This is a genomic window from Enterobacter sp. CFEC122 (assembly GCF_052983755.1).
In genome coordinates this window covers 223,947-330,612 of record NZ_JBRIQR010000002.1, presented here as the reverse complement: position 1 = coordinate 330,612, position 106,666 = coordinate 223,947, and the positions used below count along the sequence as shown (strand labels likewise).

The 106,666-nt window shown below is 58.1% G+C and carries 93 protein-coding genes, 1 tRNA gene and 7 pseudogenes (1 of these 101 running past the window's edge); 43 read left to right on the top strand and 58 right to left on the bottom strand.

The genetic code is table 11. From position 1 onward, the window contains the following. Nucleotides 1-49: 49 nt before the first annotated feature. The 4 genes from ACVCAM_RS03425 to ACVCAM_RS03410 all read right to left on the bottom strand — a co-directional run bounded on the left by ACVCAM_RS03425 (nt 50) and on the right by ACVCAM_RS03410 (nt 4,953). Nucleotides 50-1,291: an LVIVD repeat-containing protein gene (locus ACVCAM_RS03425; protein ID WP_023293050.1), complete on the bottom strand. Its 1,242-nt coding sequence runs from the start codon at nt 1,289-1,291 to the stop codon at nt 50-52. Nucleotides 1,292-1,374: 83 nt separating this feature from the next. Beyond that, the gene (locus ACVCAM_RS03420) at nt 1,375-2,439 is read right to left on the bottom strand and encodes a sugar ABC transporter substrate-binding protein (RefSeq protein WP_023343571.1); all 1,065 of its coding nucleotides are present in this window, start codon (nt 2,437-2,439) and stop codon (nt 1,375-1,377) included. A gap of 19 nt (nt 2,440-2,458) precedes the next feature. Continuing rightward, nucleotides 2,459-3,454, bottom strand: coding sequence for an ABC transporter permease (locus ACVCAM_RS03415; protein ID WP_032674348.1), 996 nt, complete (start codon nt 3,452-3,454; stop codon nt 2,459-2,461). Next, nucleotides 3,451-4,953 (bottom strand): sugar ABC transporter ATP-binding protein, encoded by a 1,503-nt coding sequence (locus ACVCAM_RS03410; protein WP_407223163.1) that lies wholly within the window; start codon nt 4,951-4,953, stop codon nt 3,451-3,453. Before ACVCAM_RS03410 ends, ACVCAM_RS03415 begins: the two co-directional genes overlap by 4 nt. A 159-nt stretch (nt 4,954-5,112) precedes the next feature. Between ACVCAM_RS03410 and ACVCAM_RS03405 the strand changes: the two genes are divergently transcribed. The 4 genes from ACVCAM_RS03405 (at nt 5,113) to ACVCAM_RS03390 (ending at nt 7,867) form a co-directional block, all read left to right on the top strand. After that, a complete protein-coding gene (locus ACVCAM_RS03405) occupies nt 5,113-6,201 on the top strand; it encodes an oxidoreductase (RefSeq protein ID WP_128301586.1) in 1,089 nt (362 codons plus the stop codon). 57 nt (nt 6,202-6,258) lie between these two features. Beyond that, the gene (locus ACVCAM_RS03400) at nt 6,259-7,002 is read left to right on the top strand and encodes an SDR family NAD(P)-dependent oxidoreductase (protein ID WP_008500999.1); all 744 of its coding nucleotides are present in this window, start codon (nt 6,259-6,261) and stop codon (nt 7,000-7,002) included. A 183-nt stretch (nt 7,003-7,185) separates the two neighbouring features. Next, nucleotides 7,186-7,482, top strand: a complete 297-nt coding sequence (locus ACVCAM_RS03395; protein WP_023326881.1) for a type II toxin-antitoxin system RelE family toxin — start codon at nt 7,186-7,188, stop codon at nt 7,480-7,482. Further along, a complete protein-coding gene (locus ACVCAM_RS03390; RefSeq protein ID WP_008500997.1) occupies nt 7,463-7,867 on the top strand; it encodes a helix-turn-helix domain-containing protein in 405 nt (134 codons plus the stop codon). Before ACVCAM_RS03395 ends, ACVCAM_RS03390 begins: the two co-directional genes overlap by 20 nt. Here ACVCAM_RS03390 and ACVCAM_RS03385 read toward each other — a convergent pair. The 7 genes from ACVCAM_RS03385 to entC form a co-directional block, all read right to left on the bottom strand. Then, the gene (locus tag ACVCAM_RS03385; protein WP_006809671.1) at nt 7,864-8,061 is read right to left on the bottom strand and encodes a YbdD/YjiX family protein; all 198 of its coding nucleotides are present in this window, start codon (nt 8,059-8,061) and stop codon (nt 7,864-7,866) included. The two genes, ACVCAM_RS03390 and ACVCAM_RS03385, sit on opposite strands and share 4 nt — an antisense overlap. Before the next feature lie 59 nt (nt 8,062-8,120). Next, complete coding sequence (cstA, locus tag ACVCAM_RS03380) at nt 8,121-10,226, bottom strand: pyruvate/proton symporter CstA (RefSeq protein ID WP_055322159.1); 2,106 nt, start codon at nt 10,224-10,226, stop codon at nt 8,121-8,123. Between the two features lie 145 nt (nt 10,227-10,371). After that, a complete protein-coding gene (gene entH / locus ACVCAM_RS03375; RefSeq protein WP_008500995.1) occupies nt 10,372-10,785 on the bottom strand; it encodes a proofreading thioesterase EntH in 414 nt (137 codons plus the stop codon). Continuing rightward, nucleotides 10,786-11,538 carry a 2,3-dihydro-2,3-dihydroxybenzoate dehydrogenase EntA gene (entA, locus tag ACVCAM_RS03370; protein ID WP_021242609.1) on the bottom strand — a complete coding sequence of 251 codons (753 nt, stop codon included), beginning with the start codon at nt 11,536-11,538 and terminating at the stop codon, nt 10,786-10,788. After that, nucleotides 11,538-12,392, bottom strand: a complete 855-nt coding sequence (locus ACVCAM_RS03365) for an isochorismatase family protein (protein ID WP_407223162.1) — start codon at nt 12,390-12,392, stop codon at nt 11,538-11,540. Before ACVCAM_RS03365 ends, entA begins: the two co-directional genes overlap by 1 nt. A 10-nt stretch (nt 12,393-12,402) precedes the next feature. Further along, nucleotides 12,403-14,013 (bottom strand): (2,3-dihydroxybenzoyl)adenylate synthase EntE, encoded by a 1,611-nt coding sequence (gene entE / locus ACVCAM_RS03360; protein WP_069597972.1) that lies wholly within the window; start codon nt 14,011-14,013, stop codon nt 12,403-12,405. Between the two features lie 9 nt (nt 14,014-14,022). Then, a complete protein-coding gene (entC, locus tag ACVCAM_RS03355) occupies nt 14,023-15,198 on the bottom strand; it encodes an isochorismate synthase EntC (RefSeq protein WP_025912698.1) in 1,176 nt (391 codons plus the stop codon). Between the two features lie 187 nt (nt 15,199-15,385). Here entC and fepB point away from each other — a divergent pair, with 187 nt between their 5' ends. Continuing rightward, nucleotides 15,386-16,345, top strand: coding sequence for a Fe2+-enterobactin ABC transporter substrate-binding protein (fepB, locus tag ACVCAM_RS03350; RefSeq protein WP_045371822.1), 960 nt, complete (start codon nt 15,386-15,388; stop codon nt 16,343-16,345). A gap of 77 nt (nt 16,346-16,422) precedes the next feature. Here fepB and entS read toward each other — a convergent pair whose 3' ends face one another. Beyond that, nucleotides 16,423-17,661 (bottom strand): enterobactin transporter EntS, encoded by a 1,239-nt coding sequence (entS, locus tag ACVCAM_RS03345; protein ID WP_025912696.1) that lies wholly within the window; start codon nt 17,659-17,661, stop codon nt 16,423-16,425. A gap of 108 nt (nt 17,662-17,769) precedes the next feature. On the opposite strand from entS, the gene fepD reads away from it, so the two are divergent. Genes fepD through fepC form a run of 3 tightly spaced genes read left to right on the top strand, consistent with a single transcriptional unit; the run spans nt 17,770 to nt 20,554 of the window. Then, a complete protein-coding gene (gene fepD, locus ACVCAM_RS03340) occupies nt 17,770-18,774 on the top strand; it encodes a Fe(3+)-siderophore ABC transporter permease (protein ID WP_407223161.1) in 1,005 nt (334 codons plus the stop codon). After that, on the top strand, nt 18,771-19,763 hold the full coding sequence (fepG, locus tag ACVCAM_RS03335; protein WP_025912694.1) for an iron-enterobactin ABC transporter permease: 993 nt from the start codon (nt 18,771-18,773) through the stop codon (nt 19,761-19,763). Before fepD ends, fepG begins: the two co-directional genes overlap by 4 nt. Then, nucleotides 19,760-20,554: an iron-enterobactin ABC transporter ATP-binding protein gene (gene fepC / locus ACVCAM_RS03330; RefSeq protein ID WP_025912693.1), complete on the top strand. Its 795-nt coding sequence runs from the start codon at nt 19,760-19,762 to the stop codon at nt 20,552-20,554. The genes fepG and fepC overlap by 4 nt, the downstream gene beginning before the upstream one ends. A gap of 86 nt (nt 20,555-20,640) precedes the next feature. On the opposite strand, the pseudogene entF reads toward fepC, so the two are convergent. The 3 genes and pseudogenes from entF to fes all read right to left on the bottom strand — a co-directional run bounded on the left by entF (nt 20,641) and on the right by fes (nt 25,916). Further along, nucleotides 20,641-24,497: pseudogene (gene entF / locus ACVCAM_RS03325) on the bottom strand (enterobactin non-ribosomal peptide synthetase EntF). Then, on the bottom strand, nt 24,494-24,706 hold the full coding sequence (locus tag ACVCAM_RS03320; protein WP_227879412.1) for an MbtH family protein: 213 nt from the start codon (nt 24,704-24,706) through the stop codon (nt 24,494-24,496). The pseudogene entF and the gene ACVCAM_RS03320 overlap by 4 nt, the downstream one beginning before the upstream one ends. A 10-nt stretch (nt 24,707-24,716) precedes the next feature. Further along, entirely contained in the window at nt 24,717-25,916 is a 1,200-nt protein-coding gene (fes, locus tag ACVCAM_RS03315; protein ID WP_407223159.1) for an enterochelin esterase, read from the bottom strand. 144 nt (nt 25,917-26,060) lie between these two features. Here fes and ACVCAM_RS03310 point away from each other — a divergent pair, with 144 nt between their 5' ends. Continuing rightward, on the top strand, nt 26,061-28,310 hold the full coding sequence (locus ACVCAM_RS03310) for a TonB-dependent siderophore receptor (RefSeq protein ID WP_407223158.1): 2,250 nt from the start codon (nt 26,061-26,063) through the stop codon (nt 28,308-28,310). Between the two features lie 85 nt (nt 28,311-28,395). Then, the gene (entD, locus tag ACVCAM_RS03305) at nt 28,396-29,037 is read left to right on the top strand and encodes an enterobactin synthase subunit EntD (RefSeq protein ID WP_032667564.1); all 642 of its coding nucleotides are present in this window, start codon (nt 28,396-28,398) and stop codon (nt 29,035-29,037) included. A 12-nt stretch (nt 29,038-29,049) separates the two neighbouring features. Here the strand turns inward: entD and ACVCAM_RS03300 are convergent. The 8 genes and pseudogenes from ACVCAM_RS03300 to betT all read right to left on the bottom strand — a co-directional run. Further along, nucleotides 29,050-29,174: pseudogene (locus ACVCAM_RS03300) on the bottom strand (metal ABC transporter permease); the annotation flags it as partial. Between the two features lie 24 nt (nt 29,175-29,198). Continuing rightward, a complete protein-coding gene (locus tag ACVCAM_RS03295; protein WP_025912689.1) occupies nt 29,199-30,179 on the bottom strand; it encodes a fimbrial protein in 981 nt (326 codons plus the stop codon). A 77-nt stretch (nt 30,180-30,256) separates the two neighbouring features. After that, a complete protein-coding gene (locus ACVCAM_RS03290) occupies nt 30,257-32,620 on the bottom strand; it encodes a fimbria/pilus outer membrane usher protein (protein WP_025912688.1) in 2,364 nt (787 codons plus the stop codon). A 172-nt stretch (nt 32,621-32,792) separates the two neighbouring features. Next, nucleotides 32,793-33,473, bottom strand: a complete 681-nt coding sequence (locus tag ACVCAM_RS03285; RefSeq protein WP_025912687.1) for a fimbrial biogenesis chaperone — start codon at nt 33,471-33,473, stop codon at nt 32,793-32,795. A gap of 57 nt (nt 33,474-33,530) precedes the next feature. Beyond that, entirely contained in the window at nt 33,531-34,085 is a 555-nt protein-coding gene (locus tag ACVCAM_RS03280) for a fimbrial protein (protein WP_025912686.1), read from the bottom strand. A 103-nt stretch (nt 34,086-34,188) separates the two neighbouring features. Then, nucleotides 34,189-34,785 (bottom strand): hypothetical protein, encoded by a 597-nt coding sequence (locus ACVCAM_RS03275; RefSeq protein ID WP_447093528.1) that lies wholly within the window; start codon nt 34,783-34,785, stop codon nt 34,189-34,191. 34 nt (nt 34,786-34,819) lie between these two features. Next, nucleotides 34,820-35,200, bottom strand: a complete 381-nt coding sequence (locus ACVCAM_RS03270) for a hypothetical protein (RefSeq protein WP_025912684.1) — start codon at nt 35,198-35,200, stop codon at nt 34,820-34,822. Nucleotides 35,201-35,876: 676 nt separating this feature from the next. Then, on the bottom strand, nt 35,877-37,910 hold the full coding sequence (betT, locus tag ACVCAM_RS03265) for a choline BCCT transporter BetT (RefSeq protein WP_407223157.1): 2,034 nt from the start codon (nt 37,908-37,910) through the stop codon (nt 35,877-35,879). 128 nt (nt 37,911-38,038) lie between these two features. Here betT and betI point away from each other — a divergent pair, with 128 nt between their 5' ends. From betI to ACVCAM_RS03225, 8 genes are all read left to right on the top strand, one after another. Further along, nucleotides 38,039-38,626 carry a transcriptional regulator BetI gene (gene betI / locus ACVCAM_RS03260; RefSeq protein WP_008500977.1) on the top strand — a complete coding sequence of 196 codons (588 nt, stop codon included), beginning with the start codon at nt 38,039-38,041 and terminating at the stop codon, nt 38,624-38,626. 13 nt (nt 38,627-38,639) lie between these two features. Further along, entirely contained in the window at nt 38,640-40,112 is a 1,473-nt protein-coding gene (gene betB, locus ACVCAM_RS03255) for a betaine-aldehyde dehydrogenase (protein ID WP_407223156.1), read from the top strand. A 13-nt stretch (nt 40,113-40,125) separates the two neighbouring features. Then, entirely contained in the window at nt 40,126-41,790 is a 1,665-nt protein-coding gene (gene betA / locus ACVCAM_RS03250) for a choline dehydrogenase (protein WP_407223155.1), read from the top strand. Nucleotides 41,791-41,933: 143 nt separating this feature from the next. Continuing rightward, nucleotides 41,934-42,497, top strand: a complete 564-nt coding sequence (locus ACVCAM_RS03245) for a fasciclin domain-containing protein (RefSeq protein WP_023326865.1) — start codon at nt 41,934-41,936, stop codon at nt 42,495-42,497. Between the two features lie 43 nt (nt 42,498-42,540). Then, on the top strand, nt 42,541-43,095 hold the full coding sequence (locus tag ACVCAM_RS03240) for an RNA polymerase sigma factor (protein ID WP_025912681.1): 555 nt from the start codon (nt 42,541-42,543) through the stop codon (nt 43,093-43,095). Then, nucleotides 43,092-43,739, top strand: coding sequence for an anti-sigma factor (locus ACVCAM_RS03235; protein WP_025912680.1), 648 nt, complete (start codon nt 43,092-43,094; stop codon nt 43,737-43,739). The genes ACVCAM_RS03240 and ACVCAM_RS03235 overlap by 4 nt, the downstream gene beginning before the upstream one ends. 273 nt (nt 43,740-44,012) lie before the next feature. Next, nucleotides 44,013-44,753 (top strand): SDR family oxidoreductase, encoded by a 741-nt coding sequence (locus ACVCAM_RS03230; RefSeq protein ID WP_025912679.1) that lies wholly within the window; start codon nt 44,013-44,015, stop codon nt 44,751-44,753. A gap of 33 nt (nt 44,754-44,786) precedes the next feature. Next, on the top strand, nt 44,787-46,481 hold the full coding sequence (locus ACVCAM_RS03225; protein WP_025912678.1) for a thiamine pyrophosphate-binding protein: 1,695 nt from the start codon (nt 44,787-44,789) through the stop codon (nt 46,479-46,481). 33 nt (nt 46,482-46,514) lie between these two features. Here the strand turns inward: ACVCAM_RS03225 and ACVCAM_RS03220 are convergent, their stop codons facing one another. Continuing rightward, nucleotides 46,515-47,213 (bottom strand): GNAT family N-acetyltransferase, encoded by a 699-nt coding sequence (locus ACVCAM_RS03220; protein WP_046092627.1) that lies wholly within the window; start codon nt 47,211-47,213, stop codon nt 46,515-46,517. A 201-nt stretch (nt 47,214-47,414) separates the two neighbouring features. Here ACVCAM_RS03220 and ACVCAM_RS03215 point away from each other — a divergent pair. The 5 genes and pseudogenes from ACVCAM_RS03215 to ACVCAM_RS03195 all read left to right on the top strand — a co-directional run bounded on the left by ACVCAM_RS03215 (nt 47,415) and on the right by ACVCAM_RS03195 (nt 52,431). Continuing rightward, nucleotides 47,415-48,966 (top strand): annotated as a pseudogene (locus tag ACVCAM_RS03215) (ABC transporter substrate-binding protein). A gap of 98 nt (nt 48,967-49,064) precedes the next feature. Further along, nucleotides 49,065-50,078, top strand: coding sequence for an ABC transporter permease (locus ACVCAM_RS03210; RefSeq protein WP_407223154.1), 1,014 nt, complete (start codon nt 49,065-49,067; stop codon nt 50,076-50,078). Continuing rightward, nucleotides 50,078-50,911 carry an ABC transporter permease gene (locus ACVCAM_RS03205; protein WP_021242637.1) on the top strand — a complete coding sequence of 278 codons (834 nt, stop codon included), beginning with the start codon at nt 50,078-50,080 and terminating at the stop codon, nt 50,909-50,911. Before ACVCAM_RS03210 ends, ACVCAM_RS03205 begins: the two co-directional genes overlap by 1 nt. Beyond that, nucleotides 50,904-51,740, top strand: coding sequence for an ABC transporter ATP-binding protein (locus ACVCAM_RS03200; protein WP_407223153.1), 837 nt, complete (start codon nt 50,904-50,906; stop codon nt 51,738-51,740). The genes ACVCAM_RS03205 and ACVCAM_RS03200 overlap by 8 nt, the downstream gene beginning before the upstream one ends. Further along, nucleotides 51,727-52,431, top strand: a complete 705-nt coding sequence (locus ACVCAM_RS03195; protein ID WP_163342297.1) for an ABC transporter ATP-binding protein — start codon at nt 51,727-51,729, stop codon at nt 52,429-52,431. The genes ACVCAM_RS03200 and ACVCAM_RS03195 overlap by 14 nt, the downstream gene beginning before the upstream one ends. Nucleotides 52,432-52,539: 108 nt before the next feature. Here the strand turns inward: ACVCAM_RS03195 and ACVCAM_RS03190 are convergent, their stop codons facing one another. The 4 genes and pseudogenes from ACVCAM_RS03190 to budA all read right to left on the bottom strand — a co-directional run bounded on the left by ACVCAM_RS03190 (nt 52,540) and on the right by budA (nt 56,408). Further along, nucleotides 52,540-53,013 (bottom strand): cold-shock protein, encoded by a 474-nt coding sequence (locus ACVCAM_RS03190; protein WP_407223152.1) that lies wholly within the window; start codon nt 53,011-53,013, stop codon nt 52,540-52,542. 131 nt (nt 53,014-53,144) lie between these two features. After that, nucleotides 53,145-53,915, bottom strand: a pseudogene (locus ACVCAM_RS03185) ((S)-acetoin forming diacetyl reductase). Between the two features lie 20 nt (nt 53,916-53,935). Next, nucleotides 53,936-55,657: an acetolactate synthase AlsS gene (alsS, locus tag ACVCAM_RS03180; RefSeq protein WP_205735844.1), complete on the bottom strand. Its 1,722-nt coding sequence runs from the start codon at nt 55,655-55,657 to the stop codon at nt 53,936-53,938. Further along, on the bottom strand, nt 55,629-56,408 hold the full coding sequence (gene budA, locus ACVCAM_RS03175) for an acetolactate decarboxylase (protein WP_407223783.1): 780 nt from the start codon (nt 56,406-56,408) through the stop codon (nt 55,629-55,631). Before budA ends, alsS begins: the two co-directional genes overlap by 29 nt. A gap of 105 nt (nt 56,409-56,513) precedes the next feature. On the opposite strand from budA, the gene ACVCAM_RS03170 reads away from it, so the two are divergent. The 5 genes from ACVCAM_RS03170 to ACVCAM_RS03150 all read left to right on the top strand — a co-directional run bounded on the left by ACVCAM_RS03170 (nt 56,514) and on the right by ACVCAM_RS03150 (nt 60,126). Then, nucleotides 56,514-57,395, top strand: coding sequence for a LysR family transcriptional regulator (locus ACVCAM_RS03170; protein ID WP_021242639.1), 882 nt, complete (start codon nt 56,514-56,516; stop codon nt 57,393-57,395). Between the two features lie 229 nt (nt 57,396-57,624). Further along, complete coding sequence (locus tag ACVCAM_RS03165) at nt 57,625-58,080, top strand: hypothetical protein (protein ID WP_032667558.1); 456 nt, start codon at nt 57,625-57,627, stop codon at nt 58,078-58,080. 139 nt (nt 58,081-58,219) lie between these two features. Then, a complete protein-coding gene (locus ACVCAM_RS03160; protein WP_023293086.1) occupies nt 58,220-58,810 on the top strand; it encodes a hypothetical protein in 591 nt (196 codons plus the stop codon). A gap of 282 nt (nt 58,811-59,092) precedes the next feature. Continuing rightward, nucleotides 59,093-59,596, top strand: a complete 504-nt coding sequence (locus tag ACVCAM_RS03155) for a DUF2569 family protein (RefSeq protein ID WP_025912670.1) — start codon at nt 59,093-59,095, stop codon at nt 59,594-59,596. 230 nt (nt 59,597-59,826) lie between these two features. Further along, the gene (locus ACVCAM_RS03150) at nt 59,827-60,126 is read left to right on the top strand and encodes a hypothetical protein (RefSeq protein WP_127913798.1); all 300 of its coding nucleotides are present in this window, start codon (nt 59,827-59,829) and stop codon (nt 60,124-60,126) included. A gap of 115 nt (nt 60,127-60,241) precedes the next feature. Here ACVCAM_RS03150 and ACVCAM_RS03145 read toward each other — a convergent pair whose 3' ends face one another. Continuing rightward, on the bottom strand, nt 60,242-60,556 hold the full coding sequence (locus tag ACVCAM_RS03145; RefSeq protein ID WP_008499398.1) for a DUF6678 family protein: 315 nt from the start codon (nt 60,554-60,556) through the stop codon (nt 60,242-60,244). Between the two features lie 119 nt (nt 60,557-60,675). Here ACVCAM_RS03145 and ACVCAM_RS03140 point away from each other — a divergent pair. Beyond that, a pseudogene (locus ACVCAM_RS03140) lies at nt 60,676-60,783 on the top strand (AraC family transcriptional regulator); the annotation flags it as partial. On the opposite strand, the gene ACVCAM_RS03135 reads toward ACVCAM_RS03140, so the two are convergent. Next, entirely contained in the window at nt 60,780-61,670 is an 891-nt protein-coding gene (locus ACVCAM_RS03135) for an oxidoreductase (RefSeq protein ID WP_025912668.1), read from the bottom strand. The pseudogene ACVCAM_RS03140 and the gene ACVCAM_RS03135 overlap by 4 nt on opposite strands. Before the next feature lie 104 nt (nt 61,671-61,774). Here ACVCAM_RS03135 and ACVCAM_RS03130 point away from each other — a divergent pair, with 104 nt between their 5' ends. Continuing rightward, entirely contained in the window at nt 61,775-62,896 is a 1,122-nt protein-coding gene (locus tag ACVCAM_RS03130; RefSeq protein ID WP_407223151.1) for a YbdK family carboxylate-amine ligase, read from the top strand. Here ACVCAM_RS03130 and ACVCAM_RS03125 read toward each other — a convergent pair. From ACVCAM_RS03125 to ACVCAM_RS03115, 3 genes are all read right to left on the bottom strand, one after another. After that, the gene (locus ACVCAM_RS03125) at nt 62,826-65,981 is read right to left on the bottom strand and encodes an efflux RND transporter permease subunit (RefSeq protein WP_407223150.1); all 3,156 of its coding nucleotides are present in this window, start codon (nt 65,979-65,981) and stop codon (nt 62,826-62,828) included. The two genes, ACVCAM_RS03130 and ACVCAM_RS03125, sit on opposite strands and share 71 nt — an antisense overlap. A 9-nt stretch (nt 65,982-65,990) precedes the next feature. Beyond that, nucleotides 65,991-67,052 (bottom strand): efflux RND transporter periplasmic adaptor subunit, encoded by a 1,062-nt coding sequence (locus ACVCAM_RS03120; protein WP_179366804.1) that lies wholly within the window; start codon nt 67,050-67,052, stop codon nt 65,991-65,993. Nucleotides 67,053-67,162: 110 nt separating this feature from the next. Further along, a complete protein-coding gene (locus ACVCAM_RS03115; RefSeq protein ID WP_025912665.1) occupies nt 67,163-69,871 on the bottom strand; it encodes a cation-transporting P-type ATPase in 2,709 nt (902 codons plus the stop codon). Between the two features lie 488 nt (nt 69,872-70,359). On the opposite strand from ACVCAM_RS03115, the gene ACVCAM_RS03110 reads away from it, so the two are divergent. Further along, entirely contained in the window at nt 70,360-70,608 is a 249-nt protein-coding gene (locus ACVCAM_RS03110; protein WP_013097677.1) for a DUF1158 domain-containing protein, read from the top strand. Between the two features lie 54 nt (nt 70,609-70,662). Here the strand turns inward: ACVCAM_RS03110 and ACVCAM_RS03105 are convergent, their stop codons facing one another. Then, nucleotides 70,663-71,004, bottom strand: a complete 342-nt coding sequence (locus ACVCAM_RS03105) for a RamA family antibiotic efflux transcriptional regulator (RefSeq protein WP_010428317.1) — start codon at nt 71,002-71,004, stop codon at nt 70,663-70,665. A gap of 32 nt (nt 71,005-71,036) precedes the next feature. Then, nucleotides 71,037-72,140 carry an MBL fold metallo-hydrolase gene (locus ACVCAM_RS03100; RefSeq protein ID WP_021241583.1) on the bottom strand — a complete coding sequence of 368 codons (1,104 nt, stop codon included), beginning with the start codon at nt 72,138-72,140 and terminating at the stop codon, nt 71,037-71,039. A 190-nt stretch (nt 72,141-72,330) separates the two neighbouring features. On the opposite strand from ACVCAM_RS03100, the gene ACVCAM_RS03095 reads away from it, so the two are divergent. The 3 genes from ACVCAM_RS03095 to nfsB all read left to right on the top strand — a co-directional run bounded on the left by ACVCAM_RS03095 (nt 72,331) and on the right by nfsB (nt 74,053). Next, nucleotides 72,331-72,921, top strand: coding sequence for a TetR/AcrR family transcriptional regulator (locus tag ACVCAM_RS03095; RefSeq protein WP_008499387.1), 591 nt, complete (start codon nt 72,331-72,333; stop codon nt 72,919-72,921). Continuing rightward, complete coding sequence (locus ACVCAM_RS03090; RefSeq protein WP_023293103.1) at nt 72,911-73,279, top strand: MmcQ/YjbR family DNA-binding protein; 369 nt, start codon at nt 72,911-72,913, stop codon at nt 73,277-73,279. The genes ACVCAM_RS03095 and ACVCAM_RS03090 overlap by 11 nt, the downstream gene beginning before the upstream one ends. Before the next feature lie 120 nt (nt 73,280-73,399). Continuing rightward, complete coding sequence (gene nfsB, locus ACVCAM_RS03085; RefSeq protein ID WP_021241586.1) at nt 73,400-74,053, top strand: oxygen-insensitive NAD(P)H nitroreductase; 654 nt, start codon at nt 73,400-73,402, stop codon at nt 74,051-74,053. A gap of 27 nt (nt 74,054-74,080) precedes the next feature. Here the strand turns inward: nfsB and ACVCAM_RS03080 are convergent, their stop codons facing one another. Together ACVCAM_RS03080 and ACVCAM_RS03075 are read right to left on the bottom strand one after the other, a co-directional pair. Then, on the bottom strand, nt 74,081-74,242 hold the full coding sequence (locus ACVCAM_RS03080; protein ID WP_223861895.1) for a hypothetical protein: 162 nt from the start codon (nt 74,240-74,242) through the stop codon (nt 74,081-74,083). 129 nt (nt 74,243-74,371) lie between these two features. Then, nucleotides 74,372-75,241 carry a helix-turn-helix transcriptional regulator gene (locus tag ACVCAM_RS03075; protein WP_008499383.1) on the bottom strand — a complete coding sequence of 290 codons (870 nt, stop codon included), beginning with the start codon at nt 75,239-75,241 and terminating at the stop codon, nt 74,372-74,374. A gap of 107 nt (nt 75,242-75,348) precedes the next feature. Here ACVCAM_RS03075 and ACVCAM_RS03070 point away from each other — a divergent pair, with 107 nt between their 5' ends. Then, nucleotides 75,349-76,785: an MFS transporter gene (locus tag ACVCAM_RS03070; protein ID WP_025912664.1), complete on the top strand. Its 1,437-nt coding sequence runs from the start codon at nt 75,349-75,351 to the stop codon at nt 76,783-76,785. A 65-nt stretch (nt 76,786-76,850) separates the two neighbouring features. After that, nucleotides 76,851-78,095 carry a mechanosensitive ion channel family protein gene (locus ACVCAM_RS03065; protein ID WP_049120988.1) on the top strand — a complete coding sequence of 415 codons (1,245 nt, stop codon included), beginning with the start codon at nt 76,851-76,853 and terminating at the stop codon, nt 78,093-78,095. Here the strand turns inward: ACVCAM_RS03065 and ACVCAM_RS03060 are convergent, their stop codons facing one another. The 13 genes from ACVCAM_RS03060 to ACVCAM_RS03000 form a co-directional block, all read right to left on the bottom strand. Further along, nucleotides 78,096-79,067: a LacI family DNA-binding transcriptional regulator gene (locus ACVCAM_RS03060; RefSeq protein WP_045350586.1), complete on the bottom strand. Its 972-nt coding sequence runs from the start codon at nt 79,065-79,067 to the stop codon at nt 78,096-78,098. A gap of 75 nt (nt 79,068-79,142) precedes the next feature. Further along, nucleotides 79,143-80,285, bottom strand: a complete 1,143-nt coding sequence (locus ACVCAM_RS03055; RefSeq protein ID WP_447093527.1) for a Gfo/Idh/MocA family protein — start codon at nt 80,283-80,285, stop codon at nt 79,143-79,145. After that, nucleotides 80,278-81,303, bottom strand: a complete 1,026-nt coding sequence (locus ACVCAM_RS03050) for a sugar phosphate isomerase/epimerase family protein (RefSeq protein WP_025912662.1) — start codon at nt 81,301-81,303, stop codon at nt 80,278-80,280. The genes ACVCAM_RS03055 and ACVCAM_RS03050 overlap by 8 nt, the downstream gene beginning before the upstream one ends. Nucleotides 81,304-81,318: 15 nt before the next feature. Beyond that, complete coding sequence (locus ACVCAM_RS03045) at nt 81,319-82,554, bottom strand: MFS transporter (protein WP_032663994.1); 1,236 nt, start codon at nt 82,552-82,554, stop codon at nt 81,319-81,321. Between the two features lie 244 nt (nt 82,555-82,798). Next, nucleotides 82,799-84,187: a phenylalanine transporter gene (gene pheP / locus ACVCAM_RS03040; RefSeq protein WP_023343530.1), complete on the bottom strand. Its 1,389-nt coding sequence runs from the start codon at nt 84,185-84,187 to the stop codon at nt 82,799-82,801. Between the two features lie 103 nt (nt 84,188-84,290). After that, entirely contained in the window at nt 84,291-86,264 is a 1,974-nt protein-coding gene (locus ACVCAM_RS03035) for a PhoX family protein (RefSeq protein WP_025912660.1), read from the bottom strand. 126 nt (nt 86,265-86,390) lie between these two features. Continuing rightward, nucleotides 86,391-88,574, bottom strand: coding sequence for a TonB-dependent receptor (locus ACVCAM_RS03030; RefSeq protein WP_025912659.1), 2,184 nt, complete (start codon nt 88,572-88,574; stop codon nt 86,391-86,393). Between the two features lie 185 nt (nt 88,575-88,759). Beyond that, nucleotides 88,760-89,035 (bottom strand): DUF1471 family periplasmic protein YahO, encoded by a 276-nt coding sequence (gene yahO, locus ACVCAM_RS03025; RefSeq protein ID WP_021241596.1) that lies wholly within the window; start codon nt 89,033-89,035, stop codon nt 88,760-88,762. A 149-nt stretch (nt 89,036-89,184) separates the two neighbouring features. After that, nucleotides 89,185-90,216 carry an ABC transporter ATP-binding protein gene (locus tag ACVCAM_RS03020; protein ID WP_447093526.1) on the bottom strand — a complete coding sequence of 344 codons (1,032 nt, stop codon included), beginning with the start codon at nt 90,214-90,216 and terminating at the stop codon, nt 89,185-89,187. Between the two features lies 1 nt (nt 90,217). Then, complete coding sequence (locus ACVCAM_RS03015; protein ID WP_227879437.1) at nt 90,218-91,792, bottom strand: ABC transporter permease; 1,575 nt, start codon at nt 91,790-91,792, stop codon at nt 90,218-90,220. A gap of 24 nt (nt 91,793-91,816) precedes the next feature. Continuing rightward, on the bottom strand, nt 91,817-92,833 hold the full coding sequence (locus ACVCAM_RS03010) for an iron ABC transporter substrate-binding protein (RefSeq protein WP_447093525.1): 1,017 nt from the start codon (nt 92,831-92,833) through the stop codon (nt 91,817-91,819). Between the two features lie 666 nt (nt 92,834-93,499). Continuing rightward, nucleotides 93,500-93,802, bottom strand: coding sequence for a hypothetical protein (locus tag ACVCAM_RS03005; protein WP_239658872.1), 303 nt, complete (start codon nt 93,800-93,802; stop codon nt 93,500-93,502). 9 nt (nt 93,803-93,811) lie between these two features. After that, entirely contained in the window at nt 93,812-94,141 is a 330-nt protein-coding gene (locus ACVCAM_RS03000; RefSeq protein ID WP_025912653.1) for a hypothetical protein, read from the bottom strand. Nucleotides 94,142-94,797: 656 nt separating this feature from the next. On the opposite strand from ACVCAM_RS03000, the gene ACVCAM_RS02995 reads away from it, so the two are divergent. From ACVCAM_RS02995 to ACVCAM_RS02985, 3 genes and pseudogenes are all read left to right on the top strand, one after another. Beyond that, complete coding sequence (locus ACVCAM_RS02995; protein WP_025912651.1) at nt 94,798-94,992, top strand: hypothetical protein; 195 nt, start codon at nt 94,798-94,800, stop codon at nt 94,990-94,992. Between the two features lie 18 nt (nt 94,993-95,010). Beyond that, nucleotides 95,011-96,114, top strand: a complete 1,104-nt coding sequence (locus tag ACVCAM_RS02990) for an acyltransferase family protein (protein WP_084832426.1) — start codon at nt 95,011-95,013, stop codon at nt 96,112-96,114. Between the two features lie 206 nt (nt 96,115-96,320). After that, nucleotides 96,321-96,484: pseudogene (locus ACVCAM_RS02985) on the top strand (IS3 family transposase); the annotation flags it as partial. Here the strand turns inward: ACVCAM_RS02985 and ACVCAM_RS02980 are convergent. Beyond that, nucleotides 96,472-96,597, bottom strand: a pseudogene (locus tag ACVCAM_RS02980) (Arm DNA-binding domain-containing protein); the annotation flags it as partial. The pseudogenes ACVCAM_RS02985 and ACVCAM_RS02980 sit on opposite strands and share 13 nt — an antisense overlap. 208 nt (nt 96,598-96,805) lie before the next feature. Continuing rightward, nucleotides 96,806-96,882, bottom strand: a tRNA-Arg gene (locus tag ACVCAM_RS02975). A 278-nt stretch (nt 96,883-97,160) separates the two neighbouring features. On the opposite strand from ACVCAM_RS02975, the gene ACVCAM_RS02970 reads away from it, so the two are divergent. The 3 genes from ACVCAM_RS02970 to fimZ all read left to right on the top strand — a co-directional run bounded on the left by ACVCAM_RS02970 (nt 97,161) and on the right by fimZ (nt 100,045). Continuing rightward, nucleotides 97,161-97,859, top strand: coding sequence for an EAL domain-containing protein (locus tag ACVCAM_RS02970; RefSeq protein ID WP_163341742.1), 699 nt, complete (start codon nt 97,161-97,163; stop codon nt 97,857-97,859). A gap of 24 nt (nt 97,860-97,883) precedes the next feature. Next, nucleotides 97,884-98,612, top strand: coding sequence for a helix-turn-helix transcriptional regulator (locus tag ACVCAM_RS02965; RefSeq protein ID WP_248244692.1), 729 nt, complete (start codon nt 97,884-97,886; stop codon nt 98,610-98,612). Nucleotides 98,613-99,412: 800 nt separating this feature from the next. After that, nucleotides 99,413-100,045 carry a fimbria biosynthesis transcriptional regulator FimZ gene (fimZ, locus tag ACVCAM_RS02960; RefSeq protein ID WP_008499339.1) on the top strand — a complete coding sequence of 211 codons (633 nt, stop codon included), beginning with the start codon at nt 99,413-99,415 and terminating at the stop codon, nt 100,043-100,045. 51 nt (nt 100,046-100,096) lie between these two features. Here fimZ and sfmF read toward each other — a convergent pair whose 3' ends face one another. From sfmF to fimA, 6 genes are all read right to left on the bottom strand, one after another. After that, entirely contained in the window at nt 100,097-100,618 is a 522-nt protein-coding gene (sfmF, locus tag ACVCAM_RS02955; RefSeq protein ID WP_008499338.1) for a fimbria assembly protein, read from the bottom strand. Between the two features lie 9 nt (nt 100,619-100,627). Then, nucleotides 100,628-101,635: a type 1 fimbria D-mannose specific adhesin FimH gene (gene fimH / locus ACVCAM_RS02950; RefSeq protein WP_021241603.1), complete on the bottom strand. Its 1,008-nt coding sequence runs from the start codon at nt 101,633-101,635 to the stop codon at nt 100,628-100,630. Beyond that, nucleotides 101,628-104,189, bottom strand: a complete 2,562-nt coding sequence (locus ACVCAM_RS02945; protein WP_045352681.1) for a fimbrial biogenesis usher protein — start codon at nt 104,187-104,189, stop codon at nt 101,628-101,630. Before ACVCAM_RS02945 ends, fimH begins: the two co-directional genes overlap by 8 nt. Nucleotides 104,190-104,203: 14 nt before the next feature. After that, nucleotides 104,204-104,896 carry a type 1 fimbria chaperone FimC gene (fimC, locus tag ACVCAM_RS02940; RefSeq protein ID WP_023326827.1) on the bottom strand — a complete coding sequence of 231 codons (693 nt, stop codon included), beginning with the start codon at nt 104,894-104,896 and terminating at the stop codon, nt 104,204-104,206. A 34-nt stretch (nt 104,897-104,930) separates the two neighbouring features. Further along, entirely contained in the window at nt 104,931-105,476 is a 546-nt protein-coding gene (gene fimI, locus ACVCAM_RS02935; protein WP_008499334.1) for a type 1 fimbrial protein subunit FimI, read from the bottom strand. A 68-nt stretch (nt 105,477-105,544) separates the two neighbouring features. Beyond that, on the bottom strand, nt 105,545-106,108 hold the full coding sequence (gene fimA / locus ACVCAM_RS02930) for a type 1 fimbrial major subunit FimA (protein ID WP_008499333.1): 564 nt from the start codon (nt 106,106-106,108) through the stop codon (nt 105,545-105,547). A gap of 309 nt (nt 106,109-106,417) precedes the next feature. On the opposite strand from fimA, the gene folD reads away from it, so the two are divergent. Then, nucleotides 106,418-106,666, top strand: partial view of a bifunctional methylenetetrahydrofolate dehydrogenase/methenyltetrahydrofolate cyclohydrolase FolD gene (folD, locus tag ACVCAM_RS02925; protein ID WP_008499332.1) — the start only. 618 nt of this gene lie beyond the right edge of the window; 249 of the gene's 867 nt are visible here — the first part of the coding sequence; its start codon is at nt 106,418-106,420; its stop codon lies beyond the right edge, outside the window.

Sequence of the window (106,666 nt, the reverse complement as noted above, 5' to 3'; positions counted from 1 at the left end):
GGGTGCAAAATGTAGGCCGGGTAAGGCGAAGCCGCCACCCGGCAAAAACTCACCCCAGATACTCAATCACCGACAGCCCGCCGTTATAGTCCGTGCTGTAGATAATTCCCTGCGCATCCACAAACACGTCACACGACTGGATCACCTGCGGGCGATTCGGGCGGGTATCCATCATTTTCGCCGGCGCGGCGGGCACCAGCGCCCCCGTTTCAACCGGCCGATACGGATTGGAGATGTCATACGCGCGCACGCCCGCATTCTGATAGGTGGCAAAAATCAGCGTCGAGCTGACAAAGCTCCCCGGCCGGTTCTCGTGCAGGTTGTGCGGGCCGAAATGCGCCCCTTTCGCCACGTAGTCGATTTCATCCGGCTGCGGGAAGGTAGAGATGCTGACCGGGTTCGACGGCTCGCGGATATCAAACAGCCAGATCAGCTTCTCGCCGTCTTCCTGGTTATCGAGCACCGCTTCGTCCAGCACCACCAGCAGATCGCGGTCCGGCAGCGGCAGCGCGGTGTGCGTGCCGCCGCCAAACGGCGGACTCCAGTTGCGGTGGCTAATGAGCTTAGGCTGGGTGCGATCCTTCACGTCCAGCAGCGTCAGGCCGCCGTCGCGCCAGCTGCCGTACGCGGTATCGCCGGCAATAATCGCATGGTGGAGCGCGTAGCGTTTCCCTTCCGGCCAGTTAGGCTTCTCCCCTTCTGCCTGGTTCATCCCCGGCAGCCACCAGCGCCCTGCCACCTCAGGCTTACGCGGGTCGGCCAGGTCAATCGTCAGAAAGATGTAGTCGGTAAAGCCGTCAATAAGCGCCGACACGTACGCCCAGCGGCCACCGACGTACCAGATGCGGTGAATGCCAATGCCGCTCAGCGGCAGAAAGCCGATTTCGCGCGGCGCGTCCGGCGTGGAGATATCAAAAACGCGAAGGCCAGCGCTCCAGCCTTTGTCCTGCACGTCGCTGACGGTCTCGCCCACCTGCCGGGTGTAGTAGACCTTCTCGTCGGCAAAACGCGCATCGGCAAACAGATCCCGGGCGTTGATGACCAGCAGGAGATCGTCATGCGCCTGGAGGTGCACGTTCCAGGTGCCGGGCGGCGCGGGAACATAGCCCGCGGGTTTCGGGTTTTTCGGGTCGCGCACGTCCACTATCGAAAAGCCCTGCGACACCATATGGCCGATCCAGGCGAAACCGCGGTGCACCATCAGCTGCACGCCGTCCGGGCGACCGCCCTGATCGCTATGGCCAATCAGCCGCATATTGCGGCTGTATTCGGGAGGGGGTAAATGAGTCACCTTGAGCTCCTTTCGCCGGGTGGCGGCTGCGCCTTACCCGGCCTACCAAACCGTAGGCCCGGTAAGCGCAGCGCCACCGGGCATTATTTTGACCTGGCTTCCAGCGTCGCAAACCACGGCGCAATGAAATCTTCCGTCTGGCCCCAGCCCGGAATGATTTTCCCCAGCGACGCCACGTTCACCGCGCCCGGCTGGGCGGTCAGCAGCGTCTGCGGAATCGCGGCCGCCTTAAAATCGTAGGTCGCAGGCGTGGCTTCCCCGGCAATCTTATTGGCGATCAGGCGCACGTTGGTCGCCCCAATCAGCTTCGGATCCACCGCCACGCTCACCTTCCACGGGCTGCCCGGCTCGCGCATCAGCTGCAGATCCTGGTTGGAGATGTCGATGCTGTAGAGTTTGATCTCGGTACGGCCGTTCTCCTTCAGCGCCTTATACGCCCCCTGGCTGAAGGCGTCCCAGGTTCCCCAGATGGCGTCGATTTTGCCTTTCGGGTATTTCGCGAGGATCGCGCCCACCTTGTTGGCGGTGTCGCCCTGCACGTCAGAGGAGACCGCGCCGATAGACTCCAGCTCTTTGATGTCCGGGTACTGTTTTTGCAACTCTTTATACGCCGCCTGACGACGTTCCATCGGCGGGAAGCCCGCTACCCACAGCTTGACGATATTGGCCTTGCCGTTGAAATCTTTCGCCAGCTGGCCGAAGGAGAGATTCGTCAGAGAGGCATCGTCCTGTTGGGTAACGGTCACGCCCGGGATCTCGCCGTTGACGGCGGTATCAAACACGGCAACCTTAATTCCGGCGTCCACCGCCTTCTTCACCAGCGCGGTGGAGTACGGATCGCGGCCCTGAGACAGGATAATCCCGTCGTACTTCTGGCTGATGGCCTGGTTCACGAAGTCCTGGAATTTGGCGTCGTCCCCGTTGCTTAAAAAGGTGCTGACCTTAAAGCCAAGCTTCTTCCCTTCCTGAATGGCCCCGGCAATAAACTGCGTGGTGTTGTCGTCTGAGCCGAGGTTACGGATCACCGCGATGCGGATCGGGCCGTCATGGTTGGCAATGGCCGCCGGGAGCGGTGCGGGCGTGGCCGCGAAGCCAGGCAGAGCGGTGAATAACCCTAATGCCACCAAAGAGAGTGCAATCTTTTTCATTTTTTATCCCGTTGTGTTGTCAGCGTTTTTGTATGTAGGTAATCGCCAGCGCTACCGCGAGCACCAGCCCTTTTATAATGTCCATGGCGTAATACGGCACGGAGAGCATCACCAGCCCGTTCGACAGCACGCCGAGAATCACCGCCCCCACCAGCGTGCCCAGGGCATTCGGCTTGCCGGACCCGGCCAGCGAGAAGCCGATCCACGCCGCCGCCACAGCATCCATCAGATAACCGCCGCCCGCGTTCACCTGCGACGAGCCAATGCGCGAGGCCAGCAAAATCCCGCCCAGGCCCGCCAGTAGGGAGGCAATCACGTAGGCCGCCACCTTGTAGCGGGTGGTGCGAATCCCCGAGAGGCGCGCCGCTTCCGGGTTACCGCCAATGGCGTACATCCGACGACCGTGAGTGGTGAGCGACAGCCCCAGCTGCGCCAGAACCGTCACCACCAGCATGACGATCACGATAGTCGGTACCTGTCCCAGCAGGCTGAACGTCGCAGGGATGGTGCCTTCCGCCATGTCGCCGCTCGGCAGCACCATGTTCTCGGTAATCGACCCGCCGTAGCTGTAGGTCATCGCCACGCCCTGGATCACAAACAGGCTGGCCAGCGTCGCGAGCATGTCCGGAATGCGCAGGATGACGATCAGAAAGGCGTTAAACAGCCCCACCAGCGTGCAGAGCGCAAGGGTGATAAGAATCGACTCGGTGGTGCCGAAGCCGTGCCAGACGAAAAGCGAAATCACCAGCGCGTTCGCCAGCGACGCGGTCGATCCTACGGACAGATCGAACCCGCCAATGGTCAGCGAGATCGACACGCCGATGGCAATCACCGTCACGATGGCAATCGAACGCAGAATATTGATGATATTGTTCGGATCGAGGAAGCTGTCCGACGCCAGGCCAAAGACGGCCACCAGCGCGACGACGGTCAGCAACATGCCCCACTTGTAGAGAAAATCGAAAATCTGCCGACGGCCAGACGCCGTCGCGTTTACTGAAAGGGCCTTGCTCACGACGCCGTTCCTCCGGTTGAATAATAAAGTAGTGTCTCTTCACGGGCCTCGGCCCCGGCGATTTCCGCCACGATGCGCCCGTCCCACAGGACGCAGATGCGGTCGCACAGCCCGACCAGTTCGGCAAATTCGCCCGAGGCGTAAATCACCCCTTTGCCCTCGCGCGCCAGGCCGTCAATCAGCTGGAACAGATCGGTTTTGGCCTTCACGTCCACGCCTTTGGTCGGCTCGTCGAAGATCAGCACGCTCGCGTCATTGCGCAGCCATTTGCCGATGGCGATCTTCTGCTGATTGCCGCCGGAGAGACGTCGCAAAACCTGCCCGGGACCGCGGGCGCGAACGCCGACGCGGGCGATCACCTCCTCCGCCCAGCGCCACGCCTGACGATGGCCGAACAGGCTCCAGCGCGAGAAGCTGTTATCGGCGCACACGGCAAGATTCATGGTCACCGTCTCGTCGATAAAAATGCCCTCTTTGCGCCGCTCTTCCGGCACCAGCGCCAGGCCGCGCAGCACCGAGTCCGCCGGGTCGCGCGGTTTCCAGTCCTGATGGTTCAGCTCGCCGTTCGCGACGCGGCTTTTACTGGCGCCAAACAGCGCCTTACAGAGTTCGGTTTTGCCCGCGCCCGCCAGCCCCGCAATGCCGAGAATTTCGCCCTTGCGCAGGTGCAGCGAGATATCTTTCAGCAGCGCATCGTCGTGCAGCCCTTCAACCCGCAGCAGCGTTTCGTCGCCGTGCGCCGGCCGCGCGGGCGGGTAGATATCGCTGAGCACGTGGCCGAGCATCTTCTCGACGATCGCTTCACCGCTGAGATCGGCCATCGGGCCGGACTCGATCAGCTTGCCGTCGCGCAGTACCGTCAGGGTGTCGCAGATGGCCTTCAGCTCGTGAATGCGGTGGGAGATAAACACCACGCCGATGCCCTGCTGCTTTAGACGTCTCACCACCGCAAACAGGCGCTCGCTCTCGTGCGCGTCCAGCGGCGCGGTGGGCTCATCAAGGATCAAAAACCGGCAGTGATGGGACAGGGCGCGCGCGAGCAAAATCTGCTGCTTTTCGGCAAGCGTGCAGCTGTCGATGGAGCGGAGAACGTCCAGAGAAACATCCAGCTGCGCCAGCGCCTGTCTCGCCTGCTGGCGGACGGCGCGCCAGCTGAAGCGATGCCCCGGCTGCGCCAGCTGGTCGAGCATGATGTTTTCGGCGATGCTTAATCCCGGGATCAGCGCCACATCCACCTCCTGCTGCACGAGGTGGATCCCCAGCCGTTTGGCGTCCAGCGGCTCGCGGATGCTTACCGGCTGGTTATTAATGCAGATTTCGCCTTCATAGTGGTCGTGCGTCCCGCACAGCACCGCCATCAGCGTCGATTTCCCCGCGCCGTTGGCGCCGGTCAGCGCATGTACCGATCCGCCGGTTAAGGTGAAATTCACGCGCGACAGCGCCTGAAAGCCGGAAAAGGCCAGGCTGATACCGCGCATCTCAAGGCGACTGGAAACCATCCGCGTAAATCCTTCATAACTCTTCTGATTTATCGAATTTTTCACAGCTCCGGTTGACTGACAACGACGGAAAAGGCATAAGTTAAAGCGAAATATTATTAGCCATCCGGATGTCCAGACATAACATCGGGTTAGCGCTTGCTAAAAAAGGACAACACCATGAGCAACACCGATATCCGCGTCGTGCCTGGCCCGGCGAACTACTTCTCCCATTCCGGAAGCCTTGCGCGTCTGAATGACTTCTTTACCCCGGAGCAGCTTTCCCGCGCGGTGTGGATTTACGGCGAGCGCGCTATCGACGGCGCGCGCCCGTTCCTGCCGGAGAGCTTTCACGCGCCGGGAGCGAAACACCTGCTTTTTAAAGGCCACTGCAGCGAGCGCGACGTCACCCATCTGGTGGACGAATCCGGCAGTGACGCCAGCGTGGTGATTGGCGTCGGCGGCGGTGCGGTACAGGATGCCGTCAAGGCCGTAGCGCGTCGTCTGGGGGTGCCGTTCGTGGGCATTCCCACCATTGCCGCCACCTGCGCGGCGTGGACGCCACTCTCCGTCTGGTACAACGATGCTGGTCAGGCGCTGCAGTTTGAGATCTTCGATGACGCCAACTTCCTGGTGCTGGTGGAGCCGCAGATCATTCTCAACGCCCCGGCCGAATACCTGCTGGCGGGTATCGGCGATACGCTGGCGAAGTGGTACGAAGCGGTGGTGTTGGCACCTGAGCCGGAGAACCTGCCGCTGACCGTGCGGCTTGGCCTTAACGGCGCGCTGGCGATCCGCGACGTGCTGCTGGAGCACAGTGAGGAAGCGCTGGCCGACCAGCAGCGCGGCGAACAGACGCAGGCGTTCCGGGACGTGGTGGACGCGATTATCGCCGGCGGCGGGATGGTCGGCGGTCTGGGCGAGCGCTATACCCGCGTGGCGGCGGCGCATGCGGTGCACAACGGCCTAACCGTGCTGCCGCAGACGGAAAAATACCTGCACGGCACCAAGGTGGCCTACGGCATTCTGGTCCAGAGCGCCCTGCTCGGCCAGGACGACGTGCTGGCGCAGCTGGTGGCGGCGTACCGGCGCTTTAACCTGCCGACCACGCTTCGCGCGCTGGACGTCGATATTCACAACCGCGACGAGCTGGATAAGGTGATAGCTCACACCCTGCGTCCGGTGGAGTCAATTCACTCTCTGCCGGTGACGTTAACGCCTGACGTTCTGCGCGCCGCGTTTGAGAAGGTGGAATCCTTCAGCCGTTAATCGCGCCGACAGGCTATACCTAATGATGATTCTCACCACTCTCGTCACGAGGTCATCATGCAGATCGATTTAACAGGTAAAAAGGCGCTGGTTACCGGCGCCAGCCGTGGATTGGGTCGGGCTATCGCGCTGTCGCTGGCACGCGCCGGTGCCGATGTGGTTATTACGTATGAAAAATCCGCCGATAAAGCCCAGGCGGTCGCCGATGAAATTAAGGCGCTTGGGCGGCACGGCGAAGCGATTCAGGCCGACAGCGCCAGCGCGCAGGCGATTCAGGATGCCGTCACCCATGCGGCGCGTTCCCTCGGCGGGCTGGACATTCTGGTCAACAACGCAGGGATTGCGCGCGGCGGCCCGCTGGAGTCCATGACGCTGGCGGACATTGACGCCCTGATCAACGTCAACATTCGTGGCGTGGTGATCGCCATTCAGGAAGCGCTGGTGCACATGTCCGACGGCGGGCGCATCATCAACATCGGCAGCTGTCTGGCGAACCGCGTGGCGATGCCGGGCATTGCCGTTTACTCGATGACCAAGTCTGCCCTTAACTCCCTCACTCGCGGCCTGGCGCGCGATCTGGGCCCGCGCGGCATAACCGTTAACCTGGTACATCCCGGACCGACCAACAGCGATATGAACCCGGAAGACGGCGAACAGGCGGAAGCCCAGCGCCAGATGATTGCGGTCGGCCACTACGGCCAGCCGGAAGATATCGCGGCGGCGGTCACCTTCCTCGCCAGCCCGGCGGCCGGGCAGATCTCCGGCACAGGGCTGGATGTCGACGGCGGGTTGAACGCCTGATCGCAAATTTCCTGAAAGCCTCTGCCGCCCGGCAGAGGCCTTGTCGAGCCGCCTCGATGTTTCGCTTTTTACCGCTTACTTCCGTTTTATGTCCGCTCTACAGTACCCCATAAGAAATTCGGAATTTATCTAATAGTCTTATTATTTCCTTATAATTTGTGTGGGCGTACAGTGGAGGTACGGATGAAGATTGTCTGGTCTAATGGTGCAAAAAAGGCTTTTTCCAGAATTGACGAGCGGTATCAACGCCGCATTGAGGTAAAGCTTGCCGAACTGGATGACCGCTCGGCACCCCGGCCCGATATCAAAAAAATATCGGCGACAGAAAATCATTTCCGGCTACGCGTTGGCGATTACCGCATCATCTATACGCTTCGGGACGATCCCGATAACCATTGTTATGTTTTAGCCGTCAAGCGCAGAACTTCAACGACTTACCTGCATGAGGAGAAAGCCACCTATGGCTGTTCAGCTAATTAAGGACGATAACGGTAAAACGCAGTATGTGGTTATTCCTTATCACGAATACTTCCGCATGTGCTCACAGATGGCAGAGATCGACGACGAAACCGATGACGATCTGGAGGATATTGAGGTCGAACACGATAGTCTGGATGACGTGGAGTTGCCCGGAGACGTGTGCAGCATCATGACCTGGCAGAACGTCAGCCTGCAGGCCGCGTGGCGTATCCTGCGCGGGCTATCCCAGCAGGAGGTGGCGGAGAAACTGGGCATCAGCCAGTCCGCCGTGTCACAGCTGGAAGCGCTGGACTCCCGTCCGCAAAAGCGCACCCGCGAAAAGCTGGCGGCGATCTACGGCTGTAAGCAGGAGCAGATCAGCCTCTATCTCCCGAAAGAGGGTTAACAGCACTTCGCCCCGCCCTTGCCGCCGTAGCGGGCGTCCTGGCGGTCGCGGAAAAATTCTTCGTAGGTCATGGGCGTCTGGTCCGGATGGTTGACGCGCATATGCTCGACGTAGTTGTCGTAGTCCGGCACGCCAATCATCATTTTGGCGGCCTGGCCCAGGTACTTACCGGCTTTGGAAAGGGTGTCGAACATAGTTCTGATCTCACAGCGAATGTAGGCCGGGTAAGCGCTAGCGCCACCCGGCACACGGGTTAATGCGCCCCTTTGGCCTGGGTCACAATCTCTTCCAGGTTTTCAGGCATTGGCTCATACGGCGTCTCTTTCGCCGTTGGCGCGTCGACTTTCAACGCCGCCAGCGCGGTCCTGAGAGAATACAACGCCAGCACCACGACCACCACCATAAAGAAGATGGTCAGCCCGGCGTCCAGACGGTTGTTAAACACCAGCTGCGACAGCTGCGATTCGGTGTACTGTGCCGGGATCTTGCCGCTGTCGATCATCGCCTGGAACTTGTTGGCAATCGCCAGGAAGCCCACCTTGTTGTCCGGACTGAAGGCCTTCTGCCAGCCCGCCGTCAGGGTACAGATCAGCAGCCACGCGGTCGGCACCAGCGCCACCCACGCATAGCGCTGGCGCTTCATCTTGAACAGCACCACCGCGCAGAGCATCAGCGCCATGCCCGCCAGCATCTGGTTGGCGATGCCGAACAGCGGCCACAGGGTGTTGATCCCGCCCAGCGGATCGACCACGCCCTGATGCAGGAAGTAGCCCCACGCCAGCACGCACAGCGCCGTCGCCAGCAGGTTAGCCGGGAGCGAATCGGTCCGCTTCAGGTTCGGGGAGATGACGCCCAACAGATCCTGCAGCATAAAGCGCGCCGCACGGGTTCCCGCATCCACCGCCGTCAGGATAAACAGCGCCTCGAACAGAATGGCGAAGTGATACCAGAACGAGACATCCATCAGCCCGCCCAGCGCGCCGTGGAGAATATACGCCATGCCGACCGCCAGCGTCGGCGCCCCGCCCGCGCGGGAGATAATGGACTGCTCGCCCACCTCATTAGCGATATGCGTCAGCGTTTCCGGGGTAATGGCAAAGCCCCAGCCGCTCACCACCTGCGCGGCGGAAGCCACCACGTCAACAGTGCCGGCCGGGGCCAGCACCGCCATCGGGCTGTTCATCGCGAAATACACGCCCGGGTCGATAATACAGGCGGATACCAGCGCCATAATCGCCACGAAGGACTCCATCAGCATGCCGCCGTAGCCAATCAGGCAGGCCTGATTTTCATTCGCGAGCATCTTCGGCGTCGTCCCGGAGGCGATCAGCGCGTGGAAGCCCGACACCGCACCGCAGGCGATGGTAATAAACAGGAACGGGAACAGATTGCCGGTCCAGACCGGGCCGGTACCGTCGATAAATTTGGTTAACGCCGGCATGGTCAGCGTTGGGCGCATAATCAGAATACCGATTGCCAGCCCGACAATGGTGCCGATCTTCAGGAAGGTAGAGAGGTAGTCACGCGGGGCCAGCAGCAGCCATACCGGCAGCACCGCCGCCACAAAGCCGTAGCCCACCAGCATCCAGGTCAGCTGTACGCCGGTAAAGTCGAAGAACGGGGCCCAGGTCGGGCTTTCCGCCACCCAGCCGCCGGAGATAATGGCGAACACCAGGAATACCAGGCCAATCACCGACACTTCACCAATGCGGCCCGGACGCAGGTAGCGGATGTAGATCCCCATGAACAGCGCCAGCGGAATGGTAAAGGCAACGGTATAGGTTCCCCACGGGCTGTGGGTCAGCGCTTTCACCACAATCATCGCCAGCACCGCGAGGATAATCACCATGATCATAAAGGTCGCCACCAGCGCAATCACCCCGGCAGTGGCCCCCATCTCCTCTTTCACAAGCTCACCCAGCGAACGTCCGTCGCGGCGGGTGGAGACGAACAGCACCATAAAGTCCTGCACCGCCCCCGCCAGCACCACCCCGGCGAGGATCCAGATCATCCCCGGCAGGTAGCCCATTTGCGCCGCCAGCACCGGCCCCACCAGCGGGCCTGCCCCGGCAATCGCCGCAAAATGGTGACCGAATAGCACTTTCTTGTCGGTTGGCACATAGTCCAGACCGTCGTTATGGCGGACGGCAGGCGTCATGCGCGTTGCATCAACGCCCAGGACGTTCTTGGCGATATAGCGGCCATAAAAACGATAGGCGATCAGGTAAACGCAGACCGAGGCAACGACGATCCAGAGCGCGTTGATCTGCTCCCCCCGGTTGAGGGCGATATAGCCCAGGGCAAAAGCTCCCACAACGGAGAGCCCTGCCCATGTAAGGTATTTCCCTGAGTTGTTCATAGTTGTTGTCCGTTGTCGTGAAACAGTGAGATGTTACATTTTGTTTCTAGAACAACCGGAAAAATTTAACAACTTTGAAACGCAATAATGCGTGGTCAAACCAGAGATTTACACCACAGTGTTAAGCCGATCACTTTGATCTGAGTTAGCCCAGCACCATCGTGCTTAACCGGCAGGTACAGCACCGCCGCCCCTGCTCGTCGAAGACCCCAATCTCCCAGCTCTGGCTCGAACGCCCAAGATGCAGCGGCTGACACACGCCGCGAACCTTGCCGTGGGATACCGCCCGATGATGCGTGGCGTTCAGCTCCGTGCCCACCACGCTCTGCCCGTCGCGGGTCATCAGAAATCCGGCCATTGAGCCGAGCGTTTCCGCCAGCGCCGCCGACGCCCCGCCGTGCAGCAGGCCAAACGGCTGATGGGTACGCGCATCCACCGGCATCTCCGCTTCCAGGGCGTCATCCCCGAGGCGGGTATAGACGATACCCAGGTTCGCCACCAGGGTATTCACGCTGGTGGCGTTCAGCTCCTCAAGCGATAAATGACGTTTCCAGATCATTTACGCCCCCAGCGTGGAGCCGCCGTCCACCACGATATCCTGCAGGGTGATGTGGCTGGCGGCATCGGAGGCAAGGAACAGCACGGTCGCAGCTATCTCCTGCGGGCGGGCGATTTTGCCCAGCGGAATGCCGAGCTTAAACTGCTCGCCGAAGCCGCGAATGCGCTGCTGCTCCGCATCGTCGCTTTTCCACAGGGTGCGCTGCATATCGGTGTCCGTTGAGCCCGGCGACACCAGGTTACAGCGTACGCCGCTGCCCGCCAGCTCCAGCCCGACGGTCAGGGCCAGGCTTTTCAGCGCCGCTTTCGATGCGCCGTAGGCGCTCATGCCGATGCGCGGCGCGTGCGCAGCGTCGGACGCCACGGTAACAATCGCCCCGCCCTGCTGACGGCGGAACTGGCCCATGGTCTGCTGGAACAGATTGAACGCGCCGCCGACGTTGACCGCGAAGGTCTGCTGCCAGTCCTCCTGCGAGAGCTGGTCCGTCGCCCCCATGCGCAGAATGCCCGCCGCGTTGACCAGCACGTCAAGGCGGTCGAGCGATGCCAGCACGCGCCCGCACACCTCCTGCACCTGCCCGGCATCCGCCACGTCCAGCGTTTCGGTGGCAAACGGATAGTCATTCTGCGGGAAGGCCAGATCGAACCCGGTCACCTGCGCGCCGGCTTCGGCAAACGCCAGTGCGGTCGCGTAGCCAATCCCCTTCCCCGCGCCCGTGACCCAGACGGTTTTGCCGGTGAAATCAAACACCATCACTTCACCCCGCGGGAGAGCAGCGCCCACCAGGCGTCGAGGGTCGGATTTTTGGCCAGCATCACGAAATCGATATCGCCGTGTACTTTGCGCCAGCGGGCGGCCAGCGCCATCATGCGCACTGAATCCAGGCCGTAGTCGATCAGGTTTTCGTCATCCATCGGCTCGTCGGACTCGTCCAGCAGCGGCAGGATCAGCTCGCGCAGCGCGGCCTTCGAGGCCGGAACGGACGGCAGCAGCTCGTCGGTCATCACCACGCGGCCCGAGCGTCCTGCCACGTAGTTCAGCGACATCAGGTGCTCGTCGCGGGTGAAGTCCGCCAGCGCATCGGCAATAAAGAACGGCTTGATGTCGCGCATAAAGGCATCTGTAGCGGTGGTCATGCAGCCGATGTGGGCGTAAACGCCGGTAATCAGCAGCTGGTTGCGGCCGGTCTCTTTCAGCATCTGCTCCAGCGGCGAGCGGTGAAACGCGCTGTAGCGCCACTTCACCAGCACCGTGTCCGCTTCGTCCGGCGCCAGCTCGGCAACGATGCGCTGCTGCTCCGGCGAGCGGGTGAGGCCCGGCCCCCACATGTCGTTCAGGAGGGCGCGGTCTTCATCGCTCTGCTCTTTCGGCTGCGCGGTGTAGTACACCGGGATATTGTGTTCTTTGCAGTACGCGCGCAGTTTAGCGATGTTCGCGACTACCTGCTGCATCATCGCGCTGTTTTCGCCCCAGAAGTTCAGGAAATACTCCTGCATATCGTGGATCAGCAGCGCGGCGCGCTCCGGTTCAAACGCCCAGTTCACCTTGCTGGTCGGCAACTCTGCGGCGGTCGGCAGCGCGTAAGCGGTTAATTTTGGAATGGCCATACTCTTTTCCTCAGCCCCGGGCGCGTTCAGCAAGCCACAGGCGCAACTGTTTCTTATCGACTTTGCCGACCGGCGTCAGCGGAAGCGCATCCACGCTCTCTACGCGATCCGGCAGCTTGAATTCGGCGACGCCCTGCTCGCGCAGGAAGCGGCGCACCTCCACCGCGCGCAGGGGCTGTTTCACCACCAGATACGCGCAGCTCTTCTCGCCCAGCAGGCTGTCCTCCATGCTCACCAGCGCGGCGTGGATCACCGCTTCGTGGCGCAGCAGCAGGTTTTCGATCTCTTCGGCGGCAATCTTTTCGCCGCCGCGGTTGATCTGATCTTTCTCGCGCCCCTGCACGGTGATGTAGCCCTGCTCGTCAATGGCGATCAGATCCCCGGAGCAGTAAAAGCCGTCGGCGTCGAAGGCGCTGGCGTTGTGTTCCGGGCTGTTGAAATAGCCGCGGAAGGTGTACGGGCCGCGCGTCATCAGGCGTCCGACCTCCCCACGCGGCAGCGGGTTGCCGTGCTCGTCCGCCACCCACACTTCGTCGTCCGGGCACATCGGGCGGCCCTGGGTGTTGATGATGCGTTCCGGGGCATCGTCGAGCGCGGTGTAGTTCACCAGCCCTTCCGCCATGCCGAAGACCTGCTGAAGCTGGCAGCCAATTTCAGCCGGAATGCGCGCCGCGAGCGTGGCGGAGAGGCGTGCGCCCCCCACCTGGAGCAGCTTGAGGGATTTCAGCTGCGCGCTGTCCGCGCCGTCGGCAATCGCCTGCAGCCACAGGCTGACGGCAGGCGGCACCAGCGAGGTGACGTTAATCTGATGCTGTTCAATCAGCGGGAAGCAGAGCGTGGCGCTCGGATCGTTCGCCAGCACCACGCAGCCGCCCGCGGTAAAAACGCCTAACGACCCCGGCGAGCTCATGGCGTAGTTATGCGCCGCGGGCAGCGCGTTCAGGTAACGCGTTTCGGCGGTAATGCCGCAGATCTCGTTGCTGCGACGAATGCTGTAGTCATAGTCGTTGTGCGTTCGCGGGATCAGCTTCGGCGTGCCGGTGCTGCCGCCGGAGAGCTGGAAAAACGCCACCTCGTCGGCGGGCGTCGGGTTGGCAATAAAATTGTCCGCCGGGCGGGTAATCGCCGCCTCCAGCGCATGCTCGCCCCCGTCACCGCGAAGCAGGACGACGCGTACCGAACGGTGTTCACCCACGAAAGCGTTGAGGAAGTCATCGCCCGCAAACAGCGCGTGGTCGCGATCGGCGATCAGCACGGCGGGTTTGATCTGCGCCGCGTAGGCGTTCAGCTCGCTGCGCTGATGGCTAAAGAGCGCGTTCACCGGCGCGACGCCGATTTGCAGCAGCGCGAAGAAGGTCATGTAGAACTCGGCCACGTTGCCAAGCTGCACCAGCGCCGTCTCGCCGCGCTGCAATCCTCGCGCCTGAAGGGCTGAGGCCAGGTTGTTTACGGCCTGATTCAGCGCGCGGTAGGTAATACGGCGATCGCCATCGATAATCGCCACCGCATCGCTGTCCGCCCGATCCGTCAGGATGTGGGTCAACGGCAGATCCTGCCAGTAGCCTTTTTCACGGTAGCGGCGGGCAAAATCCTCAGGCCAGCGGGTAAAGGGAATGGTCATGAGTCTTCCTTAGTGCAAACCAAAAACGTTGAGCATGGTGGAGAGCTTCACGTCCGTCTCGCGCCACTCGCCCACCGGGGAGGAGGCAGGCACAATGCCCGCGCCGGCAAACAGGCGAACGGTATTTTCGCGAAGACGCGCGCAGCGGATGGTCACCACCCACTCGCCGTTGCCTTCGCTGTCGCACCAGCCAACGATGCCACCGAACAGCTCGCGGTCGAACGGCTCCAGTTCGGCAATCAGCTCTTTCGCCGCCTGATGCGGGAAGCCGCTCAGCGCCGGAGTCGGGTGCAGCAGGCAGGCCAGGGTCAGGGCGTTCTCGTTTTCACGCGCCTCGCCTTCAACCGGCGTCGCCAGATGCCACAGCGTCGGCGTGGTAATCAACTGAGGAGAATCAGGCATGCTGAGATGGTGGCTGCGCGGTGCCAGAATGGCCTTCATCGCCTGGGTGACCAGGTCGTGCTCGTGACGGTCCTTTTCGGAGGCCAGCAGCTTGTTGCCCGCCTCGCGATCCAGCACATCGTCAGGCTGACGGCGCGCGGAGCCCGCCAGCGGCAGCGAGCTAAAGTGCGCCCCCTCTTTGCGCAGCAGCAGCTCCGGGCTGGCGCCCAGCAGCACCCCGCCGTCTTCCAGCGGCACGTGGAAGTTGAAGCTCGCCGGGTTCTGGGCGATCAGGCGCTCCATCAGGGCGCCGCTGTCCGGGCGTTTGTCGGTCGCGATATCAATCAGGCGCGACAGGACCACCTTGTTCACCTGCGGCGTGGCGGTCAGCGACGCGGCGCGAGCGACCATCTCTTCGAAGACGGGCTGCGGCGGGATCTCGGCGCGTTGTGTCACCTTCAGGGCCTGCGCGCCGGAAAAATAGCGTGCGGACTGCTGACGTGCGGGACGGGAAAAGGTCTCCCAGCGTTGCGGAATAAACAGCGACGAGGGCTTGCGGGTGTCGAACGGGATCGCCCCCACCATCACCGGGTGAGCAATACCGCTGGCTTTTGCCGTGCGGAAGGCCTGGGCTAATTTTTGCTGGAAGCGACCCGCCGGATCGTCACCGCCGACGGCGGGTTCACTGAAGCGGGCAAAGCAGCCTGACGTGGTAAAGCTGCGGTAAGGTGACATAAAGAAAAAACGGTCTGATTCCAGCGTGGTTGCGGCGTGCTGAACTTCCTCAGCCAGGGACGTATCCATATCATCCTCCTCAAAATGATAAAAGAATCAATAATGATTATCATTTATATTTTCGTCGGCTAACCTAATCCCACATCGCTTCGCTGTCAACCGTCGGGCAAATAACTTGTGCGACAAAAGCTTGCATCCCGTTGCGGCAACCATGAAAATGAGAAGCATTATCTCCAACAAAACAGGATCCCGCGCTGTGAAATTCCCTGCCGTTTTCCGTAATCCCCTGCTTTTATTATCACTTTTTGTTTTAGGACTTACCTCAGCCGCTGCCGCCGACTGGCCGCGTCAGGTGACCGACAGCCGCGGGGTACATACCCTTGAGCACAAACCGACGCGCATTGTCTCCACCAGCGTGACCTTAACCGGCTCCCTGCTGGCCATTGACGCACCGGTCGTCGCCAGCGGCGCGACCACGCCGAACAACCGCGTGGCGGATGGACAGGGTTTCCTGCGCCAGTGGGGCGATATCGCGAAGCAGCGCAAGGTTGCCCGGCTGTATATCGGCGAGCCCAGCGCTGAAGCGGTGGCCGCGCAAATGCCTGACCTGATTTTGATCAGCGCTACCGGCGGGGATTCCGCGCTGGCGCTGTACGATCAGCTTTCCGCCATTGCGCCGACACTTATCATCAACTACGACGACAAGAGCTGGCAGGCGCTGCTGACCCAGCTGGGCGCGATCACCGGACACGAAAAGCAGGCCGCAGAGCGCATTGCCGCGTTTGATAAACAGCTCGCGCAGGTGAAACAGCAGATGACGCTGCCGCCGCAGCCGGTGAACGCCATCGTCTACACCGCCGCCGCGCATTCCGCCAACCTGTGGACCACGGAATCGGCGCAGGGCAAGCTGCTGCACCAGCTGGGCTTTACGCTGGCGGACCTGCCTGCCGGGTTGCAGACCTCAACAAGCCAGGGCAAGCGCCACGACATTATCCAGCTGGGCGGTGAAAACCTGGCGACGGGGCTGAACGGCGAAGGGCTGTTTGTGTTTGCCGGTGACGAGAAAGACGTGGCGGCGATTTACGCTAACCCGCTGCTGGCGCACCTGCCGTCGGTAAAAAACAAGCGCGTATGGGCGTTGGGAACCGAGACGTTCCGCCTGGATTATTACAGCGCGATGCTGGTGTTGCAGCGTTTGAATGCGATGTTTAAATAACAGGCACGATCCCCGTAGGCCCGGTAAGCGCAGCGCCACCGGGCGTTTTGTCGGGTGGCGGCTCCGCCTTACCCGACCTACAAGGTCACCACACTCTCCTGCCTGAACCGGCGCAATTCCACCAGCGCCACCAATAAGATCACACCAACCATTGCTAACACAAACCCGCTGCTGCTCGCGGACGCCGCCGGGGTCATTATCGCCCCCAGACCGCCGAGGATCGCCGCGCCAATGGCATCGCCCGTGACGTTTTGCGCGGTCCACAGGCCGTTAATGCGCCCGAGCATTCCTTCCGGCGTCTGGGTCTGGATCAGGGTGTACTGCAGCAGCGAGCTGATGGCGCTCAGCCAGCCGAAGATCACCAGACACATCACCCCCAGCGCCCAGACCGGCATCAGGCTGAAGAAGCCAATGGCGATAAACGAGGCCAGCGTGGCAAGCAGCATAATCAACCCCGGCCGCGCGCTCTGTGCCAGGTTGCCGCTGGCCAGCGCCCCGCAGGCCGCACCGAGCGGAATGGCGGCGTAGAGAATGCCTATTTCCGAGGCGCTCATCTGCCACTCGCCCGCCAGCGCCGGGTAGAGCACGCGCACCGCGCTCGCCATCGTCAGCAGGCCGCCGAGCAGCGCAATCCCGCCAATCAGCGGGTTGCTGAACAGGAAACGAATCGCGGCCATCAGGGACTTCAGCGGATGCTCGCGCGGCTGCGGCGGAGGTGGCAGCAGCGGCAGGCGCAGCAGCGTCAGCGTGGTGATAAACGTCCCCGCCGCGGCCAGGCCGTAGTTCCACGCCACGTTGCCGGTTGCCAGCAGCAGGCCGCCCACCATCGGCGAAATCACCGAGCCGAGGCGCACGGTGAGCATGGTGATCGCCCCCGCCTGCATCAGGTTCTCGCGCCCGACCAGCGCGGGCGTCGCCGCCAGCAGCGCCGTCACGCCTAACGAGGCGAAGAAGCCGTCCCACAGCCCGAGGGCATAAATGACCATCAGCGACGGCTCAGGGAGCATGGCGTTCAGACACAGCCCGATAAAGCCCACGCCGCAGGTGCCGCGCGCCAGCAGGATCAGCTTTTTACGCTCGTAGCGGTCCGCCAGCACGCCGCCGACCATCAGGCCGATAAACATCGCCCCGCCGGTTAAGGTGACGGATAGCCCTACCAGCCAGCTGGAGTGGGTCATCGTCTGGATCTGTACCGGCACGGCCACGCCGAGCAGGCCGAGGGATAAAATGGAGATAAAGCGGGCAATAAACACGGCGCGATACGCCGGGTGCGTTTTAAGCAGGCTGAGGTTGAGCAGCCAGGATTTTTGATTCATGACAAAGCCTTGAGTGTAATTCTACCCATTCCATGGGCGCACATGCTAACATAGCCAAATAAGATAGATAACGATAATCACTATCATTATCAAATCATGGATGTTGCTATGTCGTTTTCCTCATCTTCGGTGCGCGCCGTTGCCGTGCCCGTTTTATTGCTGCTGTTAATCCTGGCGATTGCACTCAGCCTGCTGGTCGGCGCGAAGCCGCTTCCCGCGTCCGTCATCGTTGATGCGCTTACTGGCACCTGCCAAAGCGCTGACTGCACTATCGTGCTCGACGCCCGCCTGCCCCGCACCCTTGCCGGGCTGCTGGCCGGCGGCGCGCTCGGCCTTGCCGGTGCCCTGATGCAAACCCTCACCCGCAACCCGCTGGCGGACCCCGGCATTCTCGGCGTGAACGCCGGCGCCAGCTTTGCCATCGTACTCGGCGCGGCGCTGTTCGGCTTCACCTCTCCGTCTGAGCAGCTGGTAATGGCCTTCTGCGGCGCGCTGGCCGCCTCGCTGGTGGTCGCGTTTACCGGCAGCCAGGGCGGCGGACAGCTGAGCCCGGTACGCCTGACGCTGGCGGGCGTGGCGCTTGCCGCGGTGCTGGAAGGCTTGTCCAACGGCATCGCCCTGCTCAACCCGGACGTTTACGACCAGCTGCGCTTCTGGCAGGCCGGTTCGCTGGATATCCGCACTCTTGAAACGCTGAAAGTGGTGGCGATCCCGGTGATGATTGCCGCCGCCGTAGCGCTGTCGTTAAGCCGGGCGCTGAACAGCCTGAGCCTCGGCAGCGACACCGCCACCGCGCTCGGCAACCGCGTCGCGCGCACGCAGCTGATTGGCCTGTTGGCCATCACCGTGCTGTGCGGCAGCGCGACCGCCGTGGTCGGGCCGATCGCCTTTATCGGCCTGATGATGCCGCACATGGCGCGCTGGCTGGTGGGGGCGGATCACCGCTGGTCCCTGCCGGTGACGCTGCTGGCGACGCCTGCCCTGCTGCTGTTTGCCGACGTGCTGGGCCGCCTGCTGGTGCCGGGTGAACTGCGCGTCTCGGTGGTCAGCGCCTTTATCGGCGCGCCGGTGCTGATTTTCCTGGTGCGCCGTAAACGCGGAGGTGGCGCATGAGGGCCCCGTCCCGGCGTTTAGTCACCAGCGTCTCCCTGCTGGTCGTCGCCAGTCTGCTGCTGGCGGTCTGGAGCCTGCAAAGCGGTGCCGTAACGCTTGATTTCGCGCAGGTCTTTCACGCTCTCACCGGCAACGCGCCGCGTAACATCACCATGGTGGTCACCGAGTGGCGACTGCCGCGCGTGGCGATGGCAATCCTGGTCGGCGCGGCGCTTGGCGTCAGCGGCGCGATATTCCAGTCGCTGATGCGCAACCCGCTCGGCAGCCCGGACGTGATGGGCCTCAATACCGGGGCCTGGAGCGGCGTGCTGGTGGCGATGGTGCTGTTCGGCCAGCACCTGACGGCCATTACCTTCACGGCGATGGCGGGCGGCATTCTGACGTCGCTGGTTATCTGGCTGTTGGCCTGGCGCAACGGCATCGACACCTTCCGGCTGATCATTATCGGTATCGGCATCCGTGCGATGCTGATGGCCTTCAATACCTGGCTGCTGCTGCAGGCCTCGCTGGAAACGGCGCTTTCCGCCGGGCTGTGGTACGCAGGTTCTCTCAACGGCCTGACGTGGGGCAAAACCTGGCCCGCCGCGCCGCTGATTGTGCTGATGTTTATCGGCGCGCTGCTGCTGGTGCGACGCATGCGGCTGATGGAGATGGGCGACGACAGCGCCTGCGCGCTGGGCGTGAGCGTCGAGCGCTCGCGCCTGATGCTGATGCTGGTGGCGGTCTTGCTGACCGCAGCGTCTACCGCCATCGCCGGGCCGATCTCGTTTATCGCCCTTGTTGCGCCGCATATCGCTCGACGTCTAAGCGGGACGGCGCGCTGGGGATTAACTCAGGCGGCGCTGTGCGGCGCGCTGTTACTGCTGGCCGCCGATCTCTGCGCCCAGCGGCTGTTTATGCCATACCAGCTTCCGGTGGGCGTGGTGACCGTCAGCCTCGGCGGCATTTACCTTATCGTCTTGCTCGTTCAGGAGTCACGCAAGAAATGACAGATTCAATCACCCGCTTGCGCGGCGAACATCTCACCCTCGGCTACGGCAAAAAAATCGTTGCCCGCGATTTATCCGTCGCCATTCCGGACGGCCACTTCACGGCGATTATCGGCCCGAACGGCTGCGGAAAATCGACCCTGCTGCGCACGCTGAGCCGCCTGATGACGCCGGTGGAGGGCAGTGTCTTACTGGACGGGGAGCAGATCCAGCGCTTCGCCAGCAAAGAAGTGGCCAGGCGCATCGGGCTGCTGGCGCAAAACGCCACCACGCCGGGGGACATCACGGTGCAGGAGCTGGTCTCGCGCGGGCGCTACCCGCACCAGCCGCTGTTTACCCGCTGGCGTAAAGAGGACGACGAGGCGGTGAACCGCGCGATGGAGGCGACGGGCATCACCGATCTCGCCCAGCAGAGCGTGGACACCCTCTCCGGCGGCCAGCGTCAGCGGGCGTGGATTGCGATGGTGCTGGCGCAGGAAACGTCGATCATGCTGCTGGACGAGCCGACAACCTGGCTGGACATCAGCCATCAGATTGATCTGCTGGAGCTGCTGAGCGAGCTGAACCGCACGCAGGGCTATACTCTGGCGGCGGTGCTGCACGATTTAAACCAGGCGTGCCGTTACGCCACGCACCTGATTGCCTTGCGCGACGGGGAGATTGTGGCCCAGGGTGCGCCGAAGGAGATTGTCACGCCGGAGCTGATCGCGCGGATCTACGGTATGCGCTGCATGATTATTGACGATCCGGTGGCGGGAACGCCGCTGGTGGTGCCGTTAGGTCGGCGGTAATTGCCGGGTGACGGCACGCCTTACCCGGCCTACACTCGGCTCCCGTAGGCCGGGTAAGGCGTAGCCGCCACCCGGCGCTTTTGACGTTACCCCAAAATCTCCATCAACACTGGCCCAATTTTCTCAAACGCCTGCGGTGAAATGATATCCACGTGGGCGCAGTCCTGGCTGTACACCTCCAGTTCCCCCACCCACGGTGCCCAGGCGGCCTGCGGCTCCATCATGCGCGTGCGTTCGGCAACGAACAGCGTCGCTTTACCATCAAAGCGTGAACTGTGCGCCGTGGTGAGCAGCCGCACCGCATCGGCGTAGTTGCCTTCGATAGCGTTAAACAGCTCGCTGGAGCCCTGTCCCTGCTGGGCGGCGATAAACGCCTGCCGCTCGCGCTCGATTTCCGCCAGCACCGCCGGGTCGAGGCCGTTGGCCTCTTTTTCCGCCCAGTTCTGGGTTTCCGGCGGCCAGGTGTCCAGCATGCCGAGGAAGGCCACCTCTTCACCCTGCTCGCGCAGACGCGCAGCAATGCCCTGCGCCAGCGTGCCGCCGAGAGAATAGCCGAACAGATAATACGGCCCCTGCGGCTGCTGCTTACGCAACGTATTCAGGTGATGCTCAATCACCCCATCCAGATCCGCACGCTGCTGCATCGGCCCCTCTGGTCGAGGAGACTGAATGCCGGTAATTGACCAGCGCGGGCTGAGGTAGCGCGCCAGGACGCTAAACTGCCAGGCAAAGCCGGACGCCGGATGGAAGCAGAACAGCGTCGGGCCGTCGCCCTCACGCAGCGGCAGAAGGGTTTCAAACCCCAGACGCTGCGCCTGCTCGTCGCTCATTTGCGAGTCCAGCAGCGCGCTAAGCTTACTCACCGTCGAGGCGACCATAATTTGCCCCGGCGTGACCTTGCGGTTGAACGCGCGGCTGAGTTGCGCCGCCAGACGCATCGCCAGCAGCGAGTGGCCGCCGAGGGCAAAGAAATCCGCCTCAATGTCGCTGATCTCACAGCCCAGCAGCGCGGCAAACGCCTGCGCCACGGCGATTTCAGTTTCGCTTTCCGGCGCGCGACCGGAGGTTTTACCGGTCAGTTCCGGCAGCGGCAGCGCCTTGCGGTCGAGCTTGCCGTTGGCGCTCAGCGGCAGCGCGCTGATTTGCAGCAGCACCACCGGCACCATATGCGGCGGCAACTGTGCCCTGAGCGAGTCCAGCAGCGCGTCGCGGTCCAGCGGTAAGCCGGATTCAGAAACCACGTACCCCACCAGCTGGCGGGCATCGCCGCCCGTTGCCGCCGCCTGGTTGAAGACGCAGGCGTGCGCCACGGCCTGCGCCACGTCCGGCAGCGACAGCATCGCCCGGTCGATTTCACCCAGCTCGATGCGCTGGCCGCGAATTTTGAGCTGGTCGTCGCTGCGGCCCAGATATTCCACCGCGCCGTTATCCAGCCAGCGGGCAACGTCTCCGGTGCGGTACATCCGCTCGCCCGGCGCGAACGGGTCGGCGATAAAGCGGCTGGCGGTGAGATCGGGGCGTCCCAGATATCCCTGCGCCAGCTGGATGCCGGTGAGGTAGAGATCCCCCGCCACGCCGAACGGTACCGGGCGCATCATCGCATCCAGAATGCGCAGCCCCGTGTTCCACACCGGGAAGCCGATCGGCACGCTGTTGCCTTCCACCGCCGCCAGCTCGGGCCCAAACGCCGGATACCAGCTGACGTCCACCGCCGCTTCCGTCGGGCCGTAAAGATTATGCAGCGGCACGTGCGTCAGCTGTTCCCACTCGCGGCACAGCGCCGTCGGCAGCGCTTCGCCGCTGCAGAACACCTGCTTAAGCGTTCTGCAGCAGTCGACGTTTTCCGCCGTCAGCGAGGCGACAAACGCCGCCAGCATCGACGGCACGAAGTGGGTAGTGGTCACGCCGTAGTGCGCGAAGAAGCTCTGCATCGCCTGCGGATCGCGGTGCGCGTCCGGCTCCGCCATCACCAGCTTCGCCCCGGCGATAAACGGCCACCAGAACTCCCACACCGACACGTCAAAGCTGCACGGCGTTTTCTGCGCCACCACGTCAAACGCCGTCAGCGGATAATGGTCCTGCATCCACTTGAGGCGGTTAACGATGGCGGTATGGCCGACCATGACCCCTTTTGGACGCCCGGTCGAGCCGGAGGTAAAGATGATGTACGCCGTCTGCTCCGGCTTTGCCAGACGCAGCGGTTCAGCATCGGTGGCCGGTAAAAGTGTGTTGTAACTAAACGTCTCGACGGACAGATCGCTAAAGCGCGGAAGCTGTTCGTCGGTGGTAATGAGCAGGGACGGCTTCGCGTCCTCGAGCATCATCCGCAGGCGATCGTCCGGGTAGCCGGTGTCGAGCGGCAGCCACGCGGCGCCCGCCTCCACAATGCCGTGCAGCGCTAACGTCAGGAATACCGAGCGCGGCAGGGCCACCGCCACGCTGTCGCCCGGCTTCACGCCGCGCGCGCGCAGCAGGTTTGCCAGCGCGACGACCTGCTCGCGCATCTGACGATAGCTGAGTTCAACGTGCGCATCCACCAGCGCCGGGGCATCCGGCGTTTTGCTCGCCTGTTCCGCCACCAGATCCGCGAGCGTGGTGGACGGCAGCACCAGCCCGGTATCGTTGATGCGCGCGAGCTTTGCATATTCCTGCTCTGAAACGGTTTCCACCTCGCCGCAGCGCAGGGCAGGGTTGGCCGCAAACTGCACCAGCATCGCGTTCAGGCGCGCCACGTGACGCGTCAGCGTCGCCTCGTCGTAGCGCTGCTTATTGGCGAGGATCTCCATGCTCAGCCCGCCCTGCTCGTCCGGGAACAGCGCCAGCTCCAGATCGTTCACCGGGCCGGTCGCCAGCGTGTGGGTGATGGCCTCCACGCCGTCGATATCCAGCTGATAGTCGAACACTTTAACGTTCAGCACCGGGCCAAACAGCGCTTCATCCCCCGATGCTTTCCCGCTGTCGCGCACGATCTGCTCGGCGTCGTAGCGCTGGTGGCGGCGCATTTTTTCAGCTGGTTCGCCAGGCGCAGCGCCAGCGAGGGCAGGCTCTCCTGGGGATCGATATTGACTGCCAGCGGCAGGACGTTAAGCACCGGCCCGGTCGCGGTGAGCGCCGCGGATCCCATCCGGCGCATAAAGATAAACCCGGCGGCGTAGTCCAGCCGTCCGGTGAGGCGCCCCAGCCACAGCGCCACCAGCGCAAGCGCCAGGTCGGTGCGCTGTACCTGCCCTGCCGCCTGTGCAAGCTGGCTGAAGGCGCGGCCGTCGGCGGTAATTTTCAGACGCAGAATGTCGGTCGTGGCGGCGCGGCCCGGCAGCGGCGCGGAGGAGAGCGAGACCGGAGAAGGCAGCTCTTTGCCCTGCCCGGCCCAGAAGGCGCCGTCGCGCCGGTACGCCTCGCTGTCGCGATAGCGCTGATACTCGTCCACCACCTCTGCGAATGGCGTAAACGGGGATTCCGGCGTGGGTTCGCCCTTTTTCCACGCGGCATAAATCGCGGCGATCTGGCGGGTTATGGCCGGGAAGCTGAAGCCATCCACCACCAGATGGTGATAGCGCTGATACCAGTACCAGTGGTTTTCACCGACCTGAATCAGCTGATGAAAGGCCAGCGGCTGCCCGCTGTCGACGCGCAGGTTCTGGTTAAGATCGGATTCCATCAGCGCCACGGCGGCGGCGTGGGAATCAACGCGAACGATGGACGGTTCCGGCAGAATGAAGGTGTCATCCACCCACTGCCACGCCTCACCGTTGTCTTCCGCAAAGCGCATGCGCAGGGTATCGGCCTGCATCATGCCCGCGGCAATGGCTTTTGCCAGCAGCGGCGCGTCAATGTCGCCTTTCAGCTCGGTGTAGTGCGCCACGCTCCAGGCGTTTGGCAGCGTGGACAGCTGTTCCGCCATCCAGATCCCCGGCTGGGCGGCGACGAGAGGAAGACGGTTCATGCGTTCTCCCCCGCGAAATAAGACGGCTCAAGCGTCTGCCAGCGTTCCGCCAGCCACTGCTGGCACGCCTCCTGAGACTGTGCTTCGCACACCACGCCCCACCCTGCCGGCAGTTCGCACTGCTGTGGCCACAGGCTGTACTGCCCCTGGTCGTTTTGCAAAATGACGAACTGTCCCTGCGGATTATCGAAAGGATTGCTGAATTCCATACAGACTCCGTTAGTGAATAAGCGGCTGCCAGAGGGTGATAAGCCCCTGCGTCAGCCCACCGCGCCAGCAAAGCGCATCGTGTCCGCCGTCAACCTGACGCCAGATAACCGGTTGGTGTGTGTGCAGTTCGGCATAAATCGCCTGATTCGCGCGGAAGATGAGCGGCTCGTTGCGCCCGGCCTCAAGAAAGATGCGTAACCCGCGAGGGGATATTTCGCCGGTTTTAAGTTGCTCGATTAACAGCCCGTCCTGCTGGCCGCCGCGGTGTGGCCACCAGTAGGAGCCGGACTGGCTAAGCACGCAGCCAAAACGCTGCGGCCAGTTGAGGCCAGCATAAAGCGACGCGAGACCGCCAAAGCTCTGGCCAGCCACCACCGTACGGTCAGCACGGTCGCTAAACGGCACGCGTTTTTTAACAAGGGGGAGAAGTTCTTCCTGCACCGCCAGCCAGAAGTCGGGATTGCACGGCAGCTCGCGGTTGCGATGCGTCATATCGATAACATCGATTAAGACGTAGACCGCTGGCGGCAGGTTGCGCCCGGCGGTGAGCGACGCCAGCGCAGGCCAGACCGGCATGCTTTCGGCCCAGAACTGCCCGTCGAGCAGCACCGCCAGCGGGCGTTCCGGGCTATGATCCCCGGTGGTGAAAATCCAGATGCGGCGGCGATTTTTCAGGCGCGCGCTTTCCCACTCAATGCAGACTGGCGGCTGATACGGCGTATCGGGATGATTCCACCCCGGCTGAACGGGTGCTTGCGGCATTTCCAGCGCCGAGACGGCATGGCCACGCCCGCCGCGCCAGCTTTGCGGGTTCAGCGGGTCTGAAACCGCGTGCGGCAGCAGCTTGCGCCAGCCTTCACGCAGCGCCATGCGTTCCGGCTGCTCGCCTTCAAACACAACGCTGGCAAAATCGTTTTCATTCACGGAAGGGATAAAACAGTAGCTTCCGCGCCACTCGGGGCTGAACTCGCCCTGCCACTGCCAGACGTCGGTATCGGGAATGCGTTCGAGGGACTGCGGGCGGGCATTTTGGTGGTGATCGGTCACGCCGGTGACGTAGAGCCAGACGCGTTTAATCGGTGACGTTCTTTGCGTTCCTGCCGGGTCACGCCACCAGAACGTGACGCGATAGTTTCCCTTTTCCGGCGTCCATTCAGGCCCGTTTTTCGACTGCCACCACGCTTCACTTCCCGTTGTTAACGCCGTCACCCTTATAACCCCATGTTTAACAGTCTTTTTTGTTTCAGAGCAAATTTTATTGATAATATTATTGATAACTATTTGCATTTGCAATAGCGTAGTGCCCGCGCTGTGGGAAGCGCTCATAAAACAACCACAAAAGCAGGACGTACAATGAATAAGAAGATTCACTCTCTGGCCTTGCTGGTCAATTTAGGGATTTATGGCGTCGCGCTGCCTGCTCTGGCAGACGACAACACCGCCTCTGCGCAGCACGAAGATACGATGGTGATCACCGCCGCCGAGCAGAATCTGCAGGCGCCGGGGGTATCGACCATCACCGCCGATGAGATCCGCAAAAACCCGCCCGCGCGCGACGTGGCGGAAATCATCCGCACCATGCCGGGCGTTAACCTGACCGGTAACTCCACCAGCGGCCAGCGCGGGAATAACCGTCAGATTGATATCCGCGGCATGGGGCCAGAAAACACCCTGATCCTGATCGACGGCAAGCCGGTGACCAGCCGTAACTCCATCCGTCTGGGCTGGCGCGGCGAGCGTGACACCCGCGGCGATACCGGCTGGGTGCCGCCGGAGATGATCGAGCGCATCGAAGTGATCCGCGGTCCGGCCGCCGCGCGCTATGGCAACGGCGCGGCAGGCGGCGTGGTGAACATCATCACCAAAAAATTCGACGACCAGTGGCACGGCTCCTGGAACACCTACCTGAATGCGCCTGAGCACAAGGATGAAGGTTCCACCAAACGCACCAACTTCAGCCTGAGCGGCCCGCTGGGCGGCGACTTCAGCTTCCGCATGTTCGGTAACCTGGACAAAACCCAGGCCGACGCGTGGGACATCAACCAGGGTCACCAGTCTGACCGTACCGGTGCCTACGCCGACACGCTGCCTGCTGGCCGCGAGGGTGTAGAAAATAAAGACATCAACGGCGTGGTGCGCTGGGACTTTGCGCCGATGCAGTCTCTGGAATTTGAGGCGGGCTACAGCCGCCAGAACAACCTCTACGCCGGTGATACCCAGAACACTAACAACGACAACAGCTCCAGCGGCCTGGTGAAAAAGAACTACGGCAAAGAAACCAACCGTATCTATCGCCAGAACTTCGCGGTGACCTGGAACGGCGGCTGGGATAACGGCATTACCACCAGCAACTGGGCGCAGTACGAGCACACCCGCAACTCCCGTCTGGGTGAAGGGCTGGCGGGCGGTACGGAAGGCTTGTTCAACAGCAATAAATTCACCGACACCGATCTGGCCGACGTGATGCTGCACAGCGAAATCAACCTGCCGATTGATTTCCTCGTTAACCAGAACCTGACGCTTGGCACCGAGTGGAACCAGCAGCGCATGAAGGACTCAACCTCCTTCACCCAAACTCAGCAGGGCGGCACCATTCCGGGCATGAGCAATGACCGCAGCCCGTACACTTCGGCAGAGATTTTCTCTCTGTTCGCCGAAAACAACATGGAGCTGACCGACAGCACCATGCTGACCCCTGCCCTGCGCTTCGACCACCACACCATCGTCGGCAACAACTGGAGCCCGTCCCTGAACCTGTCGCAGGGTCTGGGGGATGACTTCACGCTGAAGATGGGCATCGCCCGCGCCTATAAGGCGCCGAGCCTGTATCAGACCAACCCGAACTACCTGCTCTACAGCAAAGGTCAGGGCTGCTACGCCAGCTCCGACGGCGTAGGCTGCTACATGATGGGTAACGACGATCTTAAGGCCGAAACCAGCATCAACAAAGAGATTGGTCTGGAGTGGAAGCGCGACGGCTGGCTGGCGGGCGTGACCTGGTTCCGCAACGACTACCGCAACAAGATCGAAGCGGGCTACGCGCCGATCGGCCACACCTCGTCCGGTAAAGTGCAGACGGATATCTACCAGTGGGAAAACGTACCGAAAGCGGTGGTTGAAGGGCTGGAAGGCTCCCTGAACGTGCCGGTCAGCGACACCATTAACTGGACCAACAACATCACCTACATGCTGCAGAGCAAGAACAAGGAGACCGGCGACCGTCTGTCGATCATTCCGGAGTACACGCTGAACTCGACCCTGAGCTGGCAGGTTCATCAGGACGTGTCGCTCCAGTCGACCTTTACCTGGTACGGCAAGCAGCAGCCGAAGAAGTACACCTACAAAGGTCAGCCAGTGACCGGGTCTGAGAAAGATGAAGTCAGCCCGTACAGCATCGTTGGTCTGAGCGCGACCTGGGACATGACCAAAAACGTCAGCCTGACCGGCGGCGTGGATAACGTCTTCGACAAGCGTCAGTGGCGTGCGGGTAATGCCCAGACGACCGGGAACGCCACCACCGGCGCGTATATGTACGGCGCGGGGGCTTATACCTATAATGAGCCAGGCCGCACGTGGTATATGAGCGTGAATACGCGATTCTGATAAAGGCAACAACGCCGCCCTCTCCCTGTGGGAGAGGGCTGGGTGAGGGCATCAGGCCGCACTATTTATTGATAGAGGGGAAACCATGCACACCACCCACCGCACGTTCATTCTCGCCGGCCATACCGTACACCACGTCACCTTCGACCCAACCACCTTCACCGACGCCGATCTCCTCTGGCTCCCCCACCACGCTGAGCTTGCAAACGCCGGGCGCAAACGCAAAGCCGAGCATCTGGCAGGCCGCATCGCCGCCGCGCATGCCTTACCTGACCACACTGTGCCCGGCATCGGCCCCAGCGGTGAACCGCTCTGGCCGGAAGGCGTTTCAGGGAGCATCACCCACAGCGGCACGCAGGCGATGGCGGTTGTGGCATGCGACCATCCGGCGATTATCGGCATCGATTGCGAAACGATCCTCTCCGAGAATGAAGCTCAGGAAATAAAAGACGGCGTAATTGATGCCCAGGAAGAGCTCGTCCTTTCCTGCTCAGGTTTTCCGTTCCCCCTCGCCCTGACGCTGGCGTTTAGCGCCAAAGAGAGCCTGTTCAAAGCCCTCTTTCCGAAGGTACAGTCCTGGATGGGGTTTGACAGCACTCGCGTCACACAGCTCGACGATAAAACGCTTATCCTGGCATTAACCCTTCAACGCGCAGGATACGCCAAAGCCACCGCCTTCACCCTTCACTGGCGACAGCACGGCGAACAGGCGATCACTCTGCTGTAAGGCTCTCCTGCCGACGGGAATGCAGAGGCTCAACCCGACACCAAACATGCCTGAAAAAATGATCCCCATAACCCATTCTGCTTGATTCGGCTGTTATCTTTCAGGCATTCGGTGGAAACCGCGCAGAACAGGCCGGATGCGAGGGTATTTCAAATAATGCGTTAACGATAGGTCATAGTAAACGACGCCGTGGCGCTCACCGAGCCTGATCGAGCATTCGCAGAGGTCATATAATACGCGGCCTTAAAGGGAATATTGACGATTTCTCCTGCCGAGGTCGTCGTGCCGTATTTAATAAGCTTGCCGAACTGCACGGGCGAATCGTTATATTTTAGCTGAATGCCCAAACCTGTAGCCGTCGAACTGCTGTTTAACCCCAAAACTCCGTTAACAGGATCGGCAAGCGGGCTGACATTATCCAACGTCACATTCACTGCGGTCTGTGCACTACAGATAAGCGGTATGGAAAATGTCACCTGATTCTGGGTGCTGCCGACGCCGTTAAACTTCGGTAATAGCGCAATTCCCATATTAATATTCAAATTTTTATCTTCAATCTGACAGGATGCAGTGCTTATATTCATCGGCGAAAATATATATTTAAAAAGCGGCAGGCGCATAATGTTATTACTTCTCGGAGTACTGTATTCCATATTTATCGCCAGAGCGGGTATTGAGCCCGTCTCCGGGGTAGTGCTGGTTTTGATCAGCTCAAAAGTATCCGTGAACGTTGATACACCATCCTGGAGGATCCCTCGCCTCCAGTTCGGGTTATTGAGGTCCATTCTGGTGACAAATTCGCTACTTTGCGTGGTGCTGGAAAAGTTCTTCCACCGGATGCCAATGCCAGGAACCTCTGTCGCCCGCACGTTTGCCAGCGGCGAGGCGCCGTAATCCGTATTCGCCCCGGAGAGCTGAATAAACCACGAGCCATCGTATCCGATTTGCTGACCCTCAGGGTCACATTTTATGGGGTTACTGGTAATTATCGTTGCTAATACCGTTCCAACCGGCGCATCCCGCTGAACGACAATATTGTGATCGAAGTTGACCGCTACGTCGTTTGCAGAACACAGCGCAAAGGCATTCAGAGAGACAGCGCATCCCACGGCTGCCGTCGCGATTTTAAATACGGTGGACATGATATGTTCCTTCATTTCAGGCAAGGCGTAGGCCTTCTCTCGTAAAAGTAATAATACGTATTAACGCAATGAGAAATTTAACGACACGTCGCAGCGGTACGCTGAATTTTACCCGGTAAGGCGTTCAAGTTTATTTTGGCGCGACAGGTTTTCGCTCCCCACTGTACCGTTATGCTGTCACCGTCGTTCAGGCCGCTCATATAGACCTCTCCGTCGCTCCCAACAATGCTCATCGCATCGCTTCCGTTAAGCTTTACCATGGCCCCAAAGGGCACCGGCGAGTTCTGATACAGCAACGTTATCAGAGCCCGGAACCCCGTTCTCGCTTTGAACGTCGCTCGCACTACGGCACCGCGCGTAGGTACGACGTTGACTACGGATTCGTCCACATCCACGTCCGGCCCCAGCGAACCGATGTCTATCGCAATCCGGTTTTCCTGATAAGCGCTGGCATAGGGCACTACCGCATATCCGCGCCAGTCCGTTTTAACGCCAGGGTTATTGCGCACGCTCACGCCTGATGCGCCCTGCGCTTCTAGCAGCACAATGGTATCCCCCAGCGGCTGAGAGAACGTCACGCCATGCTCGTGGCCGACAATCCCCCCCTGCAGACCGAAGTTCAGCTGACTGTTCTGTCGGCTGTAGTTGTAGCCTGCGCTTACGGTACCGTAGCCGCCTTTATAGGTTCCGCTTAGGGAACTTCTCGATTCTCCGCCAGACGACGTATAGCCCTGCTGAACAAGGTAGCTCAGGTTATTATCAGAGAGTGCGGTGCCGCTCAGACCCACCAGGTGCGTCTCAGGACCGTTCTTTTGCATATTCACGCTATAGCTGGCCCAGCTTTGCGGCAGCCATTTGCTCAGCGGCACCTGTAAGTTAAAGGCTACAATCTGGTCCCTACGGTCTTTGCCCGGCGTTTCGCTGTAGGTGTAGCCGAGCGAGTAATTGATATCGCGAATACTGGTGTTAAAGCCGGTGCTGACGTTGCGCTCATAGCCCTGTCTGCCCCAGTAGTCCTGCTGGTATGCCGAAATATAAAAATTTCCCCAGCTTTGCAGCGACTGGCTGAGGTTGAGTTGCAGTCGGCTTCGCTTGTTGTAGCGCTGGCTGCTGAATTCATTCACCTCCTGGAAGGTATAAAAGCCTTCCGTGGAGTAGCGATAGCTTGCGAGCGTCACGGTGGTATCGGTCGTGGCCACCGTTTTTGAATACTGCACCCGATAGGACTGTCCCCGGCTGCGGCGATTTTTCTCCTCAACGAGCTGGCTTTCGGCAAGGGTAACGTCCGCCGATAGTGAGCCTATATCGCCAAAGCTGAGGCCGGAACCAAGCACGCCGGACGCATAGTTACTTGCCCCCAGGATGCCACCGTACAGCGTGAGATTATTGGAGAGGCCATAAGCCAACGTGCCCAGGCCAAATGTGGGCGTATGTGCCCCATGCTTCGTCGTTCGAAACTCGCCTGTGCTCAGCGCATACTTCACGCGGCCTTCCCGCAGCATGACGGGAACCGCGGAGAAAGGCTGCACGAAATGCTGGACGCTGCCGTCGGCTTCGGTGACGACAATATCCAGATCGCCGCTCGCTGACGTAGGATAAAGATCGCGAATGATAAAGCTGCCAGGCGCCACGTAGGTTTGATAAACCGTGTAGCCGTTTTGCTTCACGGTAACCGTGGCGTTGGTGCGGGCGATCCCCCGAATGATGGGGGCGAAGCCGCGCATGCTTTCCGGCAACATGGTGTCATCGGAAAAAATTTGGGCGCCGCGAAACATCACGCTGTCAAACACGTCGCCGGGGGTGCTGGTTTCCCCGACCTGAAACTGCCCTCTCAAAAACTGGACGTCGCGGCTCAGGGTCGTATTCAACGACGAAAACGACTGCTTTCCGTTGTTCTTCGTCACGGTGCTGTAGTTACGCAGGCGCCACGGTCCCGCATTAATACCGCTTTGCAGATTGGTGTAAAGCTGATCCTGCGCCTCACCGTCCCGGCTCCAGCTGCGCGAGCCGTTGATGCTGTAATTTACCAGCAGTGCAGAAATGCCCTGGTTCCAGCGCGACGGATCAACGGTGCCGCGTGCCCGCGCGTTAAGCGCCGATTGAGGGATAGAGATATCCAGTCTCTGCCTGTCAAAATCCAGCCGGGTGGAGGCATCCGGTATAAATGCGCCGGGATCGGTAATTATTGCCTCGGCAGGCAGCATGGATAATTCAGGAAATGCCTTGACCCTGACACCAAGTGATTCCAGCACGCTCCGGTTAAGCTCCGGCGCCAGCCCGACGCCGTTAACAGATACAAAAGAGATATTTTCCGTTCGGATATAATTTTCATTAAGCCATATTTCCACCCTGTAGGTGCCGGGTAACTGTTCTCCCCGCTCGAAGCGGCCCAGATCGATGCCCTGAGAAGTCGAGTGTGTTTTTTCAAGCGCATCGGCCATAAAATAGAGTTCGCCCGCAGCTGCGGGAAAAACGCCCGAAATAAAAAGCGCTATCGTCGAGAGTCGACTTACGCGGTTAGGCCACGAGCCAGAGAAAAAACCATATCGAGAAAAAGGAACAGTATTCACTTTGCTTACCTGCGCGAGTGACATAGCGTATTGTTAATATTTTTTATTTCAGCATCTGGCGCTTTTCTGTCGTTACGCCACCAAAATCATTTATGGCTTTCCAGGCCACCTGCGTTCCACTGCCGGCCACCGTTGCGGAACTAAAGGGTGAAATCATCGGCGGCTGCGCAATCGTTTTATTGCCAATCGTTAATGAATAAAGAGAAACGTAGAACGGCGTTGGGTTATTAATCACCAGGTGTTCACCGCGCGTCTCAAACTTTAATTTCGTCCATGCTTCACCGGATTTTTCAGACGCCAGCGCCGCAGGGCGATAGAAAATTTTCATACGCGTCTTAACGGCAATAAGCAGCCGATTTTCATCTGACCGGGTCATTGAGGGAATAGACTTAACGTTTAGCCAAAAGATAGATTCGCGATTATCAGGCAGTGTTTTTTCACCGGTATAAATGATCCGCAGCGTATTTTCATGGCCTCCGTCTAGGCGGAACAGGGGCGGCGTAACGATAAAAGGAACCTTCTCCTTCGAGTTTTCACCTAACTCAACCCATGACTGAATTAAATAGGGAACGGCATCCCGACTGTTACTCACCGGGAGTGAGGCTTCGCTTTCATTTCCATTATAAATTAAGCGTGTCCCCCCGACGGTTATGCTGGCCTGAACCGGTAGAGAGAGCAGGCAAACGCCTGATAACGCAATCGTTCGAATAAGTTGACTCATCATACGTTCCCAATATTTCAGCAAGAGACAACGGGGCGCACCTTAGGTACGCCCGGGATATTACTGATAGGTAATGGTAAAATCTGACGTCGCGTTTGCCGTACCCGCCACCACGGCAGCCTGCGTTGCCTTATATTTGGCCACGAAGGTCATCTTATTGCTGTTTGCGGCATCTTCGCCTGCGCTGGTGTCAAGGGTGATGCTCTTCGACTGGGTTGCCAGAGGGATCGCGGTAATGCCATCCTCTTCATAAAACGCAACGCCTACACCTTTCGCCGTTTGATCGCTGTTCAGCGCAAGAATACTGGTGTCAGAGCTGTCCGCAGTACCATCAAACTTAATAGATGCAGAGGTAACGGCCGCGGGGCAATTGTTCAACATAATGCTGAAGCGGGTTGCAGCAGCAACAGATCCGGCCGCGCTGAACGAGCTTTTAGGGATTTTCCCAAGGTTAACGGTCTGATTCGCCGTACTGGATTCAATCGTACAGGCCGAATCAAGGATTGTGCCGGTGAAATTAATTTTTCCATCGGCCGCCTGAGCGGCAAAGGTGATTCCACTCACGGCAGCGGCCGTCAGTACATTACGAATTACACGGGTAACTTTAGTTTGCATAGCTTTATCCTTAGGATTGAACATTATCTGCATTGACGTCATGTCAATGCAGGAACAGCGGAATAAGTCCGCTAAACCAGTTAATGTATTATTTATTGCCCAGTCAGGCTGATTTTAGACAAGGATGGTGATAAGCCTGAGTGGATAAAATAACGATGAGCTGTTTCATCTCTGAACTGCTTCCTAATGCAAGTCGCTTTCTTAAATAGTAGTTTTTATTAATGTCATCGCGGTCATTGCAACGATATTTCCCGGTCGACGCATCGTATAGCGTCATCAGAAAGTCCAGATGTTCTGGCGATAACTTTACCGATAACCTGTCGTAAATAACATCGGCTACTTCCCAGGGTTTTTCCGTTGCGGGGAGTTTCGCTGCGCGATCGCAAAGCGCCTTCAACTCTTTGATCGTCGTAACCAGCCAGAAGAGTTTTAAATAGCTATTGCCTGTGTTTTCTTCTGGTGAAATAAAATAGGTTCGTCGCGATAATCCTCTGGCCGCGAGCCGAGAATACAACAACCTTATGTTATCTGTTGTTTCATCAATTGCATCAATCAAAATGCAAGGCTTATCCAGGATCGTTGCACAGACGATAAACTCAAGGCGGTTATCAAAAAAGAATACCGCTTTGTCCGCTGAGGATAAGCCCTGAATGGCCTGCCTCATTGCAAAATTCCGAGTGAACACCAGTAGCGTCGTCAACGTTCATTCCTTTTTTTTAATTCACATAACATGATTAAGATGAAGTTTTGACAACATATATGCGCTCTAAGCAAGACCTATCGATTACATAAGCTTTTCCATCAACCCTTGCAAAGGGATACCGCTCAAAGCCGACGGTATTAAACGCATTTTGAATTTTTTTAATCATGGACAGTAGATAAGATCTGGAGCACCGCAACCCATGATCTTCAAAAACATGTACGATGATGTCATTATCGTAGACAATTCCTTCATCCATTCCTGACAATAAATACTCAAACAATCTGGCTTTCGTTGTACCAAATCTTTTGATTCGGCCATTTTTGATATTAATTAGCGTGCGCGTTGTTGGCCTGTATTCCAGATGCTGGAAAATGGTGTATCCATACAGAAGTTCGTCAGAGACAAAAGGCACAACCACTCCTTAGGGGCTTATCGTTCTCATTTCTTTGACATCTCCTCCTCCGCACTGGGTAATCAGTGTTCGCCTGATTTGTAGAAGATGGTATTTGAATGAAGAAAATGTGACAATGAGACAGATTTATCAAGATAAAAAATCACAACTTCGCCTCTATTAGAAATATTCAACCACTAACTTAACATTATTAAGTATAAAAACCCTTTTGATAAAAAAATGTATAAATCCAACACTAATTTTTAACGAAATTATTACACAAGCATATTCATCCATTATAATTAACAAAACAGAACAAAAAACCAAACAATAAACAATCAATAAGTCAAATCAATAAGTTAGTAGAGTAAAGAAAAGGAATTAAACCTTTTCTTAATAGGGTTAATTTAAGATTATTCATGACAAAACTTTGAGTTTTAGTAAAACGCCCAATACAAAACCTGAATTTTCTTTACAAAACTCTAACACCCTCTCGTGTGAATAATAAAAAACCTATTAAAAATCAATTACATCATGAGAAATCACACTCAGATCAATTTTTTTTGATGAAAATTAACATTATTCCGGCACATTCCTTCTTCCCTTCCCGTGATGAGTTCTGCCAGCAAACTCAAGAGATAAAAAAGGCAAGTGCCGATAGACACTTGCCTTATATTGCGCGTTTGTAAAAAGTAACTTACGTATCCGGGAACATCACGCTATTCCCCGGCGCTTCCCTGTGCAGATGGATAAAGTTCAGGTGCCGTTCATACTGGTCCAGAATATCCGTAATCACCTGCTCCTTGCTGTAGTCCATCAAATCATTCCCCTGGCTTCCTTCAAGCAAGAAGGTTTCCAGCCGGTAGTAGGTCGATTTCCCGCTGCGCGCCCGGTAGGTAAAGCCGGGGACCGAGTACTGCTGCGGCCAGATCTGGTAGACAAAGTTCTGCTCGTCGCCCATGTGCACCAGCAGATCCAGGTGACCCAGGGTTTCACCCTCCTCCGGCGGCAGGTTTTTCAGCTCCACGTACGCACCGCGCAGCTTCAGTTCCTGCGCAACCTCTTCCATTGCCGGGAAGCAGACCGTCTCCATCATCTGTTTGGTGTAGCGCGTGCCCGGGTAGTTCATCAGGCGCGACAGGCGTTTCTTCCAGCTCAGCCTGTCCTGCGCGCCCATCGGACGCGGTGCGGTATCGCGGCTGGCGCTGACGCGGCGGTAATCTTCCACCTTGAGCGATTTATACAGCCCGGCCATCACAAAGAAGATGACGAAGCTGAACGGCAGCCCCATGATCACCGTGGTGTTCTGTAGCGCCGAGATGCCGTTGGTCATCAGCATGCCGAGCGTCAGCAGGCCGATGGCGACGGACCAGAAGATGCGCAGCCAGTTCGGCGCGTCGCTGTTGATGTCCTTCAGCTTCGAGGTGAAGTTACCCAGCACCAGCGCGCCGGAATCCGCCGAGGTGACGTAGAACAGCAGGCCGGTAATGGTCGCCACGGAGGCGCTAAAGGTGAACGCCGGGTACTGCGCCAGCAGGCTGTAGAAGCCGCGCTCCGGGTGCGCCATCGCTTCCTGTGCAAAGGTTGCTTTGCCGTGGATGATCTCATGGAGCGCGCTGTTGCCGAACACCGACAGCCACAGCAGGGTAAAGGTGAACGGGATAATCAGCGTGCCCATCACAAACTGACGGATGGTGCGGCCACGTGAAATACGCGCCAGGAACAGGCCGACAAACGGCGACCACGCCACCCACCACGCCCAGAAGAAGAGCGTCCAGTTGTTCATCCATTCCACCGGGCGGTCGAAGGCGAAGCTGTTCAGCGTCATGCCCATAAAGCGGTTCACGTAGTCGCCCACGTTCAGCACTAAAGCATTGAGCAGGAATGAGGTGTCGCCCATAAACAGCACGAACAGGATGAGGCCCAGCGCCAGCGCCACGTTCAGTTCGGAGAGCACGCGGATGCCTTTATCGACGCCCGACGTCACCGAAATGGTGGCAATAATGACGGAGAGCGCAATCAGCGCCGCTTTCGCCGCCATCGAATCCGGAATATCAAACAGCACGCTCAGCCCGTAGTTGAGTTGCACCACGCCAATCCCGAGCGTGGTCGCAATACCGAAGATGGTGCCGATCACCGCCGCGATATCGACGCTGTGGCCAATCGGGCCGTTAATCTTTTTACCGAAAATCGGGTACAGCGCGGAGCGAATGGTGAGGGGCAAATTATAACGATAGCTAAAGTATCCCAGCGCCATGCCCATCAGGGCGTACATTGACCAGCCGGTCAGGCCGTAGTGGAACAGCGTCCAGACCATCGCCTGGCGCGCGGCCTCCATCGTCTGCCCTGCCCCTTCCGGCGGCTGCATATACTGCGTGACCGGTTCCGCCACGGAGAAGAACATCAGATCAATGCCGATGCCCGCGGCAAACAGCATCGCGGCCCAGCTCAGCAGGCTGAATTCTGGCTTGGACTGCTCTGGCCCGAGCTTCACGGAGCCGAAGCGCGAGCAGGCAATGCAGACCACAAAGACGATATAGAGCGTCGCCGCCAGCAGGTAGTACCAGCCGAAGGTCTTCGACACCCAGTTCAGGGTGCGCCCAATCCACTCGGCAGAAAAATCGCGAAAGAAGATCGTTGTCAGGGAAAACAACAAAATCAGCCCGGCGGACGTATAAAAAACGACCGGGTTGATTTTGTCTTTTTCTCTGTCCTGTGAAAGGTCTGTCATCCAGTATCCTCACTGTTTTTGTAACTATTAAAATCCAAATCCGCAACAATTAAGACACATTTTATATTGAACGTCCAATCAAAAACCGCTTTAATGGTTAACCAACGCTGATGAATGGAGTGGCAATAATGCCCAAAGTGGGGATGCAGCCGATCCGGCGCAGGCAGCTTATCGACGCCACGCTGGAAGCAATAAATGAAGTGGGAATGCATGACGCGACGATCGCGCAGATCGCCCGTCGGGCAGGCGTTTCCACGGGGATCATCAGTCACTATTTCAAAGACAAAAACGGTCTGCTGGAAGCGACCATGCGCGACATCACCGGCCAGCTGCGCGATGCGGTATTAAGCCGCCTGCACGCCCTGCCGAACGGCAGCGCGGAGCAGCGTCTGCAGGCGATTGTCGGCGGTAACTTTGATGAGACCCAGGTAAGCAGCGCGGCGATGAAGGCCTGGCTGGCCTTCTGGGCAAGCAGCATGCATCAGCCCATGCTCTACCGCCTGCAGCAGGTGAGCAGCCGCCGACTGCTGTCGAACCTGGTGTACGAGTTCCGCCGCGAGCTTCCGCGCGAGCAGGCCCAGGAGGCGGGCTACGGGCTGGCGGCGCTGATCGACGGGCTGTGGCTGCGCGCCGCGCTGAGCGGCAAACCGCTGGATAAGACCCTGGCCCAGTCACTGACCAGCCACTTTATCAGCCAGCATTTACCGACCGACTAACCGAGGAGAATTTATGTCCCGAATGGCAGAACAGCAGCTTTATATCAATGGTGGTTATACATCGGCCACCAGCGGTCGCACCTTCGAGACCATCAACCCGGCCAACGGTGACGTTCTGGCGACCGTACAGGCCGCCGGGCGTGAAGACGTCGACCGCGCCGTGGAAAGCGCAAAACGCGGGCAAAAAATCTGGGCGGCGATGACCGCCATGGAGCGCTCCCGCGTTCTGCGTCGCGCCGTCGACATCCTGCGCGAGCGCAACGACGAGCTGGCAAAGCTGGAAACCCTCGACACCGGTAAAGCGTATTCCGAAACTTCCACCGTCGACATCGTCACCGGCGCGGACGTGCTGGAGTACTACGCGGGGCTGATCCCGGCGCTGGAAGGCAGCCAGATCCCGCTGCGTGAGACCTCATTCGTCTACACCCGCCGCGAGCCGCTGGGCGTGGTGGCGGGCATCGGCGCGTGGAACTACCCGATCCAGATCGCCCTGTGGAAATCGGCCCCGGCGCTGGCGGCGGGCAACGCGATGATCTTCAAGCCGAGCGAAGTGACGCCGCTTACCGCCCTGAAGCTTGCCGAGATCTACACCGAAGCGGGCCTGCCGGACGGCGTGTTTAACGTCCTGCCTGGCGTGGGCGCAGAGACCGGCCAGTACCTGACCGAGCATCCGGGCATCGCCAAAGTCTCCTTTACCGGCGGCGTCGCCAGCGGCAAAAAAGTGATGGCGAACGCCGCGGCCTCGTCCCTGAAAGAGGTGACGATGGAGCTGGGCGGCAAATCGCCGCTGATTATTTTCGACGATGCGGATCTGGATCTCGCGGCGGACATCGCCATGATGGCCAACTTCTTCAGCTCCGGCCAGGTGTGCACCAACGGCACCCGCGTGTTCGTGCCCGCGAAATTTAAAGCAGCGTTTGAGCAGAAAATCGTCGAGCGCGTGGGCCGCATCCGCGCGGGCGATCTGTTCGATGAAAACACCAACTTTGGCCCGATGGTCAGCTTCCCGCACCGCGACAGCGTGATGCGCTACATCGCCAAAGGCAAAGAGGAAGGCGCGCGCGTGCTGTGCGGCGGCGACGTGCTGAAGGGCGAAGGCTTCGATAACGGCGCGTGGGTGGCCCCAACCGTGTTCACCGACTGCACCGACGAGATGACCATCGTGCGCGAAGAGATCTTCGGCCCGGTGATGTCCATCCTCACCTACGAATCCGATGAAGAAGCGATTCGCCGCGCCAACGACACCGACTACGGGCTGGCGGCAGGCATCGTTACGGCCGACCTGAACCGCGCCCACGGCGCCATTCATCAGCTCGAAGCGGGCATCTGCTGGATCAACACCTGGGGTGAATCCGCCGCAGAGATGCCGGTCGGCGGCTACAAGCACTCCGGCATTGGCCGCGAGAATGGCGTGATGACGCTGCAGAGCTACACCCAGGTGAAGTCCATCCAGGTTGAGATGGGTAAATTCCAGTCCATATTTTAACCGGGAGGTTTATTTGCAATTTGACTACATCATTATCGGGGCCGGCTCAGCCGGCAACGTGCTGGCTACACGACTGACTGAAGATCCGAACACCACCGTCCTGCTGCTTGAAGCAGGCGGACCGGATTACCGATTTGACTTCCGCACCCAGATGCCCGCCGCGCTGGCGTTCCCGCTGCAGGGCAAGCGCTACAACTGGGCGTACGAAACCGAGCCAGAACCCTTCATGAACAACCGCCGCATGGAGTGCGGACGCGGCAAAGGGCTGGGCGGCTCGTCATTGATCAACGGCATGTGCTACATCCGCGGTAACGCGATGGACCTCGACCACTGGGCGAAAGAGCCGGGCCTGGAGCACTGGAGCTACCTCAACTGCCTGCCCTACTACCGCAAGGCAGAGACGCGCGACGTGGGGCCGAACGACTACCACGGCGGCGACGGCCCGGTGAGCGTTACCACCTCGAAACCGGGCGTGAACCCGCTGTTCGAGGCGATGGTGGAGGCGGGCGTACAGGCGGGCTATCCGCGCACCGACGATCTTAACGGCTATCAGCAGGAGGGCTTCGGCCCGATGGACCGCACGGTCACGCCGCAGGGCCGACGCGCCAGCACCGCGCGCGGCTATCTGGATCAGGCGAAACCGCGTCCGAACCTGACCATCCGCACCCAAGCCATGACCGATCGCATCCTCTTTGAGGGCAAACGCGCGGTGGGCGTCGAGTGGCTGGAGGGTGAAAGCACCATCCCATCCAAAGCGACGGCAAAAAAAGAAGTGCTGCTGAGCGCCGGGGCGATTGCCTCTCCGCAGATCCTCCAGCGTTCCGGCGTGGGCAACGCTGACCTGCTGAAGCAGTTCGATATCCCGCTGGTACACGATCTGCCCGGCGTGGGGGAAAACCTGCAGGATCACCTGGAGATGTACCTCCAGTACGAATGTAAAGAGCCGGTCTCCCTCTACCCTGCCCTGCAGTGGTGGAACCAGCCGAAGATTGGCGCGGAGTGGCTGTTTGGCGGCACCGGCGTGGGCGCGAGCAACCACTTCGAAGCGGGCGGGTTTATCCGCAGCCGCGAGGAGTTTGAGTGGCCAAACATTCAGTACCACTTCCTGCCGGTGGCGATTAACTACAACGGCTCGAACGCGGTGAAAGAACACGGCTTCCAGTGCCACGTCGGCTCCATGCGCTCCCCGAGCCGTGGACACGTGCGCATCCAGTCGCGCGATCCGCACCAGCATCCGGCGATCCTGTTCAACTATATGTCCCACGAGCAGGACTGGCAGGAGTTTCGCGACGCGATCCGCATCACCCGCGAGATCATGCACCAGCCCGCGCTGGACAAGTACCGCGGCCGTGAAATCAGTCCGGGTATTGACTGCCAGACCGACGAGCAGCTGGACGAGTTCGTGCGCAACCACGCGGAAACCGCCTTCCACCCGTGCGGCACCTGCAAGATGGGCTATGACGAGATGGCGGTGGTTGACGGTGAAGGCCGCGTTCACGGGCTGGAAGGGCTGCGCGTGGTGGATGCGTCGATTATGCCGCAGATCATCACCGGCAACCTGAACGCCACCACCATTATGATTGGCGAGAAGATTGCCGATGCCATTCGCGGTCGCGAGCCGCTGGCGAAGAGCACGGCGGCGTATTATGTGGCGAACGGGGCACCGGTGAGACGCTAAGTCATTTGCCCTCTCCCCACCGGGGAGAGGGGATTCACTTCCCCGCCACAAATTTATTTTCATTTCCCTGCATCCAGTTTCCCCCCGCCCCTCGTATATGAGTATGTGAGCAACGCCTTTGCTCCTTAATCCGAGGATAAATGATGAAAAAGCTACTCAGTGTTGCATTCGTATCCAGCGCGATACTCTTCTGTGCAGGCGCATCAGCAGCCATGACGTCAGACACCGTGATGGTGGGCGGAGCGGCGATGTTCCCGAGCAAAAATATCGTTGAAAACGCCGTGAACTCGAAAGATCACACTACGCTGGTGGCCGCCGTCAAAGCGGCCGGGCTGGTGGATACGCTCCAGAGCAAAGGGCCCTTCACCGTGTTTGCCCCAACCAATGCGGCGTTTGCGAAACTGCCTGCCGGCACGGTCGAGAACCTGGTCAAACCCGAAAACAAAGCCACGCTCACCAGCATTCTGACCTATCACGTGGTCGCCGGTAATTACGATATGAAAGCGCTGGAGCAGAAAATTAAACAGGGCGGCGGCCACGCGGAGCTGAAGACCGTTAACGGTCAACCGCTGTGGATCATGAGTAACGGCCCGCACAATATTCAGCTCAAGGATGGTAAAGGTAACGTGGCGAACATCAGCACCTATGACGTCCATCAGAAAAATGGCGTGATCGATGTGATTGATACCGTCCTGATGCCTAAGTAGTTGTCTATACTTCGGAAGTGTGACGTTGCCTTCCGGAAAAAACATGGATAACGCGCTGGCTGAACAGCAGTTGAAATTAATGCAGGCGATCGCTAACGGCGATCGCCGCGCATTTGAACAACTTTACCGACTCACATCGCCTCACCTGTTTGCCGTTGCGCTGCGCATGCTGCGCGACCGCGCCTGGGCAGAAGAGATCCTTCACGACTGTTTTGTCACCGTCTGGAGTAAAGCCGAAACCTATAACGCTACCCTGAGCTCCCCGATGACCTGGCTTACGCATATTGTTCGCAACCGCTGTATTGACTGGCTGCGCAGCGGGCAAACCCGGGCTGCAGCCCGTGAAGAGGCGTATTCGGAAGATATTCTGCTGAGCGAAAGCGATGAGCAGAATAACTGGCACGACGATGCGCAGGCTGAGCGGCTCAGGCATTGTCTCGAACATTTGAGCAGCGAGCAGCGCCAGAGCATTACGCTCGCCTACTATCAGGGAATGTCTCACAGCGACATTGCCGACTGGCTCCACCAGCCCGTGGGCTCGGTGAAAAGCTGGATACGTCGGGCAATGGATCATCTTCGGGAGTGCGTGGGGCTATGAATGACGCAGAAAAACGCGACGACATGCTGGCAGCAGAGTATGCCCTCGGCACCCTGCGCGGAGGGGCGCGGCTTCAGTTCCAGAAAAGGGTCCTCCGTGAACCGGCTCTGGCCGCCCGCGTCGCGTACTGGCAGAAAATGTTCAGCACGCTGGATAGTCATCTTGTGCCCATCCCTCCACCCGAGACGGTGTGGAAAAGAATCGCCCTCGATCTGCCGCCCAAAAAGCCTTTACGCAAAAGTCGGCCTTATGTCGGCTGGATGGTTGCAGCCTCCCTCGCCGCCCTGTCGGTCGTTGCCTGGTATGCCATCCGTACCCCGGAACTCGCTCCGCTGATGGTCCTCAACGATGCCCAACAGCACGGGGAATGGGTCGTCAGCGCGGATGCCAGCCGCCAGCACCTGAGCATTGCCCCTCTTCGGCCGACGGCCGTCGCGGCGCAACACAGCCTCCAGCTTTGGCTGATCCCAGGCGGGCAGGCGCCGGTCTCCATGGGGCTGCTGCATAACGACATACCGACACGCGTCACCCTCAGGAACACAACGCTCCCTCCTGACGCCACGATAGCCATAAGCCTTGAACCAGAGGGCGGATCGCCCACTGGACTCCCCACAGGCCCGGTGCTTTACAGTGGCAAATTGTAATTCTCAGGCCCTGTTCGCAGGGCCGCTATCGTGCCCCCATTTCATTTATATACTTTTCTCGGTTACCTATAAGAATTAAATATTAAGCCTGTAATTAATGTAATTATTAAAAAACGACATTGACAGACTCTTGCGTACTCCATTAAGTTTTAAACGAACATCATTTTATTCCCGATACACAATATATCAAAAACCGCATTAATGAATTTGTCATTATTCATTAATGCTTCTCTGCCTTTTATTTTTTGCATCACTCAATAGCGAGATAAGATCATGAATAATAGTGCAAACAAGGTTGTTGTCATTACCGGTGCCAGCAGCGGTATTGGTCAGGCGATTGCCCTCCATTTAGCGAATAACGCGTTTTCGCTGGTGCTGGTGGCGCGCCGTCGGGACAGAATTAATGCCCTGGTGGATCAGATTATTCAGCAAGGCGGCAAGGCGATAGCCGTGAAGGCCGACGTGACCCGTCAGGAAGAGGTTCAGCGCGCCATTGACGCTGCCGTTGCCGCCTACCAGCGCGTGGATGTGCTAATCAACAACGCGGGCTTTATGGCTATCGCCCCCTTGAGCGAGCTGAAAACCGACGAATGGGACAAGATGATTGACACCAATCTGAAAGGGGTGCTGTACGGCATCGCGGCCGCGTGGCCGGTGTTCCAGCGTCAGGGCTGCGGGCATTTTATTAACGTTGCCTCCGTCGCGGGCATCAAGGTGCTGGCACCTGGCGGCGTGGTGTACAGCGCCACAAAATTCGCCGTCCGCGCGCTGAGTGAAGGCTTACGTCAGGAGGCGGGTAAAACTATCCGCACGACGCTTATTTCGCCCGGCGCCGTCGAAAGCGAACTGCAATTCGGCAGCTCTGACGAAGAGAGTAAAAAATTTCTCCATGAATTTTATAAGCAGGCTATTCCGGCTGACGCAATTGCCCGCGCGGTTTTATTTGCCATAGAACAGCCTGGCGACGTTGATATTAATGAAATTGTTGTGCGTCCAACGCAGGAAGAATTTTAGCCTGCGTTAAATAATACTGAATGAGGTGTCAGTATGATTAAATCATTAACGTCCTTATCAGATCTCAATATGCGAACGGGTGCCGATATTCTTCTTGAAGTGCTGGAGAGTGAAGGCGTGGAATATATTTTTGGCAACCCCGGCACCACCGAACTTCCGCTCATTGATGCCCTGCTTCGCCATGAAAATATTCACTATATTCTGGCGCTTCAGGAGAGCACCGTGGTGGCGATTGCCGACGGCTATGCGAAAGCCTCAGGCAAGACCGGTTTTATCAATTTGCATACCGCCAGCGGTCTGGGGCACGGGATGGGGAATCTCATTAATTCGCGGATCATGAAAACCCCGCTGGTGGTGACCGTTGGACAGCAGGATACGCGGCACTACGTCCGCGACCCGCTGCTGTATGATGATATTGTGTCCATCGGCTCTCCGGTCATGAAGTGGGCGCAGGAGGTCACCAGCGCCGACCAGCTCCCGGTGCTGGTGCGCCGCGCGTTTCACGCTGCCAGCTATCCTCCTGGCGGCCCGGTGCTGCTCTCTCTGCCGATGAACGTGATGGAAGAGCTGAGCGATGCCGGGATACAGACGGCGTCGAGAGTGAACTACCACACCGTGGCGGGCTCGCTGGACGAGCTGGCCGAAGAACTGAGCCAGGTTAAGCCCGGCAGGATCATGATTGTGGCGGGCGATGAGGTGCACTCCAGCGGCTCGACGCAGGAGATTGTCGAGCTGGCGGAAGCACTCAGCGCCCACGTCTACGGCTCCTCCTGGCCGCTGAATTTACCTTTTCCCACTCAGCACGCGCTCTGGCGGGGCAATATGCCCACCACCGCCAGCGAAATCGCCAGCATCATCAACGCCTACGATGCCGTATTCATCATCGGCGGCAGAAGCCTGATCACTATTTTGTACAGCGAGGGGGAGGCCATTCCGGCGACCTGCGCGGTGTATCAGCTCTCGGCGGATATGCACGAACTTGGCCGCACCTATGCCACTCGCCTTTCGGTGATGGGAGATATCAAATTGTCCCTGCACGAACTGTTGCCAAAGCTTAAGCAGCGCCTGATCGCCAGCAGGCTGGTCCACCAGCGGCTGCTGGTTGCGGCCCGCGATGAACGGGAGAAGGAGTGGCAGCAACAGGAGGAACGTCTGGCCGCCGAGCGGCTACGCCCGGCGATCTCCCCGATGGTCGCAGCCTGGGAAGTCATCCGATCCATTCCGGCGGGTACCACCATCGTGGATGAGGCGATAGCGACCGCCAGGCATGTCCGCCGGTTCATCTCTGACCAGCAGCACCAGCGCTACTACTTTATGCGCGGCGGCGGACTGGGCTGGGGGATGCCTGCCTCAGTAGGGCACTCGCTGGGACGCGGACGGGAGCCGGTGGTCTGCCTGATAGGTGACGGAGCTTCCCTCTACTCGCCGCAGGCGCTCTGGACGGCGGCACACGAAAATCTGCCGGTCACCTTTATCGTCATGAATAACAGGGAGTACAACATCCTGAAAAACTTTATGAAGAGCCAGGCTGACTACAGCTCAACGCGGCTGGGGCGTTTTATCGGGATGGACCTGGTGAACCCGCATATCGATTTTCAGTCGCTGGCCACCGCCATGGGCGTCCACTGCTGCCGGGTGACCGAAGCTGCGGATATCGCCGAAGCGGTAACGCGCGGCCTGCAGTCAGGAAAAACCAACCTGATTGAAATCGCGATTTCCGCGGATTAACCGCGCGTTTACGCTGTACCCTACATAAAAAACTTATAACCGAAACGCCTCAAGCCGCTTTATCTGCCGCCCTTCCTCGTCAAAATTCTCTGCCGCCAGCCAGGCGCGCAGCTCCGCGTCTCTTTGCGGCCATTCGCCGTCAATAATAGAAAGCATATCGCTGTCGCGGTTGCGCCCTTTACGCACCAGCTTCTGGCGCAGGCGTCCCTCCCAGACAAACCCCAGCCGCTCCGCCGCCCTGCGCGACGCCACGTTCATGGAATCGCACTTCCACTCGAGGCGCCGGTAGCCGTGCTCAAACGCATTTTTCAGCAGCAGCCACACCGTTTCGGTGCCGATGCGGGAACCTTTCATTTTGCGCGACCAGGTGACGTGACCAATTTCCACCGACCCCAGCAGCCGCTCGTTGGCCATATAGCTCACCAGCCCCACCGCCCGTTCGTTGCGTAAGTCAATGACGGCAAACGGCACCAGCTCATCGTCCATGACCTTCGCCATGATCCAGTGCGCGGTGGCTTCCACGCTCATGGGCTGCGTGCTGGCAAGCCACGTCCAGTCGCTGTCGTCACCCAGCGCGTAGGCCTCAAAGAGATCGGCCGCGTGGCGATCGGCGTCCAGCGGCTCCAGGCGACAATACTGGCCGAACAGCGGCGTGCGGGTTAACGCGCGCGCGCCTTTCCAGTCGGGAACGATATCGTTAACGGTTTGACCATGTTGATTGATTTCGGGCACGGCGGTGACTCCCTGAAAGGTAAGGCATTTGTTATAGCAGGTTAAAAAGCAGGCGAAAAGCAGCGTGTTTTAATAGCCCGAGCGCATGCGATATTCCCGGAAGGCATAAGTAAAGCTGAATTTCGACTTTGTGGAATGTCACAGTCGCCCTAACGTAGCGGAGCATAAAACAATCACAATATATTCTTCTCAGGGATCGCTATGACAAAAAAACTGTTGCCGTTACTGGTGCTGGCTGCGCTCTCAGGCGCCGCCCAACACGCTGGTGGTTGCCCAGGGGCTTGATGACATCGTGAGCCTCGACCCGGCCGAAGCCAACGAGCTCTCCAGCATCCAGACCGTGCCGAGCCTGTACCAGCGTCTGGTGCAGCCGGACCGCGATAATCCGGAAAAAATCACGCCGGTTCTGGCAGAAAGCTGGGACGCGGACGCGGCAGCAAAAACCCTGACCATCAAGCTTAAACCCGATGCGAAATTCGCCTCCGGCAACCCGCTGCGCCCGGAAGACGTGATCTTCTCTTATACCCGCGCCGTGACGCTGAACAAATCCCCGGCCTTTATCCTCAACGTGCTGGGCTGGGACGCGAGCAACATCGCCAGCCAGCTGAAAAAGGTGGACGATCATACCCTCCAGCTTCACTGGACGGCGGACGTCAGCCCGTCGGTGGCGCTGAATATCCTCTCCACGCCGATTGCCTCTATCGTCGATGAAAAAGAGGTCGCCGCGAACGTCAAGGATAACGACTTCGGTAACGCGTGGCTGAAAATGCACTCGGCGGGCAGCGGCGCGTTCAAAATGCGCGTCTACCAGCCGCATCAGGCCATCGTGCTGGAAGCCAACGATTCCGCCCCCGGCGGCGCGCCGAAGCTCAAAAGCATCATCATTAAGAACGTCCCCGATCCGGCTTCACGCCGCCTGCTGATCCAGCAGGGGGATGCGGACGTGGCGCGCGATCTGGGTGCAGACCAGATTAGCGCCCTGGACGGCAAGCCGGGCGTGAAGGTGCTGAGCATCCCGTCCGCCGAGCAGAATTACCTGGTGTTTAACACCGGCAACAGCGCCAATCCGCTGCTGAACAACCCGGCGTTCTGGGAAGCGTCGCGCTGGCTGGTCGACTATGACGGCATCACGAAGAACCTGCTGAAAGGCCAGTATTTTGTTCACCAGAGCTTCCTGCCGGTCGGCCTGCCGGGCGCGCTGGAAGACAATCCGTTTAAATTTGACCCGGCAAAAGCGAAGGCAATCCTCGCCAAAGCGGGCATTAAGGACGCGCACTTCACGCTGGACGTGGAGAACAAGCCGCCGTTTATCACCATCGCCCAGTCGATGCAGGCGAGCTTTGCGCAGGGTGGCGTGAAGGTGGATCTGCTGCCTGCCGCCGGGAGCCAGGTCTATGCCCGCGTGCGCGCGAAGCAGCATCAGGCGGCGATCCGTCTGTGGATCCCGGACTACTTCGATGCGCACTCCAACGCCAGCGCCTTCGCGTGGAACGACGGGAAGTCCAGCACCGTGGCCGGTCTGAACGGCTGGAAAATTCCGGAGCTGAACAAGGCCACGCTGGCGGCGGTAGCCGAGCCGGATCCGGCGAAACGTCTGGATCTGTACAAGAAGATGCAGGAACAGCTGCAGCAGAGCTCGCCGTACGTGTTCGTCGATCAGGGCAAAACCCAGATCGTGGTGCGCGATAACGTGAAGGGGTATCAGCAGGGGCTGAACGCGGATATGGTCTGGTACGATCGCGTCACGAAGTAGCCCTTGTTGCCGGGTGGCGCTGCGCTTACCCGGCCTGTGTTCTCGGTTTTTGTAGGCCGGGTAAGGCGAAGCCGCCACCCGGCATGAAGAGATTTTCCATGCCACATCTTTCCACCCGCGTGCTTCAGGGCCTGCTGACCCTGCTGCTCACGCTCTTCGGGCTGCTGCTCGTCACGTTTGCGCTCTCGGCGTTTTCACCGGTCGATCGCGTGCTGCAGATCGTCGGCGATCACGCCAGCCAGTCCACGTACGATCAGGTTCGCCACCAGCTCGGGCTGGATCGACCGCTGCCCGTGCAGTTCTGGCACTATCTGCAGAGCCTCGCCCACGGTGATTTAGGCACCGCCAGCGCCACCGGGCAGCAGGTGCTGCAGGATCTGCTGCACGCCTTCCCCGCCACGCTGGAGCTGGCAACGCTGGCGCTAATTATCGGCACGATACTCGGCGTGATTGCGGGTGTGCTGTGCGCCCGCTACGCCGGTTCGCCAGTGGACTTAGCGATCAGAACGCTCACCCTGCTCGGCAACTCGGTGCCGATTTTCTGGCTCGGCCTGCTGATGCTGGCTCTGTTCTACGCGAAGCTGCAGTGGAGCGCGGGCCCCGGCAGGCTTGACGACATCTGGCAGTTTACCGTCGAGCCGCGCACCGGCTTTGCGCTGATAGATACCTGGCTTTCCGGCGATCGCGAGGCGTTTCGCAACGCCATCAGCCACCTGGTGCTGCCGGTGCTGCTGCTGGCGTACTACTCGCTGGCGAGCATTACCCGTCTGACCCGCTCCGCCTGCCTCAGCGAAATGAACAAGGAGTACATCCTGCTTGCCCGCGCCAAGGGCGCCGGGGAGATGACCATTCTGCTGCGCCACGTGCTGCCGAACATTCGCAGCACCCTACTGACGGTGATCGCCCTGGCCTATACCAGCATGCTGGAAGGTGCGGTATTAACCGAAACCGTCTTCTCGTGGCCGGGCATCGGACGCTATCTCACCACCGCCCTGTTCGCCGGAGACACGACCGCGGTCATGGGCGGCACGCTGCTGATTGGCGTCTGCTTTGTGCTGATCAATAACCTTACCGACCTGCTTGTGCGGGCGACCGATCCCAGGGTGCGCTGATGCCGTTTTATCTCTTCTTACGCCGCCTGCGCCGCTCCCCTGCCGCCGTTTGCGGGCTGATTGCCCTCGCGCTGCTGGTGTTTATTGCCCTGTTCGCGCCCTGGCTTGCACCGGTTGATCCGAACTGGCAGGACGCCGCCGCGCGCCTGCAGGCACCGAACGACCAGCACTGGCTGGGCACCGACGGCTACGGGCGCGATCTGCTCTCGCGCCTGATTTACGGCACCCGTCCGGCGCTCGGGCTGGTGGCATTAGTCACCGTTATCACCCTGCCCGCCGGGCTGCTGGTGGGGATCCTGTCCGGCTACTACGGCGGCTGGCTGGAGCGAGTCCTGATGCGCTTTACCGACGTGGTGATGTCGATGCCGCGCCTGATCCTCGCCTTCGCGTTTGTGGCGATGCTCGGCCCGGGGCTGGTCAACGGCGCGCTGGCGCTGGCCTTAACCACCTGGCCGGCCTACGCGCGTCAGGCCCGGAGCGAGATTCAGCGTCTGCGCCACAGCGATTACCTGGCCGCCGCAGAGATGATGGGGATCCGCGGTCCGCGCCTGCTGGTCGGCCATATACTGCCCCTGTGCCTGCCGTCCGCGATTGTGCGGCTGGCGCTGGATCTGGCGGGGATTATTCTGGCCGCCGCCGGTCTCGGCTTCCTCGGCCTTGGCGCACGTCCGCCCATGGCCGAATGGGGCGCGATGATTGCCGACGGCATGCAGGTCATTTTCGACCAGTGGTGGATTGCCGCTATTCCGGGCGGAGCGATTCTGTTTGCCAGCCTGGCGTTTAACCTGCTGGGCGATGGCCTGCGCGACGTACTGGAGCCACAGCATGACTGAACACCGCGTCATCGTCGATGCGCTGAATATCGACTACCCCGCTGCACGCGTGGTCAACAACCTGAGCTTTACGCTTGGCAACGAGCGGCTGGCGCTGGTGGGGGAATCCGGCTCCGGCAAGTCCATGTCCGCCCGCGCCCTGATGGGTCTGGTGCGCAAACCCGGTATCGTGAGCGCCAACCGGCTTAACGTGCTGGGCAACGATCTGCTGACCCTGAACGCCCGCCGCTGGCAGGCGCTGCGCGGCAACGGGATTGCGATGGTCCTGCAGGATCCGCGCTACGCCCTTAACCCCGTGAAAAGCGTCGCCGCCCAGCTTGATGAGGCGCTCACGCTGCATCAACGCCTGCCGCGTCCGGAGCGTACGGCGCGTATTCACGACATCCTCCGTGCCGTCGGGCTGGGCGAGAACGTGCTGTCACGCTATCCCGGCGAACTTTCCGGAGGCATGGGCCAGCGGGTGATGATTGCGATGGCGCTGATCAACAACCCGCAGGTGCTGATTGCCGACGAACCGACCTCCGCGCTGGACGCCCGCCTGCGCAACCAGATCCTCGAGCTGCTCGTGCAGCAGTGCGAAGAACGCCAGATGGCGATGCTGCTCATCAGCCACGATCTGCCGCTGGTGGCGGAGCACTGCGACCGCGTGCTGGTGATGTATCAGGGCGAAAAGGTCGATGAGATGGCGGCAAGCCGGCTCCCGCAGGCGACGCATCCGTACACGCGCACCCTGTGGACCTGTCGTCCAGACGCCCATACCTATGGGCAGATGCTGCCGACGCTCGACCGTTCGCAGCCGTGGAAGGAGGCCAGCGATGGCGCTCGTTGAGGTTAACCAGGTGCAGGTCGCCTTCGGGGAAAAAACGGCGGTCTCTGCCGCCAGCTTTAGCATAGAGAGAGGCGAGACGTTCAGCCTGATCGGTGAATCCGGCTGCGGGAAATCGACTATTCTGCGCGTGCTGGCGGGGCTGCAGCGCGAGTGGCGCGGAAGTATTGCGCTACTGGGAGAAGCGTTAACGCCAGGGCGACGCTTTGAAGGCGAGCTTCGCCGCAACGTACAGATGGTGTTTCAGGATCCGTGGGCGTCGCTGCATCCCAACCACACGATTTCTCGCACGCTGTCGGAGCCGTTGAACATTCGCGGCGAGACGCAGGTCGCGGAGAAGGTGGCCAATGCGCTGCACGAGGTGGGGCTCTCCGCCGACGCGGGCAGGCGCTACCCGCACCAGCTTTCCGGCGGCCAGCGTCAGCGCGTTGCGATTGCCCGCGCGCTGCTGCTGCGCCCGCAGCTACTGCTGCTGGACGAGCCGACCTCGGCGCTGGATATGTCGGTGCAGGCGGAAATCCTGAACCTGCTTAACCGCCTGAAGGCCGAGCATGAGATGACCTATCTGCTGGTGAGCCACGACGCGGACGTGATTGCCCATATGTCCGACCGGGCGGCATTGATGGCGCACGGGAAGATCCAGAAGGTGTTTGACCGTGAGGCGATGTTACGGGGCGAGCACAGGATGGGTTAAGTGCGTGCGGCGGTGCCCGGTGACGCTGCGCTTACCGGGCCTACGTTTTGTGCCGCGTTGATGGTTTTTAGTAGGCCGGGTAAGGCGTAGCCGCCACCCGGCAAACAATTACTTCAGCAGCTTCACCGTGGCATCGATGTCGATCTCATCTTCGGTGAAGATCAGCGTCGTATTCTGGAAGGTGGTGATCGCCAGCTTCTTCACCGTGCGCATTTCGCCCGGCTTTTTATCGGATTTCGGCTTGATGCTGTTCATCAGCAGGCCCACCGACAGCACCGCGTTCTCTTTGTCGATTTTGGTATCAACGGGCTCTTCTTCGCTGAACACCACGAAGGATTTGATCGAGGTGAGCTTTACGCGCTCGCCTGCGATATAGAGATGTTTGCTTTCGGGGATCACCTTCACCGCGTAGGCGGAAAGGCCTTTGTTGTTGGTGGTAGGCTCGAAGGTCACCGCGGCATATTTCTTAATCAGATCGGGGTTCGCGACCTTAATCACATGAAAATAGCGGTTGTCGCCGTTTTCATCTTTGATAAATCCAAAGCCTTTATCTTTAAACCACGTTGTGATTGTACCGTTCATCGCTGTTACCGCCTGTCAGATCGTAATGACTAAAGTTTTGCAGCGCGCAGTGTAATGCACAATGACGGAGGAGACAAAAAAAAGCCCCTGCACGGGGGCAGGGGAAAACTCATGTCAGAGCTTATTAGAATTTAGTTGAACACCATCCCACCATCGATGAGCAGAGACTGGCCTGTCATGTAGTCAGAGTCCGGTCCTGCCAGGTATGAGACGCAGGCGGCGACATCTTCCGGTTCGGACAGGCGGCCAAGCGTAATGCGTTTGGCAAAAGTCTCGGTTCCGTAGCCGAGCGGTTTACCCGCCGCCTCGGAGACCTGACGGTCGATCTACGCCCACATCGGCGTTTTCACGATGCCCGGGCAGTAGGCGTTAACGGTGATCCCCAGCGGAGCAAGATCCCGCGCGGCGGTCTGAGTTAGGCCGCGCACCGCGAATTTACTGGAACTGTAGACGGCCAGCTCCGGGTTACCGGTGTGGCCCGCCTGGGAGCAGGCGTTAATGATCTTGCCGCCGTGCCCCTCTTTGCGAAACGCGTCAATCGCGGCCTGGATCCCCCAGATCACCCCTTTCACGTTGATGTTGTAGACCTTATCGACAATCTCCGGCGTGATGGATTCGATTGGCGTGGACGGCGCAACCCCGGCGTTATTGACGATCACGTGGAAACCGCCCAGCGCGGTGCGGGCTTTCTCTACCGCCGCAAATACCTGCTCGCGGTCAGAGACGTCCACCTTCACGGCGACGGCGTTACCGCCGTTGCGGATAATTTCATCGGCCACGGCTCTGGCCGTTTCCGCGTTATAGTCGGCAATGGCGACGGCAAAGCCATCCTTCACCAGGCGAAGCGCAATCGCTTTACCAATCCCCTGGCCTGAGCCTGTTACGAGAGCAACTTTTTGCATTTCTCTGTCCTTATGTTGAGTCACAAAATCTGGCTGAGATGGAGCTGGCCCATCAGCAGCGGGTTATCGCTGTAGTCAACGGGAATGGCCACCACGGCCGGGCCATCCACATCCATCGCCGCGCGCAGCGTGGGTTCGAGCGCGTCGGCGCTCTCCACGGCAAAGCCTTTCGCGCCAAAGGCGTCGGCATAGACTTTGAAATCGACCGGGCCGAACTCGACGCCGGAAAGACGCTGGTATTTTTTCTCTTCCTGAATGGCAACCATGTTGTAGCCGTTATCCACCCAGATGATGTGCAGCACGTTAGCGTTGAGGCGCACCGCGGTTTCCAGCTCCATGCTTGACTGCAGGAAGCCGCCGTCACCGGAGACCGACACCACCTTGCGGCCCGGGTTGACCAGCCACGCGCCAATGGCCCACGGCAGCGCGACGCCCATGGTCTGCTGGCCGTTGGAGATCATCACCTGGCGCGCCCGGAAGCTGTAGAGGTAGCGGGCGATCCAGATGTGGAAGCTGCCCATATCCACGGTGAGCGTCACGTCGTTATTCACGATGTCCTGCATGGCCCGCACGATGCGCAGCGGATGCAGGGCGAACTGATTAAGCGAGGCGCCGCGGCGATCGAGCAGATCGCGCTGATGCTGGCGGTCGACCAGAATTTCGGAGGCCCGCTGGCTCAGCTCAAGCTTATGGTCGATACGGTTCGCGAGCTGATTCAGCGTTTCGGCGATGTCCCCCACCAGCTCCAGATCCGGCACGTAGTTACGTTCTTCATAGGCAGGCAGCACGTCGATGTGCACCAGCGTGGCGTCGCCGCTGTTCCACATGGACGGCTCGTACTCCACCGGGCTGTAGCCGATGCAGATAATCAGGTCCGCCAGATGGAGCAGCCTGTCGCCCGCCTGGTTATTGAACAGACCGACGCGTCCGGCGAAGCGGGTGAAGTGCTCCTGATTCACCGCCCCGGCGGCCTGATAGGTGCTGGTGACCGGAATACGGCTTTTCTCCAGCAGCGTGCGCAGCGCCGCGCTGTTGGCGGGCTGGCTCGCCATCAGCCCCAGCAGGATGACCGGGTTTTTGGCCTTTTCGATAAGCTTCGCCACGTCGTTGATAGCGGATTCTGGTGCGGGGCCCATCAGCGCGGGACCGCTGGCGGGTAAAATCGCCCCCGTGGCGGGCTGGTCGACAATATCCTGCGGCAGGCTGACGAACGCGCCTCCCGGCCTGCCGTGCTCGGCGGCGCGAAACGCATTCGATACCACCTCAGCAATCGCGTCCGGCGCACTCACCTCCACGGCGTATTTGGTGACCGGGCTGAACATGGCGACGGTGTCCATGCTCTGGTGCACCAGCTTCGCTTTATCCGCCCGCTTCACCGCCCCGCCCAGCGCCACCACCGGGTCGCCTTCGCTGTTGGCGGTAGCAATGCCGGTGATCAGGTTCGAGCAGCCCGGCCCGGAGGTGACCAGCGCCACCCCGGCCTTGCCGGTCAACCGCCCTACCGCCGCCGCCATAAACGCCGCGTTCGCCTCGTGACGCACCGGGATGATCTCAATGGAGGAGTCCAGCAGAGAGTCAAAGACCTTGTCGATTTTCGCCCCCGGGATCCCGAAAACCTGCTTCACGCCCTGCGCTTCCAGCTGGCCGACAACCAAATCGGCGCCGTGCGCCCACTGACGTGACTGTTTCTCACTGTTCACGGTAGTTCTCCTGTTAGTTTTCGACGGCACGGATCGCCGCATCCAGATTGCTGGGGTGAAGGTTGGCCTGTAAAAAGGCGCTGTCGGCGGGCAGGTCAATCATCAGCTTGTGAATTTCACCGAAGGTGAGCACGCCGCTCTCCAGCTGGTAGTCCAGCAGATGGCCCCCGCCCTGACGGTCGTCGGTGATGAAGTGTTCGTGGTAACCCGCCACGTTGATCCCCTGCATATGCTGCGGCGTGCGGAACCCGACCAGCACCCCTTCGCGCTGGTTAAAGCGGAACACCGGCTGGTCGTCCAGCACGTCGGTCATCGCGCGGTACGGCGGCGTCTGGCGCGGTACAGTGCGGGTGTGGGCATGGCGGAAGTTGCCGTCAATGCGCAGCGCGCAGAACAGGTTATCGGAGGGGATCTGCTGGTCGATGACGTCGTGGATCTGCTGACGGCTGACCGGCGCGTCGAAGGTTTTACGGTACTGCGGCTGGAACCAGGTCATCACCGCGAACGGCGTTTTCTGCTCCGGCTTCGCGGCCCGGGCGCTGCCGTCGGCGCGCAGCTGGTACACCTGGCTACTGAAGGCAATCATTTCGCCGTCCAGCTCGTTGAAGGTGCCCAGACCAAAGTCACCGTGTGCCAGCAGATCGGCGATGGTGCTCTCCCCCTCGTACACGCCGCTTAGCAGGGCGCTCATTAGCGATGTCTGATAGATCACGCTGTCAGGATGCTGGGCGGAGAACCCGCGCAGGGTCTCGCACAAGCTGGCTTCACAGTCGCAGGCAGATGAATGCACCATCATGCTCGTCCTCTTCAACTTTATTTAGAAAGGTTAAATAAATGTTGACCCGATTCAGCAGAGAGTTCCAATATAGAAACCATGCTGGTTTGAGACGTTTTAGATATGGAACTTCGTTATCTGCGGTATTTTGTCGCGGTTGCACGCGAGCGACACTTCACCAGGGCGGCCGAAGCGCTGGGTATTTCACAGCCTCCTCTGAGTCAGCAGATCAAACGGCTCGAAGAGGAAGTGGGCACGCCGCTGTTCAGGCGCCTGACGCGGGGCGTGGAGCTGACCGAAGCGGGAGAAGCCTTCTACGAGGACGCCTGCAAGATCCTGGCGCTGAGCGACGCCGCGCTGGAGAAAGCCCGCGGCATCGCGCGCGGGCTGAACGGTAACCTGTCGATTGGCATCACCAGCTCCGATGCTTTTCATCCCAAAATTTTCGCGCTGATTCGCCAGTTTCAGGTGCAGAACATGGCGGTGCAGGTTCACCAGGTGGAAGCCAATATGTCGTCGCTGACGACGATGCTGGCGGAGGGTGAACTGGACATCGCCTTCGTGCGCCTGCCGTGCGAGAGCAGCAAGGCGTTCGAGCTAACAATCCTCGACCGGGAGCCGATGGTGGTGGCGCTGCATCGCGACCATCCGCTGGCGGCGTGCGATTCGCTGGCGTTAGAGCAGCTTCGGGATACGCCGGTGGTGTTGTTCCCGCAGGAGGTCGCGCCGGGCCTGTACGACCGGGTGCACGGCTGCTGCGAGCGGGCCGGGATCGACGTGCAGCACGCGCTGCAGTCGTCACAGCTTTCATCCTCCCTGAGCATGGTTTCCGCCGGCGGCGGGTTTGCGCTGGTGCCGAAATCCATGGCGGCCATTTCTCCGCCAAATGTCACCTACCACGCGCTGAGCTCGCCGGAGCTTTATACCGATATCGCGCTCTGCTGGCGGCGCTTTGAACGCTCGCGGACGGTGAAGCGGTTTCTGGCGATGATGAGCGAGGGGTAGCGGCCGGTTTGGTTGGTGGTTTTTGTAGGCCGGGTAAGGCGTAGCCGCCACCCGGCAATGCCCTTCTGGAAGCCGCCTCGCAAACCTGCAAGCAACCTTATGTAATTCAGGGTTATCCCCTTTCCATCCTTTTTTCACCGCCGTAAAGTGCCTGCGTTGCGGCCCATCCGTAACCGGGCGTAGGAACCCGTTAGCATAACGTGACATTTTTACTTAAAGAGGATGCTAAATGGCTACTGTCCCTGAGTTTTCTTATGCGCTCTCTGAAGAAAGCGCTGTTCACCACCTCATCGATCTTCAACTTTGCGATTCTGCAGATCTCTTCGAACTGGCTGACACCTGCGCCGCCTGTGTGAGCGTGCTGGTTGAAACTGACGATCCCGTGACGTTTTCTATACTTTGCGAGCGCTTGCTGGCACTGCTTAAACGCCTGCGTGAATGTTGCGATACAGAACTTCCCCCACATCTGGTTGAACAACTCATCGCGGGGGAGAAGATCGTTTCCTGCGTGCCGGACTGCTGGCAGGAGACGGCGTTGCAGGTGGATTATGCCGTGGCGTTGACGCTGGCAATCATGGGTGGAACGTTGCCTGCGCGCGTGGCGAAAGAACTCACCGGGTTGCTGCACGATATGGTCTGGCTGCTGGCGGAGTTTGTGAAGGAGCCGTATATCGCGGCGCACTGAGACGGGTGATGGAAGGCCGGAATTCTGCTGCTGCGGATGGGGGAGCATTTCGGCCAGATACCCCTCTCTTTTCCTGGTAATTGCTTGCGGAACGCCATCTGATACTCTGGCTGCACTCAAGGGATGACAAGGAAGAGAAATGCTGAATCCTGGATTCGTAACCCGCAAAGCGCTTGCTCAGTGGCAGGATGTCCCCGCTTTTTTACCTCAGTTCCAGTTTCATGAAAAACACCGAACGGTCATTCATACTGCGCATCCCGAACATATTCTGCCGTTGATTGCAAACTTTGACGTCCGGCAAGATGTCGTCATTCGGCGGCTGATGTTTTTACGGCAATTACCGCAGAAATTTCTGCGTAATCAGCAGGCTAACTCCATCGGCAACTTTGGCCTGCACAGTTTTACCCTTTTGAAAAACTCAGCATCTGAGCTCTGCTATGGCTTGCGAGGACAGTTCTGGCGTTCAGATTTTGGTCTGGAAAAAGTACCGGATGTCAGCGCTTTTCAGACGTCAGTGACGCCGGGCAGCGCGACATTGTTGCTACGCTATCAGGTAACGGAATTGGCGCCAGGGCAGCATGAACTCAATACAGAAACGTTCGTCTATTGCCCGGACAGAAGCACCCGGCTCAGAATGGCGGCTTACTGGCTGATAATCCGGGCGGGCAGCGGCTGGATCCGCAGGAGAACGCTGAAAGCGGTTAGGTTGAATATCGAGAAGCTGGACTGAAGTGCAACAGATAACCTTATGGCGTTCAGCATTAGCACTTCGCTTTAAATATCCGTTTCCGGACGAGAACTGCCGGGAAGAAATGTTTGAGGAGCGGTTATTAGCAAAAAGCGGTACCGATCAACCGCCTTTAAAATGAATACCTGCGCGGCGGATATTCACCCTTAACACAAATTTACGCGAAAAATTACCTGTACAGTACACTTATTTATCGGTCAGTTGCGTTTGTAATAGACTTCGTTTAATCTATTGTTAATTATAAAATTTACCAAAGGTCCATATATGGAATGGGGATGCATAAAGTGTGGGGTCGAAATACCTCAGGACAGAGAGTTTTGCGACAGTTGCGAAGATAAAAACTTCAGGAAAATTGGAGGTTTTCTTTTTCTCCCTCTTATAGGATTATTGGTCACTGCTGCTTCCTATCTTTTTGCAATGACAGATGCATTTAAATTTACGATAGAAAACTATTCGCATTTGAATGCAAATGCAAAAATCTTCTTCATGCTTTCCCTGGTTATTTATATTGGCGAATTTCTTTTTACAGTCACCGTTCTTTCATTTTTCCTAAAAAAGAAGAAATCGCTACCAAAGCTTTATGTTTTGTTTTTAATATCAATCGTGACGACAATGTCATTTAATACCTACTTGCTTTACATATTAATTCCTGGCGCTGAAATTGGATATAATGAACTTGTACCTGTTTTTAGAAACGTAATTACGGCTTTAATTTGGATTCCCTATTTCATAACCTCTGTTCGCGTAAAAAGAACGTTTATCCGATAAAAGCACGAGTGGCTTCATCATTTTGATGACAGAAGATGCATGGCTATACTAATGCACATACAGTCATCAACACTGAGCGGACGCTATCACCGTCCGCTCATTATACGGAAAGGGCAGAAAAGTGGGTAAGGTCCGCACTGAGTTAAGAACGGACACTCTTGTAGAAAGCATGGCGTCGGATTATAGTGAGAGCATTGATTGATAAGTGAGTAGAATCAGAACAGTAGCCAATGAAACAAAAACTTCGCAAACGTAACCAGGACTGGATATCAAGGCAATTACAACGTGCGCGCAAAGAGAAAATGCCGTTAAGTTTCTTTATTAATTTTCCTTCAATACGAGCAACTGCGTGTAATGGTCAGCGCCTTAAACGGCGTGGTCGTCTCAAGCCTGACTGGAGTCGCGCATTGTTTCATCCGGGGTGGGGAGAAGTGCCGATTATTGGACCGCAAGGCTCAGTGTATTGGTTTGAGGGGTTTGATAAGGAACAATTACCTGCAGAATTGATGCCGCTATGGGAAGATGTTTGATTGTATTGACTTTGAATTAATAACTTTCAGTGTAACGCTTAGACAGTGAGGAGTAGAGGCCAATTCTACTCAAAGACTAACGTATTCCTGTTAGCCATTAACCGATTTTATCTAGTTAAAGATAATCTACATAGCTGACCGAATCTGCGTATCCCCAAATTCTATAACCGGTTGATACCTCGATTCCTGGGAGATGAATAGCGCGAAGAATAGTACCTACCATGGTATGTTGTTCAACTGAGTTTGTCATAATATCAAGATACTTGATATCCAAATAGCCACCTTCACAGAAATGGTAAAACCACTCGCCATCAACTGCAGATTCATAGCCATTGAGAAAAGTGATTTTCCATAAGGGGGAAGATTCAATGCTAACCATTGCCATGCGGATCTCATTCCATTTTGTATTATTCATGCAGCTATAAAGCATTTGAACCTCCCGGGATCTGCTCCCGACAGATTAACACGCTACCAGGATAACAACGTAAAATTATGGCACAAAGCTGAACTTCATATTCACTTGTCTTCCCCCCTCTCTATCGCCCCACCGCCACTCTCAGGTACGAATCCGTGAACGCGTTTATCACCATGTTCATAAAAGTGATGGGCAGCACGGCCGCCCATTACTTTGCCGAACGGAAAAACAGTAACCGTTAACCCGGCCCCTCGCTCCCCGCCGCCAGCAGCGGCACCACCACGTCGCTGATGGGCACCGCAATGCCGTGTTTGCGGCCGTAGCGCTGGATCACGCCGTTGCGGATGTCCCACTCCATCGGGCGATCCGCCTGACGGTCAGCGAGAATCGACGTGCCGAGGTCCTCAGGCGCGCGCTGAAAGTTCGCCAGAATCTCCTGCGCCACGTCATCGGCCAGCTTCGCCCCCTCGGCGCGGGCGACAGTAAGCCCCTCGCGCAGGTAGGCCAGCGCAAGCTCGCTGATATCCTCGCGCCTGAACATCCCGGCGCGGCGGTTAGCGAGCACCATCAGCCCGGCGACCGCGTTTTGCAGCAGCTTGCGCCAGGCGACGGTGGGGAAATCAGCCGACAGTTCAACTTCACAGCGCGTACCGCGAAGCGCCTCGGCCACCCGCTGCGCCTGCGGCACGTCCGGCAGCGTCAGGCGCGGCTTCGCCCGTAGCCAGACGGAGGCATCCGGCTCGCGCTGCGCCGGGAACCAGACCACCGACGGCAGCACCGTTGCGCCACTGACCAAAGGCTCAAGCTGCGCCTTCTGCTCTACGCCATTTTGCAGCGCGCAGACCACGGTATTTTCATCGCAAAGGGCGCGCAGCCACCCGGCGCTGTCGGCATTTTGCGTCGTTTTTACCGCGATAAACACGAGGTCAACGGGGCGCGTGATGGCCGCTGGATCGGTTAATACCGGACCGGGCACCACCGTTTCACCTTCATCGTGACGCAGGCGTAATTCCGGATGCGCGGTGCGTCCGCAGAGCAGCGGCTTGCGGCCCGCGTCATGCAACACCGCGGCAATGGTGGTGCCAATCGCACCGGGACCAATCAGCGCAATGGTTGGATAGTCAGACATGAGTCACTCCCCTTTTGCTAAGCCTGCTATCAGTTATACCACCCTGAGACGAGCGCGCCACACCCGTTGTCTATACTCAACATTCACAGACAACGGAGTGCGCCATGCCTTTACCCGATTATAAATCCTCTGAACCGTTCACCCTTGGCATCGAGCTCGAACTGCAGGTGGTTAACCCGCCGGGATACGACCTCAGCCAGGACTCCTCCGCGCTCATCGCCGCCGTCAAAGACGACATCAAAGGCGGAGAGGTCAAACACGACATTACCGAAAGCATGCTCGAAATCGCCACTGGCGTGTGTCAGACCATCGACCAGGCGGCGGCGCAGTTCTCGGTGATGCAGCAGAGCATCCTGCGCGCCGCGGCGGAGCAGCATATCCAGATCTGCGGCGGCGGGACGCACCCGTTCCAGAAGTGGCAGCGTCAGGAGGTGTGCGACGACGAGCGCTATAACGTCACGCTGGAGCGCTTTGGCTATCTGATTTTGCAGGCGACGGTATTCGGCCAGCACGTGCACGTCGGCTGCCGGACCGGGGATGACGCCATTTACCTCCTGCACGGCCTGTCGCGCTTTGTACCGCACTTTATTGCCCTGGCGGCCGCCTCGCCGTACATGCAGGGCACCGACACGAAGTTCTCCTCGTCGCGGCTCAATATCTTCTCCGGGTTCCCGGATAACGGACAGATGCCGTGGGTCAACAGCTGGCAGGAGTTTGAAGGGCTGTTCCGCCGCCTGAGCGCCACCAGCATGATCGACAGCATCAAAGATCTGCACTGGGATATTCGCCCCAGCCCGCATTTTGGCACCGTGGAGGTGCGGGTGATGGATACGCCGCTGACGCTCGGCCACGCGATTAACATCGCCGGGCTGATTCAGGCCACGTCGCACTGGCTGCTGACCACGCGGCCGTATAAGCATCAGGAACGGGATTTTCTGCTCTACCGTTTTAACCGTTTTCAGGCGTGTCGCTACGGGCTGGAGGGGATCCTGACGGACGTGCACACCGGCGAGCACAAAACCGTGGCGGAAGATATCGCCTGGCTGCTGGAGCAGGTGGCGCCGTCGGCCGAGAAGCTCGGCGCGACAAGCGCAATCAATGAAATTGCCCTGCTGTTAAAGCAGGGCAAGAGCGAGGCGCAGCGCATGCGGGACTTTATCGCCGACGGCGGCTCGCTGATTTCTCTGGTGCAGAAGCACTGCGAGCTGTGGGCGACGAGTCCGTAAGGCCGTGACCCCACTCCCGCAGGCGCTGGAACAGCACGAACAGGGCCGGGATGAACAGAATCCCCACCACGGTCGCTACCAGCATGCCGCTGAACACCGTGGTGCCGATGATGCGGCGGCTCTGGGCGCCCGCCCCGGTCGCCAGCATCATCGGCAGAACGCCGATAATGAACGACACGGCGGTCATCATCACCGCGCGGAAGCGGCGCGAGGCCCCTTCCCGCGCGGCATCGACAATCGCCATTCCGTCCATACGCCGCGCGCGGGCAAACTCCACGATAAGAATCGCGTTTTTGGCCGCTAGTGCGATCAGCAATACCAGACCAATCTGCACGTACACGTCGTTGGCGTAGCCCGCCAGCCACAGCCAGACCAGCGCCCCGCCGAGGGCGAACAGCACCGAGAGCATCACGCTCGCCGGGAGCGTCCAGCTCTCGTACTGGGCGACGAGGAACAGCCACGCCATCACCACCGCCGCCAGCACGATCCAGATCGCCTGATTGCCGGTCTGCTGTTCCTGGTACGACATGCCGCTCCAGGCGTAGTCGTAGCCGGCTGGTAGGCTCTGCGCCAGAATCTCGCCCATCGCCGCCATGGCGGTGCTGCTGCTCACCCCAGCCGCTGCCGAGCCGCTCACCGACACGGACGGGAACTGGTTGTACTGCTGCAGGAACGGCGCGCCGACGGTCGGCGTGATGGTGACGAGGTTGCTCAGGCGCACCCGCTCGCCGCTGTTGCTGCGCACGAACAGCTCGCCGATCTGCTCGGCGCGCTCGCGCCACTGCATCTCGTTCTGCATTACCACGTGGTAGACGCGGTTGTTGATGCTGAAATCCCCGGCGCGGGTGCCGCCAAAGGCGGTTTGCAGGCTGCTGAAGATGCGCGATACCGGCACGTCGAGGCGGGCGGCGCGCTCGCGGTCAACGGACAGCGTCAGCTGCGGCACGTTGCTGCTCCAGGTGGTGAACACGCGGGTCAGCTGCGGGTGCTGGTTGGCTTTCATCAGCACCTCGCGGGTGACGCGCTCCAGCTCCGCCGGGCTCTGCCCCGCCTGAGACTGGATACGCAGGTCGAAGCCCGAGGCGTTGCCCAGCCCCGGCAGCGTCGGCGGCGCGAAGGTCATGATGGTCGCCTCCGGCAGGGCCAGCAGCTGGCGCTGCAGGGTACCCATCACCTCATCCAGCGGCGGACGCGCGCTCCAGTCTTTGAGCATGATGGAGATAAACCCGCCGTTGGAGGCGCTGGTGCCGTTGAGGATGTTAAACCCGGAGACCTGAATCACGTCTTCCACCGCCGGATTTTGGGCGATCAGCTCCCGCGCGGTGGTCATCACCGCTTCGGTGCGCTCCAGCGAAGCCGCTTCCGGCAGCTGAACGCTGGCGAAGAAGTAGCCCTGGTCCTCCTGCGGCAGGAAGCCTTTTGGCATCGACATAAAGCTGAACAGCATGACGGCCGCCGCGCCTGCGGTGGCCAGCAGCGCGAGCCACGGGCGCAGGTTTAAGACCTGCACGATACGGGTGTAAAAACCGCGCGTGGCGTCCAGCCCGCAGTTGAAGGCGCGATAAACGGCCGCCGGTTTCTCCGGGCGCGGACGCAGCAGCATCGCGCACAGCGCGGGCGTCAGGGTCAGCGCCACCAGGCTTGAGAGCGTCACGGCCGTCGAGAGCGTCACCGCGAACTGGCGGTACAGCTCGCCGACAATCCCCGGCAGCAGCGCCACCGGCACAAACACCGCCAGCAGCACCAGCGTGGTGGCAATCACCGGCCCGGCAATCTGGCGCAGCGCCAGCGCGGTTGCCGCCGTGCGGCTCTGCCCTTCCGCCATCAGCGTTTCGACGCTCTCCACCACCACGATGGCGTCATCCACCACCATGGTCAGCGCCAGAATGATGGCGAACAGGCTCAGCGTGTTGGCGGAGTAGCCGAGCGCGTAGAGCACCGCAAAGGTGCCCACCAGCGACACCGGAATGGCGAGGGCGACAATCAGCGTCGCGCGCCAGCTCTGCAGGAACAGGGAAACGACCACCACCACCGCCAGCATCGTCAGCGCCAGCGAGACGCCGATCTCTTTAATGGTGGCAGCCACAAAAGAGGTGGTGTCGAATTTCACCTCATAAACCAGGTCGTCCGGGAAGCGCGTTGAGAGGCGTTCCAGCTCCGCGCGTACCGCATCGGCCACGCGCAGGGCGTTGGCGGACGGCGTCGGGTAGATACCCAAATAGGCGGAGTCATGCCCGTTCAGCTGCGCGCCGGAGCTGTAGCTGCGCGAGCCGAGCTCGATGGTGGCGACGTCCTTCAGGCGCACCAGCTGGCCCATCTCCCCGGCGCGAATAATGATGTCGGCAAACTCGTCGGCCTGGCTTAAGCGCCCCAGCCCGTTGATGGTCAGGGTCTGCTGCTGGCCGTTAAACACCGGCGGGGTGCCCACCTGGCCGGCCGCGCCCTGTACGTTCTGCTCGCGCAGCGCCTGTGCCACGTCATCGGTGGTGACGTTCAGGGCGTTCATGCGGTCCGGGCGTAGCCAGATGCGCATGCTGTAGTCGCGCGCGCCGAACATCTGCACCTGCCCCACGCCGGGCAGACGCGACAGCGCCTCGCGCACCTGGGTGCTGGCGTAGTTGCTGACGAACAGCGGCGTGTGGGTGTTATTCGGTGAGTAAAGACTTACCCCCATCATCAGGTTGGTGGCGCGCTTGCGCACCTGCACGCCGTTTTGCTGCGCCTCGGTGGGCAGCTGCGCCACGGCCTGCGCCACGCGGTTTTGCACGTCGATGGCGGCGAGATCCGGATCGGTGCCCGCCGCAAAGGTGATGTTCAGGCTGTAAGTGCCTTCGTCCGAGCTGGTGGACTCCATATAGAGCATATGGTCCACGCCGTTCAGCTGCGTCTCCAGCGGCGTGGCGATGGCCTCCGCCACGTCGGCCGAGCTGGCGCCCGGCCAGCTGGCAGAGACGTTCACCACCGGCGGCGCGATCTGCGGGTACTGCTCCACCGGGATAATCCTCAGCGCAATGGCCCCCAGCAGGGTGATGACCAGCGCAATCACCATCGCGAAGCGCGGGCGTTTGATGAAAAACGTCAGCATGATGGCTCCTTAATTGAGTATCTGGACGGCAGCGCCGGGCTGCACGCGCTGCGCGCCGTCAGTAATCGCTCGCTCACCGGGCTTCACGCCAGAGGCAATCTGGAACTGCTGGCTAATCTGACCAGCCACGTTCAGCGGGCGCATTTCGGCGTTGCCGTCGGCATTAACCACCCAGGCAAAGAAGCCGTCGCCGTTCTGCTGGACTGCGGCGGCGGGGAGGGTCAGCACCGGCTGCTCGCTTGCCGGGCGCAAAAACACGTTCACATTGCCGCCGGGCAGCAGCTGATGGCGCGGATTGGCAAACTCGGCGCGCAGCATCACGCTGGCGGTACGCGGGTCAACGCGGTTATCCACTGACGTCAGCTCGCCGCTGACGCGCTGGCCGTTGCTGTCGATCAGCGCCTGCCAGGCACGCTTCATGGCGTTGATATCCGCATACTGTCCGGCTTTGGCGGCAAATGCCCCCTCTTCCAGCGCAAAGGCGATGCGGATCGGGTCAAGCTGCACCACCTCCACCAAAACGCCGCTCGCCGGGTTGACCAGGCTACCCACGTGGAAGCTGCTGTGCCCCACGCGGCCGTCAATCGGCGAGGTGATGCGGGTGTAGCTCAGGGTGACGCGGCGGGCGTCGAGCCGGGCCTTCGCCTGCTCGAGAGCGGCGCTGGCGACGTCGCGCTGCATGCGGGCGTTGTCCACGTCGTGGCGGCTGATGGCGTTGCTGCTGCCGAGACTTTCAAAGCGGGAAAGCTGCTGCTGCGCCTGGCGCAGCGTGGCTTCGGCGCTTTTCACTTCGGCCTGCGCCAGGCGCAGGGCGGCGCGCGGCTCGGCGTCGTCCAGCTCAAACAGCACGTCGCCTTTTTTCACGTACTGCCCGTCGCGGAAGTGGATTTTGGCGATCGCGCCTTCCGTGCGCGCCCGTAGCTCAACGGTGTGAATGGCTTCGATGCGGCCCGGGATCTGGCGCTCGGCGGCGTGGGCGGTTTGCTCCACGGTGGCGACGCGAACGGGAATGGCGGCGAATGCGGGTTGCAGGGTGCAGGCGAGGAGCGCGAACAGGACCGGGAATTTCATGGGAGTACCTCAGGGTTGTTGCCCTCACCCAGGCCCTCTCCCACAGGGAGAGGGCGGTCAGAGTCCCCTCTCCCCGTGGGAGAGGGTTAGGGTGAGGGGTAAGGTTTTCGTTATGCAGCCTTACGGAACCTGCGGGTCAGCCGCTTCTCGATTTCGACGACGAAGAACATCACGCCTGCAACGGCCAGGGTCACAAACCAGTAGCGCAGCGGCAGGGCTTCGGTACCGAACAGCATCTGCATAAACGGCAGGTAGATAATCGCCGCCTGGAGCAGGAACAGCACGCCCGTCACCAGCCAGATCCCTTTGTTCGCCAGCAGACCGCGGTTGAGGGAGAACCCTTCGGTGTTGCGGCAGTTAATCATGTACACCCACTGGGCGCAGACCAGCATCTGCAGCAGCACGGTGCGGATGAACTCCGCGCTGTGGCCGCGCGGGGCCAGCCAGGCTTCCAGCGCAAAGGCGGCGATGGCAATCATGGTGCCGACGAAGGCCACGCGCCAGACGGCGTAGGCGTCCATCACGTGCTGGCCGGTCTGACGCGGCGGACGGCGCATGATGTTGCGCTCGGCGGCTTCAAAGGCCAGGCCGAAGGAGAGCGTGGCGGAGGTCGCCATGTTCATCCACAGGATCAGCACCGGCGTCAGCGGAATGATGTTCCCCGCCAGCAGCGCAATCACAATCAGCAGCCCCTGCGCCAGGTTGGTCGGCATGATGAACAGGATGGTCTTCTTCAGGTTGTCGTAAACGCGACGCCCCTCTTTCACCGCGCTGGCAATGGTGGCGAAGTTATCGTCCGTCAGGACCATGTCCGCCGCCTCTTTGGTCACTTCCGTGCCCTTAATGCCCATCGCAATGCCCACGTCCGCCTGACGCAGCGCCGGGGCGTCGTTCACGCCGTCACCGGTCATGCCGACAATTTCACCTTTGTCCTGCAGCGCTTTCACCAGGCGCAGCTTATGCTCCGGGCTGGTACGGGCGAAGATGTCATACTTCACCGCGGCTTCCGCCAGCGCGGCGTCGTCCATCTTCTCCAGCTCATAGCCGGTGACCGCCTGCTCGCTGTTGCTGATCCCCAGCATCTGCCCGATGCTCATTGCCGTCTGCGGGTGATCGCCGGTGATCATCTTCACGCGGATCCCCGCCTGCTGGCAGGCGTTAATCGCGTCAATCGCTTCCGGACGCGGCGGATCCATCATCCCGGCGATGCCGAGGAAGATCAGACCGTGGCTCAGATCGTCGTGCGTCAGTTCCTGCTCGCCGTTCGCCGGCTTGAACGCCGCGGCGACCATGCGCAGCCCCTGACGCGCATAGCGCTCCATCTCACTTTCCCAGTACGCGCGGTTGAAGGCTTCCGCACCGTGACGGGTCTGCTGCTGCGCGCAGAGGGCGAAAATGACGTCCGGCGCCCCGGTGATCAGGATCTGCTCCTCACCGCCAATCTGGTAGTGGGTGCTCATGTACTTGTACTGCGAGTCGAACGGGATTTTGTTAACCAGCGTGGTCGTGACCGGCTCAAGGTTGGCCTTCGCCGCCAGCACCTTCAGCGCGCCCTCGGTCGGCCCACCGGTAATGCCCCACAGCCCGCGCTCGTCCTGAATCAGCTGGCTGTCGTTACACAGGTCGATGGTGCGCAGGTACTGCTCCAGCACGGTGCCCGGCTGGATGTGGACCGGCTCGTCGCTGCCTTCCAGGTAGAGGTTACCCACCGGCTCGTAGCTGTTGCCGTCCACGCGGTAGCAGGCGTCGGCGGTGATGATGGCTTTGACCGTCATCTCGTTCATGGTCAGGGTGCCGGTTTTATCCGAGCAGATCACGGTCATCGCGCCAAGCGTTTCCACCGTCGGCAGCTTGCGGATGATGGCCCGCTTGCGCGCCATCGCCTGCACGCCCAGGGAGAGGATGATGGAGATAATCGCCGGCAGACCTTCCGGTACGGAGGCGACCGCCAGGCTGATCAGGGAGAGCAGCAGCTCGCCCATTGGGATCTCGCGGAACGCCAGGCTGAAGACAAACAGCGCGGCCATCATCGCCAGAATAATCGCGAAGATCGCCTTACCCAGCTTGTCCATCTGCACCAGCAGCGGCGTACGGTGCTTCTCGATACCCGCCATCATCTGGTTGATGTGGCCGAGTTCCGTATCCTGACCGGTGGCGGTGACCACGCCGATGCCGCCGCCCGCGCTGACGGTCGTCCCGGAGAAGACCATATTGGTGCGATCGCCCAGCGGTAATTCGCCGCTCAGCGGATTAACGTGTTTATCCACCACGGTGGATTCACCGGTCAGAATCGCCTCTTCCACGCGTAAATTATGCGCTTCAATTAAACGCATATCCGCCGGAATACGATCCCCCGCACGCAATACAATAATATCGCCCGGGACTATTTCAGTTGTGGGAATTGTTTCATGGTTGCCGTTACGAATAACGCGCGCCTCGCTGGCGAGCATATTACGAATACTCTTCAGGGATTTTTCCGCGTTGCTTTCCTGAATATGACCAATTAAGGCATTGATTACCGCAACGCCCAAAATAACCAGCGTATCAACCCAGTGGCCCATTACTGCCGTTAATACGGCGGCGGCCAGCAGGACATAAATCAGCACATCATTAAAATGGGCCAGGAAACGCAGCCAGGCGGGTTTGCCTTTTTTCTCCGGCAGCGCGTTCGGCCCTGTTTTTTGCAGACGCGCCTGCGCCTCTGCACGGTCCAGGCCGCTGGCCTGGCTCTGCGCGTGTGCAAGCACCTGCTCTACGGTCTGCTGGTATGCCAGCCCGCCGGAAGGCGGCACGTTCGGAATCACTTTTTTTTCAGTCATCGTATTTTTCCTTCAATTTCCGGTGAACAGAAGCCTGAATTCCTTTCGGGCTTAAATAAATTCATTTTAAAGTCTTGCGGGTAAAATTGATCTACCGCAATATAATGACTTCTCGGTTATTCAAAACTGATTAAAACTATTTCGACGATCTGATTTTTACAAAATATTTCTAAACCAAAACTAAACGAGGGGGAACCATGTGGGGTATTTATCGCGGGCGCAGACTGGTGTTATACGTTATCGCGGCCATTGTTATTGCCACGTTAATTGGTTATAGCACCTATACATTTGTAAAATTATTTTCCTGATGCGGACGTTTATTTACACTACGCGATAATTATTTAATCGCGTCTGGGATATTTATCTATTTCTGTTAATTATTCAAAGAATAGCGCATTCGTTTTATCCGTAAACGTGCGCCGGGTTTATATTGCTTTACGTTCCGGGATGCCGGACAATGACATTTTTAACTGACGATTAACATTACGATGAAACACCCGCTAGAGTCGCTGCTCACCGCAGGCGGCATTTTATTGCTGGCACTGCTTTCATGCCTGCTGCTCCCTGCGCCTTCGCTTGGGCTGGTACTGGCGCAGAAGCTGGTTCAGACCTTTCACATGGTCGATCTTAACCAGCTCTATACCATTCTGTTCTGCGTGTGGTTTTTACTGCTCGGGGCGATTGAATTCTTTGTGCTGCGTTTCGTCTGGCGACGCTGGTTTTCACTGGCGTCATGAGCCCATAAAAAGGCCGGGTGGCGGCTACGCCTTACCCGGCCTACACGCGACAGGTTAATGTGTCTGGCTATGGTTCTCTTTACGGTACGCGCCAGGCGGCTGGTTGAACGTGCGGGTAAAGATGCGGGTAAACGTCTGCTGCGAGTCAAACCCGTAACGCAGGCAGATGTCGTACACCCGGGCGTCGGATTCACGCAGATCGCGCGCCGCCAGCAGCAGCTTGCGTTCACGGATATAGCGCCCCAGACTCTCCCCTTTGTACTGCATAAACAGCCGCTGCAGGTGCCACTTCGAGTAACCCGCGTGGCGGGCAATCTCTTCTATTCGTAATGGCTGGTGCAGATTGTCGTCGATCCATTCGACGATAGTGTCGATGACTTGAGCGGAAATGGTCATACTGCTGTCCCCCTCTGCTTCTCGCTTAAACATTATTCCCACCACGCACGAAAGGTTTGCGCGGTGTCGCTTACCCGGACGGGCTCGCCCAGTTCCGGCGTCAGCAACCGATAATTTTTATCCTGGCTGGCTTTTGCCAGCTGGATCAGCGGATCGTTCCAGGCGTGTTTCGCCAGCACGAAGCGTCCGTTATGCCCGGGCACCACGGCTTTCGCGTTCAGATCCGCCGAGGCCTGCGCCGTTTCCTCCGGCAGCATGTGGATGTACTTCCAGTCCTGGTCGTACTGGCCGTTTTCCATGATGGCGACGTCCACTTCGCCAAACTGTTCACCGATGGCCCTGAAGTGCGGGCCGTAACCGGAATCCCCGCTGTAGTAAACCTTCTGCTCTGGCGTGACGAACATGAAGCTGCCCCACAAGGTGCGATCGCGTTTGATGCCGCGGCCGGAGAAGTGACGCGCCGGCAGAACGTGCACCGTCAACGCATCGCTGATGCGCACCGACTGGTTCCAGTCGCGTTCGTCGATAATCTCGGGCTTCATCCCCCAGTAACGCAGGTGGGAGCCGACGCCCAGCGGCGTCACCACCCGCTTCACCTTCGGCAGTAGCGCCCTGATGGTGGCGTAATCCAGATGATCGTAGTGATCGTGCGAGATAATCAGCAGGTCGATCGCCGGCATGATTTCTGCCCGCCACGGATACTCGCCGGCAAAAGCCTTATTGAGGAACGAGAACGGCGCGGCATAGTTGCCAAGAACCGGGTCAATCAGGATGCGTTTGCCCGCGAGCTGCAGATACCACGAGGAGTGACCAAGCCACACCAGGGTGTCCTGCTCCAGCGGCAGGCTCGCAAGATCGGTTTTCACCAGCGGCAGCGGCTGGGCCGGGCGAGCGTTTTCGGTTTTTTTGGTCAGAAACTCCCACATCGCGACCAGCATATTTTTGTCACCGTTATAACCCGGCGTCGGCAGCGTATTGTGGAATTTCCCCTCGCGATACTGTGGAGAGGCCTCCACTTCAGTAAGCCGTTCACCCTGCGGCGGCTGGCCGAATCCGGCATTCAGAACAAACGGTAAACTCGCGGCTGAAGCAATAATCATGATTAACACCACGCAGATGAAGAGAGGTTTTTTCATATCCTGACCCGAAAACGCGCCCCATCCGATAGCGTGCGCAGGGTAAACTTGATTATGAGTGAGTAAGCACTCATTATAGATATGATGATAAAGTCGTCAAGACGTTTTCGATCTTTGACATTCCGCGTTGCAGCGTGTCAAAGCACGTGTTTCAATCAGGGTTTTTATAATTGACAGGAGGAAAAATTTAGTGGCACGTCCGAAGAGTGAAGATAAAAAACAGGCCTTACTGGACGCCGCAACCACGGCGTTTGCACAGTCAGGTATTGCCGCCTCAACGGCGCTCATTGCCCGTAAGGCGGGCGTCGCCGAAGGCACCCTGTTCCGCTACTTTGCTACGAAAGACGATCTGCTGAATGCCCTCTATCTGCACCTGAAGCAGGATCTCTGCCAGACCATGCTGGCGAACCTCGATCGCACCATTACGCTGCCCAAAGAACATACCCGCAATATCTGGAACAGCTATGTGGACTGGGGTATTCGTAACCCCGTTGCCCATGCGGCGATCCGCCAGATTGGCGTCAGTGAAAAGCTGAGCGCCGAAACGGAACAGGCGGTGAAAGAGATGTTCCCGGAGCTGCATGAGCTCTGCCGCCGCTCGGTGCGTCAGGTGTTTATGTCTGATGAATTTAAAACGTTTGGCGATGCGCTTTTCTTATCGCTGGCCGAAAGCACGATGGAATTTGCCACCCGCGATCCGTCCCGCGCCGTTGAATTTAAAGCGCTCGGCTTTGAGGTAATGTGGCGCGGGCTTGCCCAGGAAGAGAGCGATGGACAGTAAAACGTTGCAGGAACACGCAAAACGCGTGGCGCTGGAACTGCCGTTCACCGAACACTGCTGGCCGTTTGGGCCGGAGTTTGACGTGTTTAAAGTGGGCGGGAAAATTTTCATGATTGTGGCCGTCGCGCACGGGCGGCCGCACGTTAGCCTGAAGTCAGACCCGGAAAAATCGCTGTTAAATCAGCAGATTTATCGCGGCGTTGAACCGGGCTATCACCTCAACAAAAAGCACTGGATTTCCCTTTACGGTACGGACGACGTGACGCCGGAACTGGTTACCGATCTCATCAATGATTCCTGGCATCTGGTGGTGGATAAACTGCCGAAAAAAGACCAGAAGTGGATCCGGCCGGTCTGATTGTTCGTCTGAGACGAACAGATTAAGCGCTCGAATTGCCCTTATCTTTTTCCGCGTCCCGCTGTAATCTGCTCACCTTTCGCGCCCGCACGCGGGCGAATTTCATCATCAGGAGTTGTTATGGATATCATTTCTGTTGCGCTGAAACGCCACTCCACCAAGGCGTTCGACGCAAGCAAAAAACTGACCGCTGAAGAAGCGGAAAAAATCAAAACCCTGCTGCAGTACAGCCCGTCCAGCACCAACTCCCAGCCGTGGCACTTTATTGTCGCCAGCACCGAGGAAGGAAAAGCGCGCGTGGCGAAGTCCGCGGCGGGCACCTATGTGTTCAACGAACGCAAAATGCTGGATGCTTCTCACGTGGTGGTATTCTGCGCGAAAACCGCGATGGACGACGCCTGGCTGGAGCGCGTTGTCGATCAGGAAGAGGCCGATGGTCGCTTTAATACCCCGGAAGCGAAAGCGGCAAACCATAAGGGCCGTACCTACTTTGCCGACATGCACCGCGTGGATCTGAAAGATGACGACCAGTGGATGGCGAAGCAGGTTTACCTGAACGTCGGTAACTTCCTGCTGGGCGTGGCTGCGCTGGGCCTGGACGCGGTACCGATTGAAGGTTTCGACGCCGCGATCCTCGACGAAGAGTTTGGCCTGAAAGAGAAAGGCTTCACCAGCCTGGTGGTGGTGCCGGTTGGGCATCACAGCGTGGAAGATTTCAACGCCACGCTGCCGAAATCTCGCCTGCCGCTGAGCACGATTGTGACCGAGTGCTAAACAAAACGGGCCGCTCTGTGCGGCCCGTTACGCTTTACTGATGACTAACCTGCGATGTGGGTGCACATCACGATCGTGTCCCCAGGCAAACGCAATCCAGCGCTCTTCCAGCTCGGCATATGAGCTCACCGGCGTTAAGTGCCACTCTTCTCCAACCGTACCGTCAGCCACGCTTATCCGATAATTCATGCTGAACGCCCAGTCTATCATGCGTAACCAAAACCGCTGTCCGTCGCCGGTTTGTTCGCTGTCAGACACAACAATGTCGTATTCGCTTAGCAGAGACGGCTCTTATTCCCTGAAAGCCCCTCGCAAAAATTATTTCCCCTGCGCCGCCAGCCACGCCATCGCCCGCTCTCCCGCCTCATCCACCGGCAGATACACCAGCAGCCGCGATCCGTTTCGCGGCGCGGAATACCAGTACATCTGCTGCAATGTAAAATCCCCCAGCTCGGGATGGGTAAACAGCTTGAGCTGGTTCTCCACGCCGCGCACGTCGTTGCGCTGGTGCCACAGGGTTTTAAACTCTTCGGACACTGCAAAGAAGCGCGCCAGCTTGGCCTCCCACAGCGGATCGCCCCGGTGTTCGGCCATCGCCGCGCGGAAATAGGAGACAAAGATGGGCAGCACGTCGTCGCGTCTGCCGAGCCGCGCGCGCCACGCCGGATGCGTGAGGAACAGATAAATACAGTTGCGATCTTCGGGAGGGATGTCATTGAAATCGACGCCCATCAGATGCCCGAAGCTGTCGTTCCACGCCACGATATCGAAGTTCGGTTTCTGAATGCTGGCGGGTTTCGGCATCAGCGTATCCAGCAGGCGGCGCGTGCCTTCGCTAATGCCCTCGCAGCAGACCGCCTGCGGCGCTTCACCCGGCGGTAAACCTGCTAACACAAACAGATGCCGGGCCTCGGTCGGGGTACATTGCAGCGCTTTTGCCACGGCCGCCATCACCGCGCTGGACGGATTGACGTCCCTGCCCTGCTCAAGCCAGGTGTACCAGGTGACGCCCACATCAGCGAGCATCGCCACCTCTTCCCGGCGCAGGCCCGGCGTGCGGCGGCGACCGCTGCGCGGCAAACCTAAGCGCTGCGGATCGAGACTTTCCCGCCGGGCGCGTAAAAATGCCCCGAGCTGTTTTCGGGTGTCATCCTGACGTGAAACGACCGGTTCAGACATCAGCGCCATAAATCCCCCTGCATGGTAGTGCCAGTACCAGTATAAGCAAGAACTGGTACCCGTTTATCTGATGGTAGATGCTACGACCATCTGTTGAATGACGCAATGGAGTTACCATGAATACGTCAGTTGTTTCACCGGGTCGCGCTGGCCTGATATTGCTGTTAACCGGCCAGATGCTGCCGATGATTGATACCTCAATCACCAACGTGGCGCTGGACGCCATCACCCATTCACTGCATGCGACCGCTACCGAACTGGAGCTGATCGTCGCCCTCTACGGCGTGGCCTTTGCCGTCTGCCTCGCGCTCGGCAGCAAGCTGGGAGATAACTTTGGCCGTCGTCGTCTGTTCATGTTGGGTGTGGCGAGCTTTGGCCTGGCCTCGCTGCTGTGCGGAATGGCGGGGAACATTGAACAGCTGCTCGCCGCGCGCATCGTTCAGGGCGCGGGGGCCGCACTGATCGTGCCGCAAATTCTTGCCACGCTGCACGTCACGCTGAAAGGCACCGCCCACGCCAAAGCCATCAGCCTGTTCGGCGGCATCGGCGGGATTGCGTTTATCGTGGGACAAATGGGCGGCGGCTGGCTGGTATCGGCGGACATCGCCGGGCTGGGCTGGCGAAACGCCTTCTTTATCAACGTGCCGATTTGTCTGGTGGTGCTGGCGCTGAGCCGCCGCTTCGTACCGGAAACCCGTCGCGAGACGCCGTCACGCATCGACTGGCCGGGTACCGCGCTGCTGGCGGTCATGCTTTGCTGCCTGCTGTTCCCGATGGCGCTCGGCCCGCAGTGGAACTGGTCGTGGCCGCTGAAGACGATGCTGCTCGCCCTTGTCCCGCTGGCCTGGCTGATGGCGCTGAACGCGCGCAAAAAAGAGCGTGAGAATGCCCACCCGCTGATCCCGCCGCGCCTGCTTGCGCTTCGCAGCGTGCGCTTTGGCGTCCTGATTGCGATGCTCTTTTTCAGCGCCTGGTCCGGGTTTATGTTCTGTATGGCGCTGACCATGCAAACCGGCCTGGGGATGGCGCCGTGGCAGTCCGGGAACAGTTTTATCGCCCTGGGCGTGACCTACTTTGTTTCGGCGTGGTTCGCGCCGCGGCTGATTGCCCGCTACAGCACCAGCACAATCCTGCTGACGGGTCTGGCGATCCAGATTACCGGCCTGCTGGCGCTGATCGCCACGTTCCGCGTTTGGGGCATGGAGAATACCACCCTGACGCTGGCACCCGCGACCGGACTGGTGGGCTACGGGCAGGCGCTGATCGTGAACAGCTTCTATCGCATCGGGATGCGCGACATTCAGCCTGACGACGCGGGAGCCGCGAGCGCTATTTTAAGCACCCTGCAGCAGGCCGCGCTGGGCCTTGGCCCGGCCATTTTTGGCGCCATTTTGCTGCACGCGCTTCAAAACCATCACGGGGATTACACCCAGGCGGTGAACGTCTTCCTGATGGTGGAAACAGCTATGATGGTGGTACTTGCTCTGGCGACGCTGCGTATCCGCCATAGCCTGTGCCTGCCGGTGGCGAAGATCTGTCAGGCCGCCAAATAAGTTCGTGAATTTGCATAATAGATCCGCAGCCGCCATTATGGGGCTGCAAAAATACAGGAGACGTTATGCAGGAATTGATTGCTCAGGTTGAAGAGTTAGGCATTGAAATTAATCACACCACCTCTTTAGTGATTATCTTTGGTATTATTTTTCTTACCGCCATCATCGTTCATTTTATTCTGCACAAAGGGGTACTTCGCGCATTCGAAAAGCGCGCGCAGGCCAGCAGCCATTTATGGCTGCAGATCATCACCCAGAATAAATTATTTCACCGTCTGGCCTTTACCCTACAGGGGATAATCGTCAACGTCCAGGCGGTACTGTGGCTGCAAAAAGGCAGCGAAGCGGCGGAAATACTCACCACCTGCGCGAAGCTGTGGGTGATGGTCTATGCCCTGCTCTCCTTCTTCTCGCTGCTGGACGTGATTTTCAATCTGTCGCAGAAAATGGCCACCGCGTCGCAGCTGCCGCTGAAGGGGATTTTCCAGGGCATCAAGCTGGTGAGCGCCATTCTGGTGGGGATATTGATTATCTCCCTGCTGATTGGCCAGTCCCCGGCGATTCTGATAAGCGGTCTGGGCGCCATGGCCGCCGTTCTGATGCTGGTGTTTAAAGACCCGATACTTGGACTTGTAGCGGGTATCCAGCTTTCCGCCAACGATATGCTCAAGCTCGGCGACTGGCTGGAGATGCCGAAATACGGTGCCAACGGCACGGTGACGGATATCGGCCTGACCACCGTGAAAGTGCGCAATTTCGATAATACGATTACGACCATTCCGACGTGGGCGCTGGTCTCCGACGCCTTTATCAACTGGAGCGGCATGTCGGCCTCCGGCGGGCGACGCATTAAGCGCAGCCTGAACATTGATACCACCAGCATTCATTTCCTCGACGAGCAGGAACAGCAGAAGCTCATTCAGGCGAAACTGCTGAAGCCCTATCTGGCCGCGCGGCATGAGGAAATCAGCCTCTGGAATCAGGCGAACGGCGAAGGGGAATCGGTATTAAACCTGCGCAAGATGACCAATATCGGCACCTTCCGCGCCTACCTGAACGAATATCTGCGCAACCACCCGCGCATTCGTAAAGATATGACGCTGATGGTGCGTCAGCTCGCGCCTGACGCGAATGGCTTGCCGATTGAAATATACGCCTTCACCAACACGGTGGTCTGGGCGGAATATGAGGAAATTCAGGCCGACATCTTCGACCATATTTTCGCGGTGGTGGATGAATTTGGTCTGCGTATTCACCAGTCGCCGACGGGGAATGATATTCGCTCCCTGACAGGCGTTATTGCCAGATAATCAGGTACTGGCGCGGGAAATAAAGCGCCAGTCCATCATCACCCTTTCCGTGGGCGCGTCCGGGTTGTCGATCTTATTTAAGAGCAGATCGACCGCCTTGCGCCCGATATCCCGCGACGGCTGTTCGATGGTGGTGAGCGAAATCATGTCCGCCAGCTCCGTACCGTCAAAGCCGACCACGGCAATATCCTCTGGCACCCGAAGACCTGCCTGCTGAATGGCGCGCAGCGCGCCCGCCGCCAGCGTATCGGAAACGGCAAATACCGCATCCGGCGGATTATCTTTTAACAGGTTTTGCATCGCCGCCATGCCCGCCCCGGAGCTGAGATCGCTGGCATACTCCACCGCCTGATAGTCCAGATCCCGCAGGTGGATCACGCTCTTGTAGCCGCGTTCGCGCAGGCGGGCATATTTGTAGCTGAGATCGTGGTTGATCATCGCGATACGTTTGCGGCCGCCGTCGGCCAGCTGGCTGACGGCATGCTGTGAAGCGTCCACATCGTTGATACCGACGCAGGAGACCGCGCCCGCATCGGCATATTCGGCGCACTGCACCCACGGTGCAGAACCAATCAGCGCGGCAAGTTCCGGCAGCTTCGAGAAGGCGTCCATGGTGATAATGCCGTCGACGATTTTGCCGGAGAGCAGGCTTAAGCCCGAGCGGGAGCGCTCGATGTCCGAGCCGGAGTTGCACAGCAGAATGCGGTAGCCGTTTTTCTCCGCCTCGGCTTCGATGCCCTTCACCACTTCGGCGCAGAACGGGTTGGCAATGTTGGACACCATCACCAGGATCATATAGCTGCGAGCGGTGCGCAGCTGACGGGCGAGCAGGTTTGGCTGGTAGTTACTCTCCTGGATCGCCTGCAGAACGCGCTCGCGGTTTTTCGCCTTCACGGTGTCGCTGTTATTCAGCACGCGGGAGACCGTCGCCACGGAGACCCCGGCCAGCTGAGCGATTTTCTGAATTGACATAGCGACGACACATCCTGCGGTTAGCGTTTTGTGCAGGCTACCATAAATTTATTGCCCGGCGAACCGGGCAACGCGTTATTGTTCCACGCGCACCCAGCGCTGCTGCTGATGGCTTTTCACAATGGCATCAATGATATACATCACGTTTGCGCCATCGTGAAACGTCGCAAACTGCGGCGTCTCCGGCATCGCGCCCGCCTGCACGGCGCGGTAGAACTGCGCCATCATATTTTTGAAGGCGTCCGGCCAGCCTTCGATATGTCCGCCGGGGAAGTGGGCGCTGTCGGCCACGTCAGGGTTCATCAGCCCCGGATCGTCGGTGAGCGTCTGGTTGGCCTGCGCGCGATGGCCGATCCACAGCTGCTGCGGCACCTCCTGGTCCCACGCCAGCGAGCGCTCGCTGCCGTTGATCTCAAACGTCAGGCGGTTTTTACGCCCGGCGCTCACCTGCGAGATGCTAAAGCAGCCCTTGCTGCCGTCGTCAAAGCGGAACAGCACCGAGCCGAAGTCTTCGGTGGTGACCGGTTTGTCTACATACTCCGCCTGCTCGTCGTGGGAGAAGGTTTGATTCCCGACCTTGCTGGCCCTGCGCGTCGGCCAGACGATGGATAAATCAGCCATCACCTCGGTAATGCGCCGCCCGGTAACGAACTGCACCGTGTCGCACCAGTGGGAGCCGATATCCGCCACCGCGCGCGATGCGCCGCCGAGCGCGGCATCCACCCGCCAGTTGTAGTCGGTTTCCAGCAGCATCCAGTCCTGTAGGTAGCTGCCGTGTGAGGCAAAAATCCGCCCGAGGCTGCTTGCGCGCATCATGCTCGCCGCCTGACGCACCATCGCAAACTGGCGATAGACAAAGCTCACGCCATGCACCACGCCCGTCAGCTCCGCCAGCGCCACCAGCTCGCGCGCCTCCTCAGGGATCATGCACAGCGGCTTTTCGGAAAACACGTGCTTGCCCGCGCGCAGGATCTGGCGGTTAATCTGTGCATGCAGGTGGTTCGGCGTGCAGTTGTGCACCACGTGCAAATCAGGGTGCGCGAGCAGCTCCTCAACGCTGCCGTACGCGTGCGGTACGTTTAGCAGGCGCGCCTTTTCCTGCGCCTTAACGAGCGAGCCGTCGCACAGCGCGACCACCTGAACAAACCCAAGGCGCCTGAGCGCCTCGATATGTGCCGGGCCAATAAACCCGCTGCCGACGATCCCGACGTTAATCATGGCTGCCCCCTGCGGCGAAATCGTCAAACGCGCGCCCGGCAACCGGAATGATGTGGCGGCGGATAAATTCGCTGCCTTCACTCGCCCCGGTATCGCCATCCTTCAGGCAGCACTCCCACTCCAGCACCGCCCAGCCGTCGTAGTCGTACTGGGTCAGCTTGCTGAAGATGCCCTTAAAATCGATTTGCCCGTCACCGGGCGAGCGAAAGCGTCCGGCGCGGTTGATCCACGGCTGGTAGCCGCCGTAGACGCCGCTGCGCCCGCTGGGGCGAAACTCGGCATCCTTCACGTGGAACGCTTTAATACGCGCATGGAAGATGTCGATAAAGGTCAGATAGTCCATCTGCTGGAGCAGCATATGGCTTGGATCGTAGAGAATGTTGCAGCGCGGATGGTTGTCCACCAGCGCAAGAAAACGCTCGAAGGTGACGCCGTCGTGCAGATCTTCCCCCGGATGCAGCTCAAAGCAGACGTCCACCCCCTGCTCGTCGAAGGTATCCAGAATCGGCCGCCAGCGGTTTGCCAGCTCCCCGAACGCTTCCTGAAAACGCTGTTCGTTATGCGGCGGCCACGGGTAGAAAAACGGCCAGGCCAGCGAGCCGGAGAAGGTGGCGTGCGCTTTCAGACCTAATCTTGCCGAGGCGACTGCCCCCTGCTTCAGCTTCTCCGTGGCCCACGCCCGACGCGCAGCATCGTTACCGCGCACGGAAGCGGGCGCAAAGTGGTCAAACGCGTCGCTGTAGGCGGGGTTCACCGCCACGAGCTGCCCTTCCAGATGGGTCGACAGTTCGCTGATAACCAGCCCGTGCGCGGCCAGCTTAGCGGCGATGTCGTCGCAGTAGGTCTGGCTCTCCGCCGCTTTCTCGACGTCAAAGATGTGCGGATGGTTGCAGGGGATCTGTACCGCCTTATAACCTTTACCTGCCGCCCATTCAGCCAGCCCGTCGAGCGAATTAAACGGCGCTTCTGCGCCAATAAACTGCGACAGAAAAATGCCGGGTCCTTTCATCGTCCTCATACCACCTCCTGAGCGTTACGCCTTGTCATCGTCATACTTAAACGTGAGAAGGAAAATCAGCGCGATCGCCGCGGCCGCTACCGCCGGGATCCACCAGAATGTCACCCACGCCTGCGGCACGGTCTGCCCTGCCACCAGGCGGTTATAGAGCGCGCCGGAAATCTGCGAGCCGAGCAGCATGCCGATGCCGTAGGTGAACATCACGATCATGCTCTGGGCCTGGCCTTTCACCTTTTCGCCCGCCACGCGGTCGGTGTAGATAAAGCCGACGACAAAGAAGAAATCGTAGCAGACGCCGTGCAGCAGGATGCCGAGATACAGCAGAATGCGCCCCTCCTCGCTGACGCCCAGCGCGAACATGGCGTAACGCACAAACCACGCCAGCATGCCGATCAGCAGCATGACCTTCACGCCCAGACGGCGGAACAGCAGCGGAATAACCAGCATGAAGACGATCTCGGACATCTGCCCGAAGGACATGGCGGTGCTGACGTCGGCAATTCCCGCATCCGCCAGATACGAGGCGGTGTAGGCGTAATAGGTGCCGAGCGGGACGGAGATCAGCATCGCGCAGACGGAGAAAACGAAAAAGTGGCGGGTTTTGAGCAGCGCAAAGGCATCCGCGCAGAAAAGATCGCGCACCTTCACCGGCAGGCCTTTCGCCGGAGCAGGCGTGTGCGGCAGCGTCAGGCTGTAAAGCGCCAGCAGCACGGAGCTGGCCGCCGCCACCTGAAAGATGGTAACGCTTGCCGCCACGCCGGTGACGCCGATAAAAATGCCCGCCACGATCCAGCCGATGGTGCCGAACACGCGCACCACCGGGAAGGTTTTATCCACGTTTGCCAGGCTGTGAAACGCGATATTGTTGGTCAGCGCCAGCGTCGGCATGTAGCAGAGCGTGTAGCCAAACAGCAGGCCAATCAGCAGCGCGCCGTTCTCGGCAATCAGCGCCCCCGGCACGAACCAGAGGATCGCCGCGCCCGCCAGGTGCATCACCGCCATCACCTTCTGCGAGGCGAAGAAGCGGTCCACCAGCATGCCAAGCACGAACGGCGAGAGAATGGAGGCGATAGGCCCGGCGGAGAACGCATCGCCAATCAGCAGAGACATGTTGTGCTGGGTCATCACCAGCCCTAGCGTAACCGACCAGCTACCCCAGATAAAAAACTGCAGAAACATCATCAGCGACAGCCGCGGCACCAGCAGCCGATGCTGCGCTATCGTCTTTTCACTACTTTCAGTTGACACCATAATAAGCCTCACCCGGAAAAAGTAATCGATTACAAAATGATTCAAATGAAAAGTAATCGATTACAAAATAAAGATCCTGTGGATCGAAACAGATTTGGGAGGGGGGTCACGATAAAGATGAAGCAGTGTTTTGTAGGCCCGGTAAGCGCAGCGCCACCGGGCGTGAAGGCAGTTGCGGTCTGGTTTGGTGCGGTCTGTTGCCCTCACCCCGGCCCTCTCCCACAGGGAGAGGGAGAAAAACGGGCTACTTTTTGCGTGAGAGCTTAAACGCGATAAACAGGAACACCACCCATACCGGCAGCAGCATTGCTGAAAGTCGCATCTCATCCATGGTGCACATCAGCACCAGAATCAACGCCAGGAACGCGATACAGAGGTAGTTCCCCGCCGGGTAAAGCAGCGCTTTGAACTGCGTTTCGCGCCCCTTGCGGCGCATCGCGGCGCGGAATCGCAGGTGCGCGAGGCAGATCATGATCCAGTTCAGCAGCAGCGTAGCGACAACCAGCGCCATCAGCAGGCCGAAGGCCTCTTTCGGCAGCAGATAGTTGATCAGCACCACCAGCGAGGTAATCGCCCCGGAAAGGAACAGCGAGTTCACCGGCACGCCGCGACGGCTGACGCGGGTGAGGAATTTCGGCGCGTTACCCTGCACGGAGAGACCAAACAGCATGCGGCTGTTGGAGTAAACGCCGCTGTTATAGACCGACAGCGACGCCACCAGAATGACGAAGTTCAGCGCAGAAGCCACCACGTTGCTGTTGAGATCGTGGAAAATCATCACGAACGGGCTGCTGTCTGACTTCACTTCCACCCACGGGTAGAGCGCCAGCAGCACCACCAGCGAGCCGATATAGAACAGCAGGATACGGTACACCACCTGGTTAACCGCTTTCGGAATGCTTTTATGCGGGTCGCGCGCTTCCGCGGCGGTGATGCCAATCAGCTCCAGCCCGCCGAAGGAGAACATGATCACTGCCAGCGAGAGGATCAGCCCTTTCCAGCCGGTCGCCAGGAAGCCGCCGTGCTGCCACAGGTTGTCGATAGTGGCCCGCTCGCCGCCGTGGCCGGAGAACAGCAGCCACAGGCCAAAGCCGATCATGCCGATAATTGCCAGCACCTTGATCAGCGCAAACCAGAACTCGGTTTCACCATACAGGCGCACGTTGACGAGGTTAACGGCGTTGATAATGATGAAGAAGGCCGCCGCCCAGATCCACGTGGGCACGTCCGGCAGCCAGTACTGCATATAGATGCCTGCGGCGGTCAGCTCCGCCATCCCGACCAGCACGAACATCACCCAGTAGTTCCAGCCGGAGAGGAAGCCTGCGAACGGGCCCCAGTATTTATAGGCAAAATGCGCGAAGGAGCCTGACACCGGCTCTTCAACGACCATCTCGCCAAGCTGGCGCATGATCAGGAAGGCGATAATCCCGGCGATACCGTAACCCAGCAGCACCGCCGGACCGGCCATCTGAATAGCGGGGCCGATGCCGAGAAAGAGCCCGGTACCGATTGCGCCGCCAAGGGCAATTAACTGAATATGTCGATTTTGCAAACCACGTTGCAGCGTTGGATTCTGATCCGACGAGGCTTCAGCGCTACCATGGCCTGAAGCGGATGACGCGTCTTTCACGTCCTACCCCTGTCTCTTTTTTAGAAGGGGCACGTTTTAACACTTCATGCTGGCGGTAGCAAGTTTAACGCCGGGAGCACGGCATGCCCCCGGCGATGCAAGGTTATGAGCCGATGATCCCGCCGTCCGCTTTGACGATGACCACCGTTGAGGAACGCGGGCGTCCGTTCGGGTTCGCGTCTGGCCAGTTGGAAACAGCGCGAGGGTTAGCAGGGTCGGTGATATCATCCCCGCCCTCCCCCGGATGCTGAATGTTGATGAACAGCGTCCGGTTATCCGGCGTAAACGCAATCCCGGTAATTTCACACCCGCGCGGTCCGGTCAGGAAACGACGGTACTCGTTGGTGCCCGGAATGGTGGCCACCATCTGGTTATTGCCCATCCCCTCGTAGGCTTTCTTATTGATGGTGCTGGAAGAGACGTCGGTCTGGATCCACAGCACGCCCTGATGATCGAACGACAGGCCATCGGGGCTGCCGAAGGCCGCCCCCTGCATGGAACCTTTAGCCTTCGGATCGTCGCTGTCGGTCCGCCCGCCCATCACCAGAATATCCCACTTAAAGCGAGCGGCAGCAGGATCGGCCCCCTCTTCGTGCCAGTGCATAATATGACCAAACACGTTATTAGCGCGCGGGTTGGCGGCATCAACCGGTGCCTTACCCTCCTTCCCGCGATCGCTGTTGTTGGTGAGCGTACAGTAGACGCTGCCGCTGGCGTGCGGGTCAACCGCTATCCACTCGGGGCGATCCATCTTCGTTGCCCCCACCGCGTCTGCCGCCAGGCGGGTTTTAATCAGCAGATCGCCCTGGTTTTCAAACCCGTTGCTCTTATCCAGACCCTTTTGCCCGAAGATCAGCGGCAGCCAGTCGCCGCTCCCGTCTTCGTTGAAGCGGGCAACGTACAGCGTGCCTGACGTCAGCAGTTGCATATTGGCTTCACGGTTCGCGGGATCGTATTTTTTGTCCGAGACAAACTTATAGACGTACTCGAACTTCTGGTCGTCCCCCATATAGACCACCACGCGGCTATCGGCGGCAAGCGTGACGGCCGCCCCCTCATGCTTGAAGCGGCCCAGGGCGGTGTGCTTGCGCGGCGTGGAGGTCGGGTTGTAGGGATCGATCTCCACGACCCAGCCGAAGCGGTTAGGTTCGTTAGGGGTTTTATCAACGCTAAATCGCTCGTCCACCTCGTTCCAGCGGTAGGATTCATCGCTGTCGCTGATGCCGTAGCGTTTTTCCAGCGGGTTGAGATCGGTTTTTTTGACAAAAATATCCGACCAGTTCTCCTCGCAGGTGAGATAGGTGCCCCATGGTGTATGGCCGTTGGCGCAGTTCTGCATGGTGCCCAGCACGCGCTCCCCCTGCGGGTCGGCGGTGGTTTTCATTAAGTCCTGATGCCGCGCCGGGCCGGTAAGCTGCATCGGCGTATTGACGGTAATGCGGCGGGCATACGAAGACGGGCGAACCACCTGCCAGTCGCTGCCCGATTTTTTCACTTCCACCACCGACACGCCCATCGCGTTCTGCCCCTTGCGGGCCTTGTCGAGGCTCCAGTTCGCCGTACCGTCGGTAAACATCATCCCGTTGTCGATGTACTCATGGTTCATTGCCAGCAGGCCATGCTCCGGGTTTTGCTCCCCTTGCGGCAGGCTAAACCACGCCATGCCGTCATGATGCATGCCCGCCTGCGCAGCCTGTTCGTCCGCGGTGTTGCTGGCATCCGGTTTAAAGGCCGGCATGTTGTTTTTGATCCCCGTCGGGTCACCCCAGCGATAGAACGGGCGGGCAATATAGCCTTCCGGCACCCTGACCGTATCTTCGGTGGAGACGTCGATGCTGGTAAAGCCCAGGGAAACCGCTTTTGCCAGCGCGGAAGGCTTCGATACCGCGGCAATGGCGTTCTCAGGTTTGATCAGAAAGGGGAATGAAACGGCAGCGCCCGCCACGGCGCCCATCTGGAGAAAACGACGGCGGGAGAGGAACACCTCTGCAACCTCGGAGAATACCGGGTTCGCGCTGCGGTTAGCGATGTCGTCGCGATGTTCTTTTTTAAAAACGGATTTGAGGGGTCTGCCCATAGCGGCTTCCTGTCATTGGCCAAGAGGTAAGGAGTCGGCGACCAGTCTAAGAAGCTTTTATTACAATTTTATAACACAACGGCGGAGGTATGGGGCGTCCCTGCCCCGGATAACGAGGTGGAACGCTTAGAACTCGTAGCCAACCGAGACCTTAAAGGTACGCGGCTCGCCCTGCGTGATGTAGGTGCCGGAATCGTCCACGCTGGCCCAGTAGTTTTCATTGGTCACGTTGTCGATGCCCGCGCGCACCGTCATCTGGTTTGCATTGTGGTTCACCGCGAAGCGATAGCGCATCCCCAGATCCAGCGTGGTGTAGCTGTCGATCTTTTTGGTGTTGGCAAGATCGGCGTACTGCGCGCCAGAGTGGTTGACGCGGGCGGTCGCCGTCAGGCCATCAATCGGCTTGATGTCATACTCTGCCCCCAGCACGGCGTAGACGTTCGGGACACCAATGGCATCGTTGCCCTGATTTACGCCGTTTTTGGTTTTGGTCAGCTCCGCCTGCAGCCAGGTGGCGCTGGCGTTGAGGCGCATCCCGAGCATCGGCTCGCCGAAGACGTTTAGCTCCACGCCGCGGTTACGCTGCTCGGCATCCAGGCCATAGTGATTGTTAGCATCGAGGATCGCCGACGGCATCTTGATCTCAAACAGCGCAAGCGATCCGCCCACGCGGCCAAAGTCCGCCTTCACGCCCACTTCGTTCTGCTTAGAGTGAACGATACCGGTGCTCTGGCCGTAGTTGGTCGCGGTATTAGGCGCGGTTTTGCCCGGCTGCAGCGCTTCGGTGTGGTTGGCGTAAAGGGAAATTTCTTCCCACGGCTTGTAGACCACGCCGTAGGTTGGCATCCAGCGGCTGCCGTCGAAGCCGTCTGCCGCGTTTTCCGCACCGGTAACTTTGTTATACCCGCGAATGACCACCTTCTGATGGCGCGCGCCAGCGGTGAACAGCAGTTTGTCGTCCAGCACGCCCAGGGTATCGCTCAGCAGCCAGCCCTGGGTGCGGGTGCGCCCGCTGGTCAGCGGATCGCTGTACTTCCCGCCTGAGCCGTTGAGGTTGGTGCTGTCCGGCATATCGACGCCGGTGTTGTGGTAGATGTTGGTGGTCGGGTTATCCTTCGTCGCCGACATTTTCCACGCGATCTTTTCATTTTTGGTCATCGCCGAATAGCCAACGTTGACCTTGTGCGAGACGAAGCCGGTATTGAAATTACCGCGTATACCCGCCATGCCGCTGACGGAATCGCTGATGCGGTTGGTATCAAGGCGGCTGACCGTTGCTTTACCGCTTTTATCCAGCAGCTTCGGCGCGCTGTAGATCCCTTCCTCGTGCGCGTGCTGCGCGCCCAGGCCGGTATAGGCGGTCCAGCCGTCGGTGATGTCGTACTCGCTGCGCCACATCCCAAATTCGTTTTCGATGTTGCTGTAGGCCCACTTCTGCGAGAAGTTGCGATCGTTTTTCGGCGGCTCGGGCACGAAATCCACCGCCGAAATATTGACGCTGGTCGGGCTGCCGTGGAAGGTTTTCTTCTGATAACCCAGATCCAGCGAGGTGCGGAAACGGTCGCCTTTGTAATCCAGACCGGTGGAGAGCAGCGTGGTGCGGCGGCGGTCGTTCGGTATGCCGGTTTCCCCTTCGCGGTGGACCAGGTTCACCCGCGCGCCAAACTGGTCGCTGTCGCCGTAGCGACGGCCCGCATCCAGCGTGGTGCCAATCTGGGAGTCCGAGGTGTAGTCGACGCCCACTTTCGCCTGCGGGAGTTCGCCCGCGTGTTTTGGCTCAAGGTTGATCATCCCGCCCACGCCCGAGCTTGCCGCGCCGTTCATCAGGGCGTTTGCCCCTTTGAAGATCTCGATGCGGTCGACCATCTGGGCATCCACCACCTGACGCGGCAGCACGCCGGACAGGCCGCCAAAGGTCATGTCGTCGCCGTCAAACTTCAGACCACGGATGCGGAAGGTTTCAGCGCTGTTGCCGTACCCCTGAACAAACTGCACGCCCGCGTCGTTGGCGACCACATCAGCAATGGTTTTCGCCTGCTGATCTTCCACCAGCTTCGAGGTATAGCTGATGATGTTGAACGGCACATCCATGGCGTTCTGCTGACCGAGCATCCCCATACGCCCGCCGTTCGCCACCTGTCCGTTAAGGAAGGCCGGTACCAGCTGGTCGCCACCGGGTTTGAAATCGCTGACCGGTGCAGAGTGCACAACGAGGGTATCTTCTTTTTGATCGTCCGCCGCGAAGGCGGAATGCGTTACCGCGCCAACGGCGAGCGCCAGCAGCGTTTTGTGTATTCTGGTGTTGTTCATCGTTAACTCATTTGAAAGTGCGCGCAAAAATAGCCCTTTGTCAGGCCTTAGAATGTATTGATAGCAATGCAAATGAGAACTATACGTATTATCCATGCGTTAGCAAGCGTAACCGCGAACAACAGGAAGAGGTGGGGAGACAGGATGAGGAACAACCACCCCAAAATGGGGTGGCTGCAGTAACGTTATTTTTTCTTGTAGATATTAGCCGTACCGTGAATTTTATTGTTGGTGTTCCCTGAGGTGAGCACCAGAACATCCGCGCCTTGCTTATCGGCTTTCTCAATCAGTTCTTTTTTTGCATCATCAACCGATACTTCATTTGAGGTGCTTACCGTACCGATTTTTTGATACTGAGACTCGACTTTCTTGAACTCATTTTTAGTCAGCAGTTGGGCAGCAAAAGCATTGGTCGTAAACAGTAACGCCGTTCCCAACAAAATAGCAGTCGTCTTTTTCATAACCTTTTTCCTTGAGATTAATCAGCAACTACGAAAAACCTCACACATGATGGTGAGGTTTTATGAGCATGGTAGAGAATCTCAGGAAATGCCATATATTCTGGAAAATTCTTTTATAACAACCCATTGCATGAAATTATTAATGAATATTAAGAATAGTCGAATACACGCGCGGTGCCAGCAATATCAATGCGAACCGCCGTGCCCGGGTTCCATCCAGGCTGGCTGACGGTCTTGAGGGTGACGGGCTGCGGCTGTCCGGTAAGCCCAAGGGTGAGCGTCGACAGGTGACCGGTAAAATCCACATCAAGAATGGAGATCGGGCTTTCATGTGAGGCGCATGCCGTCACGCTCAGCTGCTCCGGGCGCAGCATCACTCTGCCCTGCCCTGTCGCCAGCGGGTTGTCTGTGGGCACCTTACCCAGCGCGCAGAGGGCGTAGCCCGCGGTGAGCTGCGCAGGCAGGATCAGCGCATCACCAAGAAACAGCGCCGTCTCTTCGTCAACGGGACGGGTGTAAACCTCATAAGGCGTCCCGACCTGCGTGAAGCGTCCGGAACGCATGACGGCAACCTGAGTGGCAAAGGAGAGCGCTTCGTTCTGATCGTGGGTAACCAGAATCGAGGCCACGCCCGCTTCGGCCAGCAGATCGGCCGTGGCCTTTCGCGTCATGGCGCGCAGGCCGGTATCCAGCGCCGAGAACGGTTCATCCAGCAGCATCAGTGAAGGACGCTGGGCCAGCGCACGGGCAAGGGCCACGCGCTGCTGCTGTCCGCCGGAAATCTCGTGAGGCCAGTGCGTGGCGAGCTGCCTGTCCAGCGAAACCATCTCCATCAGCGCCTCAACGCGCTGGCGTTTTTCGTGGCGGGTCACGTCCAGCCCCCAGGCAATGTTGTCTGCCACGTTGAGGTGCGGGAACAGCGCGCCCTCCTGCGGCACAAAACCGATCCCGCGCTGGTGGGCAGGGACAAAACGGTTATCATCAAACAGGGTTCTCCCCTGCATAACAATACGACCGGTGTCGGGCGTCTCAAACCCGGCAAGAATACGCAGCAGCGTGGTTTTACCTGACCCCGACGGCCCGACAATGGCCGTTCTGCTCCCCGGCGCAACGCTCAGGGTTAAGCTGTCGAGCACCTGCACATCAGCAAACGATTTAGAAATGGCGGTTAATTCAAGCATGTCATAGCCCTGCAATTTTCTTCGACTGCATATAGAGAATGGCGGTCAGCGGGAGGGAAATCAGGATCATCAGCATCGCGTAAGGCGCGGCGGCGACATAGTCAATTTCGCTGGTCAGCGCCCAGAATCCGGTAGAGAGCGTGCGCGTGCCCAGGGGAGAGAGTAACAGCGTGGCAGTCAACTCGTTGCTGACGCCGAGGAAGACCAGCGCGGCCCCCGCCGCCGCCCCCGGCGCGGCCAGCCGCATCGTGACGCTCCAGAGCGCCTTCGCGGGCGTGCTGCCAAGGCTGCGCGCCACGTTTTCCAGCTCAACCGGCGCCTGCGCAATTCCCGCCCGCAGGTTGATGAGCGCGCGGGGCATAAACATCAGCAGGTAGGCAAGGAACAGGGTAATTTCCGTCTGGTAAATGGGACGGGCGTAATGAATGGTGACGGTGACCAGCGCCAGCGCCGTGACAATGCCCGGCAGCGAACTGGTGATATAGATGCACCCTTCCAGCATCCGGAAGATACGGTGCGGGTAGCGGATACCGAGCCACGCAATGGGGATCACACACGTCGTCGTCAGCAGCGCGCCGCCCACGCCGAGCATCAGCGTCTGGCGCAGCGAGTGCCAGAGATCGGCGCTCATCCAGTTTTCCACCCCGCCGAGCCAAATCCAGCGACACAGAACAGCTAACGGCACGCCCAGCGCCAGGACGATCAGCACCATGAAAAACAGCTGCCCCAGCGCGGCAGCCGCAGGCTTTAGCGGCCAGCGTTTCTGCTCGCGCGCAGCCCCGGCGCCAATGCGCGCGTAGCGTGCTTTTCCACGCGTCACGCCTTCCAGCACCAGGATAGCGAGGCAGCATAACGCCAGCACGCCCGCCAGCATGTTTGCTGCCGGGCCGCTGAAGGTAGACTGAAACTGGTCATAAATGGCCGTGGTGAAGGTATCAAAGCGGATCATCACGTACAGACCATATTCCGCCAGCAGGTGCAGCGCCACCAGCAGCGCGCCGCCGCAGATAGCCAGCTTGAGCTGGGGTAGCACCACGCGGAAAAAGACCTTCCACGGCGGTGTGCCGAGCGACGCGGCGACATCTTCGAGCGTCGGGTCAAGGCGGCGGAGCACCGCGGCAACCGGCATGTAGATAAAGGGATAGTAGGCAAGCACGGAGAGAAACACGCCCGCGGAGAGCCCGTGCATCGACGGAACCACGCTCACCCAGGCATAGCTTTGCACAAACGCGGGAATGGCCAGCGGGGCGACCGCCAGCGCGGACCAGATGCCCCGTCCGGCAAGCTGCGTGCGCTCGGTGAGCCAGGCAATCGCCACGCCCGTCACGATACACAGCGGAACCGCCAGGGCCGTCAGCCACAGCGTGTTGCTGAGCAGCTCAGCCACACGCGGGCGAAACACCAGCGCCTTAATGGTTTCCCAGCCCGTCTCAATGCCAATGGCAATGATAAAACCCAAAGGCAGAAGCGCCAGTAATGAAAACAAGACAGCTAACGCAACCATCGGCAGTGCAGGACACCTGCGGGCAGGCTCCTGCACTCTGTTTTTTCCGATGTCGAGACTTAGACCAGACATAAGACCTTCACTTCACTCTCAGGATCACAGCAGGCCGGCTTGCGTCATCAGCTCGATAACTTTTTTACTGTTGAGCGTTGAAGGTTCAACTTTCGGTGCATCAAGATCTTTCAGCGGGACCAGTTTCGGGTTTGAGGCCGCGTTCACGCCCACGGCGTATTCAAAGGCGTTGTTGGTACGCAGGCTTTCCTGACCTTCTTTGCCGGTAATGTATTTGATGAAGGCCTGCGCCTGCGCTTTGTGCTTGCTGGACGCCAGCACGCCACCGCCGGAGAGGCTCACAAACGCGCCCGGGTCCTGGTGCTTAAAGTAGTAGAGCTGGGTGTTTTTGCTGTTTTCACCGGTTTTGGACTGATCGACAAAGCGGTAGTAGTGGTAAATCACCCCGCCATCAATCTGACCCGCATTGACCGCTTTCATCACGGTGCTGTTGCCTTTATAGGCCAAGAAGTTGGCTTTCATCGCCTTGAGCCATTCCTGGGTGGCCTTCTCGCCCTTCAGGGCCAGCATCGCGCTCACGATAGCCTGGAAATCCGCGCCTGACGGTGATGCCGCCCAGCGGCCTTTCCACTCGGGTTTCGCCAGATCCATCAGCGATTTAGGCAGCTGCTGTTCGCTCAGTTTCGCCGGGTTATAGACGAACACCGTGCTGCGGGCAGCAATGCCGATCCAGCGGCCATGCGCCGGACGATACTCTGCCGGTACCTGCTTCAGGGTGTCGGCATCCAGCGGTGCGAACAGGTTGGCGTTATCCACCAGCACCATGGACGGCGAGTTTTCCGTCAGGAACACGTCTGCCGGCGATGCGCTGCCTTCCTGCACCAGCTGGTTACCCAGCTCGCTGTCATCACCATTACGCAAAGTGACTTTAATCCCGGTTTCTTTGGTAAAACCGTCAACCCACGACTTCACCAGGTTTTCATGCTGCGCGTTATAAACAACGATACCTTCGTTGTTATCGGATGCAACCGACTGTGTGGAAAGGAAAAGGGATGAGGACAACAAGGCAAGCGAGAAGCAGGACAGCAGGCGAGAATTCATGAACATATCCTTAATAGACCAACGGGAGTAACCACTCATAGCTTTGTGGGACAGGATTAAAGCATACAACAACGCTAATGATAATTAGTATCAATCCAGTTTAGGCGTAAAAGTGTAAAATTTCTTTTTTATGGAATTTGAAATGATAAAAACCCAGATTTAATAAAGGAGAAAAATAAAGATTAAGAAAACCTTAAGGGTGGAGCTAATCAAAATTAATTAGCACTCTATTTATTAAGTCGTTATTTAACAGAAAAAAAAGAATAAAAAATTCGGCCACAGGGCATTAAAAATATGATTCCCTTCATGTCATTATCTCGTTACCGCACCTGTCGATCTCAAGTGTAAGTATCTCCAGCGTTCTCAGGTTCAGGCTTCGATTCGACCATTTCACCTCGCTGTCCAGAGCGGTTACCCGTTGCTTGCTCGGGGTCATTGCCAGGTTTTCTGCTTGGAATAAAGCGCGATGCGTCTTCAAATACGTGTTCATCCCGGTTGGCAGAGCCAAGGCATAACAACACGCTATCCCTACCTATAGTTCACCCTCCTGAAAATGCACAGAAGACGCAACCTTCCGCCTCCCCATCTGAAGCGGGGATTCAAAGCGCATCGTTTCGCGTACTATTTTTTCATCCGCAGCGTGTTATTTCTGATAACCTTCTGCAATTACGGATGCAGTGCCAGCATACAGAGCACGTTTCCGGTTAACGCTTCGCTGGTTTCACTCCCACCAATCAGTATAGTGACGTGGTCCGTGATAAACCGCTCATAGAGCATATTCTCCTCTCCGCCATATCCTTTCAGCAGGCTGCTATAAAACAGCGAGTAGTAACCTTCTCTGTGCGCCTGTGCGGGCTGGCGAAAGCTATCATCCAGATGGAAGAGCGCTTTTATCAGCATCTGCAGCCCCTCACGATCGATGGTGCAGGGATCCAGCAATAGCCTGATGGAACTCTTCTCTAGCTCCACCACCTCCTGTTACGCCTGCGTCAGGTTAAGCCACGCGGTGAAGAGCTTTCCCCATAGCGCCGCAATCTGACGAACTCCGTCAAACGGACGAGCCGTAGGTAAAACGTCTACCACTGAATGTGATTCGTGTGAGATGAGTTGAGTTAAAGCCTCCCAAGGTTCGCCGATAAACAGGGCCTGCAGAGCCTTAAGGTGCACGCGATAAACACTGCCCTCCTCAAAAAGGACAATTCCGTGCAGAAGATCCCAAAGCAGGGGCGGAAAGTTAAAAGACTCTTTTTCCAGCGCAGCATGCACGTCTTCAGAGACACCTGAAGAGACGAACGCACGCTCCTTCATTACCTGATACACGTCCTGATAGCGGGTAAGCACTCATGTTTTTCCGAGTCGCGTCACTAGCTGGTGGTTTCACATATGGTAATAAACGTCGTGAAGATTTTCTTGAAAGACAGGTGGGGCATTATTAAGTCGAACAGCTTTGTCGAGCTTTGCCATGGATGCGCTCTCATAACAGGATTAATCACCATTGAGTTAAGCAGGGATATGTTTCAGTTCAAGTATGGCGCTGGAGCTATGAGGGATTTCAGGGATCAAATGGCTCTCCTAAAGGGTGCGAACCCGCGACAGACGGTTTAGAAGAACGTAGAGAACTAGTTAATGCACTGTAATATAATTAGTTTTCCCACACTCTCAACGCCTTTGTGCCATTATGTGTCGTTACTTTCCATCTCGTTTCGTCGTGATTCAACCATGTATGAAACATCTGTGACACGTAGAGTACACAGCCATGCCTCATGGTTTAACTGTGTAATTTCCTTCATACAGCATCGGACAATCATTTAACTCTACTTAACGTGAGGAACTGGAATGATCAAGTGGTGATCATGTTGCACTTGAATGGTAGACTGCCGCCTATCCAGAAACTGCTCTGCTTGCCATAATGTTACCGCATACACAATGGCCAATATGGGATCAATTAATTTAAGGCATAAAATATGACGGAGTCAAAATCTAATAACCTCGTGCGTTTTGCTGCTCTTGAGTGTGTTATAGGGTTATTTAATGTCTATAGCCGAAGTAATACGGTTGTGATTTTAACCGAAATGGTTACGATGGCAATGTGGCTTCAAATGGATTATGGTTCTATTGTGTCCATTCCTAAAAAGCGCATTAAAACAACAATACTTTAATATGTAGTTATAGGATCAATGATGCATTATCTTAAAGAATATGTAATCTATTTTTTTGTGCTATTAGTTACTCTTTATATAGTATCTAGAATTATTAAGATAGAGCCTGACAATCAAAAATATAGTTCATTCGATGGTGCTAGAGGTATCTGCGCCTCTATGGTCGCCATATTTCATATTTTCTGGAGGGATGGCAGTCATGACACAGAGTATTGGTCACTTGATTATATTTCCTCAAGCAAAACCGTTCACTACATTCTTCTTACCGGTGAGCTATCTGTCGGGATATTCTTCATACTTTCTGCTTTTCTTTTTTTCAGAAAGGCGATGGCGAAAACATTTAATTTTGAAGAGTTTTATGTTTCCAGAATCATGAGGATTTACCCGCCAGTAGCTTTTTCTATAATAATGATTTATGCATCATCCTATTTAATATCCCCAAACCATTCATATCAGATTAATGATCTAATTCAGTCATTGCCTTCGCTTTTTAATTACCCGATGACGCGTATCAATGACATACCTCTCGTAATAATGAATTCCGGTGTTCTTTGGACAATGGTGTGGGAGCTAAGACTATATGTTGCCATACCTATCATATTCATATTATTAAAAAGATTCCCTTACCCCAAATCTTTTGTGCTGATATCTATGTCCTATGTTGTCTACCAATGGTACTTTATAAGTAAAGATATTCAATTGAGCTATGTAATGTACTTTCTTGCTGGCTTTATGGTTGCAACTATAAAAAAAGAAATTAAGTTACATGATTCAATCAGTTCAATTATACTTTTTTTCGCTGTTATGTTGATAGGAAAGGCATATGATGTAATAACTCCATTATTAATGATGGTTGTTTTTTATACTCTTAAGTGCGGATGTACATACTTTGGTATACTTACGTGCAAACCAGTTAGAGTCCTTGGTGCCTGTAGTTTCTCAATTTACCTAATCCATGGAATTCCTCAGGCCGTATCTAAATACTATTTGTATGATGAGGGTTATATGATTTGGAAATTGGTATCTGTAGCAACCTTAGGTGTTATTGCCCCTATAATGTACAAATACATTGAAAAACCCACAATGCATATAAATCTGTTAGCCGCGCAGAAGGTTTCTTAAATAATATTGTAAAAAGGGGCGTACTCAGCCCCTTTTTTACCCATTGTTGAAATTTTGTATGTTTTAACTCAAAAAATAGGATGCTAATAATTTTTTTCCATTTTATATCTTCTAGTGTGCAGATGTGCCAATCATTGAAGGGGTTTACTGAATTTAGCCACCTGACACAGGTGAAATGCTCACCTCAAAACAACACAAAAGCACCAATTAAAAGAAGAAATTTTAGCTCTGAATTCAAACGCGTATCAGCTCATCTCGTTGTCGACCAACATAACACCGTCTCTGATGCTACAAGGCTATGGATACTGGACTTTCCACGATGACTAAATGGGTCAAACAACAACGTGATGAGTATCAGGGCAAAACGCCAATAGACAGGAGTTTTTCTTTTCCTGCGAGCCAGTACTTCAGACGCCAGTATCTGGAACCATTCGGTTTAACAAACAGATACAGGGCACCGCCATCCGCCAGTTTGAAGGGCACGTCCTAAGGTTTAGCTGTGCTGACCTGGCGTGCCGTTAACTGCATTGGAGGTATCTCTTTCCATTGAACCAGTATATGCACCCGAATATCCCCTCGGATTGGTATCGATTTCAATACAATTTAGTAGACGTAGGGAGAGCGAGATTTAGCTGAATAGCTTGGTATTACTGGATTGAGTAGACTTTGAGAGACGTTAGTAGAAATGAAATGGCACGCCCTGTAGGATTCGAACCTACGACCTACGGCTTAGAAGGCCGTTGCTCTATCCAACTGAGCTAAGGGCGCACTGAGAAGCGTGTACTTCGCGGCGGTGAAACGCGAAGAATTATACGGTCAATGGCAGGTGAGTCAATGCCTTTTCCGTTTTCAGGGCCAATTACCGCTAGCCGATTGTAAATACGGCTATTTTCTCAACATTCCGCCCTGTTTTACCGTAAAATTTAGCGCTGCGAAAAGGCTTAGTTGCATTTAAGTAACGCCTGCTGTTTTCCTGAACGTCAGCTCGTCACACTAGAGCCAGGTATCCCGGCCGCCTGGAGGCTGACAGACAACAGGACAATGGAGTGACAGCGCAAAACCTGATCGATACGCCCCCCCGGTTACAGTACCTCTCTCAGGACATCGTCGGCATTAAGCTTGAGCCTATCGTCACCCTCGCCTCTTTGCGGCAGGTTGGCGTCGAGGTCCTTAGCGTCCTGGCCGATACGCGGCACAGTGAGGATTTTTTTTGCGATCGGTCCGCTGGCTGGTCGCTAACGCTGCTTGAGGCGCAGCTTGCTGCGTTAAAAAATACGCCGCACGGTCATAACCTTTTTATTAATCTGCCGATAACCGTCCTGACAGAGCCTGCGTCCTTCCAGCGGCTCATCAGACTCCCCTGCGTGCCGCTCAATATTGAGCTTGTCGACCTTGCGGCTTTTTTGGCGCTGTCCGTCGCGCAGAAGCAGCGCGTGGTTCAGAATCTGCAGCAGCTGAGCAGACAGGGGCACGCTATCTGGCTGGATGACATTGATGATGTCTTAGTGCAGTCGTTTTTATCCTGTCGACTTCCGTTAAGCGGCATAAAAATAGATAAGGAAGCATTCTGGCGTTTACGCGACACCCCTGCGCTGAGGCAACTGGTTTCCCTTTGCTTTCAGCTTGCCGGGAAAGTGCTTATCGAAGGTATTGAGACTGAACGCGATCGTACCTGGGCACTGCAGGCAGGCGCAGACTTCGGCCAGGGATATTACTGGCCGTCCTGGACATGGCCGGAGGATTAAAACGCCATTTCCAGGAGGGAGACCATGCGAATGACAGTGCGCCGTTACCGGCGGCGGCGTACAGGAAGTGATGCACTGGGATTTACGCGCTCACCTTTTGCTCCCCCCTTTTTCGACCGGCTCGAATTTTTGAGCCAGTCCATCAGCCAGCCCCGCAAAACAGACGCCCCGTTTATTCTCCTGGTGACGGAGGATCATTTCCTGCGCACCGGTTTTCTCAACGGGCAGTTTCCCCTGAGCAGCTGCTGCGATTTCGCCACGCTGGACGACGCCCTTGTCGCGCAGACGCAATGGCCCTCCGCCCGTCTGGTCGTCGATATTGAAAGCCGGTCAACGGGGCTTCTGGAGAAACTGGAGCAGTTGAGAAGGCAGAGCCTGTTTCCTCCGTTCCTGACGCCCTGGCTGTTAGTCCGGGCCGATAATTACGACACCCGCCTTTTCTGCAAAGCGGCAGGTCCCTTTCATGTGCTTGAGCGCCAGCTGAACGCCGCGGCACTCCAGCACAGCCTGCTGGATGCCCGCCCGCCACAGGGCTCCGACAAAGACTGGTTCAACCGCAATGAATGGCCGATCCTGCAGGAACTTTCCCGGGGCAAGACGTTACGTCAGATTGCCCTTATGCAGAATCGTCCGTATAGCCGCATTATCTATCGCCTTAGCTGCATCCTGGTGAAGCTGGGGCTGAGTCATCGACAGGAATTGTTGCATCTTCTTAATAACCTCTCAGACTGCACGTTTTCACTCACGTCCTAACCCCTTATTTCCTAAAGCGCTTTAAGAATTTACTTACCATTCGTGTTTCAAAAATGTTAATTTTTAACAATAAAGTCGAAATTATAACTATTCCTAATTTATGGGCGAGAACCTTGTGAAATGCCACAAATTGAACGAACGGCAGCACTTTCCTCCATCCGTTAAGTGAATGCAGACAGCGTTAACAAGATGATAATGATGTAAAAACAAGCAGCTTAGCGACTGCGCCCTGGAGGGAAAAGCGAAGCAGATAGCATGTTCTCCTGTGCAGGAGTTGCGGAGCTGAAGGTCAACCTTCACGCTTTCAGATGAAGGTCTGACGGCCTGCGAGGGCAATTGTTCACCTCATCAGACCGGGCGAGTCCCCCAAAATGATGCGTATTTTTGTTAACAATTGATCAACATACAGAGATATCTGTTATTTTTTGTTATTACATAAAGATGAAAATATGCGGTAAATGGGATAACAGGATATTTCCGCTAAATTTAAAAAAATAGCGATTCAGATCCAGAAGATAATACAAACCAATATCCTGTGATTAATTTACAGGGTTTTCGGAAAAAACTTACCCTGTATAATAAGAAGCGTACCAAATCTGAATAAGAAAAACCTTTTTGCCAACACCAGCCAAATGAGATGACCGCGCTGAGGCATAGTTCTTTTCATTACGTAAACAAGGATGCTTTCGCTCTTTCCAGGGAAATACTACGGTATAGGGATCTGCACATTATATCCTTCCGGCATTTCGAGAGTTTTACCAAACTCTGCATAACGCTTTTAACAATCTGAGGCATTAAAAATGAAACCGGCATCCGTTATCATTATGGACGAACATCCTATCGTCAGAATGTCGATAGAAGTCCTGCTACAGAAAAATAAGAATATCACAGTCAAGCTCAAGTCTGGCGATAGCCATGAAGTCCTTGACTGTATCCGTAATCACCCTATCGATCTGGTGATCCTTGACATTGAACTCACAGGCACGGATGCTTTCGCTTTACTTAAGAGAATCAGAAACTTAAACAAAGACATTAAGGTTCTGTTCCTCTCATCTAAATCAGAGTTATTTTACGCGGGTCGCGCCATTCGCGCCGGGGCAAATGGCTTCGTCAGTAAACGAAAAGATTTGGGTGAGATCTACAACGCCGTAGAAATGATCCTGATGGGCTATTCCTTTTTCCCATCGGAAACGCTGAACTTTATAAACCATTTGGGTTCAGGGAAAGGGATGGCAGTCGATATGCCATTATCAAATCGCGAGGTCACGGTATTACGCTATCTGGCGAATGGATTATCCAATAAGGAAATTGCTGAACAGCTACTATTAAGCAACAAAACCATTAGCGCGCATAAATCCAATATTTATTCCAAGCTGGGCGTGCAAAGCATCGTGGAATTAATTGATTACGCCAAAGCGCACGAGCTGCTTTAACCTGAATTCACTCCCTGCAGCTTATCTGAGCTGCAGGGAGTGCGGTCAGTGCTAATTATAGTTAATCATAAAGGTGGCATCCGCATCGGCTCGTCCGGGCTGAGGGTTATCTGCAGTGGCAATATAATTGGCATAAAACGACAATGTTGCATTCCCCTGCGCATCAACCGAGACCGGCTGGCTGGCCTGCTGGAGAGCCAGACGCGTTTTATCCGCATCCCTGATCTCTACCGCGACACGGCTCGCTGTACTGGCGTCGTTCAGCGCCAGCAAACCGTTATTGCTCCCGTCGGCTTTACCCGAAAACGTAATCGACGCGGCACCCGGCGGACAGCCGGTCAGCTTCAGCGTAAACGGCATGGGCTGCGTGCGGCTCCCGGTGGTGCTGAGCTGTTTCGTGGGCCAGGTGCCCAGCGTGACGGTCTTGTCGCTGTCGCTGCCTTCCGCGACGCAGGTAAAATCGACAATATTGCCGTAGAGCCGAATGTTAATTTCGCCCAACGCGGTGTCCGCCTGAGCCTGTGTGCAAAGCGCAAAGAGCGCCACGGTGAGAAAACGGATCCCGTTTCGCATATCGGCTCCTTAGTCGTAATCCACGCGCAAATACCCGCGCGAGGTGAAACGCCCTTCCGCTGGCTTGTTGCCCGTCACGCTCACTGGCCAGACGCGGATCCCCACCTTTGCCTGCGCGCTGTCGTCGAGGCGGAACGGAATTTTGCTTGTCAGGTTGTTAGGCGTTAGCGGCGCACCGCTCTCGTTGGCAATGATGAACCCGACGTCCGGGTTATCCGACACCAGCACATTATCAGAGACTTTCTCCGCCTCTACGCGCATCGTCAGCATGGCGTTCGCCTCGACGTTGGTGCATTTGATCGCAATGGTTTTGCTTTGCGATGAGACGCCCTCCGGTTTGTTACCTACGCCCGCCTTGCTGAACAAGGAGGCACCAATGTCGCCGAAATCAAACTCCACCACGTTTCCGGCGTTGATAGCGCAGCTTTGCGGCACCTGAATGGTACCGCTGTAGCTGATGGTATAGACCGGCGTGGTGAGCGGATCCGAGGAGGTGGTGGTGACGTAAACGCGGAACATGGTGGCACGCGGGATCACGACCATATTAATAAAACGTCGGGTTACCTTAAGGCGGAAGACAAGGCTGGAGTCCTGAACGCCAAACGGTCTGTTTTTGGAGACGTTAGGATGGCTCCCCATCTGGATATAGTTTTTTGGCGGATAAAACACGCCAGCATAGCTGTCCGTGATTTTCATGGCCCCGTCCAGATAGTCGTTCAGCTTCAGATACTGATAGCCATCGCTCGTTCCCGTAACCTGATAATCGGTCACATAGCTACGCTTGGTGGTATTCCCGACCGTGCCCTTCGGGCAGACGGCATTGACCCCTACCCACTGCGACTTCTCGCTGAGCGTCACGACCTGTCCAATCTGGTTATTCGAGCTATTGAATTTGTCCGTCAGGTCGTAATGCACTTCCGTCGGCACGCCTTTTTCATTGACGCACACGGTGGCGAATGCGTTTGCCGCAGGCAGTAGCGCCAGAAGCGACAAGCCTAAGATGTGGGTTTTATTCACAGCGAATCCCCTTCATTGTGATTGCCTGTTGCAGGCTCTTTTCAGGCAAGCTGTAAGGCGCGCGACACTGGGACTGCGCCCCGTCGCCCCACTGGATCAGCAGCTCGCCCTCCAGCGGCAGCCCGCTCAGGTAAATTTGCCCGTCGTCCCCCACCATGCTGGTGACACCGCTCCGGGTCTCACGGACCACCGCACCAAACGGCACGGGCTGGTTGCCGCGCGTTACCGTCAGCAGGGCGCGCACGCCAATGCGGGTATCAAAGCTGGCGCGCACCAGCGCGCCTTTGGTCGGCACCACGCTGCTCACGTTGTTTTCGATGTCGGTGTTGTTGCTCATGGTGTTGGTATCCAGCGCCACGCGGTTATAGCGGTAGACGGTGGCATACGGCATCACCGCATAGCCTCGCCAGTCGGTTCTCACGCCGGTCTGGTTTTCCACGCTGACGCCGGATGCCCCCGGCGCTTTGATCAGCACGTTGGTGTCGCCCAGCGGCTGGCTGAAGGTCACGCCGTCGGCATGACCGACGACCCCGCCGGAGAGCTGCCAGTTGAGATCGTGCTGATCGTCGCTGTAGTTGTAGCCCACGCCCAATGTGCCGTAGGTCGCCTGCCAGTTGGCGCTGGCGCTTCCGCTTGACCCGTTGGTGCTGGTGTGTCCCTGAGTCACGCTGTAGTTCAGGTTGCGGTCCTCCAGCAGCGTGCCGCTGACGCCGGTTTGCCAGCTCGTGTCGCCATCGCTGTTCCGACTGGCGGATGCCGTGGCGTAGGCCCTGTCGATGGCGCTGTCCCGGCGATAGCCCTGACGGGTAAAGATACTGAACGGCACGGAGACGTTAAACGACGCGATCCGGTCGGTGCCGTCGATCCCGACGGATTTGTTCCACGACCACGAAACGGAGTAGTTGATCCCCTTCATGCCCCCCGCATACCCCAGCTGGTACCAGAGGTTCGACTCGTCGGTACCCCAGTAGGTCTGCTCGCTGCCGGAGATATAGACCGAGCCGTAATCCCCCAGCGACTGAGAAACGTTAAGCTGGAAGCGGCCTTTTTTATTCCACGTCAGGTTGTGATAGCTCTGCACGTCCGGCACATCGTTATCGTCCTGGCTGTCGGCATACTGATAGCCTTCCATTGAGCGCCATGCCACATCGTCCAGGGTGTAAAACCCTTTTGTGGAATAGCGGTAGCCCAGCAGCTGGAAGTTGGTGCCAAAGCCGTTAAGGGATTTCGCATAGAGGAAGCGCAGGGACTGTCCTTCATGCTTGCTGTCGTCCGCGAGCTGGCTGCGGGCGTGAGTGATATCGAGCGAAACCGCGCCCCAGTCGCCCAGGTTTTTTCCGGCCCCGACGGCGACCGCGGTATAGCGTGACGCCAGCTGCGTCCCGCCGTAGAGCGTAAAGCCGTTGGCAAGCCCGGTAATCAGGGTGCCCTGGGTGAAGAACGGCGTATCCTGATCGCTGTTACCGCTGCGGTAATCCCCCGCGACGAGGTCATACTTCCAGCGCCCTTCACGCTGCAGAAGCGGCACGGTGGAGTACGGCACGGTATAGCGCTGCTGGGTACCGTCTTTCTCTTCTACCGTCACTTCCAGGTCACCGCTTGAGGAGGTGGGGTTGAGATCGGTAATCGCAAATGCGCCCGGCTGCACATAGCTTTGATAGATCACGTAGCCATTCTGACGCACCACCACTTTGGCGGGCGTCCGGGCGATCCCGCGCACAGTGGGCGCGTAGCCCTGCAGGCTGTCCGGATACATGCTGTCAGACGAGAAGAGCCGTCCGCCGCGGAACCCCATGCTGTCGAAGACGTCATTGCCGGTATTGCTGTCGCCCAGGACCAGTTCGCTTTTCAGCGGGATCACGGTGCGCTGCGCCCAGGTGCCAATATTCTGCCACTCGCTGTGCCGCTGCCCGTTGGTCTGCGTGTATCGCCATGCGCCGTTGTTACGTAAACGCCAGGCGCCGTAGTTCAGCCCGCTCTGCAGGTTGAGGTAATAGCTGTCGTCTTCGCTGCCCCGGTTGCCCGTAAAGCTGTAGTTCAGCAGCGCGGCGGGAATGCCTTCATCCCACTGTTCCGGCGGAATGTAGCCCCGGGCGCTGTTCTGCAATGCCACCTGCGGCAGGCTGACGTTCAGGCGCTGTGAGGCAAAGTTGAATACCGTTTCGCTACCGGGAATGGCCGTGGTCAACGGGACGCAGGCCTCACCCTGGATTTTAGCCAGCTCGGGAAACGCCGCAACGTTGACGCCAAAGCGGTCCAGCATCGCGCGCGTAATACACGGCGATAGCCCGCCCGCCACCGGCGGCGTGTTCTCTGCCTGCTCAAAACGCACGTCCTGAGTCCCGATAAATTCATCGTTACGCCAGATATCCACGCGATAAACGCCGGGTGCCTGCTGGTGTCCTTGTTCAAAACGCGACAAATCCGCCACGCTGGCGGTGTCGTCGGACAGGAAGGCCGGGTTGAAATAGCTTTCGCTCCAGCCAGCCTGCGGCCAGAGCGCAGCCATCAGCGCCAGCGCAACCGGGCAGTAACGTCCCTGATGGTTTTTCATCGCCCTGACTCTGCTCACAGGTTGACGCTACGCGCCGGCGTGATGGCACCGTAGTCATTCACGCTCTGCCAGGAGAGCGTGCCGCCGGCACCGGCTGGCAGCACCTGCTGTGCCGCGCTTTTCGGCGCCACCATCAGGTTATCCAGCGTCTTCCCGCCCAGCTTCAGATTGACGAGGGTGATGTAATACGGAGACGCGTTGCTGACTTTGAGATGGTTACCCGCGCGCTCAAACCGCAGCTGGGAAAGCGCCTCTTCCGGCTGCATTGCCAGGTTGTTCGGGCGCACAAACAGCTTGATGCGCGAGAGAATAGCCAGCTGCAGCACGTTATTGTTTTCCGTTTTGGCTTTGTTCACTGACGGGATCGCTTTCACGTTCATGTAAAACAGCGATTCACGGTCGGCAGGCAGCGCAGGCCCGGCGTAAATAATGCGCAGCGTGTTTTCACTGTCCGGCTCGCTAACAAACAGGGGCGGCGTGACGGCAAACGTTTTTTCTTTTTGCCCGTTCGCATTTTCGATCCACGCGTTAATTAAATAGCGTTCCTGTTTATTGCTGTTGGTGATCGCCAGCGACGTTTGCTTCGCGTCCGCCGGGTAAATAACGCGGGTGGCTCCCAGCGCAATACCGCCGGATGCATTCGCGCAGGCAGAAACCATCATTAAAATAAACGATAAAAAAAGTCCTGGTTTAATTAGGGTATTCATCACAACCGTACCTTTAATAATGTGTTCGCAGGTGTTATGGATAAATCAACGTAAACCAGACATCCGACTGAATTTTGCCTGGCTCTAGGTGTTCGGAAATAGCCCGATAGCGGGCGCTAAAATGGAACGCCAGCTCGCGGGTATCGATCGGCAGCCAGCTGACGGCCGTGGCATTTGGGATAATCTGACGCTGCTGCTCGTCAAAGAGCGCCAGCCCAACGCCGCTGCTGACGGGCGTTTCACCTGGTCGCGATGTCGCCAGAAAGACCTGAGGATCTTCTGCGGGTGTGGCCCCCTGAAACTGGATCCCCACGGTGCGCGAAACATCAACGCTGCAGTCCAGCAGCCGTACGGTGAAAGGCACATTCACCGTAGAAAAACTGCCCACGCCGGAAAATGAATTGGTTCGGTACTGCCCCATATCGATGCGCATATTCTGGCTGTCGGGCGCCACGGCGCAGCCGCCGTTCACCAGTTCACCTCTGAGATGAACCTTGCCGCCTTCGATCACCACGGTATGCGCCGATGCCGGGCAAGCCATCGCAAGGGTTAACAGCAGTAGTGTTCCTGTCCTTGTCATCCTTTGTTCCTGGCAATAGCGTATGACGGGCCTCGTCCCTGAGGCCTGAACATCCCTGTGCGGAGGAATTATTCGTATTTCATTACGAAGGTGGCGTCAGCGTTCGCCTGGCCTGGCTCGGTAGTCGCAGCCGTGGATTTATAACGCGCGGTGAACTTCAGGGTGTTCGTCCCTTCGATCAGCGTCTGCGCAGCAGAGAAGGTCGCACCGTCTGGGGTCAGAACGCTGGATTTGCTGTCGAGGATCTCGATACCCACGCCTTTCGCGGTGTTGTCGTTGCTGCCGGAGGTGACGGCCAGCAGGGTTTTGTCGGTTGGGTCGATCTGACCGGTGAACGCAACAGCGGCAGTTTTGGCCACCAGCGGATCGCAATCGTTCAGTTCAATGTTGAACGGAATATTAGAGGTGGTGTCGCCCACTTTGGTGAATTTCGCGGTACGATACTGACCCAGATTAACGGTCTGCTCGGAAGAATCAGTATTTACTGAACAAGCCGCATTAACCAGCTCACCTTTAAAATGTACGGTACCGCCATTTACGGAAACCGGCGCAGCAGGATCCGCTGCATTTGCGGCACCCGCAACCAGGGCCAAAGTTGCAATAACAGTAGAAGCAATGTTGCTGAGTTTCATGTCTATTCCTTTAAAATGTAAATAACCCTTCCCGCGAAAAATCGGGAATAAGAAATACGTTCAATTGAGTAATTGAAAGCTTATTTCGGAGGAGACAAAGTAGCTCAGGAGGTGATTTTTAAATATGTCAAAACGCTGCCATTTTACCAGGTCACATCCTAATCCCGCCTAAGAAATTGACCATCCCTTAAGAAGGGTTTTTGCGTCTTGCGGATAAAAACGCGCAAAGGGTGACTGACAGCGGGGCTCGCTTCTGACAAAATACACGCATCCCCCCTTTCGAACGTTACAGACGGAATCTTCTCTCTGATGGCAGCAAAGATTATTGACGGTAAAACGATTGCGCAGCAGGTGCGCTCTGAGGTCGCGGAAAAAGTGAAGGCGCGTAAAGCTGCCGGAAAACGCGCCCCCGGGCTGGCCGTTGTGCTGGTTGGCAGTAACCCGGCATCGCAGATTTATGTCGGCAGCAAGCGCAAAGCGTGTGAAGAGGTGGGGTTCGTCTCCCGCTCTTACGATTTGCCGGAAACCACCAGCGAAGCAGAACTGCTGGAACTTATT

Bases quoted from the DNA above. Each gene is read 5' to 3' on its own strand.
- ACVCAM_RS03245 (WP_023326865.1), top strand. From the start codon at position 41,934: ATGAAAAAGCTACTCAGTGTTGCATTCGTATCCAGCGCGATACTCTTC.
- ACVCAM_RS03225 (WP_025912678.1), top strand. From the start codon at position 44,787: ATGATTAAATCATTAACGTCCTTATCAGATCTCAATATGCGAACGGGT.
- betB (WP_407223156.1), top strand. From the start codon at position 38,640: ATGTCCCGAATGGCAGAACAGCAGCTTTATATCAATGGTGGTTATACA.
- ACVCAM_RS03070 (WP_025912664.1), top strand. From the start codon at position 75,349: ATGAATACGTCAGTTGTTTCACCGGGTCGCGCTGGCCTGATATTGCTG.
- ACVCAM_RS02945 (WP_045352681.1), bottom strand. From the start codon at position 104,189: ATGAAAAACCATCAGGGACGTTACTGCCCGGTTGCGCTGGCGCTGATG.
- ACVCAM_RS03030 (WP_025912659.1), bottom strand. From the start codon at position 88,574: ATGAACAACACCAGAATACACAAAACGCTGCTGGCGCTCGCCGTTGGC.
- ACVCAM_RS03420 (WP_023343571.1), bottom strand. From the start codon at position 2,439: ATGAAAAAGATTGCACTCTCTTTGGTGGCATTAGGGTTATTCACCGCT.
- fimI (WP_008499334.1), bottom strand. From the start codon at position 105,476: ATGACAAGGACAGGAACACTACTGCTGTTAACCCTTGCGATGGCTTGC.
- ACVCAM_RS03205 (WP_021242637.1), top strand. From the start codon at position 50,078: ATGCCGTTTTATCTCTTCTTACGCCGCCTGCGCCGCTCCCCTGCCGCC.
- ACVCAM_RS03410 (WP_407223163.1), bottom strand. From the start codon at position 4,953: ATGGTTTCCAGTCGCCTTGAGATGCGCGGTATCAGCCTGGCCTTTTCC.
- ACVCAM_RS03000 (WP_025912653.1), bottom strand. From the start codon at position 94,141: ATGAAGGAGCGTGCGTTCGTCTCTTCAGGTGTCTCTGAAGACGTGCAT.
- ACVCAM_RS03190 (WP_407223152.1), bottom strand. From the start codon at position 53,013: ATGAACGGTACAATCACAACGTGGTTTAAAGATAAAGGCTTTGGATTT.
- fepD (WP_407223161.1), top strand. From the start codon at position 17,770: ATGTCGTTTTCCTCATCTTCGGTGCGCGCCGTTGCCGTGCCCGTTTTA.
- ACVCAM_RS03290 (WP_025912688.1), bottom strand. From the start codon at position 32,620: ATGGCCGATGCGCTTGAAAAAACACACTCGACTTCTCAGGGCATCGAT.
- sfmF (WP_008499338.1), bottom strand. From the start codon at position 100,618: ATGCGAAACGGGATCCGTTTTCTCACCGTGGCGCTCTTTGCGCTTTGC.
- ACVCAM_RS03390 (WP_008500997.1), top strand. From the start codon at position 7,463: ATGGCTGTTCAGCTAATTAAGGACGATAACGGTAAAACGCAGTATGTG.
- ACVCAM_RS03060 (WP_045350586.1), bottom strand. From the start codon at position 79,067: ATGTCAATTCAGAAAATCGCTCAGCTGGCCGGGGTCTCCGTGGCGACG.
- ACVCAM_RS03170 (WP_021242639.1), top strand. From the start codon at position 56,514: ATGGAACTTCGTTATCTGCGGTATTTTGTCGCGGTTGCACGCGAGCGA.
- cstA (WP_055322159.1), bottom strand. From the start codon at position 10,226: ATGAACAACTCAGGGAAATACCTTACATGGGCAGGGCTCTCCGTTGTG.
- ACVCAM_RS03135 (WP_025912668.1), bottom strand. From the start codon at position 61,670: ATGTCTGACTATCCAACCATTGCGCTGATTGGTCCCGGTGCGATTGGC.
- ACVCAM_RS03110 (WP_013097677.1), top strand. From the start codon at position 70,360: ATGAAACACCCGCTAGAGTCGCTGCTCACCGCAGGCGGCATTTTATTG.
- nfsB (WP_021241586.1), top strand. From the start codon at position 73,400: ATGGATATCATTTCTGTTGCGCTGAAACGCCACTCCACCAAGGCGTTC.
- ACVCAM_RS03285 (WP_025912687.1), bottom strand. From the start codon at position 33,473: ATGATGAGTCAACTTATTCGAACGATTGCGTTATCAGGCGTTTGCCTG.
- ACVCAM_RS03105 (WP_010428317.1), bottom strand. From the start codon at position 71,004: ATGACCATTTCCGCTCAAGTCATCGACACTATCGTCGAATGGATCGAC.
- ACVCAM_RS03045 (WP_032663994.1), bottom strand. From the start codon at position 82,554: ATGGTGTCAACTGAAAGTAGTGAAAAGACGATAGCGCAGCATCGGCTG.
- ACVCAM_RS03280 (WP_025912686.1), bottom strand. From the start codon at position 34,085: ATGCAAACTAAAGTTACCCGTGTAATTCGTAATGTACTGACGGCCGCT.
- ACVCAM_RS03405 (WP_128301586.1), top strand. From the start codon at position 5,113: ATGAGCAACACCGATATCCGCGTCGTGCCTGGCCCGGCGAACTACTTC.
- betT (WP_407223157.1), bottom strand. From the start codon at position 37,910: ATGACAGACCTTTCACAGGACAGAGAAAAAGACAAAATCAACCCGGTC.
- betI (WP_008500977.1), top strand. From the start codon at position 38,039: ATGCCCAAAGTGGGGATGCAGCCGATCCGGCGCAGGCAGCTTATCGAC.
- ACVCAM_RS03395 (WP_023326881.1), top strand. From the start codon at position 7,186: ATGAAGATTGTCTGGTCTAATGGTGCAAAAAAGGCTTTTTCCAGAATT.
- fimC (WP_023326827.1), bottom strand. From the start codon at position 104,896: ATGAATACCCTAATTAAACCAGGACTTTTTTTATCGTTTATTTTAATG.
- ACVCAM_RS02995 (WP_025912651.1), top strand. From the start codon at position 94,798: ATGACGGAGTCAAAATCTAATAACCTCGTGCGTTTTGCTGCTCTTGAG.
- ACVCAM_RS03195 (WP_163342297.1), top strand. From the start codon at position 51,727: ATGGCGCTCGTTGAGGTTAACCAGGTGCAGGTCGCCTTCGGGGAAAAA.
- ACVCAM_RS02965 (WP_248244692.1), top strand. From the start codon at position 97,884: ATGCGAATGACAGTGCGCCGTTACCGGCGGCGGCGTACAGGAAGTGAT.
- ACVCAM_RS03145 (WP_008499398.1), bottom strand. From the start codon at position 60,556: ATGCTTTATAGCTGCATGAATAATACAAAATGGAATGAGATCCGCATG.
- ACVCAM_RS03165 (WP_032667558.1), top strand. From the start codon at position 57,625: ATGGCTACTGTCCCTGAGTTTTCTTATGCGCTCTCTGAAGAAAGCGCT.
- ACVCAM_RS03020 (WP_447093526.1), bottom strand. From the start codon at position 90,216: ATGCTTGAATTAACCGCCATTTCTAAATCGTTTGCTGATGTGCAGGTG.
- ACVCAM_RS03400 (WP_008500999.1), top strand. From the start codon at position 6,259: ATGCAGATCGATTTAACAGGTAAAAAGGCGCTGGTTACCGGCGCCAGC.
- yahO (WP_021241596.1), bottom strand. From the start codon at position 89,035: ATGAAAAAGACGACTGCTATTTTGTTGGGAACGGCGTTACTGTTTACG.
- ACVCAM_RS03310 (WP_407223158.1), top strand. From the start codon at position 26,061: ATGAATAAGAAGATTCACTCTCTGGCCTTGCTGGTCAATTTAGGGATT.
- ACVCAM_RS03065 (WP_049120988.1), top strand. From the start codon at position 76,851: ATGCAGGAATTGATTGCTCAGGTTGAAGAGTTAGGCATTGAAATTAAT.
- ACVCAM_RS03235 (WP_025912680.1), top strand. From the start codon at position 43,092: ATGAATGACGCAGAAAAACGCGACGACATGCTGGCAGCAGAGTATGCC.
- ACVCAM_RS03295 (WP_025912689.1), bottom strand. From the start codon at position 30,179: ATGTCCACCGTATTTAAAATCGCGACGGCAGCCGTGGGATGCGCTGTC.
- entD (WP_032667564.1), top strand. From the start codon at position 28,396: ATGCACACCACCCACCGCACGTTCATTCTCGCCGGCCATACCGTACAC.
- fimA (WP_008499333.1), bottom strand. From the start codon at position 106,108: ATGAAACTCAGCAACATTGCTTCTACTGTTATTGCAACTTTGGCCCTG.
- ACVCAM_RS03320 (WP_227879412.1), bottom strand. From the start codon at position 24,706: ATGGAATTCAGCAATCCTTTCGATAATCCGCAGGGACAGTTCGTCATT.
- entH (WP_008500995.1), bottom strand. From the start codon at position 10,785: ATGATCTGGAAACGTCATTTATCGCTTGAGGAGCTGAACGCCACCAGC.
- entE (WP_069597972.1), bottom strand. From the start codon at position 14,013: ATGACCATTCCCTTTACCCGCTGGCCTGAGGATTTTGCCCGCCGCTAC.
- ACVCAM_RS03120 (WP_179366804.1), bottom strand. From the start codon at position 67,052: ATGAAATTCCCGGTCCTGTTCGCGCTCCTCGCCTGCACCCTGCAACCC.
- entA (WP_021242609.1), bottom strand. From the start codon at position 11,538: ATGGTGTTTGATTTCACCGGCAAAACCGTCTGGGTCACGGGCGCGGGG.
- ACVCAM_RS03075 (WP_008499383.1), bottom strand. From the start codon at position 75,241: ATGGCGCTGATGTCTGAACCGGTCGTTTCACGTCAGGATGACACCCGA.
- budA (WP_407223783.1), bottom strand. From the start codon at position 56,408: ATGGTGCATTCATCTGCCTGCGACTGTGAAGCCAGCTTGTGCGAGACC.
- ACVCAM_RS03100 (WP_021241583.1), bottom strand. From the start codon at position 72,140: ATGAAAAAACCTCTCTTCATCTGCGTGGTGTTAATCATGATTATTGCT.
- ACVCAM_RS03080 (WP_223861895.1), bottom strand. From the start codon at position 74,242: ATGAATTATCGGATAAGCGTGGCTGACGGTACGGTTGGAGAAGAGTGG.
- ACVCAM_RS03010 (WP_447093525.1), bottom strand. From the start codon at position 92,833: ATGAATTCTCGCCTGCTGTCCTGCTTCTCGCTTGCCTTGTTGTCCTCA.
- ACVCAM_RS03385 (WP_006809671.1), bottom strand. From the start codon at position 8,061: ATGTTCGACACCCTTTCCAAAGCCGGTAAGTACCTGGGCCAGGCCGCC.
- ACVCAM_RS03035 (WP_025912660.1), bottom strand. From the start codon at position 86,264: ATGGGCAGACCCCTCAAATCCGTTTTTAAAAAAGAACATCGCGACGAC.
- ACVCAM_RS03210 (WP_407223154.1), top strand. From the start codon at position 49,065: ATGCCACATCTTTCCACCCGCGTGCTTCAGGGCCTGCTGACCCTGCTG.
- ACVCAM_RS03200 (WP_407223153.1), top strand. From the start codon at position 50,904: ATGACTGAACACCGCGTCATCGTCGATGCGCTGAATATCGACTACCCC.
- ACVCAM_RS03055 (WP_447093527.1), bottom strand. From the start codon at position 80,285: ATGATTAACGTCGGGATCGTCGGCAGCGGGTTTATTGGCCCGGCACAT.
- fepC (WP_025912693.1), top strand. From the start codon at position 19,760: ATGACAGATTCAATCACCCGCTTGCGCGGCGAACATCTCACCCTCGGC.
- ACVCAM_RS03230 (WP_025912679.1), top strand. From the start codon at position 44,013: ATGAATAATAGTGCAAACAAGGTTGTTGTCATTACCGGTGCCAGCAGC.
- ACVCAM_RS03155 (WP_025912670.1), top strand. From the start codon at position 59,093: ATGGAATGGGGATGCATAAAGTGTGGGGTCGAAATACCTCAGGACAGA.
- entC (WP_025912698.1), bottom strand. From the start codon at position 15,198: ATGGATACGTCCCTGGCTGAGGAAGTTCAGCACGCCGCAACCACGCTG.
- ACVCAM_RS03115 (WP_025912665.1), bottom strand. From the start codon at position 69,871: ATGACTGAAAAAAAAGTGATTCCGAACGTGCCGCCTTCCGGCGGGCTG.
- fimZ (WP_008499339.1), top strand. From the start codon at position 99,413: ATGAAACCGGCATCCGTTATCATTATGGACGAACATCCTATCGTCAGA.
- fepG (WP_025912694.1), top strand. From the start codon at position 18,771: ATGAGGGCCCCGTCCCGGCGTTTAGTCACCAGCGTCTCCCTGCTGGTC.
- ACVCAM_RS03365 (WP_407223162.1), bottom strand. From the start codon at position 12,392: ATGGCCATTCCAAAATTAACCGCTTACGCGCTGCCGACCGCCGCAGAG.
- alsS (WP_205735844.1), bottom strand. From the start codon at position 55,657: ATGCGGCGATCCGTGCCGTCGAAAACTAACAGGAGAACTACCGTGAAC.
- entS (WP_025912696.1), bottom strand. From the start codon at position 17,661: ATGAATCAAAAATCCTGGCTGCTCAACCTCAGCCTGCTTAAAACGCAC.
- ACVCAM_RS03240 (WP_025912681.1), top strand. From the start codon at position 42,541: ATGGATAACGCGCTGGCTGAACAGCAGTTGAAATTAATGCAGGCGATC.
- ACVCAM_RS03130 (WP_407223151.1), top strand. From the start codon at position 61,775: ATGCCTTTACCCGATTATAAATCCTCTGAACCGTTCACCCTTGGCATC.
- ACVCAM_RS02990 (WP_084832426.1), top strand. From the start codon at position 95,011: ATGATGCATTATCTTAAAGAATATGTAATCTATTTTTTTGTGCTATTA.
- ACVCAM_RS03125 (WP_407223150.1), bottom strand. From the start codon at position 65,981: ATGCTGACGTTTTTCATCAAACGCCCGCGCTTCGCGATGGTGATTGCG.
- ACVCAM_RS03150 (WP_127913798.1), top strand. From the start codon at position 59,827: ATGAAACAAAAACTTCGCAAACGTAACCAGGACTGGATATCAAGGCAA.
- ACVCAM_RS03015 (WP_227879437.1), bottom strand. From the start codon at position 91,792: ATGTCTGGTCTAAGTCTCGACATCGGAAAAAACAGAGTGCAGGAGCCT.
- ACVCAM_RS03090 (WP_023293103.1), top strand. From the start codon at position 72,911: ATGGACAGTAAAACGTTGCAGGAACACGCAAAACGCGTGGCGCTGGAA.
- ACVCAM_RS03160 (WP_023293086.1), top strand. From the start codon at position 58,220: ATGCTGAATCCTGGATTCGTAACCCGCAAAGCGCTTGCTCAGTGGCAG.
- ACVCAM_RS03050 (WP_025912662.1), bottom strand. From the start codon at position 81,303: ATGAGGACGATGAAAGGACCCGGCATTTTTCTGTCGCAGTTTATTGGC.